The organism is Acinetobacter bereziniae (genome assembly GCF_016576965.1).
Lineage (GTDB): Bacteria > Pseudomonadota > Gammaproteobacteria > Pseudomonadales > Moraxellaceae > Acinetobacter > Acinetobacter bereziniae.
The window spans coordinates 3,171,932-3,287,274 of record NZ_CP066119.1; the positions used below are offsets into that span (position 1 = coordinate 3,171,932).

Consider the following 115,343-nt stretch of genomic DNA (forward strand, 5'->3'; position numbering starts at 1 on the left):
GACCTGAATGCCAGCCAAACGGCGCGTACTCATTAAAACCACGGGGCGATCATAATCATCACCAAATGGCGTTGAACCACCAGTCAATCCAGTATTGGCAGCTTGCATAATCACGATGCAATCGGCATTGACAGCAGCTTGTAACACTTGCCATTGTTCGAATAAAGTTCCTGGAACAACAACAGCAAGTACTTTGCCTGAACCGTATCGACGCCCTTGACGGTAGAGGCGTGTATCATGATCTTGGGTCAAAACATGCTGTTGACCAACAATTTGAATCAATTGCTGAATGGTTTGCTGTGAATCAAAATTCGATTGCATTTTCCCTATCCTATCTATGAATGCTGACTCAACAAATAAGTTCAGCATTCATTGCAGCGACATTATTTCAATGTAATTGCGACTATGGAAAGCTTTCGATTTAATGTATCTCAATTTAAAAAGATAGATCAAACCAAAGTCATCCGCAAAACTTGGTCAATATTTTTTAGTTTCATCTTTTAGAAATATCAACTGCTCAAAACGTTTGGCTTCAACGCTCACAGCTAATATTTAGGCAAGCAAATTCGATAGCTTGATGGATATTTGCTCAACCTCAAAAATATATTAATCAGTCAGTGCTTGATCTAGTTTGACTAAACAATCAGAAGTAATGTCAGCAATGGTTTTGGCACCCGTCAATGTCATCGCAACACGCATTTCTTTATCAATTAAATCAAGTAGGTTTGATACACCAGCACCACCTGCGGCACCTAAGGCATAGACAAATGCACGCCCTAACATACACGTATCAGCGCCAAGTGCGAGCATTCGCACAACATCTAAACCATTACGAATACCCGAATCTGCCAGAATCTTAATATCGCCTTTCACAGCATCCGCAATTGGAGGAAGTGCACGTGCTGATGACAACACACCATCGAGTTGACGACCACCATGATTAGAAACAACAATACCATCTGCACCGAAACGAACCGCATCTTTAGCGTCTTCAGGATCAAGGATGCCCTTAATCACCATCGGACCATCCCAAAACTCACGAATCCATTCTAAATCTTTCCACGAAATAGAGGGATCAAAGTTATTGCCCAGCCAACCGATGTAGTCTTCGAGTCCAGTCGGTTTGCCTAAATATTTGGAAATATTCCCCAAATCATGCGGACGACCCAGTAAGCCCACGTTCCAAGCCCAATGTGGATGGAAACAAGACTGCATATAACGACGCATTGCTGCATTCGGACCACTCATCCCTGAATGTGCATCGCGATAACGTGCACCCGGTACAGGCATATCTACAGTAAACACTAAAGTTGAGCAACCTGCTGCTTTAGCACGTTCCAAGGCATTTTTCATAAAGCCACGGTCACGCAAAACATACAGCTGAAACCACATCGGACGACCAATTGCTGGGGCAACTTCTTCAATTGGGCAGACTGAAACTGTAGATAAAGTAAATGGAATGCCTTTTTTATCTGCTGCAACTGCAGCCTGCACTTCACCACGGCGTGCATACATCCCCGTTAAGCCGACAGGAGATAATGCAACCGGCATTGATAAAGTTTCATCAAATAACTTTGTTTCTAGACTTAACTGAGACATATCATTTAAAACACGCTGTCTCAAAGCGATTTTTGATAAATCTTCTACATTGCGCTTCAGTGTATATTCAGCATATGCACCGCCATCAATGTAATGAAATAAAAATGGAGGTAAACGACGTCTCGCTGCTTCACGATAGTCATTTGCAGAAGAAATAATCATGTTCATATCCTGTTTAATCGGCTTGCACGTTGACGACGAGCTTCTTCTTCATCAATCATCCGTACTTGCTGCACTACAAATTCTATATGTCCACATACTGCATCTCTTGCAGCATCTGGATCATGACGTTCAATTGCATCCATCACTCTAAAATGCTGATCATGCAATTGATCAAATCGATGTGTTTCTGAGTAAACCTTACGTCTGCCCAGTAATACGTTAAATTGCAACAAATCGAACACGCCCCGCATCATCTGAATCAAGACTAAATTGTGCGATGCCTCAGCAATCGCCAAGTGAAATTTAGCGTCCGCCAGTGAAGCTTGTTCATCATCCCCTAATGACTGAAAGTATGAAATCTGATCATAATATTTACGGATCAAAGCCAGATCTTCTGTTGTTGCACGTTGTGCTGCATACCAAGCCGAGCCACCCTCAAGAATTGTTCGTGCTTCTTGCACATCAAAACGATAGGCAGGGTCTTGATCAATTAAATTACTTAACGGGCTAACAATCTGGTTTTGCGACCAGTTCACAGGGATTTGTTGCAAATACGTTCCCGCACCTACTTTACTGACCAGTATACCCATACTGGTCAATTGCGAAATCGCTTCTCTTAAAGAAGAACGGGATACACCGAGTTGTTCACACAACTTTCGTTCAGCAGGCAATCGTTCTCCGACTTGCATGTTTTTTTCTGCGATTAACATGCGTAGGCTGTGGACCACTTTGTCGGAGACTTTCATCTGCTTTCCTTAATATTGCATTGGTTCAGTGTCGCTGAGTATCATGGAATCATCCATGGGAACACATAAGCTTGTAGGGTAATAATAATACCGATCATTACTGTAAACGTTATACTGTGTTTCACGGTAAAACGGAACAGATCTGATTCTTTACCAACAAGCCCGACCGCTGCGCAGGCAATTGCAATCGATTGAGGAGAGATCATTTTTCCTGTCACACCACCACTGGTATTCGCTGCGACAAGCAATACTTCTGGCACTCCAATTTGTTGTGCCGTGGTTGCCTGTAATGCACCAAATAATGCGTTGGCTGAAGTATCCGAACCCGTCAGGAACACCCCTAACCAGCCTAAGAATGGCGAGAAGAAAGTAAATGCTTGCCCTGTATGTGCCAATGCCAAAGCCAGGGTTGCAGACATCCCTGAATAATTAGCGATAAAAGCAAAAGCCAATACCATACCAATCGAATAAATTGGAATTTTTAATTCATTAATTGTTTCGCCAAAAGTGACTACAGCTTCTTTAGGCTTCATTTTTAAGAAAATGATGGTGATGATTGCAGCAAAAATAATGGCTGTCCCTGTTGCTGAAAACCAATCAAACTTATAAATCGCATCATAATCTTTGATTTCTGATACCACTGGCGGCATCTTTTGCACCATTTGGTGCAAGAAAGGCACTTTGATTGAAATCACCAAATCATGCAATGCACCATCTTTGGTAAACAAGTCTTTGAATGGTTTTACACTCCAGATCGTCACCATGACTGTCAGAATGGCAAATGGCGACCAAGCTTTCGCAATTTGTGCAAGCGTATATTTTTGCTGTTTTTGCTCAGCCAGATTTTCATTCATGCTGGCATCTTCATTGGCAAAACGGAAGATATGTTTAGGCTGCCAATACTTCAATAAAATCGTAAGTGAAATCAAAGATGCAATAGATGCTGTAATATCTGGCAATTCAGGACCAACAAAGTTTGACGTTAAATACTGAGCGATCGCAAATGCACCACCACCAACAATCACCGCAGGCCAAGTTTCTTTAACACCACGCCATCCGTCCATGATCGCCATAATCCAGAACAGTACAATGGGCACCATAAATGGCAACTGGCGTCCGACCATCTGACTGATTTCATGTGTTTCAACACCTGAGACTTGACCAGCAACAATAATTGGAATTCCCATAGCACCAAATGCAACAGGCGCCGTGTTTACAATCAAACACAGACCAGCAGCATAAAGTGGTTTAAACCCAAGCCCGACCAACAATGCTGCGGTAATTGCCACAGGTGCACCAAAACCAGCCGCCCCTTCTAAGAAAGTACCAAAAGCAAAACCGACAAACAGCATTTGTAAACGCTGATCTTCTGTAATCGATAGAATCGAAGAACGGATAATATCGAACTGCCCTGTTTTAACCGAAATTTTGTACAGGAATACTGCACCAATAATGATCCATGCAATTGGCCACAAGCCATAGAAAAAGCCATAGACCATAGATGCCAATGCCATCATGGTAGGCATTTGATAAGCAAATAAAGAAACCAATAATGCCAATATGACTGTAATTGTCCCCGCAACACTTCCTTTCATGCGGAATACAGCTAGGGCCAAAAAGAAAAATATAATTGGAATGAGTGCAATGGCACTGGATACCCAGATATTACCCATTGGATCATAAATCTGTTGCCAATGTTGAAGCATTGTCATCTCCTTGAAATGCTTGCCAGAACTTCGAGTTTGATAAAATCACCCATTTATTTCTCAATAATTGGTATGACCAATATAAAGTTAAAAACAAAAAAATAACGCGTATTTTTACTTTATAGTAATTTTTGCTGATTTAAAGATCAATAGTTACCCAATTATTCATAAAATGGTATGACCAATTTCAAGAGTGTTTTTATTATTTTAATTGCATATTTTCTCATTTCTTAGACACATAGATTTTTAAAAGTTTTGTTTTTAAAGGTTTTTTTTAAAGGTTTATTATTTTTATACGACTTTAGTCTAAAATGATATTTAAAAAGCAAATTTTAACCAATATCAAAACATATTTTTATTACGATATTAATCACACACTTTCATTATTGGTCTGATCATTTTAAAAATTCAAAATTTTGATGCATGCTATAGATCATATAAAAAACAAAATCAGTAAAGTTTTACTGATTTTGTGGATTGATACGATACAGAAATTATTATGAATATAAATTCCTTTGCTCTACTTTAGCGATGCTCACAATTCATAGGTGTAACGACCTTCTTTTTCATTTGAATCTTTAAAGAACTCATCATGATACCTGTACAAATAAATGCCGCACCAATCAAGATATTCAAAGTAATCGGTTCATGCCAAAGCATATAGCCAAAAAATAAGCTTAAAATAGGAATACACATAATCGAAATTGATGCCACAAAAGTATCCACCTGACTCACAATCCAATTCCAGAGTGCAAAAGCAAACCCTGTTCCGACTACCGCAATGTAAAACAACATCGAGTCATTGAGCGGGTTTATCCATACATGCACATCAATAGGCTCAAAAGTAACAGCACCGATTAGAATTACAAAACCACCGATTAATAACTGCCAAATGGTCAGTTTCATTTTGTCATAAGTGGCAAAATTCTGTTTGATATAGACGGTTGTCAGTGCCCAGAAGAAGCCCGATAAAATCAAGAAAGCCTGTCCAATCAAAGATAGGTTGAAATGTAAATCATGCAATTGTGGCCAAAGAATTGCGACTAGCCCCAAAGTACCTAAAATTAGTCCAAGCATTTTCTGGGTATTTAAACGTTCTTTGAGTACATAGTGTGCCAGCACACCAATAAAAATTGGCATAGTAAACACCAAAACCGCAGATAAGCCTGAATCTACAAATTGCATGGCAAAAGTTTGAGTCGCATAAAAACCAATACAAATCATCACGCTTGAAATCATCAGTTTTTTCCATTCTCCTCTTTGTGGAAAAATAGATTTACGCAATAAACGTTGAACCAACATCAAAGTCAAGGCAGCTAAAATCAACCGTGTAGAAATAAATAAAAATGGAGGAAAAACCTGCAAACTGTGTTTGACCAGCCCCCATAATGATCCCCAAACGAGACACAACAAAACGATTGCACCCATTACTCTAAGATTCATTTGCTGTACTCATACAGATGGAAAGTAGACTTAGTTTAAAAAATAAATGACATCATGAATAATGCTATGTTTTAATACATCCATCATTTTTTTTAATACATTTAAAAATTTAACATTGTTATTAAAAGCGAATAAGTTTGAGGAATTGTCATGAATATCGACATCGGAGATATTAAGTCATTTGTAACGGTTGCCGAAATGAAGAGTATTTCTGCTGCTGCCCACAAACTTAACTATTTGCAGTCAAATATGACCGCAAAAATTAAAAAAATTGAAAACCACTACAAACGTCAGTTATTTATCCGTAAACCCAAAGGCGTTGAACTGACTGAGTCTGGTATGAATCTTTACCAACAATACAAAAAGATGATCTTTACTTGGGAAGAGACTGAAAATAAGATTTATCAGCAAGAAAAATACCTTCGTTTTGGTACCAATACCAGCTTAGGAGGCATGCGCTTCTACCCGTCTTTTAGCCAACTTTATGAAACCTATCCAGAGCTTTCAATCACAATGAAAACTGGTGCAACAGGCTACATCGAAGATGAAATTTTATCAGGCAATTTAGATATCGGTTATGTACTTGGGCATCCCAAACAGAAAAACATACAGTACATCCAAAAGGCAGAAGATCAACTGGTCATCATTGGTAAAAGTGTTATTAATCATGAGAATCTTGAGGATTGCCTCAATCACCAAAATATTCTGTTGGCTTCAGAAGAATGTTGTTATGCCACAACCTTAGATCATATTTATACGGACTACAACTTAACAAAAGGTGAGCTCACCCATATTTATGATCATGAAGCGCTAGTGAATTTCACTCAATTGGGTATGGGAATTTCAATGATCGCAAAATCACTGATCAAAAAATTTAATATTGAGTATTATCGTGAAACACCTGAACAATATCGAGATATAGGATTTTATTTAATTGCTCGAAGTGAGCATGTCTTTACCCCAATTGAAAAGCAATTTATCGGCTTGAATGATCAGCTTTAAACAGCATAAGTCAGACTTATTTTAGCGTCACGAACAGATTCTGACTTTTGTTAGATTAAAAAATAGATATATTCTGTTGATTTTATTAATTAATTAAAATTAATTTTACTGTATGAGTTTCCCCAAAAATCAACCATATAAGCCAAAGCAAACAGTACATGTAAAAATCCAGTTGATCTGAATTTTGAATTATCTCAACAATTTCAAAAGCGGCACGAACTGGAATTTAAGTAGATTACTTTAACTGCATAAATTGCTATTTTTTTCAATGATAACATTTAAATCCCATAAAACATTGACCGAAAAAGTGCTACAATACCGCGTTTATAAAATTCTCAATGGTCACCCGTGTATGTGGTGCCTCTTTCGAAATAGTTAGGACGAGCAATGACTGACAATGCAACGATCTTGCAGAATGTACCAGTAGGCAAAAAAGTGGGTATCGCTTTTTCTGGTGGTCTAGATACTTCAGCAGCTTTATTGTGGATGAAGCAAAAAGGCGCAGAACCTTATGCTTATACAGCAAACTTAGGGCAACCTGATGAAGATGACTACGATGCAATTCCGCGTAAAGCTGAAAACTACGGCGCTGTTAAAGCACGCTTAGTGGACTGCCGCTTACAACTTGCATTAGAAGGTATTGCTGCGATTCAGTGTGGCGCATTTCATATCAGTACTGGTGGTGTTCCTTACTTCAACACTACACCTTTAGGTCGTGCAGTAACAGGGACAATGCTTGTTACCGCAATGAAAGAAGATGACGTAAATATTTGGGGTGATGGCTCAACTTACAAAGGAAACGATATTGAACGTTTCTACCGTTATGGTTTGTTGACTAATCCTGCACTTAAAATCTATAAGCCGTGGTTAGACCAACAGTTTATTGATGAGTTGGGTGGTCGTGCTGAAATGTCACAATTCTTAATCGACAATGGTTTTGATTACAAAATGTCGAAAGAGAAAGCCTACTCAACAGATTCAAACATGTTGGGTGCGACACATGAAGCTAAAGATCTTGAATATCTCAATGCGGGTATCAAAATCGTTGATCCAATTATGGGCGTTGCGTTCTGGAAAGATGACGTAAAAGTTGAAGCTGAAGAAGTTTCTGTTACTTTCGAAGAAGGCTTCCCTGTTGCATTAAATGGCAAACGTATCGAAGATCCTGTTGAATTTATTCTTGAAGCAAACCGTATTGGTGGACGTCATGGTCTAGGTATGTCTGATCAGATTGAAAACCGTATCATTGAGGCAAAATCTCGTGGTATTTACGAAGCTCCGGGTATGGCTCTTCTTCATATTGCATATGAACGCCTTGTTACTGGTATTCACAATGAAGATACTATCGAACAATATCGTATTAACGGCTTACGTTTAGGGCGTTTATTATACCAAGGTCGTTGGTTTGATTCTCAAGCATTAATGCTTCGTGAAACAGCACAACGTTGGGTAGCAAAAGCCATAACAGGTACAGTAACTTTAGAGTTACGTCGTGGTAATGACTACACCATCTTGAACACTGAATCTGAAAACCTCACTTATGAAGCTGAGCGTTTGACGATGGAAAAAGGTGATTCAATGTTTAGCCCTGCCGATCGTATTGGTCAATTAACCATGCGTAATCTTGATATTACCGATACACGTGCAAAACTCAGCATCTATACAAATACAGGCTTATTGGCTGTAGGTACGGGTTCTGCAGTTCCTCAGTTAAAAGACAAAAACAAATAATTCAGTTTAAAAAATAAAAACCGCCAAATGGCGGTTTTTATTGGTCAAGACTTTTTGCTGTGATCTGATTAAGATACAGTGGTAGAATTCTGGATTGTTTGAGTGGTGTCTTGTTGCGATTTTTGCTGTTGTTTTTGTAATTCAATCCGTTCTGCATGTTCTTGACGAATTCGATCATACTCTCGCTGAGTTTCTGCATCACTTTTTGCAGCTAAAAATGCCATCCCCACTAAAAAAACTGGAAATAATAATCCCAATGCAGCGAGCAAATAAATTTTAGGAAACTTCTTCGAACTTGTCTGTGACATACATTTAAATCTTTCAATAAATTTAAGTAGGCGTAATAATATAACAGAACAAACTTATTCAATATATGAAAAATCGAAATTTAAAAAACCAACACTTCATCATGACGGCTTATTCAAGATACAAGTTTAGCTTTCTTTTTAAACATTACCTTAAAGATCAAATACTTATATAAAAAACATGAACCATAAATTCAAAGAAATCATCGATCTTTAGCAGACTGATAAGCAGCTTGCGCAATTGCTAAACTCTTCTTCTTTCCTTCAACTGTATCTGGGATTTCATTGCTCGTACCATTACTCGAATGACGCTGAAGATGCTGCTGTTGAGAATATTTGTGCATCTCAGGTTGAGACTTTACGTTTTGTTGGGAGTTTTGTGTAGCCGTTCGCTGCGTTAGCTTCTGTTGAAGCTGTTGTTGTGGATTTGGTACAGCCATTCCCGCACATGGTCGAGACTGATAAGTTACTGAGCCCTTCACCACACACTTATGTACTTCTTTAGCTAAAACGTGATGAGAAAACCCTATAGCTAAAACAACCAACACGACTTTTTTCACAACACACACTCCATTTAAGTTTTAACAAAGTATCAACATTTAAGCTAAATTGCTATTTACACAGGAGTTTTTTAATTATTGCTTTTCTTGTCACAATAAAGGGTGAAATATGACTTTTTTTGCCAAATCTTTACAGCATTTTGTCATGTTCACATTGTGGTAAATTTCATGCTATTTCAAATTTCTCAATAGGCGACGTACAATCACACCATGTACCATAGAAACGGGAAGCATATAAATTTTCCCAAAAAAATTATAAGTGACAACACTGGTAAAAATTCTAAGCAGATTTTTCTGCTCATCATAGTTTTCGATCTTTAATACCACCAATACAGTTAAATGCTTATCGCTTGATTGTAAAAAAAGTTCATGATCTGAAACTTGAATAACATCAAAAAAATCTGCTTTTCCACCCTGCTCAAGTGCCATAGATTGAGAGTTAAAACCTTGTATAGGCTGTACACCACCCAGATGCAGACTGAAAAAGTCTCGAATTTTAAAAGCTATCTTTAACCATTTTGGTGGTGTACTGGTCATTAGGTGATAAGCTTGTGATGCTGTGATATTTTTATCAATACATTGTTGGTCTTGATGAATAAAATTAAGTTGATGAACAGGTGCAACCAATACATACGGATCTATTTCTGTATTCATGGAACTAAACCTTTTTAAATATAATAATTTAACGTATGAATAGAATCTAAATTCAGTCTACAGCAATCCAAATGAAGTACAATCACAAGCCGCCTAAAGTTGAATAAAATCATGAATGATTGGGCAATTTTTTGAAATAAATAACTGTATTCTAAGATGAATATATATTATTTAATGATAGTGATATACATGGTATCTATAGCATGCGATTTGAAATAAATAGATATTGAAAAAAGTACAGCTTTTTAAAGAGATAGAAAGCGTACCTCCTGTTTGGAAATCTACCTCATTAAGCTATTGCTACTACCTAATATTTTGAAAAAATTTCGAATGATTCACACAGGCAATGTTCCTCTCAGACAATGCCAATATTTACATTGCAAACAAAGTCATGCTTTGATTTTGCTGTAGCTGGGCATCGTTAATAATGAACCATGATAAAAAAGGTCTGCACTTGGCAGACCTTAGATTAAGTTGTCTCTTGATTAATTATCCATATTTTCAATGATCGCTTGCCCGAACTCTGAACAACGAAGTAGAGTAGCTCCTGGCATTAAACGCTCAAAATCGTAAGTAACAGTTTTTGCAGAAATCGCGCCTGAAACGCCTTTGATAATTAAATCGGCAGCTTCAGTCCAACCCATATCTCGAAGCATCATCTCTGCTGAAAGAATAATAGACCCCGGATTTACCTTGTCTTGTCCTGCATATTTAGGTGCTGTTCCGTGTGTTGCCTCATATACAGAAATTGCGCCACCAATATTTGCACCCGGCGCAATACCAATACCACCTACTTCTGCTGCAAGTGCGTCAGAAATATAGTCACCGTTTAAATTTAAAGTAGCGATCACGGAATAGTCAGCAGGACGCATTAAGATTTGCTGTAAAAACGCATCGGCAATCACGTCTTTGATAACAATGTCTTTGCCTGTTCTTGGATTTTTAATTTTAACCCAAGGTCCACCATCAATCAGTTCACCACCAAAGCGATCTAATGCAAGTTCATACCCCCACTCTTTAAAAGCACCTTCAGTGTATTTCATGATATTGCCTTTATGCACTAAAGTTACACTCGGCTTATCATTATCAATCGCAAACTGAATCGCTTTGCGCACCAAGCGTTGGGTACCTTCTTTTGAAACAGGTTTAATCCCAATACCACAATTATCTTCAAAACGGATTTTAGTAACACCCATTTCTTCTTTAAGAAATTTAATCACTTTTTTTGCTTCTGGGGAGTCAGCTTTCCATTCAATACCTGCATAGATATCTTCTGAATTTTCTCGGAAAATTACCATATCTGTCTGTTCGGGATGTTGAACAGGTGATGGTACACCTTTAAACCAACGCACAGGTCGCACACAGACATATAGATCTAATTCTTGACGTAGAGCAACGTTAAGTGAGCGAATTCCACCGCCTACAGGCGTTGTGAGTGGACCTTTTATCGAAACTACAAATTCTCTGAGTGCTTCAAAAGTTTCTTCTGGCATATAAGTGCCATAAATTTTATTGGCTTTTTCACCACAGTAAACTTCCATCCATTCGATCGAACGTTTGCCACTATAAGCTTTTTGAATTGCGGCATCGACCACTGCCTTCATAGCAGGTGTAATATCCACACCAATACCATCTCCTTCAATAAAAGGAATAATCGGATGGTTTGGAACATTCAGTGACAAATCTGCATTTACAGTAATTTTGCTACCATCTGCAGGTACTACGATCTTCTGATAACCCATTGTTCAGGATCTCCATTTTCTTATAGTGAGTAAATCCAAAAAAATTGCGCTATGAGCAATATTTGCGACCACTTTTTTAGCAAGATCAGTGTAATCGAATTCGATCATTTTTTGAGATTTATACGAGGAATAACAACATTTCTCAACTTAATAAAACGCATTGTTTCATGATTTAATGCTTTTCTAGAATGTATTTTTTATAAAAATCATAGCTTTCTTTTATTTCTACAAAATCAATAAATTTTGATCCTTAAAATAAATCAATAAAGATCACAGAACGCTCCTCTCATTTGAATCTTAATGCATTAAAAAACCAATTAAATGACTGTAGACAGTATTTTTTAAGGAAAACCAGCGCCCCTGTAAATATTCAAAAATCTAAAATCAAAGTCAGGCGCTCTTTTACTCCTCCTGTTGAATGACAAATAAAGTTGAAGAATACAAAGCTGAATCTGTTATAGTAGTCCACAATCAACTGGGCTTTTTGCAACCTAAACCACCCCATTTTTATCAAAACGGGTATTCAATCGGGTAACAAATCAAACCCAAAAAATTTTATTTATATATATTAGTGGCTTAAAGTGAAAATTGTCATTCTGAACAAACCCTATGACGTCCTCTCCCAATTTCGTAAAGACGAAGCACATATGACCATATCTGACTTCGTTGACGATCCTAGCTTGCGTATATCTGGTCGTCTTGATATGGACTCTGAAGGTTTAGTTTTTTTAACTGATCATGGTGGTCTAAATCAGTATATTACCAATCCAACCAATAAAAAGTTTAAGACCTATTTGGTTCAAGTCGATAGTGATATTACTGAAGAGGCACTTGAGCAGTTACGCAAAGGTGTTGAGTTAAAAGACGGTATAACCTTACCCGCTCAAGCCGCTAAAGTGGAACAACCAGAATGGTTGTGGGACCGTGATCCACCCGTACGTTTCCGTGCCAATATCCCCACCTCATGGGTAGAAATTTCGATTTGTGAAGGGCGTAATCGTCAAGTGCGTCGTATGACCTCTGCTGTTGGTTTCCCAACTTTACGTTTGATTCGCACCAAAATCGGTGCAATTGATTTAGTTCAGATGGGTTTACAACCGGGCGAAACAAAAGAAATCGAACCATTGCTTTATCCTGATTTTCAAAATGTACCTGCGGAAGAACCATATCGTTCGCGTTCTTATGTCAAAAAACCAGGCGGTACTGGCGGAAAACCGATGGTACGTAAGAACAAAGACGGTTCTACTAAAAAATCTGGAACCAAACGTATTTGGCAGATGGATGACAGCGAAAAACCGCGTCGTAAAACCAATGGAACTACACGCCCAAATACCAAAGCTCCGCGTGGTCGTGGACGTAATGGTCGTTGAAATTTAATGATGCTTAAAGCTCACCTTGGTGGGCTTTTTTTATGATTGTATGGGGGCGGTATTTAATTGAACAACATTGAATTTAAATTAAATAAAGATAAGAAGAAACTCAAATGAAAAAATCGGTGCCTAAGCACCGATTTTTATCTATGAATTGATTGGTTTACTAGATTTTTTCTAGCACTGCATTCAGTGTAGCACTTGGGCGCATTACAGCTTCAACTTTGGCTGTGTCTACAGCATAGTAGCCACCAATATCTGCTGGTTTACCTTGAACTGCTGCAAGTTCAGCAATGATTTTTTCCTCATTGTCCGCTAACGCTTGTGCAAGAGGTGCAAATTTTGCTTTTAATTCTGCATCTTCTTCTTGTTCAGTCAAAGCTTCAGCCCAGAACTTCGCAAGATAGAAATGGCTACCACGGTTATCCAACTCACCTGTACGACGTGACGGTGATTTGTCATTGTCGAGCAACTTGCCAGTCGCTTGGTCTAAAGTCTTCGCAAGTAGTTTCGCACGTGCGTTGTCTTCTTTAATACCCATTTCTTCTAAAGAAACAGCCAATGCCAAGAACTCACCAAGAGAATCCCAACGTAAATGGTTTTCTTCTACAAGTTGTTGTACGTGTTTAGGCGCTGAACCACCCGCACCTGTTTCGTACATACCACCACCCGCCATTAACGGAACGATAGACAACATTTTCGCAGAAGTACCCAATTCCATAATTGGGAACAAGTCTGTGAGGTAATCACGCAAGATGTTACCAGTTACAGAAATCGTATCTAAACCACGCGCAACACGCTCAAGTGTATAACGCATCGCACGAACTTGAGACATGATTTGAATATCAAGACCCGTTGTATCATGCTCTTTCAAGTATTTTTGTACTTTCTTGATCAATTCATTTTCATGTGGACGGTATGGGTCAAGCCAGAAAATTGCAGGCATACCAGAGTTACGCGCACGAGTTACAGCAAGTTTTACCCAGTCACGAATTGGTGCATCTTTCACCTGACACATACGCCAGATATCGCCTTCCTCAACATTTTGTGACATCAAAACTTCACCAGTTTCTAGGTCAGTGATGTTTGCAACACCAGCAGCTGAAACTTCAAAAGTTTTGTCATGAGAACCGTATTCTTCAGCTTTTTGCGCCATCAAACCTACGTTTGGCACAGTACCCATCGTACGTGGGTCAAAATTACCATTCCATTTGCAGAAATTAATCATTTCTTGGTAAATACGGGCAAAAGTAGATTCAGGCATTACTGCTTTACAGTCATAAGGTTTGCCATCAGCACCCCACATTTTACCACCACCACGGATCATGGCAGGCATTGACGCATCAACAATGACATCATTTGGTGAATGGAAGTTTGTGATGCCCTTTGCAGAATCCACCATTGCCAATGCAGGACGGTGTTCTTGGCAAGCATGAAGATCTTCAATGATTTCTTCACGTAGAGATGTTGGTAAAGTCGCGATTTTTTCGTATAGACCCGCCATACCGTTATTCACGTTGATGCCGAGCTCATCAAACAATTTACCGTGTTTTTCAAAAGCATCTTTGTAATAAATTTTCACACAGTGACCGAATACGATCGGATGTGAAACTTTCATCATGGTTGCTTTTACGTGTAAAGAGAACAAAATCCCTGCTTCACGGCAATCTTCAAGTTCTTTTTCATAGAAATCACACAGTGCTTTCTTGCTCATGAACATTGAATCAATCACTTCACCATCTTGAAGTGCAACTTTTGGCTTAAGTACAATGGTTTCGCCTGTTGTTGTAATTAATTCCATTTTCACATTGCGCGCACGGTCAAGTGTCATTGACTTTTCACCGTGGTAGAAATCACCTTCATCCATGTGAGAAACATGAGTTTGCGACCACTGTTTCCACTCACCCATAGAGTGCGGGTGTTTTTTCGCATAGTTTTTAACAGCAGCAGGCGCACGGCGGTCAGAGTTACCTTCACGCAATACTGGGTTTACTGCTGAACCAAGACATTTGCTATAACGGGTCTTGATTGCTTTTTCTTCTTCAGTAGTCGGATTTTCAGGATAATCAGGGATTGCATAACCCTTAGACTGAAGTTCCTTAATGCAAGCTGTTAACTGAGCAACAGAAGCACTGATGTTCGGGAGTTTGATAATATTAGTGTCTGGATCTTGAGTAAGACGACCTAACTGTGCAAGGTTGTCAGATACCTTCTGTTCATCGCTTAAATAGTCCGCGAATTCAGCGAGGACACGTGCAGCTACAGAGATATCAGTTTTGACAATCTCTACGCCAGCTGGCTTAGTAAAGGTCTCAATGATCGGCAGTAGCGAATAAGTCGCCAATAGTGGCGCCTCGTCAGTCAGTGTGTAAATGATTGTTGACTTTCCACCAGCCATATATAGCCCCTTGCTGTTGATTGTGTTTTTGAGAACCGAGCTTGTGACCCGACTCCTACGAACCGATTTGCTTAAAATTAACCCTGAGAGTATCAGCCTTCATGCTATGAGAGTCAACGCAAGATCTGTGATAACGACATTTCGAAAAAAAATGGTACATCACAAATATTGCATCAAAGCGAATATTTGCACAAAAAATAAGCATTTTTAATAAAAATCATCAATATTCTGGAAATTAACACAAATTTATAACATCAGCAGATTCATTTTTTAAAATAAATATAGGATCCACGCTGGATTGCGCTCAATCAGTTCAAAACGGAGACTGCTAAAAAATTGAAAAGTATTCATAGAATAAATACCCAATAAACTCTGCTTATCACACTTATATGGACTTTGAGTAAGATCGTGACCAAGATTGATTAACTTATACTCACAAAACAACAATACTTTTACCTTAATGTTTAGATAAAAAATCGTTATTAATAAATAATATGTTTATTTTTTCACCTTATTTTTTAATGAAAGAATAAATCTAATGTCATCAGGTCTTCGTATTTCCCAAAACTAATATTAAAACTTTAGAGGTAATATGTTTATGCTGTTACTCATTGCGATACTTATTCAAATTATCACACTTTGGGCTATTTTCTTTTTCGCGCTGTCTCGAAACATAGGGGCTGTGATCATCATAGTGATTTCCATCTTAGCTGCATTGATCAGCCCATGGTCTCTGATCATTGGTCTTCCACTGATTTTAATCAGTCTGGTGTTAGTCATTGAACCGTTGCGAATGCAAGTATTGACCAAGCCTGCCTACAATACGCTTGCCAATGCGATGCCAAGTATGAGCACCACTGAACGTGAAGCGCTTGATGCAGGTACCAGTTGGTGGGAAAAAGAATTGTTTATGGGTGCACCCGATTGGGAAAAATTCAATGATTACCCTTATCCGACACTTTCAAAAGAAGAGCAATCATTTTTAGATAACGAAGTTGAACAACTGTGTCAATTATTGAATGAGTGGGAAATCCATCAAAATAAAGACTTAAATGAACAAACTTGGCAATTCATTAAAGAAAAAGGCTTTTTTGGACTGATCATCCCCAAAGAATATGGTGGACGTGAATTCACTTCATTTGCTCAAAGCCGAATTATGAGCAAGATTGCATCTCGCTCATTGACTGCGGCAGTGACATGTATGGTGCCAAATTCATTGGGTCCTGGTGAGTTATTGCTCAACTACGGAACTGACGAACAAAAAAATCGTTATCTTCCTGGCTTAGCCAAAGGTGAAGAAATTCCATGCTTTGGTTTGACCAGTCCAGAAGCTGGTTCTGATGCTGGGGCAATTCCAGATACAGGCGTTGTATGTTATGGCGATTTTGAAGGACAACAAACCCTCGGTTTAAAGATGAATTTCTCCAAACGCTGGATTACCTTAGCACCAGTCGCCACTGTAGTCGGTTTAGCCTTTAAACTTTATGATCCCGAAGGGCTATTGGGGGATAAAAGCAAAACTGAATATGGCATCACTTGTGCGCTTATTCCTGCATCTCATGAAGGCGTTGTTGTAGGACCTCGCCACCATCCGGGCGGTTCACCCTTTATGAATGGTACGGTTGAAGGACGAGACGTTTTTATTCCAATCGACTGGATCATTGGTGGTGCTGAAAACGCAGGTAAAGGTTGGCGAATGTTGATGGAATGTCTTGCCGTCGGACGAGGAATTTCACTGCCTGCCCTATCTACCGCAGCCAGTGAAATGACCTATTTATCTGTCGGTGCATTTGCAAAAATTCGTCAACAATTCAAGCTTTCGGTAGGTCAGTTTGAAGGGGTACAAGAAGTTAGCAGTGAAATCGTCAGTAGTACTTATAAACTTGAAGCTTTCCGTTATTTAGTCACCTGTGGGCTTAATCAAGGAGGTAAGCCTGCTGTGATGACAGCAATGGCAAAATACTATGCAACTGAGACCATGCGTAAACTGGTCAATCATGGTATGGACATTACAGGCGGTCGTGGTATTCAACAAGGTCCACGCAACTTCCTTGCCAATATGTACCAAGCTATTCCAATTTCGATTACGGTCGAGGGTGCAAATATTTTAAGTCGTTCCCTCATGATCTTTGGACAAGGTTCTATGCGCTGTCACCCCTATTTGTTTGAAGAGCTACAACTTTTACAAGCTGAGGATAAAAATGTGGCTCTCGAAACCTTTAATACCATGCTCTACCAGCATTTAGGTTATACCTTGAACCGAGCTGCCCGAGCATTTACATATGGTTGGTTTGGTTCAAGCCAGCATCGACCAGATTCCGCAGACAAGTTTACTCAACCTTATTACAAAATCATCAATCGCTTGAGTGCTGACTTTGCACTGACTGCGGATATGTGCTTAGGGCTTTTAGCTGGAGATATTAAACGTAAAGAAATGCTTTCAGGGCGATTAGCCGATATTCATTCACATATGTTCATTGCAACGGCGATTCTCAAATTTTATGAACATGGTCAAAGAAGTGAAGCCGAACAATTACATGCCCAACTTGCTTTAGATGAAACGCTTTATCTGGCACAAGAAGCATTTTTCGGCTTGTTTGATAATTTCCCGATTCCAATCGCCTCAGGTCTGGTGAAGTTTGTTTGCTTCCCATTCGGTAGACCACTCAAAAAACCAAGTGATCGTCAAAAGAGTGAAGCTGCTGAATTGATCATGCAGAACAATCCATTCCGTGATTATCTAAAAACTCAAGTCTATTATTCGGTTAATCCTCAGGATGCCTTTGGTCGAATGGAAGCAACCTTTAATCTACTGACAACAGTAGAAAATGAGTGGAATCACTTTAAAAAGGCGGAATCTAAAGGTGAATATCAAGGTCTTACATTTGAGGAACGTTTGGCTGATGCAGTCAGTCGTGGGGCAATTCAGCAAGATCTTGCAAATAAGTTGGCGGAATATAATGCGTTACGCTATGACAGTATGCTCACCGATATTTTTGACGAAAAACTGGAACGCGTATTGGAACTAGATAACCCCCATCTTCATCAAACATAGAAATATTTGGGAATACACTATTCTCAATGCTATAAACTTTTATCAAAAGCAGTGAATCACCTTCACTGCTTTTTCTTAGACCTATTGCCAATGGGGGCATTAAACTATTTCAGTATAGTGTCAAAAATACAACAGCACAGGAAAAACGATGATGTCTAAACAAGATTATGAAAATGGCTTAAAAGTCCGTACAGAAGTGATGGGTGAAAGTTTTGTCAAACGTGCCCAAGACAATACTGTGCCTTTTACACAACCACTGCAAGACTGGATAAATGAGCATGCATGGGGCTCGACTTGGCAACGTGAAGATGTATTGCCTCGTAAATATCGCTCATTGATTACCATCGCATTTCTGGTTGCACAAAAAAGTCCAACTGAACTTAAAGGTCATATTCGTGGTGCTTTAAACAATGGTGCAAGCGTAGAAGAAATACAGGAAGTTCTTTTACACAGCCTTCCTTACTGTGGCGCACCGACAACTCAAGAAGCTTTTCGAGCTGCACTTGAAGTCATCAACGAATACCAAAGCCAGCTGTCTTAGTTTTATAGAGCTTTGCTTTTGATCAATCGTCGATATTTACAAGATATATCTACGATTGAATCATTAGTTCCAAAACACATTGAACGTATAAAAAAACTCATCGACTTCAAAACGAATGTGATAACCCAATTGTGTCAACTCGGAAGATAGTGCTCGTATATCTTCTAAGGCTAAATGCTTGGGTAAAACTGTAAATACTGCGGTATTGCCCTGCTTTGCATTTTCTTCAATCATTTGAGCAAGGCGAATCTTATATAATTCGATATTGAGATTTGAGTTTGCTGCCAGCTGTTTTGCATCATCGGCATGAATAAACATTTTTATTTCCATATTTTTATTGCGGTCATTACAAGATATAAATAAAAGTAAAAATACGCTGTGTGGTTTGTGTTAGCTAAGATATCTTTAAAATTCAAATCAAAGCTAAGCTCGCTAGATCGATCAATTTACACATTTTTTTCAACAGGTCTGAGCGGTTTACATACGATCAATTCATAAAATTTAAAATAAATCCACTGCTTTATTTGAATGAAATTTAACTTTTATGTTTAAAAAGTAAATGATAATTGTTATTATTTACTTAATTTTTAACCTTTATTGATTTGATTGCCTATGAATAGCCAGACTGAACTCGATGCGCTGAATGCATCAGTTTCAACTCCGACTGTCTCTGCACGAGCTAAATCCACACCCTCCCTGTTAAAATACCGCTTCATGATTTTTTATCGATTTGCCTTAGCAATTTTAGGTGGCTATTTACTTGCCTCTTTGTCCGCTATGGTGATCGCAAAAACTTTTGCAGATTATCGAGCCTCAGCTGCGATGGCATCTACCCTACTTGCTTTCTGTATTCATTGCGCCGCTTTCATTTGGGTATTTATGGTCAACAAAACCTTTAAAGCCAGTTTAGGGATCGTTGTTCCATGCATCATTTTATTGATCATTTTAAAAATGATGGGGAACTAACATGCGTGTAGATGCAAAAGTTGAAGGTCCACGTCAATCCATGTCTTGGCTACATACATGGGCAAGTCTAATTTTGGGTTGGTTACTCTATGCGATTTTTTTAACCGGAACATTGAGCTTTTTTCAGTCAGAAATTTCTGTTTGGATGAAACCTGAAACTCACCAATCTGTTCCAAGCTCATCGCAATTACAACAAACTCAAGTTGCTTTAAATTATTTACAGAAGAATTATCCCGATGCAGGCAGTTGGACCATCCAATTACCAAATTCGAGACAAACCACCACTGAGTTAAACATCCGCAAACAAGGTGAAGATTTACAAGCCCGCCGTGGTGGTGAACGCATCACCATTGACAGTGCAACAGGTCAAGTTATCGAAGCACGAGACACTCGGGGTGGTGGTTTTCTTTATCGCTTTCACTTTGAACTCTATGGCGTAGATCGGATTTGGGCACGTTGGTTAGTCGGTCTAGCAACCATGTTAATGTTTGTTGCGATCATCAGTGGCATCATTACACATAAAAAAATCTTTAAAGATTTCTTTACTTTCCGTTCTGGGAAAGGACAACGCTCTTGGTTAGATGCACACAATGCTACAGCGGTTTTTGCACTTCCTTTTCATATCATGATCACATTTAGTGGTCTGTTATTGCTCATGTTTATGTTTATGCCTTGGGGGATCAACCAAGTTTATGAAGATCGACAAGAGTTTTTTCAGGAAATGCGTGGTGGTGTTCAACAGAATAATACACGTAATCGAACAACAGAAAATCGTAACGGAACTGCAAACACAGCTCAAGGGCAAAGTGGTCAAGCTCAACAAACTGCGGGCAATGAACAACGTTCACGTGGTGAAAGACGTGCTAAACATCAACAAGAAGCTGGACAGCCCGCAGCACTCACTGATTTAGCACCAATTATTGCAAATGCACAAACCCAGTGGAAAGATAATCCAATTGCGTCAATCCAGATCATTGCACCAAACACTACCAATGCAAGCATTGAACTTAGAGCACTTTATGCAAAAAGTGTAATACAACGTGGTGTATATCCTGTTTTAAAGTTTGATGGTGTTACGGGGAAAGACATCTCTGATGATCTACAAGCCAGAAATACTTCTGTTCCAATGGGTATCTACAACGTTGTGACTGTCTTACATGAAGCACGTGGACTAGATTTGACTTTCCGCTGGTTATTGTTCTTTTCTGGTGTTCTGGGCACTTTAATGGTGGCTACGGGCTTGATCTTGTGGTGTGTAAAAAGAGCGCCTCAACAGCAAAAACAAGGTTATAAATCTTTTGGCTATCGCTTTGTAGAGGTCATGAATATTGCTGCAGTGATTGGATTACCGATTGCTTGTGCAGCTTATTTCTATGCCAATCGTTTTATTCCTTTTGAAGTAGAAGCACGTCTAAACTGGGAAATTCGTGCCTTCTTTATCGCATGGCTTGCAAGTTTAATTTATGCGGCAATCCGACCACATCGTCAGGCTTGGTTAGAACTTTTAATGCTGGCAACCATTGCCTATGCCCTGTTACCACTCATTAATTTTATGACAGGCGGTCAAGCACTTTGGAACAGTATTGCCAATGGTCAATGGATGATTGCATCTTTTGATTTAATGACATGGGCAATCGCAATTTTGTTTTTCTTGTCATTTTATAAAGTCAAAAAACATAAAGGGCTTCCAGTCAAAAAAGCTAAAAATGTACCAGCAACCAAGGAGATCGCTGTATGATTTTCTTCTTATTGATTTGGTCTATATCCAGTTTAGCGATGATTGCACTTGCCAGCGTTATGTCAAAACATCAAAAACAAATTTATGGTCATGAATTAGCAAAAAAACCAACCCTATTTGCGACACTATCAGGTTGGGGCTTATTGTTCATCTCTTTAATCATCTGCTTAATGTCAGGAAAACCGAGTAGTATGCTGAGTCTATGGGTGGGCATACTCACTTTTTCAGCATTATTCGTAGGATCATTGTTGAGCTATTACAGTACTAAAATAAAAACTGTAGCAATCATCTGCCTCATTGTAAGTTGTATTACAGGCATCATCCTACTGGTCTAAATTGTTTGGTCAAAATCAGTTATACTCTTAAGCCAATCTTAGATTGGCTTTTTTGTTAAAACTCTTTTGTCTTTACATTGGTATTTTTATGTCTAAACCACTTTCAATCCCTTCAGAATTGTTAAATCGTGCTGCGATGGGAAATCCTGCTGCACAATTTGAACTTGCTGAAATTTACATGCAAAGTGAGGATGAAGATAACAACCAACTCGCCGAAGAATGGGCATTGAAAGCAGCACAATTAGGACATGTAGAAGCCATGTACTGGTTAGGTGAAGGCTATACTTATTATGCAAAAGAAATTTTGGAAGAAGACCCAGATGAATCCAAAACCTACTTCGAGCATGCATATCGCTGGTTAGAACAAGCCGCAAAACATCAACACCCTGCTGCATTATTAGAATTGTCTAATTTTTATCGTCGTGGTGATGTGGTTGAAAAAGATCTACTTAAATCTGTGGAATTGCTAGAACAATCCGCGAAATTAGGTGAAATTCAAGCCATGCGTGATTTGGTCTGTGTTTATGAGCATGGCTTAGGTGTTGATATTGATGATGAAAAAGCAGACTTCTGGGCAGATAAAGTCAAAACGATTGAAGATACTGAAAAATAAAGCAGTGCATCAAGTCTAATAATATGGGCTTGATGCTGAGTTTCTTTAATTAACTTCTTACTGATCCATAAATCTTCACTGTACACCGCAATATTCTTATTTTTAAGGTATTCAATTCCACCTGTCCTCACATAACCTGTTGAATCATTGGCAAATACGGCTATCATTGCAAAAATTGAACTCAGCATGATGATTTTAACCAATAGAAATACAAGCCTTGACTCATATTTCTATCATCCTGTCTTAGCACTAAAACGTTAAAAGGTTTAAATGCGGTCTAAAACTGGCTGTTGATAATTAAACTTAACCTGTTCTTCAATAGCTAAGGCGATATTAAATACCTTTGGTTCTTGGAAAGCAGGACCTATGATTTGCAATCCTACTGGTTGCCCATCAATCAAACCACATGGGATAGTTAATGCAGGTAAACCTGTTAAATTACTCGGACCCGTAAAACGAATAATATGATTTAATAGATCGACACGCTCACCATTAAGTTTTGCAACTGAACTGCCTATATCAGGTGGCAAAATAGGTAATGTTGGTGCAATCAAAACATCAATTTCTTCGAAGGCTTGGGCAAACTGTTGTTTTAGTTCCCTTCTTAATTGTTGAGCTTGTAAATATTCTACTGCCGTTGGCAACTCACCCAATTCAAATAATAGACGAATATCATCGCCAAAATCATTTGGACGCTGCTGTAAATCATCATGGTGAATCGTAGCGGCTTCTGACAGACTCGTCACTAATTCTACATATTCAGCATTTTTCAATGCTGGGATTGTGACCTTCTTAATGATAGCACCACGCTGCTCAAGCTGAGCAATTTGTTCACGAACTAATTTTTCAATCGGCGCATCGACTTGATGAAAGAAATAGTCTTCGTTAATACCAATGACTTTACCTTTGACATCACTATTGAGCAAGGCAATATAATCTGGAATTTCAACGTGTTTAGAGGTCGGATCTCGCTCATCAAATCCTGCTATTACTTTTAACATAGCAGCAGCATCTGCAACAGTTTTAGCCATTGGTCCAATATGATCTAAAGTCCATGCCAATGGAAAACAACCATACTTTGCAACTAAACCATGAGTTGGTTTTAACCCAACTAAACCACATGCTGAAGATGGGATACGAATTGAACCTGCTGTGTCAGTTCCTAATGTAATGGTCGACATTCCTGAAGCAACAGCTGCACCTGAACCACCGCTTGACCCTCCAGGAATCTTATCAAGATTCCATGGATTACGGCACGGACCGAAATGTGGACTGTTATTGGTAATGCCCCATGCATACTCATGCATATTTAACTTACCGATAATGATTGCGCCCGCAGCCTTGAGTTTGGAAATCACAGTTGCATCATCACTAGAAATGAAATTGGCATGAATCTTAGAAGCCATAGTGGTCACTTCACCACCAATATAAATATTGTCCTTAATCCCCATTGGAATACCGTGGAATATGCCCTTATAGTTTCCTTGCGCAATCTCTACATCTGCTTGAGCAGCCTCTGCTAAGGCTTTATCTGCGCGAAATGAAATATATGCATTGATTTCTGCATTGTAATCTTGAGCATGTTGCAATACGAGTTGAGTTAAATCTACTGAACTTACACTACGGTCTTGAATGCGTTTAGCCAACTCGACAACTGAAAGGTTTAAGAGGTCTTTATTTAACATGATCGCCTCCAGCTGTATTTGTGACACAAATATCATGGTCATTTTTAGTTTGAGTCTGAACCGTTTTTTTTAGCGCTTTTATTCCTTGCCATCTTTGTTCTAATTCTGCTTGAGTTTTCGGATTGACAGGTATATTCAGCTGTCCCAATATTTTTGTTGCACTAATATCCATTATTATCACCATCCTTTTGGAAAATTATATTTTCAGATTGACCATTCGATTCCCATAAATCTGGCGCCTCAATAAAATTATAATTATTGAATTTCACCTATAAAGATCATTTAATAGACAATCAGCTCCAATTTAATTGGATATAAAAAATATAATATTAGACCTAGGTTGTATTGACAAATAAAACCTCCAATATAATAAATCACTCAATATAGTTAAAATAAAAAAATTATTATAAATAAAACCACCCCACACTCAATAAAATAAATTTATACATTTATTACCAGCATATTTGTCATTAATTACAAAAACTTAAACATCAAAAGTTAAAAAATATATTCATAAAATAGGAGAAAATATATATAAATTTTAAACCCATATTTACATTAAAAATACTAATCTTTATTCATATCGATATTAGGTTTCTTGCATCAGGCATTTTAAAAATTATAATTCAACACAAAATCTTCCCCATCCTTGTTTTATCCCTTTGGGAGAACGAACTTTCAATATTAATATGATTCGTTCAACATGATCATTTTTTTATTTATGAAAAAAATGTATTTAGGATCGTTTATAAACAAATAATCTGCCCTATCTAAGCACTCAGTTCTACCCACTTTGACGAATAATTCTATTTCTGTTTATCACAATATTAAATTCCATCCAAATCAGGAAATTCAATATTTTGATAACGATGAGCGTAAATAGCGACATCAAAAGTAATGTGAGTCGAAATATCATTCATGATCTGTTCTTGAAAAAGGACTTCTTTTTCTAATATGGCATTCCAATACTCAGGTTGATCTGAAAAGTTTTGATAGTAGTCTAGTAGCTCGATGACCCCACTTAATAAAGCCACCAATGCTTGAGATTTATCTTGTTTTGATACCATCATTGCAAAAGCATCTAAACAAATCACTTCAATTTCATCCAGTTCCTCATAATCATCTGCATATTCATCAATTGCCGCATTAGAGCGCTGAATCTTTTGTTGATAGTGAATCAAAAGCTCATGATCAATATCATTAAATAGTTGGGATTTATTGATGGTAATTTGATAATTTTTTTCAATAAAAACATAAAAATGAGGTAATTTCTCATAAAAACTAAAAAGGGCTTTGACCAAACTTTTACGTTGTTCAATTGAGGCTTGTTCAATCGCTTGTTTGAGTGCAAAAGTATGTAAATCAATAATTTTAACGATATCTATCATTTTTTCAGCCCCAATACTGACTTTTTAAAACCATAAAACCAATCCAAAGAAAAAGTAACGTCATCACACTTACAATAAATATCACACTGATCAGCACATATCTCAACCAAGCGGGTTGACGATTCAGTGCTTGGCTAAAACCTGACAAATGCTTTCTTAATCGTCCCACTACATACATCGAACCGGCAATAGCCACGGCAAAAACCAAAAAATACTGGGCAATAAAAAAGATTTTAGCGAGCCACGACCCTCTTAAATCAAACCACCTCTGAGAATAAAATAAAAAAGCGTCTTGGGGTTGTGCTGGGTTAACCCAAACCTCAAATTCATGCTTGTTTATTGAATGTTCAAACTTTTGCTGTGAAGATTGCTTTAAAGTATCAGATTGATCTGTAACCCACAGATAATACTGCCGAGTAATATCAGGTTGTTCGACTGTATACATCTTTTGTTGATAACGATACTCATAGATCACATTCATATAAGCAAAACTGGTACTGCGCCCGATTCGATACTGTTCAGCAGAGTAATCAATGATACGAACGTGTTGTACTTTTTCCCAAGTCGGATGCCAGAGTTTAAATTCTTCAAATTGTATACGTGGTGAAGCGGTATAAACACACTGCAAAATAAAATAGCTACAGATCAACACCAAAGCATGCACATGGCTGTGCTTGGAAAGAGAAAATTTGCGCCCTAGAAATACAGAGAAAATGATATAGAACAAGAACACATAGAGAAAAATGTGAATATTTTCATCTGCAATAAAATAGAAAAATATGCCAAAAATCACAAATACAGCTACAAATATAACGCCTAAATATTGTTTGATTTGATATGAATGCATTATTTGCCTTTATTATGATGTTGATCGCTTTATTGATACTGAACTATTTTTCATACAGATTTTGCCCAAAAACTAATTCTATCTTTTAGTTGAATATTAACCAACTACATTTGAACTCTAATAAAATCTAGGTACAATAGTCGCCAGTCGAGGGATGCTGCGACTTTTTCACAGGCACATAAATGTGAAATCGCTAGGCTCGACGATTCGGTCAGACATTCGTGCTGGTCAACAACGGCATCCGCGAACTGAATGATCAATATTTGTTATTTATAAAGGAGATCGTGATGAACGCGGTTAATGCTTCATTTACAGATTATAAAGTTGCTGATATTTCCCTAGCCGATTACGGTCGTAAAGAAATCAAACTTGCTGAAGCAGAAATGCCAGCATTGATGGGTTTACGTAAGCGTTACTCAGCAGCAAAACCACTTGCTGGTGCAAAAATTCTTGGTTGTATCCATATGACCATTCAAACCGCTGTTTTGATTGAAACACTGGTTGAACTTGGTGCAGAAGTACGTTGGACTTCATGCAACATCTTCTCGACTCAAGACCATGCTGCTGCGGCTATTGCTGCTTCTGGTATTCCAGTATTTGCTTGGAAAGGTGAGACTGAAGAAGAATACATGTGGTGTCTTGAACAGCAAATCAATGTAAATGGCAAACCTTGGGATGCCAACATGATTTTAGATGATGGCGGTGATTTAACTGCTGTTGTTCATGAAAAATATCCTGAACTCATCGCTAAAATTCATGGTATCACTGAAGAAACAACTACAGGCGTACAACGTCTACATGAAATGTTCCGTGATGGAACATTGAAAGTTCCAGCAATCAATGTCAATGACTCGATTACCAAGTCTAAAAATGACAATAAATACGGTTGCCGCCATTCTCTGAATGATGCCATCAAACGTGGTACAGATATGCTTTTATCTGGACGTCGTGCACTCGTAATTGGTTATGGTGATGTGGGTAAAGGTTCTGCTCAATCACTTCGTCAAGAAGGCATGATTGTTCGCGTAACTGAAATTGACCCAATCTGTGCAATGCAAGCATGTATGGACGGTTATGAAGTCGTTTCTCCATACAAAAATGGTGTTCAAACAGGTAAGAAAGAAGATATTAACTTAGACCTTCTTCAAAATACTGACCTCATTGTGACCACAACAGGTAACTACCACGTGTGTGACTCAGCAATGTTGGATACGTTAAAAGCAGGATCAGTGGTGTGTAACATTGGTCACTTCGATACTGAAATTGATACCAACTATTTACGTGACTACAAATGGGTTGAAGTTAAACCACAAGTACACCAAGTTTATCGTACAGAAAATGAAAACGATTATTTGATCCTTTTATCTGAAGGTCGTTTGGTTAACTTAGGCAATGCAACAGGTCACCCTTCTCGTGTAATGGATGGTTCTTTTGCCAACCAAGTATTAGGTCAAATGCATCTATTTGCTGAAAAATTTGCAGATCTTCCAGAAGATCAAAAAGCAGCAAAAATCCGTGTTGAATTAATTCCTAAAAAACTGGATGAAGAAGTTGCTGCTGCAATGGTTGCTGGTTTTGGTGGTGTATTGACACAATTGACTCAAGAACAAGCAGACTACTTAGGTGTGCAAGTTGAGGGTCCGTTTAAATCTGAAGCTTATAAATACTAAGTTTTCATTCTATCTACCCTACACTTTCAAAGTTTATATATTGAAAGTGGATATCCTCTCTTTAGGGAGAGGATTGGGTAAAAGTGAAAGATATTAAAAAGCATTTATAAAAAAGGATTTAATCATGAGCAAACGTATTCCCATTTCGTTTGAGTTTTTCCCAACCAAAACCGATGCAGGTGCGGAAAAACTTAAAATCGTTCATCAAGAATTGCAACAATTCAATCCAGAGTTTTTTTCCATTACTTATGGTGCTGGTGGTTCTACCCGTGAACGTACTTTAGCCGCAATTAATGATTTTAATGGTAAAGGTACACCTGTTGCCCCACATCTTTCATGTATTGGAGATGATAAGGCACGCATTGCTGAATTATTAGATATTTATAAGGCACAGGGTATTGATCGTATCATTGCATTACGTGGTGATTTACCATCAGGTCAAGTTGGGCTAGGTGAACTCCCTTATGCGACCGATTTGGTTCGTTTTATTCGTGAACATACTGGTGACCACTTTAAAATTGAAGTCGCAGCATACCCAGAAATGCATCCTCAAGCGGAAAGCTATGATGCAGATATTCAACACTTTATTGAAAAAGTAAATGCTGGAGCAAATGCAGCCATTACTCAATTTTTCTTTAATCCAGATGCCTATTTCTATTTTGTAGATCGTATCCAAAAAGCAGGAATTGATATTCCTGTTGCACCAGGCATTATGCCAATTACCAATGCCAGTAATTTAATTCGCTTTGCTGATGGTACGGGTGCTGAAATTCCACGCTGGATCCGTAAGCAACTTGCCACTTATGGTGATGACTCTGCCAGTATTAAAGCCTTTGGTCATGAGGTGGTCGTTAAACTGTGTGAACGCCTTATCGAAGGTGGTGCGCCAAGTTTGCACTTTTATACGATGAACCATACTGAACCGAATCGTCAGCTTGTCCTTGATCTTGGCTTAGCTTAAATCAAAAAATTGAATTCCTTACTTGTGAGTTAAACTGAATGCCTCGCTTTTATATTGAAACGGATCTGGCTGTCGATACGACAGTTGAACTGACTGAAACCGTATTTCATCATTGGGTTAAGGTATTACGTGCACAAGTCGGTGAACAAGCCACTTTGTTCAATGGACAAGGTGGAGAATATGAAGTGCGCTTAACAGAGGTTGCTAAAAAGTCAGCTTCTGTTGCGGTGCAATCATTTCACCCCGATAATCGGACGCCTGCTTTCAATGCTTTGCTAGGACAAGTCATGAGTAAAGGTGATCGTATGGATTATGCCATACAGAAAGCGGTTGAACTTGGTGTATCCAAAATTCAATTACTGACTTCTGAACGTTGTGAAATGCGTTTAAAATATGACCGCGACCAAAAAAAGCTTGATCATTGGCAAGGTATTGCGATTGCTGCTTGTGAACAGTGTGGGATGAATATTGTGCCTGAAATTCTTGCTCCTTTGAGCTTACAAAGCTGGCTGGAAAATAAATTACCAGAGACTCGTTTTGTTCTTGCTCCTGAAAAAGAGCAAACCGATGTTCTAGCAAATGCATCCTCAAATCTTGCACTTTTGATTGGTCCAGAAGGTGGACTCAGTGAAGCAGAAATCTTGACAGCGAACCAATATGGCTTTAAAAATTGGTGTATTGGTCAACGTGTATTAAGAACCGAGACTGCACCTATCGTTGCCCTGTCTATTTTGAATTATTATTTCCCATTAAAGTGACTTCTATCACACAAAGCAATTGCAAATTTGGTGATTTCACAGTATTTTAGTAGCAAAGAGACTATTAATTAACAAATTTTCAATAGTTGCTCCCCTTAAACCTACGCATTCTAAAAATAGCAGAGGTGCAACAGCTAATGAATGATGTTCAGGAAGAGCTTCTTTCATATGATGTGAATTCATCGAACATCAGAAAGACTGTTAAAAATATCCGAATTTTTTTTATTTGGGTATTATTTACGTGCATTTGTGATGCCTTTATTTATCTTTATTTGTTTAAGACACATACCGATTTACTGACATCTTGGTTTGCTACCACTGTTTTATTTATCCTGTCGATCTGTATTTTTCTAACTTGTATGCTGTATCAAAAGAAAAAAAAATCTTTTAAGCATATGCATGTATTTTTTCAATTTTTTAGTCTAATTCTAGGCAGTCTCTTTGGTATTGGCATCTATATTATCAATTTAGAATTGACCAGATTACCCGATACACTTAACCCTTTTTATTCTTTTCTTTTATCCAGTTTTTTGTTGAGTTTTTCTTATGTCATGGCGATGAACTTTCTGAATCAACGATTCAGTTATTTCACCGCTTTGTTTGTCCCGTCTTCGATTCCTGTTTTCAGCATTCCATTACTATTTCCACAAAATACCAATGAAGTGTATAGCACAGTATTTATTGTTTGGTTCGCATTGTTATTTTTCAGTGCGTATATCTCACATAAAATTTACTTGAATTCGGAAATTTTAAATCTGAAAAATCGCGTATTGATTAGACAATCTCAGCAACAACTTGAACAATCAAAAGGTTTACAGCTTCAACTCAAAAATGAAATCTCCAAAACTGAAACCATGAAAAATGAGTTGCAACTGCATAATCATTTATTAGAACAAAAAGTTAAAGAACGAACATATGATTTTAAGCAAATGAATGATCGTCTTGAGAATCATCAAGCCAATCTTACCTTTGCACATGAAACCGCTGGAATCCATTCATGGGTCTGGAACATAGAGAAGCGTACCTTTGAAATAGCCGACTCAAAGAGTGATGCTGAATTTAGACAATTAAATCTTAAACAGAACAGTGTAGATGATTTCATTCATCCTGAAGATATTGAAAATTATAAAACTCTACTTAAACAACATCTCAAAGGCAAGACTGAACGTTTTGAAGCAATTTATCGTGTAAAGCGCGATGATCAATGGTGCTGGATTCAGGATATTGGTAAAGTAGTTTCAAAGAACTTTAATAATAAACCATTAAGAATGGTGGGTATTCAACGCAATATTCAAAAAGAAAAAACAGATCAAGAAAAATTAAAACTGGCTGCGAATGTTTTAGAACAAGTGGCTGAAGGTGTATTTATTTTAGACAATAATTTGTGTTATTTAGAAGTAAATCCCTATTTTGAACAACTTCTGGCATATACCGAAAATGATTTGATTGGTCGCCATCTCTTTGATATTACACTCAACAACAATGCACGTACGCAAAAGATGTATACGGTGATTACCCAAAGTTTAGTCCAACATGGTGAATTTGAATCAGAATTACAAATTGATTTCACATCAGGGAAAAAGTTGGTGCTTTGGGTACATATTAATGCGATTTATGATGAAAAAAATAAAATTTCAAACTATGTAGGCATTATTACGGACTTAACTGATCGCAAAAAGCAGGAACAACGACTCTCTTATTTAGAACACTACGATATCCTCACCGATCTGCCTAATCGCTTTTATTTCAAGCAACGACTTCATCATTATTTAACCCATTATTCGAGTACATTTAAAAACTTTGCGGTTTTACGCATTAACATTGATCGTTTTAAACTGTTTAATGAGTTCATGAGCCATAAAGAAGGTGATGAATTACTCAAACGAGTGGCACATCGCTTAAGATTATGTTGTAGCAATGCCTCGCTTATTGCCTATTTGAACAATGATGATTTTGCTGTGATATATAATTTAAACAGTAATATCAATATTCATCAGCATGCACAAAACATCTTAGATGCATTTAAACAGCCGTTTGAAATCAATGCACAAGAACAAACCATTACGCTTTCAATTGGGATTGCCCTGTACCCAGAGCATGGGCTGCAACTGGATAGTTTAAATGGTCACGCAGAATCTGCTTTGAGAGAAGCCAAACGCTTAGGTGGCAATACAGTTTATTTTTATTCTGATAAGAAAACACCTTTACTGAATCAAGGTATAAACTTAGAAAGCGAACTTCGAAAAGCGATTAAACATAAAGAGTTGACTGTCCACTATCAACCTAAAATCTGTGTTAAAACACAGCGTATTTATGGTTTTGAAGCTTTAGTGCGTTGGCATCATCCTACACTGGGCTATATTTTGCCTGATATTTTTATTCCACTCGCAGAAGAAACCAGTTTAATTTCTGATATTGGATTGATCGTATTGCATGAAACCTGTAAACAGATTCAGTATTGGCAATCTCTTGGCTTTGATCACTTTAGAGTATCCATCAATATTGTTGCCCAACAAATCTATCGTGGTCAGTTGATTGAAGATATTGATTATGCGCTTAAAAAATATAATATTTCTGGTGATATGCTTGAACTTGAATTAACCGAATCTTCTTTATTTGAAAAATCAGACCAAGTCAATTTACTTTTAAAACAACTGAAAGATCGTCATATTTCAATTTCTTTAGATGATTTCGGTACAGGTTATTCTTCCCTCGCCTATCTCACCAGTTATCCATTTGATATTTTAAAAATAGATAAAGCCTTTATTTCAAAAATTGGTCAAGAGAAAGACGAAGCGATTGTGAATGCAATTATTGCCATGGGAAATGCCATAGGGATTACGCTTGTTGCTGAAGGTGTAGAAACCAAAGAACAGGCATTATTTTTAGAAAAACATGGATGCTATATTTTACAAGGATTCTATTTTTCTAAAGCACTTTCTTCAGCAGACAGTACAAAATATTTAGAACAGCATAAGCTAATTACGATTTGCTAATTTTTTTAGACTTTAAATCTATAACTTTGTTGGAAATAACTGCTTTTTGACTGTCGGTATTGTTCAACAAATGTTATATTCGATCAAATTTAGTCAAACCACCAGCCTCGCTGGAACATGTAATAATCGAGATTCAGATGGATGATCAATCTTTAAAACAGCAAGCCCTTTACTATCACGAATTTCCAACACCAGGAAAAATCAGCGTCACACCAAGCAAGCAATTGGTCAATCAACATGATCTAGCACTTGCCTACTCTCCTGGCGTCGCAGCACCTTGTTTAGAAATTGAAAAAGACCCTTCTAAAGCTGCGCTTTATACTGCGCGTGGTAACTTGGTCGCAGTGGTCAGTAATGGTACAGCCGTTTTAGGACTGGGTAACATTGGTCCATTGGCATCTAAGCCAGTAATGGAAGGTAAAGGCGTATTATTTAAAAAATTCGCGGGTGTCGATGTTTTCGATATCGAAATTGCTGAAAATGATCCTGATAAAATTGTTGATATCGTAGCAGCATTAGAACCTACTTTTGGTGGAATCAACCTCGAAGACATTAAAGCACCAGAATGTTTCTATATTGAACAAAAACTTCGTGAACGCATGAAAATTCCTGTGTTCCATGATGATCAACACGGTACCTCTATCATTGTTGGTTCAGCACTTCTCAATGCCTTACAATTAAACGGCAAGAAAATTGATGAAATCAAAATTGTCGCTTCTGGCGCTGGTGCTGCGGCACTTTCATGTTTAGATTTACTTTGCGCGATTGGTGCGAAAAAAGAAAACATCATTGTGGCAGACTCACGTGGTCTATTAACCACAAAACGTGAAGGCTTAGATGAGTCGAAAAAGCGTTATGTACAAGATATTGAAGGCTCTCAAATCGCAGATGTGATTGCAGATGCTGATATGTTCTTAGGTCTTTCAGCAGCAGGTATCTTGACCAAAGAAATGGTTAAAGTGATGGCAGCAGATCCTATCATCTTTGCCTTAGCCAACCCAGATCCTGAAATTTTGCCTGAACATGCACATGAAGTACGTCCAGATGTGATTATGGCAACAGGTCGTTCAGACTATCCAAACCAAGTCAACAATGCGCTGTGCTTCCCTTATATCTTCCGTGGTGCGCTTGACGTGGGTGCAACAACAATTAATGAAGAGATGAAAATTGCTTGTGTGCATGCAATTGCACGTATGGCACATGTTGAAGCAGATGCTGCATCTTATGGTGAAAAATCTGCATCGTTTGGTCGTGATTATTTAATTCCGCGTCCACTTGATCAACGTTTGATTTTGGAAATTGCACCTGCTGTCGCTCAAGCTGCGATGGACTCAGGTGTAGCGAGTCGCCCAATTGCTGACTTCTCTGCTTATCGTCAACGTTTATCTGAGTTTGTCTATAACTCAGCATTGATGATGAAACCTATTTTTGCGCAAGCAAAAACTGCACCTAAACGTATTGCTTATGCTGAAGGTGAAGATCTTCGTGTATTACGTGCAGTACAAATTGCAGTGGATGAAGGTTTAGCACAACCTATTCTTGTGGGACGTACTTCTGTCATCGAAACCAACATTAAGAAATTGGGCTTACGTCTAGAACATGGTGTAAACATCACGATCGTTGATCAAGAGAAAAACCCTGATTACGATAAGTTTGCAGATGACTATTACAACTTGATGCAACGCAAAGGCGTAACGCCTGAGTATGCTCAACGTGAGTCACGTCGTCGTTCTACGCTGATCGCTGCAATGTTGGTTCGACATGGTTTAGCAGACGGTATGTTATGTGGTACTTATGCAAGTTATGACATTCATTTAGACTTTGTTAAAAATGTAATTGGTCTGAAAGAAGGTCGTAGCACATTCTTTACTCTAAACGCATTGATGCTTGAAGATCGCAATATTTTCATTGCCGATACTTATGTAAACACCAACCCAACGGCTGAACAGCTTGCTGAAATGACAATTTTAGCTGCTGAAGAAGTTCGTCGTTTCGGTATGACGCCACGTGTTGCTTTATTGTCGCATTCAAGCTTTGGTTCAGACCAAAACGATCCAAGCGCACAGAAAATGCGTAAAGTGTTTGAAATCTTGACTGAGATTGCACCAGAGTTGGAAGTGGAAGGCGAAATGCATGCAGATGCGGCATTAGACGAAAACATTCGTCATTTTGCATTCCCAAATTCTCGCTTCAAAGGTTCTGCAAACTTGTTGATCATGCCAAATCTTGATGCGGCAAACATTTCATTCAACTTGTTAAAATCTACATCAGGCAATAATGTAACGATTGGCCCTATTTTGCTTGGTGCTGCGAAGCCAGTTCATATCTTAACACCAACTGCAACAACACGTCGTTTGGTGAATATGACTGCTTTAACTGTTGCTGAAATTCAACAAGCTCAAGGCTAACCCAGCTTAGTTGTAAATACTGCAGAACTTTAGTCAAGCAACTCAAGTTCTGTACTTGAGAAAACCTCTATTCTGTTGCATGATGGCATCAAGAATAGAGGTTTTTTCATGCAAGTTTATTTAGTAGGCGGTGCCGTTAGAGATCATTTACTCGGTCATCCCTATCACGAAAAAGATTATGTTGTGGTTGGTGCTACACCAGAACAACTTCTTGCCCAAGGTTATCAACCTGTGGGAAAAGATTTCCCTGTGTTTTTACACCCAGAAACAAAAGAAGAATATGCGCTCGCACGTACTGAACGTAAGTCAGGACATGGGTATCATGGCTTTGAGTTTTTTACTGATCCAGATGTCACTTTAGAAGAAGATTTGATTCGTCGTGATCTCACCATCAATGCCATGGCAATGGACGATGCTGGTCAAGTTTATGACCCTTATCATGGGCAAGATGATCTTGAACATAAAGTTTTACGTCATGTTTCAGACGCTTTCGCAGAAGACCCTTTACGTGTGTTGCGTGTTGCACGTTTTGCTGCTCGATATGCTCAATATGGTTTCAGTATCGCTGACGAAACCATCAGCTTAATGCGCCTATTGGCTGAGTCTGGTGAGTTACAAGCTTTAACACCAGAACGAGTTTGGAAAGAAACTTCTCGTGCATTATTGGAAGATCATGCTGATGTTTATTTTGAAGTATTACGTGAATGTGGTGCTTTAAAAGTTTTATTCCCTGAAATTGATGCACTGTTTGGTGTACCACAACGACCTGAATATCATCCTGAAATTGACTGTGGTATTCATACCCTGATGTCTCTGCAACAAGCATGTAAAGCCAATTATGCTTTAGATGTGCGCTTTGCTGTACTGGTACATGATCTGGGTAAAGCGCTTACGCCAAAAGATGAGCTACCACGACATATCATGCATGAAGAACGTGGTATTCAACCTGTTACGGCGGTGTGTGATCGTTTGCGTGTACCAACTCAAACCAAACAACTGGCTCTTGCTGTATGTAAAGAGCATTTAAAATGCCACCAAGCCTTTACTTTAAAAGCAGGCACATTATGGCGCTTACTACAACGTTTAGACGTATTGCGCCGTCCAGAGCGTGTTGAAGCGTTTGTTCAAGCCTGTGAATGTGATGCAAAAGGTCGTTTAGGTTTAGAAGATCGTGAATACCCTCAAGCCCATTTCCTTTTAGAGGTGATGAAAACTGTACGTAGCATCAAAGCCTCAGACTTACCATCAGAAGTTCAAGGTGCAGATATTGGTGAGATGCTGATTCAAAAACGCATCGAGGCGATTGCGCACTTAAAAGATCAATTAGGTCATCATCATACGGTTTAAGCAAAAAAACCTCTCAGAAATTTGAGAGGTTTTTGTAAATTCAAAATGTTAGCTAAATGGGTTTGGTGTATTCCACGGCTCATTTCTATAAATAATTTTACCGTCCTCTACACAGAGTATCCATGTGTAAAAAAATTCTTCACCTAAACCTCGACTTTCAAAACTTGCTTGAGGTAATAATGGTACAATTTTCACCAATAATTCAAATAGATAAAGTGAATGAACTGCAAAATCTGCTTTCCCCTCGCTAAAAGCATTCAGTAAATCAAGATACACATCCTCATGAATAGCATCTTCTTTTAAAATTTCAAGAATTTTTTGCTTATGCTCAGAGATATCAATTTCTTCAAAGTTATTATTGGTTATATGTAATTCTGTATAAAAACTCATGACCGTCTCCTTTAATCATTTTACTAATATTTAAATAATCGTAAAATTCTCATTTATCCAAGCTTGTGCTAGTTCTTCTGATTCAAATTCTTTGATAGTAGCTTGATCAGAATCTATATAGATGATCTCAAAATACTTTAAAGTATTGTTTCCATAAATAGAGTTTATATGTGAAATTTTATCACTTTCCAATGCTGTATGTTTTTCTACATTGATTAGATCAGATATTTCAAAAGATTTTAAGTTTAAATTTTCACAACTATAACTATTCAATTCTTCTTCAAAATCAGGGAATATTTTATGAAAACTTTCCATCCAACTATGAACATTATACGTTTCAATATTTTTAAAACTTGGTAAATCAGGACTACTCGTTCTTACTTTTTTTACAGTCTCAAATGCAAATAATGAGCCTAAATTACAAAATCTAATAACTTGAATATTAAATATATAATCTGGATTTAAGTAATTTCCATCATCATCTTGTATAAAGTATGGTTTCATTTAGTCACTCTTTAATTATTTATTTTATTTAAAATAATATGATTGCATACCCAACTAAAAACTAACTAGGTATGCAAAATTAACTACGACACATCCGCAGGAAATGTAATCACCTTTTCCAGCTTCATTTGGTTCATGACCACCATCAATAGACGATCGATTCCTAAAGCGATCCCTGCACATTCTGACATATTCGGCAAAGCCGTCAATAAATACTCATCGATAGGCATGACATGTAAACCAAGTTTTTCACGCTCAGCATTATCCGCTTGAAAACGACTACGTAAAACTGCTGCATCTATCAATTCATCATAGGCATTGGCGAGCTCAAGTCCCTCGATATAAAGCTCAAAACGTGCAGCAACTAACTCACCATCTTCATCAATTTTAGTTTTCGCCAATGATGCCAATTCTGGTGGGAAATCAGTTAAAAATACAGGTGTATCAAAGCCTAAACTCGGTTCAACCATATGTGAAAATAACAAATCAATATATGCCAAACGGTCATCACCCAAATCCAGATTTAACCCGACTCGGTGGGCTGCATCTTTAAGTTCTGACAAGGTTGCCTTAAGCGGATTTAAATCTAAACGATCAATAAATGCGTGTTTATAACTCAAGACTGTCGGACGAACATCACCAAAACGTTCAGCCAAAACAACATTTAATAGATCTGTCACTTCAAACATCAAGTCTTTTAAACTAAAGTGCGGACGATACCATTCCAACATGGTAAATTCACTGTTGTGCTTGCGACCATGCTCATCATCACGAAACACTTTGCAAATTTGATAAATTGCCCCACTGCCACTTGCCAATAAACGCTTCATCGCAAATTCAGGAGAAGTCTGCAAATAATGCGTCAGCTTTTTACCTTGTAGATGTCGTTGAGCTTGTATAGAAGCCAAATGAACATCTGTGACACCTGCTTGCGACAAGATAGGTGTTTCAACTTCCAAAACATCCCGTTGCTCAAAAAACTGACGAATTTGCTGATACAATTTTGCACGTGCTTTCAGTGCCCGAAGATCACAAGTCGGTTTAAAGTTAGTCATCATGCTTTTGGACCTCCATGAGCAGACCATTCACGGCGTAAAGGATAGCTTTTACGGAGATAATCAAACGCTTTTTGATCTACCTTTCCATCTTTTAGACAATCGCGCAAATTATCATCATCACGCTGAATATTATAGATTTCAGTCAAATAGTTTTTCAGTGTCTGTTTAATACTATTGCCATAGAAATATTGTTCACAAGCAGGCAATTGTGATTCAAATTTCTTGTGTGTTGAGTAATCAAATCGTTTGCAAAATGCCTCGTAGATCATCTGTGTTCCTCTCGCCTTGCCCTCTAAACTATAGCCTGCGATATGGGGTGTTACGAGAGTAATTAAATCAAGTAAGCGTTGCGAAATTTCAGGCTCATGTTCAAATACATCGAGCACCACTTGACGTCGAGTTGTTAAAATATCTGCAATCAATGCCGCTTCTTCAATTACTGCACCACGTGCAGAATTAATGAGGATTGTTTCTGGATGAATCATCGCCAATGTTTCAGCGTTGATTAAATGATGTGTTGGATGTTGCCCAGTGTGTGTTAAAGGTACATGTAGGGTCACTGCGTTGGAATTTTTAAGTAATTCTTCAAGTTCAACTTGTCTAATGCTGCCATCTTGCACAAACGGATCATGACCGATCACATTCCAGCCCAATAATTGCGCCATGTAAGCTAAACGTGTTCCCACATTACCTAAACCTACAATGCCTAAAGTAAACTGTTTTCCTGCGTCCAAGAATTCTGGATGAAGATGTAATAAAGCGGTGATGACGTATTCTGCAACAGCTTGTGCATTACATCCTGCTGCATTCGACCATGTAATTTGATGATTTTCTAAAGCTTCAATATCTAAGTGATCTGTACCAATCGTCGCACTTCCTACAAATTTTAATGCAGTATTTGCGATTAACTGTTGATTAACCTTTGTGACCGATCGAATCAATAAAGCATCAGCATCTTTAACATTGTCGTGGCTAAGATTGCGCCCTGCTGCTTGATGAATTTCTCCGAATTCTGAAAAGAAATATTCAGTAAATGCTAGATTTTCATCTGCAACAATTTTCATAACACTATCCACACATTAAGCTGTCGCTATGATAAACCTTTGAACCTATTAAAACTATGTTGTTCATAGATCTAATTTCTAAAAAGTATGCCGCTTAAGTCAAACAGCCATATTCAATATCATTATTTAGACTTTTAAGTCTTGATAGAAACAAATATTATCTAAATAATTAAATCGAATTATTCTGACGACTCATAATTATTAAGAAGCTTATAAAATAAAAAAACTCAGCCAAGTCCTTTATTTACAAAGCATTGATTGTTAATTTTAAATTTATAATAAAAAATTCATCAAATAGGACTTGTTAATCCAAGCACTTGCACTATAATGCCGTTGAGTTTATTCAATGGAGATCCTAAATGGGAAGTTGTTCGAGGTTCGGGTTTAATTATCTTTTAAATCAAAGCGAATACTGAGCAATATAGCCTATTAGGTCGGCTATCTTGCAATGAGATAGCCTTGAAAAAATTATACTTTAATCCCCCCCTATAAAATTTTTACATATCAGCAAAAATTTAATGTGTTGACTACAACCCGTTTAGTTTCTCACCTAAAAATGGGGAGAAGCCGATGTTTTTACATGCTTCCATTCAATGGTATTGTGCAATCAGTGTATTTTTACTCTGTGGGATTATTGTGCTTGCTCAAAAGAGTAAAGCTGATCCTCTTTTAAATACTGACGATGCGTCCATTACTGCAGCACACCGCTGCCAATTAGAAAGTGCTTATTCACATAGTACATCAGATACATGGTCATACCAAGTCACTCCTGCATGTAACTTTTCTGAAAATTTAGAAATTTCAGTAGGATATCATGCATCGAAAGATGTTGATAATGTCCATGGTTTTTCAGCTCAAGTAAAAACTGTATTAAAACCTATGAATCAGTTCTGGGGAATTGCAAGTAGTCTGATGCTGTCACAAGACGAACAGTCTCAGCATTCTTCTGATCTCGATTGGTTTCTCAATCTACCGATGAGTTTTAATTTAGCTCCGCGTTTAGAACTTGACACCAACTTGGGTTATCAATATGCGCCTGATCATTCACGTTTAATTCGTTGGGGAGTTGCGACGCATTATTCGCTTAACGATCGTTGGGCGTTAAGTGCAGAAACCTATAATCAAGATCGTGATGCGCCCTTCTTTCAGACCGCTGTGCACTATCGCCTGATTCCAAATACCTTAACACTCGAAGCTACTTTCGGTGATCGTTTCAATGCTTTCCGACAGCGATGGTATGGAATCGGATTAAGTTACACACCTTAATTACAAGCTTAATTCACCACTTCTTTTTATAAATACTTTTTTAAAATCGGCTTTATTTTTGAAATAAGGTCAGAGACTTTGCACGCCTAAAAAAAGAGGACTTCGATATGAAACTCTGGCACAAGCTATTTACAACCTTTCTCAAAAGATTTCACCTCATGCGTTTCTTTGGGCGCAGTCAATCTTTTAAAGAATTGCATCAATCCAGTTATGCACAAGAAATCAGCAAAACATTATCCACCCGATTAGTGAAGGCTGCGAAACTTGACTCTGCGCAACTGCTCCACAAATTTAACAGTTCAGAAGCAGGCTTAACCGAACAACAAGCAAATGCCCAACAAAAGGTTATCGGCTTAAATGAAGTCTCCCATGAAAAGCCATTGATGTGGTGGCAACACCTTTGGTATTGCTATCGCAATCCTTTCAATATTTTATTAAGTCTTTTAGCGCTGGTGGCATTTCTCACCGATGATTTGACAGGCACATGTATTATCAGTGTCATGGTGATTCTTTCCACACTACTTCGCTACTGGCAGGAATCTAAATCCAACCAAGCCGCCGATGCCTTAAAAGCGATGGTGAGTAATACTGCAACAGTTTTAAGAGATCAGCTGAGTTATGATGATCTTGTCTTGATGCAACAACGCTATGGAATTGATGTTAAACATCAAAAAAATTCCCAATTTGAAATGCCAATTCAATATCTGGTTCCTGGTGATATTATTCTACTTTCCGCTGGAGACATGATTCCTGCTGATTGCCGCATTCTCTCTGCTAAAGATCTATTTGTCTCGCAGGCAGCTATGACAGGCGAATCGATGCCTGTAGAAAAATTCTCTGTGCAGTCAAATCTAGAGCAAAGCAATGCTTTGGAGCTAGAAAATATTGTATTTATGGGAACCAATGTGGTTTCAGGTTCAGCACATGCAATAGTGGTGAGCACAGGAATACAGACTTATTTTGGTGCTTTGGCTCATCGTGTAACGGCAACAGATCGTGGTACAACCTCTTTTCAAATGGGGGTCAACAAAGTCAGTTGGTTACTGATTCGCTTTATGCTAGTCATGGTACCTATTGTGCTATTTATCAATGGATTCACTAAAGGCGATTGGACAGAAGCTTTTTTATTCGCACTTTCAGTAGCAGTTGGCTTAACACCTGAAATGTTGCCGATGATTGTCACTTCAACTTTAGCAAAAGGTGCAGTATTTTTATCTAAGAAGAAAGTCATTGTTAAACGTCTGGACGCCATTCAGAACTTTGGCGCAATGGATGTGTTATGTACGGATAAGACAGGAACCTTAACTCAGGACAAAATCTTTCTATCACAACATGTCGATATACACGGTCAAACTTCACACTATGTTTTAATGCAGGCATTTTTAAACAGTTATTATCAAACTGGTTTGAAAAATCTACTTGATGTTGCTGTATTAGACGCCGTTGACCCAGAGATCAAAACACAAAAGTTACGTTATAAAAAAATAGATGAAGTACCTTTTGATTTTGATCGTCGACGCATGTCAGTGGTAGTCAAAACCCCTCAAGACAAAGTCCGCATGATCACCAAAGGCGCAGTTGAGGAAATGCTCAAAGTTTGCCGTTATGTTGAAATTGATGGCAAAGTAGAAGCCTTAACCGTACAAAAGCAAATGGCTATCGAAACACTGACTCAACGTTATAACCAAGATGGTTTACGTGTCGTAGCTGTGGCTTATCGTGAATTTTCAATTGACCAAGAAAATTTTTCTGTCGCCGATGAAAGTGATCTGATTTTAATTGGTTATGTTGCCTTTTTAGATCCGCCGAAAGAATCAGCCACGGCTGCTGTAAAAAGCCTGCATGCGCATGGCGTCACCGTCAAAGTATTGACTGGAGATAATGAATTTGTCACACAGAAAGTATGTCGTGAAATTGGTATTCAATGTGAACGCATCTTACTTGGTGGAATTATAGAAACGCTGTCAGATAAACAACTGAAAGAAGCTGTTGAGCACTATGATATCTTCGCAAAACTTAGTCCTGTTCATAAAGAACGTATTGTTGAACAACTCAAAGCCAATGGGCATGTGGTCGGCTTCTTGGGCGATGGAATCAACGATGCGGCAGCAATTCGCGCTGCAGATATTGGGATTTCGGTTGATACAGCCGTGGATATTGCCAAAGAATCCGCAGATTTAATTCTGCTCGAAAAAAGCTTGATGGTCTTGGAAAACGGCGTGATTGAAGGTCGTAGAACTTTTGCCAATATGCTGAAGTATATCAAAATGACCGCAAGCTCCAATTTTGGTAATGTATTTTCAGTATTGGTTGCCAGTGCCTTTATTCCTTTCTTACCAATGTTGCCCATTCACCTATTGATTCAAAATCTACTTTACGATATTTCTCAGATCGCTATTCCATTTGACCATGTGGATGAAGAATTAATTGCTCAACCACAACGTTGGCAGCCGGGTGAAGTTGGTCGTTTTATGATTGTGTTTGGACCAATCAGCTCAATTTTTGATATTTTAACCTTTGCCTTAATGTGGTTTGTTTTTTCAGCAAATACGCCAGCACAACAAACCTTATTCCAATCAGGCTGGTTCGTGGTGGGACTACTCACTCAAACACTGATCGTACATATGATTCGCACAGCCAAAGTACCATTCTTTCAAAGCCGTGCCGCAACGCCTTTATTGGTCATGACCGCAATCATTATGTGTATTGGTATATTCTTACCTATGGGACCATTGGCGAGTTATTTAAAACTGGAAGCATTACCGCTGAGTTATTTCCTCTACTTACCATTTATTTTAATTGCCTATATGTGTCTGACACAGTGGGTTAAAACAATGTACATCCGCCGTTATGGTTGGCAATAAAAACCAGCGTCATTGAAACTAACAAGCCTTTCCCTTATTCAAGAGAAAGGCTTTCGTTTTTATTCGATGATCGTGCTAGTACTTACTTACATGAACCGCTTTGACTAAAATAATCGGTTCATACCATTCAAGGTCGCAACACGATAAGCTTCCGCCATGGTCGGATAGTTGAAGGTGGTTTCAACAAAATACTTAATGGTGTTGTTACCGCTTTGCATCACAGCTTGCCCAATATGAATAATTTCAGCAGCATTGTTACCGAAACAATGGACACCTAACAATTCCAAGGTATCACGATGGAATAAAATTTTAAGTTCACCCACTGTGTCACCCGTAATTTGCGCACGAGCCAAATGACGGAAAGATGCTTGACCCACTTCATATGGAATTTTTTCCTCAGTTAACTGACTTTCAGTTTTACCAAAGAAAGAAATTTCTGGAATCGTGTAAATACCTGTTGGGATATCTTTTACAGGCTTGACATCTTTTTCACCAGCCATGTTCGATCCTGCGCAACGACCTTGGTCATATGCAGCTGAAGCAAGTGATGGCCAACCTACCACATCACCCGCAGCATACACATTTTCAACTTCTGTTTGATATTGATCGTTGACTGCAAGTTGACCGCGACTGTTTGGTGTAAGACCGACATTTTCAAGTCCCATGCCATCCGTATTTCCTGAACGACCATTACACCAAAGAATGGCATCTGCTTTAATCTTCTTACCACTTTGTAAATAAAGTACAACATGATCATCAAAAGTCTCTAAATGATCAATTTGTTCATTATGGCGAATCAACACCCCTTGTTCACGCAAGTGATATGACAATGCATCTGCAATTTCGTCATCTAAATAGCTTAAGAGTTGATGTTGAGTATTAATCAAATCAACTTTATGGTCCAAGCCAATGAAAATAGATGCATATTCACAGCCGATAACACCTGCACCATAGATAATAATCTTATGAATAGTGAAATCGAGATCTAAAATTTTATCCGAATCAAATACACGTGGGTGATTAAAGTCTAAACCTTGTGGATGATACGGTCGACTACCAGTCGCAACAACGAGTTGCTTGAAGCCCAAAGTTTCTTTTATACCATCTTCACTAAAAATAATGACGGTATTTTTATCTTGGATATATGCACGACCATGAAAAACATCAATATTATTACGGTCATAAAAACGTGAATGTGTATCAACTTGCTGTTGAATCACTTTATGTGCATTACGCAATACTTGTTTCATGGTGAATTGTTTCCAATCCCCCACTTTTTTAAACATTGGATCACGTTGGTAACGGATAATACTTGAAACTGTTTGACGCAAAGCTTTACTTGGAATAGTGCCGACATGCGTACAGTTACCACCCAATTGCTCACGAATATCTACAATTGCAACACGCTTACCCGATTTAGCAAGCTTCATTGCCGCGCCTTCACCAGCAGGACCAGAGCCAAGTACGACTGCATCGTATTTCACAAAATTCCCACTAACGACTTCTTTCTTACGTGGCATTCAAAGCTCCTTATAGTAAATTCAGTCTATATCTTTTCTCATGCGATATTATGAACTAAACCGAAACAATTTTCTGTATTTCACATGCATATATTCTGTGATAACGACATTTAGTATATGAATAGTGTTTTTGCCCTATCGTTTTGCATTTCCGCTATAATGGTTTATCTCCCCCGTAGAAAACAGTGGAAAAGTTGAATATGTCAGAGAACCGTAAACCAGAACAGGGTGTCAAATTACGTGGCGCGGAAAAAGTTGCTCGTATACCTGTAAAAGTTATTCCCACGGTTGAAGCACCACGAAAGCCGGATTGGATTCGTGTGAAAATGGCTGCACCTGATGAAGTTCAACGTATCAAAACCACATTACGTGCGCAAAAATTACATACGGTCTGTGAAGAAGCTGCTTGTCCAAACCTTCCTGAGTGTTTTGGTGGTGGTACTGCAACCTTTATGATTATGGGTGATATCTGTACCCGTCGTTGCCCTTTCTGTGATGTTGCACATGGTCGACCAAATGCGCTTGACCCAGATGAACCACGTCACATGGCTGAAACGATTGCAAACTTAGGTTTGAAATATGCGGTGATCACTTCAGTAGACCGTGATGATCTATTGGATGGTGGAGCTCAGCATTTTGTAGACTGTATTAAAGAAGCTCGTGCGCTTAGTCCAAAGACTTTACTGGAAATTTTAGTGCCTGACTTCCGTGGTCGTATGGACATTGCATTGCGTATCATGACTGAATGTCCGCCTGACGTGTTTAACCACAACATTGAAACAGTACCTCGTTTATATAAGGCGATGCGTCCAGGTTCAGATTATCAGCACTCTTTAAATCTATTGAAAATGTTTAAAGAATACTGTCCTGATGTCCCTACCAAATGTGGTCTAATGGTTGGTATTGGTGAAACTGAAGACGAAGTGATTGCATTGTTAGATGACTTGCATGCTCATGGTGTTGACTATGTCACTATTGGACAATATTTACAGCCATCAAAAGAACATGCCCCTATTGATCGTTTTGTAACGCCAGAAGAGTTTGAACGTTATACTGCGCATGGGCAAAAACTAGGTTTTAGAAATATTTGGGCAGCACCGATGGTTCGTTCAAGTTATTTTGCTGATCGTCAATATTATGGAGAGCCTGTTCCACAAGTTCGTCGTAAAGTAGATCCTGCTAAGAAAATTGCAGTCCAAGCGATCGAAGCTTAAAACTGATTCAAGCATATACTAAAAAAGCACGCTATAAAGCGTGCTTTTTTAGTATCAGCAGTTGTTAACGGCATTTTCCAATTGTTTTACCTTCGATACTGCTCATATTGCTTTGTAATTTTGTTAATGTTGAACAATGTAAATTTCCCGAAACCATCGACTTATTTAAGCTCAATGTCGTTGAAACTTGAGATGCAGCCACATCCCCCTCTACTGAAGAGTTGACTAACTTCAACACTTTGGCTGAATTGGCTTGGACACTACCACTCACCGAAGAATTGTTGAGAATCAAACTGGCTCCATTTTGTACATTAACATTACCATCGACAGAACTACTATTTAAGATACAAGTTGCACCTGCGGGTACTGTTAAATTCGACACCGCATTATTGTTGATTGCACCTGTGCAATTTGCTGCAAATCCAAGTTGCGCAGCCGTTAAACCACATGAAATGATGATGGTATTTAGGAAAAGTTTTTTCATTGATACAACCCTTTGAATTATTCATTTTAAATTTAAAAAATTAAATTTATTATTTATCGATCTTAAAATATGTCGTTTAGGGGTTGAATGACAAATATGTTGTCATTTATTAATCATAAGTAAGCAAAAATACTTATTTGTTTTTATTTGAATTGTGCTTACATGTTTATGAATAAGACTGAATTGCCACCAAGACAAAATCAGTTAAAATTTGAAATCAATAAAATAACTTATTCCACTTCCTGTTTAAGTTGATCCAAATTTTGCTTAAGCTCTTTTACGTAGTCTGCATAATCCAGCATTAAACCTTTACCTCTTAAGTCATCAGGTAATCCTTGAGTACAGTACCAATTGTCTTTCCATGTATGATTCTGAGGAAAATGCAAACTTCCTAGCTCTTTTTGAACTTCTACTTTGAGATAAGTCACCAACTCCTGTGCTTTCTCCGTTCCCATCTGCTGACTGAGAAATTTAAATAAAAGTTGTTGTAACTCATTTTGATAGCGCCCATGTTTTTGATTCCATTCATCATACATATTCTGCAACTCTTTTCTGGTCGAGGGATCGAATTGCTCGCAAGACTTGAGCACATTTGAAATGAGTGCTGGTACATCCAAATATGCTGTATATAAAAACTGTAGTTTTCCGGTATTATCTGCTCGTGTAACTGATACCGTGAATAAAAGGCTGCAACACAGCACGATACGTAAAATATACATCTGAAATTGTCCCATTTTGTATTTCCTTGTTTTCTGATTTAATCAAATATTGCAAACAACTTTTTATTTTTCCAACTCGTTGTCACAATATAAATTTGATAATTCACTGTAAAATTTAATTAATATATTATTTCTATAAAACTAAACAATAAAATTTGAATATATCATCGAAAATTCAAAAAAGCGAATTGCTCATTCTTTTTACTATACAAAATCAAATCTAAATGATGCCAAGTAATGATTAGACACAGGAGAAAATTTGCTTTGTATTGAGAAAATATCGTACTTTGCCTTGAATCAGCAGATCAAATGAATAAAAGAACAGTTTTAAATAAATGAACAAACTTCAACTAAATCATTGTTTAATAAATGATATAAAAGAAAGTAAGCAAAATAAATTTGAACAGTTAATATAATCTTACATTTTTTTAGCGGCACAATTGTACATTGACTTTAACATAGAGATTTTAATCTAAGCTAAACATGATGATGAAAAAACTAACCTTATCAATGTTCGCCACTTTTTTTTCTGGGCTTTGTTTTGCTCAAAATCCATTGAGTGTGCATGTTCTAAATCTTGAAAGTGGTCTACCATCAAGCAATGTTAAAGTCATTCTTGAAGCTCAGCAAAAAGATAAATGGATAAAAATTAATGAAGGCACTACTGACAGCAATGGAAGAATTTTAGCCTTATACCCTGAAAATAAAGTGCTCGACAAAGGTGTCTATAAAGTTACTTTTGAAACAGGTGAATGGTTTAAACAAAAGAACCAACGAAGCTTTTTTCCTGAAGTCCCTGTGGTTTTTGTAATTGATGGTACGCTTGAGCATTATCATATTCCGTTACTCATCAGCCCATATGGTTATTCGACTTATCGTGGTAATTAAACTTAAATAATCAACCCTAGTTTAAATTCCGCCCTAAAAAACCGATGTATCAAACATCGGTTTTCAGTTCAAGCCAATTTAAACGTTGAGCCATTTTTCTGCTTTGTCTTGATCTAAAACAGTCAATTCAACTGTAGTTAAATCAATTTCCCCACCTTGAAGCTCGAACTGCATAAATTCATCTCGGCGGAAGGCATACACGGTAAATCTATCTTGTTGTTTGGAATATTGGGATAAAAGTTTTTCTGAGGCTTTTAACCCATCAATCGCAACTATCACATCATTGGCTGAAAGTCCTGCAATCGCACCGGTACCTTCACGTCTCGCCTGTTGAATAAGCACCCCTTCAGGTTTATCCACCAATTTCAGTCCAAATGGCAATGCCTTTTCATTTTTTAAACGATAACTCAAACCAAATTCAGGGAACAATTGATCCAGTGGCAATTCATCAGTGGTATTGATCAAATGATTAATTTGTTCAATCCAATTGCTGCCTGTCAATTCATTACATAATTCAACAATTGTGCGCTCATTGACTTGAATACCTTTTTGAGTATTTTCATACAAACGGCGCATCAAAGCATCTAGACTAGAGCCACGTAAACGTAATCCCAAATCCAAACTTAGTGCTACTAAACAGCCTTTGTTATAGTAACTGGTTCCAGCATTGTTTGAGTTTTCATCTTGACGATAAAATTTAATCCAAGCATCAAAACTTGATTCAGAAACAGACTGAATAAAACGTCCCGGATTTTGCAAATAACGATCAATTTGTCCTTTCAGCAAACTCAAATATGACGCTTGAGAAATCACGCCGCTGCGGTACAAAATCAAATCATCATAATATGAAGTGAAACCTTCGAAAATCCACAATAAAGAGGTGTAACCTTCCTGATCTAAATCATAATTGGCAAAGTTTTCTGGTCGAATAAATTTAACCAACCATGAGTGAAAATACTCATGACTGCAAAGCCCCAAGAATCGTTGATAATCTGCCGATGGTTCCTCAGGCTCGTTCAACTTTGGCAAGTCACTACGTGGAGTAATCAGACTCGTGCTATTTGGGTGTTCTAACCCGCCATAGCTATTGCCCGTTGCCATTGTCATGAACGTATAGTCTTCGAAAGGTGCTGAACCAAACATGCTAATTTCTGTACTACAGATTTTTTCAAGATCTTGCTTCATACGCTCAGCATTCATTGCATGTTGACCAGAAACCACAAACTCATGTGGAATTCCATTCGCCTCGAAGCTAAATCTTGTTTGTTCTGCCAACTCAAATGGTGCATCGATCAGTTGGGCATAATGATCGGCTTTTAAGGTAAAACGACCTTTCACCAAACTCTTCGATACTAAACCCGTTGCAAGTTGAAAATGCTTTAACTCCTCGGGTAAAAACACTTCAACTTCAATCGCAGAATCTTGTTGATCTTGAAGCCCTAAACATACACAAGCTGGATTCACATACAAACGGCTTTGATCAACATATGCACCTCGCACTGAAAGATCATAGGCATAAACATCGTACTCAACCGTAATCAGTTCATGATCTGTGTTATATAAACGCCATTTATTTTTTTCAAATTTATTTATTTTAAGTTGACGACCAGCTTCATCATAAGCTTTAACCGATTCGATATGCTTTGAAAATTCGCGAATTAAATAACTTCCTGGAATCCATGTCGGCAGTGACAACACTTGAGTTGGATTCGCAAGAAAGCGCAATGTGACATGGATGAGGTGTTGACGATAATCGTCAAATTCAATCTGATAATGCAACATAAATATATATTCGAAAATAGACAGTGAGAAATTACCAATTAGATTAGCATTTTTTTACAAAGTCGGGCGATTTTAGTCGAAATTGTCTGCAATTCTTACTAGCGTAGAATGCAAAAAAGGCATAGCATTCGCACAGTTTGTCTACTCTTGCCATTGGATTGGCTTAAAGGTAAATCTGTTGAAAATTCTTGCTTCTTTTATTGCAATAACGGGCTTGGTTTGTTCCACGTTTGTTAATGCCGCACTCTTAAATATTAACCCGCAATCTGTTGAAGCTGAAGCTTGGACAATATTAGATACGCAATCAGGTCAAACCATTGCGGAATATAATAGTCATGTTCAGCGTGCACCTGCATCCATGACCAAGATGATGGTGGCATATATTGCCTTAAAAGAAATAAAAGCAGGTCATCTTAAAAAAGAAGAGATTATTACCGCGACACCTGTGGTTCAAGTCGTACAGTGGGATGAATCTCAGATGTACCTGAAACAAGGTGAGCAGATCTCGATTGATCAACTTCTTGCTGGATTGATTGTCATGTCTGCCAATGATGCAGCAGTGACTCTGGCAGAGCGCATCTCTGGTAGCGTACCCGCATTTGTTGCGCGTATGAACCAAGAAGCACAAGCTTTGGGAATGAAAGATACTCATTTTGCCAATCCACCAGGGATCACCATGCCAGATCATTTTTCTTCTGCGCATGACATGGCGATCTTGGGTCAAGCTGTAACCTCACAAACCCCTGAATATATGCATTATTCAGTCATGCCAAGTTTCAGTTATAACCAACATTTTCATCACGCAACCAATCTTGTTTTAAAAACAGACCCAAGTGTTGATGGTTTAAAAACAGGTTTTACCAAAGCTGCTGGTTATAATTTAGCTTTAACAGCACACCGCCCTTCTGCCATTGCTGAGTCTCCTGACCGTCGTTTAATTGTTGTGGTCATGGGTGCTAAAAGTGCCGTTAAACGTGCTGAAATTGCCCATAAGCTGTTAAATTTGGGCTATGCCTATACACGAGACGAAGTAGCAATCAAAGACAAACAATTAATTGCTGAACTCCCTGTCGTCAAATCCACATTAAAAATGTTTAAAGTTGAGGCAAGAAAGCCTCAGTTGGTTACCACCTCACTTTATAACGATGTAAATCCAATTGATCTAAACACCTTTGATGTAGTCAATAGCCGTGTCATGAAAACTGATAGCAATGGATTATTAACAGCTGTAGAACCTTTGACAACAACACAAACGCGTTTAAATGTTCAACTCAATGAAACATCATTGACCGCACCTTTAGAAAAAATCATGCATTTGGCTAAAGTGAATGTTTATCAAGACAATCAACTTATCCAAAGCTTCGACATTGAAGATGAGGTTCATATTGAACAAGCCTCTTGGTTCGAACGTTTATTGGAATGGATCAAGTCAATTTTTGGGATTTAATAAAACCAACCAATTTACTTAGATTTATTGTAATTATGTAACCTGTAATACAAAAAAAACCTAAATAATTAAATAGGATGGCATATTTAAGCCATCCTTTTTTATAACAACTATTTAGGTTTTTTATGTCTAATCTACATCATATTGTGGTTGTTGGTGGTGGTGCTGGTGGTTTAGAGTTGGTGACACAACTGGGTGATACGCTTGGTAAAAGTAAGAAAGCCAAAATCACCCTTGTTGACCAAAAACTCACCCATATTTGGAAGCCGCTACTCCATGAAATCGCTGCAGGAACCATGAACCCAAGCGATGAAGAAACCAACTACTATGCACATGCCGCTAAACATCATTATGAGTTTGTTTTAGGGCGGTTTGAACAGCTCGATCGTGAGCATAAAACCATTGAGCTAAGTAAAACGCAAATCAGCAAGTATGAATCCAACCAAGAAAAAATAGTGCTCAGTTATGACACTTTGATTCTTGCTGTTGGTTCTGTTTCCAATGATTTTAATACACCGGGCGTTAAAGAATTTTGTCACTATTTGGATAGCCGACAACAAGCGGAAATTTTCCAACAAGACTTGCTCCACTTGTACTTAGACGCACAAAATAAAAATATTGATCGTGAACTGCATATTGCTGTCATTGGTGCGGGTGCAACAGGTGTTGAACTTTCCGCAGAGCTGGTTCAAGCCAAACAAAACTTTTATAAATACGGCTTGAATAAAATCAATCCTAACAATGTCAAAATCACCTTGGTTGAAGGTGCTGACCGTATCTTGCCTGCACTGTCTGAAAAAATAGCTGAACATGCAACTCAGCAATTAAAACGCATGAAAATTGATGTCTTAACTGGAAAGCGTGTTGAAAAAGTCGATGCTGAAACGGTTTATTTCAATGATGGTACATCTGTAGAAGCACAATTAAAAGTCTGGGCGGCGGGTATCAAAACACCTAAAGTAATTGCAAACCTAGAAGGTTTTGAAAAAGACCGCATGGGTCGTTTGAAAGTATATGCAACCTTACAAACCCAAGCAGATCCAAATATATTTGCTTTTGGAGATTGCGCACACTGTATCTTAGATGCACGTGAAGCCCCGCTTGGTCCACGTGCACAAGTAGCAAGTCAACAAGCCGCTTTTCTGGTAGATGCCATGCATGCACGTATCAAAGGACGCCAACAGCCGATGTTCCAATTTGCAGACAAAGGTTCACTGGTCTCTCTAAGTGAAAATAAAGCTGTGGGTGAATTGTTGGGTCAAGTCAATGTGCAAGGTTTTGTTGCAAAATCAATGTATGTCTCTTTATACCGTATCCATCAAGCCACAATTTATGGTTATGCACATGCAGGTCTATTAACAGCCAAAGATTTTGTTACACGAAAAATTGCACCTAAAATTAAATTGCATTGAAATCTAATTTTTAGTCCCAATCTATGAAAAAATGGTCAAAATACAGCTGAAAATGCAATTTTTTATTAAATTTAGTCTACAAAAATTGCTTTTCACTTTATGATGTAGCCTTAAAATTATCGATTACCGAATGGATCAATAACATGACTGCTATTGCAAATAACAACGTGGTTTCTTTCCACTATACGTTAACTAACGCTGAGGGTGAAACTCTTGATAAATCTCAAGGTGAACCACTTGCATATTTACATGGCGCAGGTAACATCATTCCTGGTTTAGAAAAAGCTTTAGAAGGTAAAACTGTAGGTGACAAATTTACAGTGACTATCCCTGCTGCTGAAGGTTATGGTGAATACAATCCTGACCTCGTTCAAGAAGTTCCTGCTCAAATGTTCCAAGGCGTTGAAAACATTGAAGCGGGTATGCAGTTCCAAGCTCAAACTGATGATGGCGTTCAAATCGTTACAGTTAAAGCAGTTGAAGGCGAAAACGTAATCGTTGATGCTAACTTCCCATTGGCTGGTCAAGATCTTACTTTTGAAGTAGAAATCGTAGAAGTACGTGACGCTTCTCCAGAAGAATTAGAACACGGTCATGTACATGGCGCAGGTGGTCATCACCACTAAGATCTGTTTCATCTGATCTGAAAAGGCAAAGTTTTTACTTTGCCTTTTTTATATGTATCGCGTTAAAGTGATTTGCATCATGTATCAATAAAACGATTTGTGAAAATTTTATGCAAAAACAACTCATTTGGTTTAGACAAGATTTACGTATCCATGACCACGCCGCCCTTTGGCATGCTCGCCAGTCAGGCATGGTGATCGCACTGGTTGTACTTTCACCTCAACAATGGCAAAAACATGATGATGCACCGATTAAAATCGACTTCTATCTACGTCAAATCGAGGTGCTGCAACACGCCCTAACGAAGCTAAATATTCCGCTGATCATTCAAACCATTCCATTGTGGGAAAATATAGCAACAGAAGTCACTCAACTCTGTCAAAAATTAAATATTGAAAATATTCATGCCAATATTGAGTGTGGCGTCAATGAGTTAAATAGAGACTTTGACGTTCAAAAGCGTTTGAATAAAAATGGACATGATCTAATTTTATATCATGATCGTACATTGTTTCCTGTAGGCTCGATCCGTAATAAATCAAATCAACCCTATCAAGTCTTTGGTGCATTTAAAAAATATTGTTATGAACAACTGAGTATTTCAGTACCTCAGTGTTATCCTGCCCCTGAAATTCAATCTTTGGATATGAGTATTTACAAAGATGATTTAAATCCGCTTCCAACAATAAAAACTCTCGGATTTGAATGTGTAGAGAAAAATGCCAAAACGCAATGGCAAGTAGGCGAAGCACATGCATGGCATCTTTTAGATGAATTTTTAGACAATCATATTGAAAATTATCAAGTACATCGAGATTTTCCAAATCTTGAAGCCACCAGTCAACTCTCCGCATATTTAAATATTGGCATCATTTCGATTCGACAGTGTTTAAATGCTTTATTTAGATCGCAACACGGTCAATTTACGATTGAAAATATAGGTCAACAAACATGGATGGACGAGTTGCTTTGGCGAGAGTTTTATCAACATATACTGTTTGATTTTCCTCGTGTATCAAAGCACTTACCATTTAAACAAACAACACAAAAATTAGCATGGCGTGATGCGCCTGAGGATCTAATCGCTTGGCAAATGGGGCAGACAGGCATCCCGATTGTTGATGCTGGGATGCGCCAATTACTACAGACAGGTTGGATGCATAACCGTGTACGAATGATTGTTGCCATGTTTCTGAGCAAAAATCTTTTGATTGATTGGCGATTAGGGGAACAATGGTTTATGCAACATTTAATTGATGGCGACTTGGCCGCAAATAATGGTGGTTGGCAATGGTGCGCTTCAACAGGCACAGATTCAGTTCCCTATTTCCGTATTTTCAATCCAGTCAGTCAATCACAAAAGTTTGATGCTGAAGGTGAATATATCCGAAAATGGGTACCCGAACTTGCTGATTTGGATGCAAAAACCATTCATGAACCTTATGCCAAAAATTCAGAAATACAACTGAATTATCCTCAACCTATAGTTGATTTAAAACAAAGTCGCATCCGCGCAATTGAAGCTTTTAAGCAGATTTAAAATACTCAACTTAAAAGCTTCTCAAATTGTGGATTAGATGGCTTGACCAAAAGTTTTAAATTGATGGTTTTGGTAATTTTTTGGACGTTCAATCGATTCAAAATAGCAGTAATATTTAAAAATACTGTTTAAAGAGACATACAGTACTTTCTGTTCAGAAACAGACCAGACTTGTGCATGGTTTGAACCTGATAAAGTACTGCCACTTAATTGAAATAAATATAAATCCTGTGTTCTTTGGATCTGTTTTTGAGTGGGTTGAGCAGTTAAATCAGATGAATCTAATGTCGATGAATTCAGTAATAATCTGCATGTTGAATTAATCAGCCACTTTTCACTAAACCACAGTTGTAACAAATCGCCCAAGTACAGTTTTTTCTCAGAAAAAGGCCAAACATCTAAATATGCTTGCTCAACTTCAATATGATATTGTTCAGGATTTTGCAGGATAGAAAGGTACTTTTCTTGATAAAAACAAAATTTTTCAAAAATTTGAGAAATATTTAGCGTCGTCATTGCGCTGTCTCCTATTTAGCCATTTTAGTGCTGGCAAGTTGGTTAAATCCACACGGTTTAAGTCAAACTTAAACACTCTTTATGTTTTTAATCTAACAAGTCAGCTCTCGCTTTGCAACCACTCAAATTCATTTTTTTAATTTTGATCTTTTTTGTTTAAATAAAAAGCATACAAGTCAAAAATGAAGAAAAGATGACATCAAAGGCTTGACCACTCGTGATATATCCTTATAATCGCATGCAGATTCTCCAATAGCTCAGTCGGTAGAGCGACGGACTGTTAATCCGCAGGTCCCTGGTTCGAGCCCAGGTTGGAGAGCCAAATTCTAAAAGCCCACTTCATTCAAGTGGGCTTTTTTTATTGCTATAAAATAAACAATTTATACAACTATAAATTTTTAAAATCATAAGAGAGGTTTAACAATTTTTCTAGGCTACCTATGCGGTAGTGGACTGTTGGACTGTAACCCTCTTTAACATCAATGATTTCTAAGCTACCTATGCGGTAGTGAACCCAGTGAAGTTGCGAATGCACTAGCTTTGAAATTTCTAAGCTACCTATGCGGTAGTGAACAGTGTGCTGGTATTGGGAATGCTTCCTCAAACTTTCTAAGCTACCTATGCGGTAGTGAACCACCCATTGCATCGAATGCCTGCTTTGCTTCATTTCTAAGCTACCTATGCGGTAGTGAACTATAATTTTAGATCAAAAAATAAAGTGATAACAGTAAGTTAAACCTAAAAATCATCAAATGACCCAAGTTTTTACTTACCAATATAACTTATTGATTTTATTCAGTTGTTAAAGAGTAAAAAAATATTGGGTTAAAATATTTGAACAATCGTAATTCTATTAAAAGCATATTTCCCTAAATTGTTCACTTTTGCCTCATCAGCAACAAGTTATAGCAGTATATAATACAAACTCTAATAGATTCACTCCTCAGAATCATACGACATACCTCATATAAAATAATTTATTTATCAATTAAATATTTAAAATTTAATTTATCTTGCAAACGATAATACATACTTCCTTTGCAGCTCAATAAACTGCTAAAAAAGATCATTTTTATATGATGTTAAAGTTCAATAAAAACTAGTGCTATAACGTAAATTTCATCAAAAATAGTGCTTATTGTTTTTATAAGAATAAAATTTTGAATTATGTATGATTCCAAGTCTGTTTCTGGAAAAAAATATCTAACTCTTCAATGATAACTTTGACTCTTGCAGGCATGACTTTTTGAGCATGCCAAACAGCATAGACATCTCTGATTGGCAATTGCCATTCAGATAAAACCTGCTTGAGTCTTCCAGCCTTCAAAGCATCTTCACATTGGGTAAATGGAACATAGCATAAGCCCAAGCCACGTTCTGCAAGACTGACACATAGACTGATTTCATTCACTTTTAAACGACTAGTTTGAATTTTAAATTGATAATTTTGTTGTTGGTATCGTAGTTCAATTTGTTCTAAAGGATAAGCCAATAACCAATCTTGTTGCGCTAAATCTTCTGGCGTCTGAATATCATGCTGATTTAAATAGTCTTGAGAAGCCACGATACAGGTTTTGATACTGGCTAATCGTTTTTGAATATATACACTATTGGGCATTTTACCGACACGCAAAGCTAAATCTGCACCTTGAGTCATTAAATCATCAAGTTGATTGTCTAACTGCAATTCAAGTTCAATCTCTGGATAGCGTTTTAGAAAAGTATTCCAAAATTCTTGCAAAGGAAAAATCGCAAGATTCATCGGAGCCAAAATTTTAATACGACCTTTAGCTTTGGTTGTTTCTTCTTTTATTTCATACGTATTTTGCAATAACGCGCTCAGTAAAGGCTGACAACGTTCATAATAACGCTGCCCTTCCTGAGTTAGCTGTATTCCTCGGCTGTTTCGATGTAATAACTTACAGCCCAAGCTTTCTTCTAATTTTTTTAAACGACGGGTCAATGTAGCAGCAGGAATATTTTGTTGTTCCGATGTCATATTCAAGCTTCCAGCTCTGACTATCGATATAAATAAACTCAAATCATCTAACATTTCATTTTTGGAATTTATAACCATTAATAATAACCATTCTATAAAAAATGAAATCGAAGCACAATCAAATGAGCTTTCTAAATAGGTTCTCCAATATGCGTTACTGCTTCTTTGCTTTTCCATTTTTCTTCGTTTTGCTCTTTATCAGCAATTTAAGCTACGCACACAATAACAATTCACATGAGGTCGATATGTATCAACAAACAACACCATCAACCAATCCAATCCTCTATGCAATCAATCCGATCCATTTGAATATTCCTAATGTTTCACAAGCAATCGTCGTGCAACAAGGACAACTCATGTACTTGTCAGGGCATGTGCCAATAACAGAACAAGGAGAAATTTTACTGGCTGATCTGGAGAAACAACTTCATTTAGCCTTTCAAAATATTGAAAAAACACTACATCAGGCAGGTATCGGCACTCAACACTTAGTAAAAGTGACTATTTATATCCGTGATCTAAAGCCTGATCAGTTGCTCATGATTCGTAAAGTTAGAGACAAATTTATTGATCCGCAATTGCCACCTGCAAGTAGTCTGATCGGAGTTGCACAATTATTTCACCCTGATGTTTTAGTTGAAGTAGAAGCTATTGCTGTTATTCCCGCAAATCTTAACTTAACAATTTAGGAGTCACCCTATGAAATACGCCTTAATTTTTGGCAGTGCTTTATTTACTGCTTCATGCTCTGCAAATGTTACAGCACCGATAAATACCCCCAGTCAGGAAAGTAAAGTATCTCAATTTTTGGCTGAATTTATGCCCACACATTATCAAAAAGTACATGAGCAACCTGTCCCGACTGATGCTCAACAAGTGCAATGGATACGCTTTCAAAAATCACCATCATTTAGATTAGGTGAAGAAAACTTTAGCTATTTATCAGACGCTGCACATAATTTGAAAGGATTTTCTTATTTAGATGCAAGTCTGGTTCATGGAAATTTACCCAGCAAAGTACAGGCACAAAAAATTGCTGATGATTTTTTACAACGTTATGCACCTGATTTACTGCAACATAGAAAAATTCAATGGGTTGATCAGCATGATGAAACTATACAGCTCAATGGAAATAATCAAAAAATTTCAGGCATGAAAGTCAAAATGCGCAATTTAAATGATGGTCGTTGGTTTTGGGTCATAGTTGGAAAAAATCAACATCCAATTATTTTTGAAAGAGATATTGTTTGGATTAACTTTCCTGGACATCGTAAAACAGAAAAATGGCTACACGACTCATGGTTGAAAGATGAACCCTCTTATATAGGTCAAGCAAAATGAAGAATTTAAATCAGACATCACTTGAAATTTCAGCAATGGGCTTAGGATGTATGGGAATGAGTGAATTTTATGGTCAAACAGATGATCAAAATTCACTTAGAATTTTAGAGGAAGCATTTGATTCTGGGATTAATTTTTTTGATACCGCAGATACTTACGGACATGGACACAACGAAAAATTATTAGCACAGTTTATCGCACATTATCGAAATCAACGAGATGCGATAGTGATTGCAACTAAATTTGGAATTGTACGTGATCAAAATCACTATGAACGACGTATCGACAACACGCCAAACTATATTCGCCAAGCTTGTGAAGCATCTTTAACACGTTTAGGCATTGAGCAGATTGATCTATATTATTGTCATCGTCGACAAACTGAAGTCCCGATTGAGGATGTAACAGGGACACTATCAGACTTAATTCGACAAGGCAAAATCAAAAGTTTTGGTTTTTCCGAAATTTCTGCTCAATCGCTCAAAAGAGCAAATGCGGTTGCACCTGTTACGGCAGTACAAAGTGAGTATTCACTTTGGTCAAGAGAGCCAGAGCAAGAGTTACTCCAGACCTGCTCAGAACTCAATGTTGAGTTTGTTGCCTATAGTCCATTAGGACGTGCATTTTTAACGGCTGATTTAAATCCAGCAACAATGGATGCACAAGATTTCAGAAAACACCTCCCTCGATTACAAGGGGATTCATTCCAGAAAAATCAGCTTTTGCTAGAAAAGTTTAGTCAAATATGTGCTTCATGGAAACATAGCAATGCCCAAGTCGCTTTAGCATGGTTAATGGGTAAATTTACTCATGTCACGCCTATTTTTGGAACCCGACAATCACGTTATTTACAAGATAACTTAAAAGCTAATCAGGTCATGCTGAGTGATATACAGATTCAGCAACTAGATCAACTCTTTAGCCCTGAGCACATACAAGGAGATCGCTATCCTCAAGCGGGTTGGGCTGGAATAGAAAAATTTTAAATCAGTGTTTTTATCGTTTTTTTGATTATAAAATCGAAAAGACCAAAATAGTACTTTGGTCTTTTCTACAGATCTCGACTTAAGCACGTCCCTTGAGGGGTACTCCACTATGGAAGCGGAAAGTTTTGTCTGGAGTTAAAATCAACTCTTTTTCCACTTCACGAATCAATTCAATACGTTGTTGAATATCTTCTTCAGGATCTTTTAATTTTGCAGTTTGAGCAACATCTAAAGCCAATGCCAAATAGTCTTCATAGTGGCGTGACTCTGATTTTAGCAAATAACGGTAATAACGCCCAAGCTCATCATCCACCAACGGTGCCAATGCGTAAAAACGCTCACACGACCGAGCTTCAACAAAAGCACCGATGACTAAAATATCAATTAAAGCTTCAGGCTCGTAAGTTCGGATTTCCTTACGTAAACCACCTGCATAACGCCCGGCACTTAATCCCTGCCACGCTTGACCACGTTTTTGCATAAATTCTAAGACTTGCTCATAATGCAACATTTCTTCACGAACAAGCTGTGCCAGTTTCACTTGTAAATCGGTAAAAAAACTGTAGCGAAACATCAAGTTCATTGCTGTTCCTGCTGCTTTCTTTTCACAATTCGCATGATCTTGCATCAGCAATGGGAGATTGTTTAATGCTTCATCCAACCAAGCTTTTGGCGTTTCACAGCCCAAAAAAGCAATCACAGGTTGCATGAGTTCATCATAATTCATATTCGACATGATCAAAATTCAATAAGGTAAATCAAAAGGTAACTTAAGCTGCAGCTTGAATAGCGGCTTTCATGTCTTTTACAGCTTGCGCCAAACCGACAAATACACTTTCGGCAATAATAGAATGCCCAATATTCAATTCATGAATCTGTGGAATAGCAGCAATTGCAGCAACATTGTCCAAATTCAAACCATGACCCGCATTCACCACCAAACCTTGAGCTGCTGCGTATTCCGCACCTTTCACAATACGCTCAAGCTCCGCTTGTTGTTCTGCACCAGATTCAGCATCTGCATATGCACCTGTGTGCAACTCAATCGTAGGCGCACCACAGGCAATGGCTGCATCAATTTGCGCAAAGTCAGGATCAATAAATAATGAAACATCACAGCCAATTGCGGTGAGTGTTTGAGTTGCCGCTTTTACATCTGCAAAATGCCCAACAACATCCAAACCACCTTCAGTGGTCACTTCTTGGCGCTTTTCAGGCACAAAACAAACATGATGCGGTTTGATCTCTGTTGCAAATGCAACCATTTCATCAGTTACAGCAATCTCTAAATTCATTCTGGTTTTCAATACTGGTCGCATACGGCGTACATCATCATCTTGAATATGACGACGATCTTCACGCAAGTGTAAAGTAATGCCTTCCGCCCCTGCTTGTTCACAGATCAATGCTGCTTTCACAGGATCAGGATAAGTTGTTCCACGTGCTTGTCTTAGTGTTGCAACATGATCAATGTTTACACCTAGCAATGCAGCCATAACATTTTCCTAATTAACCAATAAAGTGAAATTAACGGCTCAAAGATTTAGATTGAGCGTTTTGAACCCAAAGCTGACGACTTTTTAATGGTCGATCACCCAAAAGCGATGTAATCATTTGTCGGTAGAGCTTGGACAATAATTGTAACTGTTCTGGACTAAAATCCCTACCTTTTTCATAGCTTGCCATACTCAAAATTTGTTGTCCGAGCAAAGTGGCTGAAGAAGTATGTGATACAGGAGTAAAGCCTTCTGATAATTGGAACTGATAACGTTGTGCGGGAATAATCATCTGTTGATTTGAATCATGTTCATAATCCAATGGAAAGCCTAACTCTTCCAGAAGCGCATGTTCAAACAGACGTAAAATTTGTCGAAGAAATAAATCTGCTTGTGTATGTTCAGCTAATTTCTGCAAATGTTGCAATGTCATATGATATTGCTGAAAAGTTTCAGGCATCATTTCTTCAAGTGGACAAAGCCTAAGAATGATCTCATTGAGGTAGAAACCTGAAAAAAAGGCATCTCCATAAAAGAAAATCGGCTGATTTAAAATTTCCAATTTAGAAAAGTTTTTAAGCTCAGATTTTCCTGAAGCTTGCAAGGTAATCGGTTGATATTGAGGAGGTGGAGTTTGTCGAAGAATACCATCGACACGACCATGCTCTTGCGTAAACAAGTGCACAATATGACTACGTTCGCGGTATTTTCGATGATGGATTAAATAACCATGCAAGATTTCATTGCGCATCTTGCTTTATCTTAATCATCCTTTTCTTTTTTCTTGTCTTCATCGTCATCTCCATCAGGAATAACAGCTCCCACAACAGCCGCAGTCCCTTTGACTACGCCTTTTGTGGTTTTATAAGCAACTTTGACTGGAACCGTCACAATTTTAGTAATACAGCCTTGTAGGATTATGACGCATGCAAGAATGGAAATAACTCGGATCATGACAGTTCCCAACAAAATGACTTAAATATCGCTATAGCCTAGACTTTTTAAAGCACGTTCGTCATCAGACCAACCACCTTTAACTTTGACCCAAAGCGTTAACATGATTTTTTGCTCAAACATTTTTTCCATGTCGATACGAGCATCCATACCAATTTTTTTCAGCTTAGCACCTTTTTCACCAATCACGATGGCTTTCTGACCAGGGCGATCAACAAAAATTGTAGCATCAATGTATGTACATGCAGCTTTAGGACGACCAGTCTTTTCATTGATCGTTGCTTCTTCTGTTTTAAAGGATTCAATTTGAACTGTTAAATCATAAGGAAGTTCTTCACCTAACTGACGCATAATTTTCTCACGAATAATTTCACTCGCAAGAAAGCGTTCAGAGCGGTCAGTCAACTGATCCAATGAGTACAATGGCGGTTGGAAAGGTAGATATTTTTCAATCGCATCACGCAAATGATCCAAGTTTGCACCGCGCAATGCAGACACTGGAACAATTTCAGCAAAATTCATTAACTTTGCACGTTCTTGAATCAACGGCAACACCATACGCTTATTTTCTAAGGTATCAATCTTGTTAATGATGAGAACCACTGGCATTTCTGCGTTTTTAAGTTTCTCTAAAACCAACTCATCGTTTTGGGTCCATTTTTGGGCATCAAGCACAAATAAAACCAGATTGACATCACGTAAAGCAGAGTGTGCAGCTTTGTTCATCATTTTATTGATGGCACGCACTTCTTTTTTATGCATACCCGGAGTATCCACAAAAACTGCCTGCGACTTTTCACGGCTATCAATACCAATGATTTTATGGCGAGTGGTTTGCGGTTTACGTGAAGTAATCGATAACTTTTGACCCAATAAATGATTCATCAAAGTGGATTTACCCACATTTGGACGTCCCACGATTGCGACAAAACCACTGCGATAATCCGAAGGAATTTCAGTGCCTTGTGAACTAAAAAATTGATTAATTAAATCATTGCCGTTTTCAGACGACTCGTGATCAGCATCATTGTGATCGGAATGTGTATTCATGCAGTTTACTGCTCCAATAGCTTTAAAAAATCCGCCGCGACTGCCTGTTCTGCAAAACGGCGACTCGATCCCTCACCCATCATTTTAGGTAAGCCATCTATAGTACATTCTACTTTAAAATGTTGATTGGGTGCATCACCTTGAATATCCACCACCTCATAAACAGGGAGATGTTTTTTACGGGCTTGTAGATACTCTTGTAAGCGTGACTTCGGGTCTTTTAACTGATCTGTAGGTTCGATATGATCCAAATAAGGTTCATACCATTTGAGAACAATGGATTCCAACAAAGGTAAATCTTGACTTTCTGTAAAAATCGCCCCAATGATCGCTTCAACAGTATCTGCCAATATTGACTCACGATGATGACCGCCAGATTTCAATTCACCTGTACTTAAAATTAAACTTTGACTTAATTTTAAGTCATTGGCAATTTTACCCAACGCTTCTTGACGCACTAAAGTTGCACGCATACGGGTTAAACGCCCTTCATTTTCATGCGGATAGGCATTATATAAGTAATTTGCGATGATCATCCCCAACAATGAGTCACCCAGAAACTCTAGACGCTCATAGTTGTGTTTGTGACTCACCGAACGATGAGTCAGCGCGAGTTGTAATAACTCGGGTTGTTTAAACTGGTAACCGATTCTACTTTGTAAGCGAAGATCACTTACTTTCAACTGACCTTTGATCAAAACTCTTCTCGAAAGTGAGGACTAAATCAATATTCAGCATGAAATTTTTCCGTACTTCATATTTTTTAGTCACTTGTAAACCATCTTTAGTTGAAACAGTCGCAATATCTTCGAATTTAGTGTCTCGGATATTGTTCATTTCTAACCTTTTGTCAACTTCTGTTGCAAATTTCAATGGTGTGATTTCAGCAGAGCTATTTTTGATTTGCTCTACAATTTGACCGTTAATCACACGATCATCCCAGTATAATGGCCATACAGCTACTATGATTTTCAACATAAAAGCTAAAGCAATTATCCCCAATAAAATTCCAATATATGAAGCGCCTTGTTGATTTTTACGCATTTTTTTATCCAACAGGTAAGAATAAATAATCCCTAATGACAATTAAAAAATCAGCAAACGCCAAGATCAAACCATTTGATTTAGGCAGATTCATCATTTTCAATTGGCTATAAACTTCTTATACACTGGAAAACAATACTGTGATAAAAAATTTATCGCCACTATTATCCTTTAAACGACGTCAAGTTGCTAGTTCAAATCATTTGTTCTGTTTTATTTTTCTTATAAATCAATATAACTTCATAGTTTTAACAGATAAAAAAGAAAGGTCAATAAACATTGACCTTTCTTTATTTCTAACACTTGCTGCAACTCGGTTTTATTGAATTGCTCCATTACGGCTAAATGATGGAATTTTTAGACCTGGCTCTTTATGCATCCAAACATAAATTGCATGTCCTGTTAAATTCTCTTCAGGTACAAATCCCCAAAAACGACTGTCGGCACTTTGGTCACGGTTATCACCCATCGCAAAATATTGACCTTTAGGCACAGTCACTTCCCAACTTTGACCATTTGACTTCACAAAGCGATCATTTGCAGTCGCTACATAAGGTAAGTCTTGTTTGTTCTGTGCATAATTGAATGCAGCAACAAGCGGGTTTTGACCTTCCAATAAACGAACTAAATGCTTATGGTTACCCATTGTTTCATAGTAGTAAATCGATTTTGGTGTATCTAAAATATCTTTTTCACGACTAAATTCAGCTGGAACTTGCTCTACATTTTTGCCATTAATAGTCAACTGACCTTGATTAAATTCAATATGGTCACCCGGTAATCCAATAATACGCTTGATATAGCTAATTTTTGGATTTTCTGGATAACGGAATACAGCAACATCACCACGTTGTGGTTCACCAATATCCAGAATCTTGGTATTGGTAATTGGTAAACGTACGCCATACTGAAACTTATTGACCAAAATATAATCTCCTGTCTCTAGGGTCGGAACCATAGAGTCAGAAGGAATATTGAATGGCTCAAAGAAGAAAGAGCGTAAAACAAGAACAACCGCTAGAACAGGCCAGAAATCATATGCCCATGAAATAACGACATTTTCATTCCCCTTTCCTTTTGTTGCACGTTGTTTCAGTACAAACTTATCAAGTAACCACAGCGCAAAAAATACCAGCGTTACAGGAACGAGAATTAAATTAAAATCAAAATCCATGACCAATCAGACCTCTAGTTTTTATCTTTCTACTTTTAACACAGCAAGGAACGCTTCTTGTGGGATTTCAACACTACCCACCTGCTTCATACGTTTCTTACCTTCTTTTTGTTTAGATAACAATTTCTTCTTACGAGAAACGTCACCACCATAACATTTAGCCAATACGTTTTTACGCATCGCTTTTACCGTTGAACGCGCAATGATTTGCGCACCAATTGCGGCTTGAATCGCAACATCAAACATTTGACGTGGAATCAAATCCTTCATTTTTTCAACTAAAGCAATACCGCGGTGACGTGCATCATTACGATGACAAATCATTGCTAAAGCATCAACCTTATCACCATTAATTAATACATCAACCTTAACCAGAGATGAACTTTCAAAACGGACAAAGTTATAATCTAAAGAGGCAAAACCACGTGAGCATGACTTCAATTTATCAAAGAAATCCATGACCACTTCAGCCATCGGAATTTCAAAGCTAATCGACACTTGATTACCCAAGAACTTCATATCTTTTTGTACACCACGACGCTCAATACACAGCGTCATCACATTGCCCAAATATTCTTGAGGAACAAGGATATGACATTCTGCAATGGGTTCACGTAAATCTTCTACAGTTGAACCGTCTGGCATTTTAGATGGACTGTCGATATAAATCGTTTGACCATTTTTCATCAATGCTTCATAGATCACTGTTGGTGCAGAACTGATCAGATCTAAATCATACTCGCGTTCTAAACGTTCCTGTACGATTTCCATGTGCAACATGCCTAAGAAGCCACAGCGGAAACCAAAACCAAGCGCATCTGAACTTTCAGGTTCAAAGAATAATGCAGAGTCATTGATTTGCAGTTTGTGTAAGGCTTCACGGAATGGTTCAAAATCGCTGGCATCAATTGGGAACAAGCCCGCATAGACTTGTGGTTTGACCTTTTTAAAGCCCGGTAAAGTTTCAACTTCTGGTGTTGTTGCAAGTGTAATCGTATCACCCACTGGCGCACCAAAAATATCTTTGATCCCCGCAATCACAAAACCAACTTCACCAGCCTCTAAAATGCCTGTTTCTGTATGTTTTGGATTGAAAATACCCACTGAGGTAATGATATGAGACTGGCCTGTTGATTTCATCAACATCTTATCGCCTTTACGCACACGACCTTGTTTGATCCGAACCAAAGAAACCACGCCCAAATAGTTATCAAACCATGAGTCAATAATCAGTGCTTGGAGCGGTGCATCACGATCACCTTGAGGTGCAGGAATAATATCAACCAAAGTTTCTAAAACTGACTCAACACCTAAACCTGTTTTTGCTGAACAAGTCGGTGCATGTGTTGCTTCAATTCCAATAATTTCTTCAATTTCATGGATTACACGTTCAGGTTCAGCTTGAGGCAAGTCAATTTTATTCAAAATTGGCAGTACTTCTAAACCTTGTTCAATGGCGGTATAACAGTTGGCAACTGATTGTGCTTCTACACCTTGTGCAGCATCGACCACCAATAAAGCACCCTCACAGGCAGCCAATGAGCGAGAAACTTCATAAGAGAAGTCAACGTGTCCCGGAGTATCAATAAAGTTTAACTGGTATTCTTGACCATTTGGGTGTGTGTAATACAATGTTACCGAAGCCGCTTTAATGGTAATTCCACGCTCACGCTCAAGCTCCATAGAGTCTAAAACCTGAGCCTGCATTTCACGATCTTGTAATCCACCACACATTTGGATAAATCGGTCAGCAAGAGTCGACTTTCCGTGGTCGATGTGAGCGATAATAGAAAAATTGCGTATGTTATTGATATTAACAGACTTCTTAGCTACTGCCATAAACTACTCTAAAAATATGTCCACCATCATGTACTCAATATCAAAAGTACTTATGGCGTGCAAAAAATGAAATTTCCCAATTGCTGCACAGTATAAGCAGATCAATGTTAAAAATATAGTAAGGCTTTGAGAAAAACTATCTCTCCGATAGGGTGTATGTAAGTTTCCCTTTCAATCTATTTCATCTTTTTCCTGCTTTTTATTTGCCTTAGTTTTAGTTGGAAACTGAACATGAGCAGGGTGTATGTAAGTTTCCCTTTCAATCTATTTCATCTTTTTCCTGCTTTTTATTTGCCTTAGTTTTAGTTGGAAACTGAACATGAGCAGGGATAAATAACGCGATTAAACCGCCGAATAGTGTGCTGATGAGTATCAGCAAATGCAATTGTACAGCGGCAAATAATAATGCTTTAGCTTCTGAGAGATTAAACAGTTTTCCAGTTGCCAAAATTGCGGCTTCATAGGTCCCAAGTCCTGCTGGGGCATGAATAGGTAACACAGAACTCAACTCGCCTCCAATATTCACACCCACTGCTTCCCACCATTGCAATGGAATGAACCAGCCTAAAACAGCTGCAAAAACCATAATCTTGCTTCCCCAGCAGATGAGCGTGAATAACCAACTCCGCAGTAAACTGTTCAAATGCAATGGCATTGCCAATAAAACTTGTTCAAGTAAATTTTTCAATCGCCCCTGAGTATTGAGCTTTTCTGAATAACGTTTTAGCCACGGCGTAAAAAGTAATATTATTAATGGTGACGTGAACCATAAAACCATCCCCCCCCACAACCATACATTATTAGAGTGTTTTAACAATAAAAGGGCGAAAAAACCCAATCCAAGCAGCACTTGTAAATCAAGTATTCTAAGCAGTAATAATCCCGCAGTCGCATAGCTAAGGCTTACAGTAAAATAACGTCGCATCAGTATAGGAAAACTGATTTCTCCAGAACGAAAAGGCAATAAGTTATTGAGTAGATTATGAATCAGCATGATTCGGCAACATGTCATCCCCTGCCCACGGGTGATGGGTAAAAAGAAATCATAAATTCGCCAACCTCGTATCAGATAAGTCATCTGCAGCAGGATCAAAGCCATAATCAAATATTGGATAGGCACATGTGCCCAAGCCTCAAAAACTTGTAACCAACCAAACCACCATTCAATCACCGTACCATACAAAACGATGGCAATCATCAGTAACAGTTGTGGCAAATATTTGGGTCGCCTGCCAACTTGATTATTTATATTTGGATCTCTCTGTTCAAACACAGGCGCTACCTTTTGTTATTGTCATTAAAAAATCATGGAATCGTAATCTTTCAGTTAAATTTAACAATATATAATTCAAACACGAATCAATAACAATTACATCAGCTATGCATAACGCATTTTTATTACAACCTGAGGAAGAGCTATATCTACTTAAGCCCTCTTACTCATCTATTTTTTTCTCACTGATAATTCCTCTTTACAATGAAGAGGAAACCGTTGTCGCTTTAATCGACACCATACAACAGGCTTTAGGCACTCAACAGCGACCTTGGGAATTAATCGTGGTTGATGATGGTAGTTGTGATGCTACCGTATACACTATTCAGCAAAAATTACTTCAAAGCCCTTTGAATGCACGACTGATTCAATTAAGCCGCAACTATGGGCAAACAGCAGCCATGCAGGCTGGAATTGACGAGTCTCAAGGGCAGTACATTGTGACGATGGATGGTGACTTACAGAACGATCCACATGATATTCCAGCCATGTTGCAACAACTGATCGATCAGGATCTTGATCTATTGGTGGGGTGGCGTAAAAACCGACAAGACGCCTTATTGTTAAGAAAAATTCCTTCCTTACTCGCCAATCGATTGATTGGTCGAATATCAGGTCTACGCTTACATGATTATGGATGCAGCCTAAAAATATACCGTGCCGAAATTATCAAACAAATCCGTTTAGTCGGCGAAATGCATCGTTTTATTCCTTTGTGGGTTGCCAGTGTCGTTCCCGTTTCACGTATTGGAGAGGTACCAGTACGTCACCATGCCAGACAATTCGGGCAATCCAAATATGGTATTTCTCGAACGATTCGCGTGATATTAGATTTAATGTCAGTGATGTTCTTTCAACGTTATCTTATGCGTCCCGGTCATTTATTTGGTTCAATCGGACTGCTCTTGGGCTGTATCGGTAGTGTGATGCTGACCTATCTGGCAATTGATAAATATATTCTGGGTCACTCCATCGGTACACGTCCCATGCTGCTCATTGGCGTGATGTGCGTGTTGATGTCACTACAATTTTTGATGACTGGTATTATCGCTGAACTGATTACTCGAACTTATCTAGACAGTAAAAATCATAAAAGTTATCTCATTCGCCGTGTTTATCAGCATCGGAGGGGGCAATGACAGGTCAGACATCAATATTAATCTCCCCGCTTTTTCAATCAACCCAAAAACTTTTTCAATCGCGTTGGTTAATTTTATTGCTCGCTTTGAATTTTTTAATAGGTTTGGGAAGCTCACCATTATTTGATCTTGATGAAGGTGCTTTTAGTTCTGCGACCATGGAAATGTTAATTCGAGGCGATTATATCACCACCTATATGGGCGGTGAATTGCGCTTTGATAAGCCAATTTTGATCTACTGGCTGCAAGCCATTTCTGTCTTTCTATTTGGATTAAATGAATTCTCATTACGCCTTCCATCTGCATTATGTGCCACACTGTGGTGTTGGGCAATTTATGAGTTTTGTCGGCAGCTTTTAGATACCTCAAAAGCAGCAACAGCCTGTATCCTGCTTGCGAGTTCACTGATTATCTCAATTATCGCACGCGCAGCCACAGCTGATGCTTTGCTTAATTTATGGATCTGTCTTGCTTTATTTGATGCTTATCGTCATTTCAACCAACAGCATACACACTCTCAGGCTTCATCCAAATATGCCTTACGCGCTTATTTATGGGTCGGTTTAGGTGTACTGACCAAAGGTCCGATTGCTATTTTAATCCCCATTGCCAGCATCACAATTTACGCCTTATTAAGTAAAAAATTTAAAGCTTGGCAAGGTTTGCTGATCAATCCACTTGGATGGTTAATCTGCCTTACAGTTTTCTTACCTTGGTACATTGCTGAATATCTCGCACAAGGGCAAGCATTTATTGACGGCTTTTTCTTAAAGCACAATCTTTCTCGATTTTCCAATACGATGGAAAATCATGGTGGGAATTTACTTTACTACCTGCCTGTAAGTTTATTGGTTTTTATGCCTGTCACAGGTTTCTTTCTTCAGTTATTAAGTCATCTGCGGCTGTTTTTTTCTTCTTCTGCTTTAAAGCGTCTTGATTCACTCGATATTTTTTGCTGGAGCTGGTTTTTATTTGTGCTGATATTCTTCAGCTTTTCTAAAACCCAGCTTCCACATTATCTTTTATATGGTGTAACACCAATTTTTATCCTGATGGCAAAATATCGCGATCAACTGCGATCACGCTACTTAGTCGCATTACCCATCGTTTTATTGATGCTGCTGCTGATTTTTCTTCCAGAAATTGGACAGTACATTATTGCGCATGAAAAGAAAATTGAAGTGGTGGCAATGGTCCGGGATGGATTACCATTTTTGGATTTGCAATATCGGCTTTCTATTTTTTTCGCGCTCCTCCTCATACTCATCATTTTATTCCGTAGTCAATACGTGCTTTGGCTACGTCAGGTTTTAGCCAGCATCATTTTCAGTTTAACCATCATTCATGTAGTGATACCTGCCTATGGATCTATTCAGCAGCAACCTGTCAAACAAGCTGGAATATTTGCGCAGAAGATTACGCAACCCATTGTGATGTGGCGTCATGACATGCCCAGTTTCAGTATCTACTTACAAAAAGTTGTTCCTATACGAGAACCTAGACCTGGCGAGGTGGTTTTTACAGGTTTAGAAAATCTTCAAGCCTTTCCTAATGCAGAAGTTCTATTCAACAAAGGAGGTGTTGTTTTAGTCAAACTTCCGAAAATGAAAGGAAGTTCATGATGATTCTATTCTTTATTGTTCCAATATTTTGCGTTTTAGCTTGGGAACTTATTCATCACTATTATGCAATCAATACGCCGCTTTTCTTAATGATCAATGGAATGCCACCACACTCAGATTGGTTTTGGCAAAATATAACCTTTATGGGAGATGGTTTAACGGCTTATGTCCTGTTGATATTTTTCTGTCGTCACAACGCTCATCTACTTTGGTTAGGTCTTCTTGCAGTACTCATTACTGGCTTAGGTGTACATGTCGTTAAACAATTCCTTGAAATTGTTCGTCCGATTACTTATCTAGGCATAGACAATGTTGAGATCATCGGAAAGACACTAAAATATCATAGCTTCCCTTCCGGTCATGCCGCAACAGCATTTGTACTGGCGGGTGTATTGAGTAAATATATTAAGCTCAATAGTTTTAGATATCACAGAGCATTTACTTTCTGTGTAATTTCATTGGCAACGTTGATCGCATTAAGCCGTGTGGTGGTTGGTGTTCACTGGCCATTAGATATTGTGATTGGTGCGCTGTGGGGATGGTATAGCGCAACAATCATCCTAAAACTGTCCTCAAAAACCAAACAAATTGGTCGAACTCGTTTTAGTGCCAATATTTTATATGCTTTAGCCGCAATCAGTGCAGGTTTTCTGTGGAGTTTTGATGGTGGTTATCCACTTGCTTTAGGTTTGGCAAAATTATTATCTGTCTGTGCTTTGACCTACATTACCCTTATTCTAATCGAGCTAAATTTTCGGGTTAAATTGGTCTTTGATCACAGCTACCGCCCACGATTACGTTCAACGTCAATTCAACTACAGACTGTTGCTTTTGAGAAAAATAAATCTTAAATTTAAAGTTTTCACTCGCACTTGAATTTTACCTTTTTCTTTAACTTATAAAGCAATATTCAATCTGTAATATTTTATTGGATGAATTAATCCAAACTATTTTAATGATCAAACTCAAAACAAATCATGAGTCTTGATTCAAACTGTTACGATTGAGTTTAAATCATAAGGATCTATGTCTGTATTTATAGGTTGATAAGCCTGTATAAAGGTTGGTGACATGCGCTTTGGACGACCTGTGGCAATTTCAATGCACGCCCATTTGGTATTGCCTGTAAATAGTAAAGTCTGATCTTTGGCATTAAAAAACGCATACTGACGGAAAGAATACAAGGCGTTAATATCATAGAGCCATGTCCGTAAAATGATCTTATCATCTAACATCGCTGCTTTGCGGTACTGCACATGATGTTCTACTGCCACCATAGCATGCTTCATTTCCAAATATTGATCTAAGCCTACACCTAAAGTTTCAATATGTGCTGAAGCCACATCCTGCATCCATTGCACATAGACAACATTATTCACATGACCTAAAACATCGATATGTTCTGGTTTAACTTGAAGAACCAAATCAAATACTGAGCTCATGTAAACGTTCCTTCTCTCTTGATCACTATTTAAAAAATCTTCTGCATTTTGACATAAAAAAGCCACTCTTAGAGTGGCTGATTCACATCAATTCGATTTATTGAATACGTAATCCAATCATCGCATGTTGCCCTTCACGCACAATTGCCACACGTGCAACGGTATTTTTCTGCAACTCTGCTACAGCATCCACGAAATCATTCGGTGTGTTGATTTTCTTATTATTCACTTGCGTAATCACATCACCTGGCAAGATTCGAGATTGAGCAGCCAAACCGCCTCGTGTTACATCTTGAATTAACACACCACCTTTCACATTTAAACGATTCTTTTCTTGCTCAGTCAAAGCACGAATCGCAACACCAATCACAGGACCTTTGTGAGGCTTAGCTGACGTTGTCGTATTATCAACTTTTGCTGGAGTATCATCAGGAGCAACTGTTAATGTTGCTGTAATCACTCTCGGCTTATCATCACGCAATACTTCAAGTTTCACGGATTGATTTGGTTGAGTACGATTCAAATAATTCAATAATTCTGAAGTACGTGAAATTGGTGAACCATTATATTTTAGGATCACATCGCCTGATTTAAAGCCCGCTTTTTCCGCTGGAGAATTTGGTGCCACTTGAGTAATCAATGAACCTTCGGGTTTATCCAACTTATACGCTTCTGCAAGATTTCGATCGATATCTTGTAACATTACACCAAGATATGAGCGTGTCACCTTACCATTCTTCTTCAGTTGGTCCACGACATCCATCGCGACATCGATTGGAATAGAGAATGACAAGCCCATATATCCACCCGTACCACTAAAGATACGTGAATTTACTCCAACCACTTGACCTTGTTGGTTAAACAATGGACCACCTGAGTTACCAGGGTTTAAGGCAACATCAGTTTGAATAAATGGAACAGAAGTTTCGCCCATCATATTTCGCGATTTCGCACTGACAATACCTGCTGATGCAGAATAGTCAAAACCAAATGGTGAACCAATCGCAAGTACAGGCTGCCCCACTTTAAGTTGATCGACATTGCCTACCGACAATGATGGGAAATTATTTCCTTCAACTTTAAGCAAAGCCACATCTGTACGTTCATCACTCCCCACCACTTTAGCATCAATTTCGCGACGGTCATTGAGCATGATGGTCACTTTAGAAGCATCTTCAACCACGTGATGGTTGGTGAGTAGATAACCATCTTTACTGATAAAGAATGCACTGCCATAAGCTGTTTTTTCTTGTGGCGCTCGCTGTTGCGGAATAATGATCTGATTACCAAAGAAACGTTTCAGAATTTCAGGCACTTGCTGCTGTAGCAATTCTTCCTGAGACAGTTTTTTCACAACGTTTACACTAACAACTGCCGGACTCACCTGTTCAACCAAATTAGAGAAATCGACAGGTGTTGAAGCTTGTACTTGTGATGTAGCCGCAGCGACAGTGAATACTGCTGCATACATTCCTTTTTGCATTAGACCATTACTCATTTATCACGAACCTACATCTGATGATTGTGCTTAAAAAATATTTGTAACATATTATTTGATGTCTTTGCGTAATAATATGTTTACATTTTTTTATAAAACAATACTTTACTTAAAATCATATTAAGAGACTGAGAATAGCCTATTTATACTAAAATCTGACGCATCTAACTATTGTAATTTGTTAAAAAAAAGAGTGTTATTAGCAAACATTTTTCAAATTAGCTGATGGACATGCCTAATTTAAACACAACTCATCAATTCGATGTGATTATTGTGGGTAGTGGCGGTGCAGGCTTAAGTTTAGCCTTATCCTTACCTGAACATTTCAATATTGCTGTTTTAGCAAAATCTACATTGACAGATGCAAGCACTTATTATGCTCAAGGTGGTGTTGCTGCTGTGCTTGATGAAACTGATTCCATTCAACAGCATATTGATGACACTATGATTGCAGGCGCGCATTTATGTGAGCTTGATGCAGTGAAGCATACTGTTGAAGGTGGACGACCTTCAGTCGATTTCCTGTTAAACCACGGTGTTCAGTTTACCTTAGATGAAGATGAGCAACTACACTTGACCCGTGAAGGTGGACATTCTCAAAGGCGTATCATCCATTCAGCTGATGCCACTGGGAAAGCGATTTCAACCACCTTAGTTGAAAGAGCCCGTGAAAAGAAAAATATCGAAATTTTTGAAAACTACATTGCGATTGATTTAATCACTACACATAAGCTGGGGCACAAACAACAACAGAACCGAGCAGTGGGTCTTTATGCCTTAGATGAAAGCAACGAAAAAGTACATACGTTTTTAGCCCCATTTACCGCACTTGCTTGTGGGGGCGCCATGAAAGCTTATTTGTACACCTCGAACCCTGATATTGCGACTGGTGATGGAATTGCCATGGCATATCGAGCAGGTTGTCGTGTTGCAAATATGGAGTTTAATCAATTTCATCCAACCTGTTTATATCACCCTCAAGCACGCTCTTTCTTAATCACTGAAGCGATGCGAGGCGAAGGTGCGTATTTACGTCTCCCTGATGGCGAACGTTTCATGTTACGCTTTGACGAACGTGCTGAACTTGCTCCACGAGATATTGTCGCCCGTGCAATTGACTATGAAATCAAACGTCTAGGTATTCGGCATGTCTGGTTGGACATTAGTCATAAACCTAAAGAATTTGTCAAAGAGCACTTCCCTACCCTGTATGCTCGTCTCTTGGAGTTGGGAATTGATATTACTCAGGATATGATTCCAGTCGTACCAGCTGCACACTATACCTGTGGTGGTGTCGTTGTGGATGAAAACAGCCAAACAGACATTGCAGGTTTATATGCGATTGGCGAGACATCCTATACAGGTTTACATGGTGCAAACCGTATGGCAAGTAATTCTCTGCTGGAGTGTTTCGTATATGGCATGAGTGCGGCAAAAGATATTGAAGCCAAATTTGACCACCAATTTGAAAGCCCGAATGTTCCTGAATGGGATGCATCACAATCGACAAATCCAGATGAGGATGTGGTCATCTTACAAAACTGGGATGAGCTACGCCAAACCATGTGGAACTATGTTGGTATTGTTCGTACCACGAAACGTTTGCAACGTGCCTTACACCGTATTGAAATGCTTAAAAAAGAGATTACTGAGTATTATCAAGACTACCATGTCAGTAAGAACTTGATTGAATTACGTAATCTGGTCATGGTTTCAGAAATGATCGTGCGCTGTGCGATGCAACGTAAAGAGTCACGGGGTCTACATTACACACTGGACTATCCCGAGCTTTCTAACGAGTTAAGAAAAACCGTTTTGACCCCTCCTAACTTTACGGTCGAAACCCCTTTAGTGAATGCTGAAGTTTAAAGAGGACAGTTAAATAGCCAGATGATTCTGGCTATTATTCATTTTTTGCATAATAACGCACTTGGGTTTTATTGATTATTTCTCATGATTGTCGCATATAGCTTTTTGGCGATAGATGCATAATTTTCTTAAACATGACGATAAAAGAACTATCACTATCATAGCCCAATTTCATTGCAACTTGATGGACTGAATCCCCATCAGTCAACCATTGCAGTGCCAAGACCACATGTAATTTTCGTCGCCATTGATTAATACTCATTCCAGTATTGTGATGAAAAATCCGTGTCAAACTGCGTTCGCTCATACAGCAACGACTCGCCCATTCAGCCAAATTTAGATTTTGATCTGGTTGTTTTAATAAATCATGCGCGATCTGTAACATACGCGAATCTTTTGGCATCGGTAAATAAAATATTGGGTGAGCAGTAGACTGTATTTCATCTAGCAAACAGTCCATTAAACGTCGATTGTTTTCTACAAATGATGTTTCAGAAAATGTTTCAACCCGTTCTAACATTGCATTCATTAAATGGGTCATTTGTAACATGGTACATGTGTGTGCTGAAAAATGCTGCAACACAGTATTAACAAATGCTACATAACCTGTTGAAATACCGTAACTACTGACTTTATGTAAGGTATTTGATGGAATCCATAAGGCATGCTGCGCTGGAACTACCCAAATTCCTGATGGTGTTTCAACCGTAATCAATCCGCTTGTAGTTGCCAATAACTGACTTTGCTCATGTTGGTGAGAAGCAAGTTCCCAGTCTGGAACTTGCCGATCGATTTTTAATACAAATAAAGGCAAATTATGCTGATCCAATCGTGAATGGAAGGTTTCATTTTGCATCATTATTCGCCCATTTTTCTCCTGAGCACAGCATCAATTATTTTATTCGCTTGTTGATGATTATCAACAATAAACATCGGATAACCTGAGAACTTAATAAAATTATTGGCAAACTTTTGAGTTTCCAAGCGAATATCTGCATCTGGCTCAATATGGATAAATGCTTTAACGTATTGTGCCAAAATCTCACGTTTTGACTTTACCCAAGCAGCAACCTGTTTACGTGCCTCGTGATCCGCCTTTTGTGCAGGAAATGCGCCTTCACTGAGAAAGACAAATGTTTCTTTTCGGCTAAGTAATGATTCATATATGGCAATGGTTTCACTGACTGAAACGGCATCATCGGGTCGGAAGCTCACAGGGATGATTGGAAAATTTTCTAAATTTTGGATAAACATGGCATGGCTCCTCAAATAAGAATAATTATCATTTTATTGTGCTCACATGAATACACATTACCCAATTGAGCCAAAAAATAGGGTAATCCAGCCAAATTTTTATGAATTTTATCTTTATGGTTTTTTATAATAAATCTGATGTGCTGTATGAAAAGTTTGAGCATGTAAATTGACCAAATCCTCAAGCTTCTGATATCCACCTGCTAGCACAAACATCAGTGGAATTCCTTCCCGCTTCGCAAGATTAAATACCATTTCATCGCGTTTTTGAATTAACTCTGTACTCAACCACGCTGAACCGTAAGGATCTGCTTGATGGCAATCCATGCCTGCTTGGTAAATAATTATATCAGCCTTCCACTCATTGGCTCGTTGAAAAGCCTCATATATCGCCATGGTATACTGCGCAAAACTCCCATGCTTCGTATGTACATGGCGACTTTCGGCACGTTCATACGTTGGATAGCCAAATGCCAAACCATAAATGCTAAAATTATATAAATTCTCTAATCTTCGGGTAAATTCAGCAGTTCCATCGCCACCATGCTGATCACAATCCAAAATAAAGATTCGTTTATTCGCAAAATGCTGCGCAATCAGTGCCAAGCCATTGAAGGTACAATATGAACCGCCATAGTCATAATTGGCGTGATGAAAACCTTGTGCAATATTGGCTGCAATACCATGTTGAAAAGCCAGCTCCGTCGCCAGTATTTGCCCACCATTGATGGACAAAACTGCATCTCGTAATTGTTCATTCCATGGTTTAAAACCAGCAAAAGTTGCAAGTTTAGTCGGTTGTCCTGTTAAAAATGCCTCAACATATCTTGGGGAATGCAAGGCTTTTAAAATTTCTGGATCTATAGGTTGGGGTTCGTGAAATTTAAAATGATTGAATTGTTGTAATTGCTCAGCAACTGCAACAAGTTTTTCCATGCTATTGGTATGTGTTTGAGCAAAATAGCGCGATGAAAAACAAACATTTAACATAAAGTTATCCGAGACTAGCGACTCTCAATTGTGACAATGCAACGTCATTCAGCTGTTTAATTAAGGTTGTATCAGGACTAAATAACCCATTATTCACTTGTTGTTCAAAATGGGTGGTGAATGCTCTTTTCCGATTCTCAGGTGAGATCGCTAAAGTAGTCAATCGTAAAAACCAAAAACCCTGAATTTCTTTATATGGAATGATATAACCTTTGAATTCTTGATTAGGCACTTTATTGTCAATTTGTTCAATATCATATTCTACCGAAAATAAAGAACCAACTGGAATGCGAATACCATTCATGATTAAAGGTTGTAAGTTGATACAGGAATGATCATCCCCCATATTCATTTTTTCAATCAATAATGGGCGGTTTTGTTCATCGATAAAAATATTGATTGAACCTTGTCTCAGCATTGAACGGTGCGCGATTTTCAGGAAAAAATTTTCAGCCATTGGACAAGAACCTACTTTAGGTTTTCCCGCTAATGTTTGGATTTCAACATAACCTGTTTTCTCGGCTGTTTTCGGTAAAATCACATCTTCCAGCATACAACAAATGATTTGGCTTTCTTCAAGTTCAGCCTGCTGAGATAATTTTCTTAAACTTGCTTGGGTTGTAACCTCTTGCTCAACAAGGACTCTAAAATCATCATTTTTTTGTTGCTGCGGGTCAGCGAGAAAGTTTTCAATTGAGCGGTTTTGATCTAGATTATGCCAATCCTCAATATCAAAACCATAGATATTTTTTTGATCAATAATTTTCTTTAATCTTTTAAAGTCATAGTCTTGAAATATTTTTAAATCTGTCGCTTCAACGTTGTCACGAGGAAAATTAATATACTCAGCCAAGACTCGTGTTGCTTGTGTGTATCCACAACCTCGGCGTTCCGTCTGATGCGAATAGTGTTCATTTAACATCTCTGTCAATTTATTTGATAAGGGAAAAACATGTTCCTTAAACAAACGAACGACTTCATGATCTGATGACATATTCTCTATTCCGTTTTATAAAATGATTTAATTTTTAAAAATAAACTATTTATTATGAATAAATTAGCATTATCCCCGAGATAACTCAATATAGCATCTCAAAGCCAATTCCAGCTAGATTAAATGATATATTTCACCTAATAAGTGAAGTATTTGTGCTTTTTATACACGTTGCTTATTTTTGTGGAGGAATTGAATATGTTCCAGTGACATGAGCAACAGGATCATCTGAATCTAAAGAGTAAATCCATACCTCACCGACGACTAGAGCTTTACCGACCTTCATTAATTTACAAACACCACGAATATCCACACCGCCAGTAGGCTTACGTAGGAAATTGATATTCATATTGGTCGTTACAGCCAAGCCAATTAATCCGATTTCTCCTAAAATCGCCACATATAAGGCAAAATCAGCCAATGCCATCATGGTTGGACCTGATACTGTTCCACCTGGGCGAATGTCTTGATCACTGACATGCCAAACCAAAGAAGCACCTTTTTCAGTCACTTCTTCGATTTCACAACGCGCTAAGCTTGGTGAAAAAAATTGCTGTAAAAATTCAACGATTTCAGTTTTTGTACTTTTCATCATTCACGTCTTTATATCCTTGACCTAAAACAATATAAAGACTTTTAAGATTGAAAACATCAGAATAAATGAATCAATTACAGTTATTTTAGGTAGTGTAAAGCTTCTGCAAAGACTTGCTCTGGTGTTTGAGTAGCATCTAAACGTTTCATTCTTTGCGCATCACGTAAATGAATTTCAGAAAAGCCACTACGTACAGACTCAAAGAACACCACTTTTTCTTGTTCAAAACGATCTAAAGCGCCACGGGCTCGTGCACGATTCATCCCAAGTTCAATCGGTGCATCTAACCAAAAAGTAATATCTGGCATTTTAGAAACAAAATTTTGATTTAACAGTTGTAACTTTTCCCGACTTAAACCACGACCAGCGCATTGATAGGCAAAACTTGAATCGACAAAACGGTCGCATAATACAATTTTGCCTTGTGCCAATGCAGGTAATATCACAGCTGCCAAATGTTGCGCACGTGCTGCATACATCAACAATAACTCAGTATCATGGCTCATTTGCTCTTCATGATTTACAGACAGCAACAATGAACGGATTTGCTCAGCTAAAGGTGTGCCACCAGGTTCACGCGTTAAAACAACTTGTTTACCTTGCTGTTGAAAATGTTCATACAATTTTTGGATGAGTGTGGTTTTTCCTACCCCTTCAGTTCCTTCAAAACTTATAAACATACTCATTCCTTAACTTTAGATCGCATAACTTCAATATATTGTTGTACCGCACGATTATGGTCATTTAAATTTGAGCTAAATTTATGCCCACCATTTCCTGTTGCAACAAAATAAATATTTTCAGAATCATCTGGATGCATTGTCGCTTCAATCGCTTTTTTACTTGGTAGCGCAATCGGCGTAGGCGGTAAACCATTTATCGTGTAGGTATTATAGGCGGTTGGCGTTCGCAAATCTTGTTTTGAAATCTTACCTGTATATTTATCCCCCATACCATAAATTACGGTTGGATCCGTTTGTAAACGCATTCCCAATTTCAAACGGCGACAAAATACACCAGAAACTTGCCTAAGCTCACTGTCAACACTGGTTTCTTTCTCTATGATCGACGCCATAATCAAGGCTTCATATTTTGTTTTATAAGGTAAGTTTGGTGCGCGTTTTTCCCAAGCATCATCTAAGATTTTCATTTGACGCTGATACAAATCTGTCAAAATCTGCTTATCGGTAGCCCCTTTATCAAAAAAATAGGTGTCTGGTGCAAACAATCCTTCTGGATGCTGATAAGGAATACCCAATACTTTTAGCATCTCGGCACGAGGAAGCTGAATGACTGATTTTTCAATCAATGGATCTTTATTTAAAGATTGAATCAGTTGCTTTACCGTTGTGCCTTCAATGACCAAAAGTCGACTCATTTGAGCATTTTCAATATTTGACACCATTTCTAAAACTTGGCGTACACTCATGCCTTTGCTGACTTCATAGACTCCAGCTTTCATGGTATCGTGAATGAAAATCTTACGATACAACTTTAAAATAATTGGAAAATTGACTTTATCTTCTTTGGCTAAATCATCAATAAAACCTGTATAGGTTTCTCCATTTGTAATGGAAAGCTTTTGTTTCGCTCCAGAAACTGGGTAGCTTTTAAAAAGACTCATTTTTAAAATAATGCCAATGATGACTAAAAAAACCACCACAAAAATTGCAATGCCTTTATAGATGTTAGTGCCTGCTTTGGCTTGAGTATTCTTTTTAGATTTGGGCTTAGATTTCGCTTTAGGCATGAGAATTAAACTGACTTAAATTTAAAGTGTTAAATAACTCAACACAAGGTTGAGTGTCTAAATTCAGATGATTCAATGTTGTCACCGCTTTCATTGGACTTAATGCATTACAGAAAAATAAACTCTGAATATACTTAATTTCATCCATATCAATAAAACGTTGTTCACAGGAAACACCATCATGTTGCATTCGTGACAATATTTCAGCACGCATCACCCCATGCACACCATTATAGCGAAGTTCAGGGGTAATCCATGTATTGTTTATTTGAAAAAAGCAATTACTGCTGATCCCTTCGACAATTGAACCTTGTACATCGGTCACCAGTGCTTCTATCCAACCATTTTGTTGTGCTTCTTTTTTTAGCATGACCTGTTCTAAACGATTCAATGTTTTCAAACCCACTAAATTGGGCATTAATAAACCAATCGCCTGATTTAAAACACCACTTTGAATAAATTCAGGTTGAAAATGACTGGTCGCTTTTGGGTAAAACATCAAATAAAAATCAGCATCATGATCAGGCATCGCATAACCACGATCCCCCTCACCTCGACTCAAAACAAGTTTGAGCGTCCCGTTTAAAATACTAAATTGTTGCTTGAGTAACGCCAAGCTTTGATCCAAAAGCTCAAAATCAAATTTTAAGTAAAGCCGTTCAGCCGCCAATTTTATTCGTGCACGATGCAAAGACTCCAGTTCAAAATTTCCTTGATGAAATCTGGCTGTGGTAAAGCAACCATCACCATAATGAAATGCTCGATCCAAAAGTGGAATAGAATCAATTTGTTGAGCATTTTTAAAGCAGATCATTAAACAATTTCCTGTGGCATTACCCAATTACATTTTGAAACATACACAACATCTATTTCTCTTTTATTCATATAAAATTCGTTTTTTATTATTTTTTATGAATAAAGACTCGCATTATGCTTACACCATCTTACCGAACTTCAGAAATAAATGGGGCAAAAAATGCAGTTCTCTAAACTTAAATTTGCTGTAGCAGCAGCACTGATTTCAACCACATCTTTCAGCGTGGCAGCAAAAGATTTTTTAAACGTATCTTATGATCCAACACGAGAATTGTACGATAACTTTAACAAACAATTCGCGACATTCTGGAAGTCTAAAACAGGGCAAGACATTCAGTTTAAACAATCTCATGGTGGTTCAGGCAAACAAGCACGATCAGTGATTGATGGTTTACAGGCTGATGTGGTTACCCTTGCTTTAGCAGCAGATATTGATGCGATTGCACAAAGTACCAATTTATTGCCAAAAGACTGGCAAAAGAAATTTCCTCAGAACTCAACACCATATACATCTACCATTGTATTCTTGGTTCGTAAAGGCAATCCAAAAGGAATCAAAGACTGGGGTGATTTGGTTAAGCCGGGCGTAGAAATCGTTACGCCAAACCCGAAAACATCGGGTGGTGCACGTTGGAACTATTTAGCAGCGTGGGCTTGGGCAAAGCATAAATATGGTTCAGATGCAAAAGCGCAAGATTTTGTTCGTCAAATTTATAAACAAACCAAAGTGCTTGACTCAGGTGCTCGTGGTGCAACAACCACATTTGCCGAACGAGGCATCGGTGATGTGTTATTGGCTTGGGAAAACGAAGCTTATCTGTCTACCCGTGAGCAACCAGGTAAGTTTGAGATCATTACTCCATCATTATCGATCTTGGCAGAACCACCAGTGGCGATCGTAGAAAAGAATGCTGAAAAAGACGGTAATTTAAATCTAGCGAAAGCTTATTTGAACTACTTGTATTCACCAGCTGGTCAGGAAATTGCAGCTAAAAACTTCTATCGTCCTCGTAATGCTGCGACATTGCAAAAATATGCAACCACATTCAAGCCATTGAAATTGGTGACAATTGATAAAGAGTTTGGCGGTTGGACAAAAGTTCAAAAACAACACTTTGACAACAATGGTGTATTTGATCAAATTGTTAAAGCCAATGCGAGCAGTAAATAACTGATCTCAATCAACTTAAACTAAAAAACAGGAGCACCGACATGATTCATACCATTATTGTTCCGGGCGTTGGTGGAAGCGATTACGATCACTGGCAGTCTAAATTACAACGTGAACTCATGTCATGCTCTCGTGTAAAGCAACAGGATTGGAACTTACCTATATTAAAAGACTGGGTTGCTGAATTTGTCAGAACTGTATTGAATGCACCTCAGCCTGTTCAAATTGTTGCACATAGTTTTGGTTGCTTGACGACTGTTGCAGCTTTGGCACAACATCCTGAAATTACCACTAAAGTGAGAAAAGTTATTTTAGTTGCACCAGCTAATCCTGCACGTTTTGGTGAAGCTGGTTTTGCTCGAAACAGTATTGGCAATTATGAAAATTATTTTCAAACCTTAAATATTGCTGTTCCAGCTGAAATGATTATTTCTGAAAATGACCCTTGGTTAGACTTTGAAGATGCACAAAAATTGGCGCGTGCTTGGAAAATCAAGCCAAGAAATTTAGGTCAAGTCGGTCATATCAATGTTGCTTCAGGTTTTGGACATTTTCCAGAAATTTATGATCACTTAATCATAGAGCAACAAAAAATCTTTATGAGTAATACTGATGATACCAAGTTGTTTTTTAAATTTGCAATTTAACCATTGCCTTTTAAGCTTGCAAAAATCGTTTTAAATTTGCTTATTGATTTCAATAAGCTTTCTCTCTTTTGAGGAGTCATCATGTCGCAGCGATCCCGAGTGCTGCCAGGTTTTGGTCTTTCACTAGGCTTCACCCTAGCGTATCTATCTTTAATCGTACTGATACCACTTTCTGCCGTATTCATAAAATCATTAGGCGTAGGTTGGGATGGTTTATGGGAAATCTTGAGCTCTGAACGTATTTTAAAATCATTACAGCTCAGTTTTACCACCGCTCTCATTGCAGCCTTGATCAATGTGATTTTTGGTTTTTTATTGGCGTGGTGCTTAGTCCGTTATTCATTTCCAGGCAAACGTATAGTCGATGCTCTGGTCGACTTACCTTTTGCTTTACCTACCGCTGTTGCAGGTATTGCTCTGACCTCTTTATATGCCTCAACCGGCTGGATTGGACAATTGCTTGAACCATTAGGGATTAAAATCGCCTACACATCTCTGGGTATTACCTTAGCCCTGATTTTTATCGGCATCCCTTTCGTTGTACGCACAGTGCAACCTATATTGAGCGACCTTGAAACAGAACTGGAAGAAGCCGCTTCTGCACTCGGTGCTAATCGTTTTCAAATCGTAACTAAAATCATTTTACCTATTCTCTTCCCAGCATTGTTAACCGGTTTTGCCTTAGCATTTGCACGGGGCGTGGGTGAATATGGTTCAGTTATTTTTATTGCAGGAAACATTCCTTACGAAACTGAAATTGCACCGTTAATGATTATTACTCGTTTAGAAGAATATGACTATGCTGGAGCAACCACCATTGCAGTTGTAATGCTCATTATTTCTTTCTTTATCTTATTCCTGATTAACTTGGTTCAGGCATGGGCAAGTCGCCGCACAGGGAGAACTGCAAGATGAGCTTAAATACCAACAGCAATGCTTTGGCTGAAAAACTACAGTCCCGTGATGCAACCCGTGAACCAATATGGGTACGTTATACCTTACTCATCATCGGGTTACTCTTCTTTTTGGGCTGTTTAGTGCTCCCATTGGTGCTGATTTTTGTTGAGGCATTTAAGCAAGGGATTCAGGTTTATTTCGCATCATTGATCGATCCATACACCTTGTCAGCCGTAAAACTCACCTTACTCACAGCAGCAATTGCAGTTCCACTTAATGTCATTTTTGGTGTTACTGCCGCATGGTGTGTCGCTAAATTTAATTTCCGTGGCAAGTCTATCCTCACCACGATCATTGATACACCGTTTTCTGTATCACCAGTGATTGCAGGTTTGATGCTGGTTCTGATCTTTGGTTCGCAAGGTTGGATTGGGTCATGGTTAATTGAACATGACATTAAAATTCTATATGCCACACCTGCAATCATCATTGCCACCGTATTTATTACCGTTCCATTTGTTGCCCGTGAATTAATTCCACTCATGGAAGCTCAAGGTACAGAGGAAGAAGAAGCAGCTATTGTACTCGGCGCATCAGGTTGGCAAACCTTTTGGAAAATCACCATTCCCAACATTAAATGGGGTCTGATCTACGGCGTAATTTTGTGTAATGCGCGTGCAATGGGTGAGTTTGGTGCAGTGTCGGTCGTATCTGGGCATATCCGTGGTGAAACCAATACTTTACCCTTACATATTGAAATTTTATATAACGAACCAAATTCGATTAGTGCTGCTTTTGCGGTTTCGACCTTGTTAGCATTTTTGGCAATTATTACCCTTATTTTAAAAACATGGGTTGAATATCGCCAAGAAAAACAAGACCGTGAAAGTAAAGAATCTACTGTTTCTTAAGGAATTGCACATGAGTATTCAAGTTAAAAATATTGAAAAAAACTTTGGTGCATTCCATGCACTTAAAAACATCTCTCTGGATTTTCCAGAAGGTCAACTGGTTGCCTTACTTGGACCTTCAGGTTGTGGTAAAACCACACTACTTCGTATTATCGCCGGTCTAGAATCAGCAGATCGAGGTCAAGTGATTCTTGAGGGTACAGACGCAACCAATATTCACGTACGTGAACGTCAAGTAGGCTTTGTATTTCAGCACTATGCTTTATTTCGCCATATGACCGTATATGACAATATCGCATTTGGTTTACGTGTTCGTCCTAAATCTACGCGTCCAAATGAAACTGAAATAAAAAAACGTGTCACACGTTTGCTGGATCTAGTTCAGTTGGGTTTCTTGGCAGATCGCTATCCTGCGCAACTGTCTGGTGGTCAACGTCAACGTATTGCTTTGGCACGCGCTTTAGCCGTTGAACCTCGTGTGTTGTTACTGGATGAACCATTTGGTGCACTAGATGCCAAGGTCCGTAAAGAATTGCGTCGTTGGCTCAGAACCCTGCATGATGAATTGCATATCACCTCTATTTTTGTTACCCATGACCAAGAAGAAGCATTGGAAGTCGCTGATCAAATCGTGGTGATGAATAAAGGTGATATCGAACAGATTGGCTCGCCACGAGAAGTTTATGAGAAACCGGCAACACCATTTGTCTTTGACTTTTTAGGTCAAGCGAATCGATTTGAAGGTGAGAACCATCAAGGTATTATTCAAATTGGTGATGATCGAATCCAACTGCCTTCAACACAAAATACAGCTGATGGTAAAGTGATTGCTTTTGCTCGACCAAATGAATTGAAAATTCACGCACAACCGACTGAAAATGCAATTCAAGCAACCTTTTTACGTGAATTATGGATTGCCGGTAAAGTCATGGCGGAGTTACAAGATCGCCAAGGACAACTGATTGAAATTGCTTTAAATCCAGAAGAAGCAAAATTACATCAATACAGACCAAATCAAACAGTTTGGGTAAGTGCATCTACACTTCACCTATTTGAAAATCAAGTCGCGTAATCGTCGACAGGATGAGTACTCCCCACCTACTCATCCACATTTGAGGTATGGAACATCATGAACTTTCAACAATTACGAATTATCCGAGAAACGGTTCGTCAAAACTACAATTTAACTGAAGCTTCAGCTGCACTTTACACATCTCAATCAGGTGTCAGTAAACACATCAAAGATTTAGAAGATGAATTAGGTGTGCAACTGTTTGTTCGTAAAGGCAAACGCCTATTAGGCTTAACAGAACCAGGACAAGCCTTGCTCAGTATTGTTGAACGTATGTTGATTGATGCTGACAACATTAAACGTCTTGCAGATGACTTTAATAAAGTCGATGAAGGGACATTGACGATTGCAACAACACATACCCAAGCACGTTATGTGTTACCCCCAATCGTGAATTTATTTAAAAAAGCATTTCCGAAAGTGCATTTGATTTTACAACAAGCCAGTCCTGTTGAAATTTCAGAAATGTTACTTTTAGGTTTGGCAGATATTGGTATTGCGACTGAATCACTGACAACCGAAGAAAACTTGGGAAGCGTGTCATTCTATAATTGGAAACACAGCATTATTACCCCTCAAGACCATCCACTGACCAAACTTAATCCCAAAGACATTACTTTAGAAAAATTGGCTGAATATCCAATTATTACTTATCACGGTGGTTTCACAGGTCGTTCAAAAATTGATAAAGCCTTTGAAGATGCCAATCTTGATGTTGATATCGTGATGTCTGCACTGGATGCCGATGTAATAAAAACCTATGTTGAGCTTGGCATGGGTGTTGGTATTGTCAATGATGTGGCTTACGATACAGAACGTGATCATCGTTTAAAACAAATTGATACTGATATTTTTGGTTTAAATACCACTTGGATTGCAGTGCGTAAAGGTCATTTACTGCGTGGTTATGGTTATGAGTTTATTTCACTCTGCTCACCAGAGGCTGATATTAAAGCCTTAAAGAAAATCGCCTACCCTGAAGATTAAGTTTATACATGAAACTTAATCAGCCAAGCAGATAAGAGAGAGCGCAAAAATGCGCTCTCTCTTCATTAAAATAGAATATCCAAAAGCACAACACATATTCTTAAGAAAAACTAAAACTATTGATTTTATTTATTATTTATCAAAAGAGAATCTTTTTAGTATAAAATTTAGCCTAAATCATATTTTAATATTGTCATTTGGGGGACAAGGATGAATTATCAGATCTGGGGTTTAGCCATCGTGGGCGTTATTCCTCTATTTAGTCATGCCGCAGGTATGGAAAAATCTGATCAATCCATCCGCACTTTTCTTGAACCGAATCATTACCTAGAACTATCTTATGCTGAGCTTTATGCCAATGTATCTGGGCAATTACCTCAACACGAACAATTAAAACAACAAGGTATTGATGATTTTTCTACAGGCAACTTGGTCAATACTTATCATTTCGTCAATGCAGCAGCAAAATTACAAATCGCACCACAGTGGTCATTTGGTTTAATCTACGACCAACCTTATGGTGTTGACATTGCTTATCAATACCGCCCTCAGACTAATCATGGAAAACAACTTTTAGAGTCTGGTCAATTTAATTTTGATAGTCAAAATCTCACCATGTTGGTGGGTTATCAACCTACTACTCGCTGGAATATCTATACTGGAGCGGTTTATCAACAATTTGAAGGTGAATTAAATATTTTTGGTGCAAACTATTCAGCAATGAGTGGTTATCAGGCAAAATTTAAGCAAAGTGCGAGTCATGGATGGTTAGCGGGTTTAAGTTATCAAATTCCAGAATATGCCTTAAAAAGCTCACTGACTTATCGATCTAAAATCAATCATCAATCAGCAGTGACAGAGTATATTTCTGGGCAAAATTTAACAGTAATTCCGTTTGAAAAAACGCGAATTTCTACACCACAATCTGTCAATTTAGAAATTCAGTCTGGTTTAACAGCAAACAATATTGTTTATAGTCAGCTTCGTTGGGTCAATTGGAAAGACTTTGAAATTCAGCCTAGACAATTTGGTGCTGTGGTTGATTATGCTGCCCAACAATATCCTGAATTAATCAAACCATTCAATCTGATTGACTATAAAAACAATCAATGGTCTGCAAAATTCGGTATTGCCCATATGCTTTCAGATCAATGGCTTACCACAGCTGATATATCATGGGATTCGGGCAATGATAATCCTGCTGGAACGCTCAATCCTTCTGACGGCTTTTATGCATTAGGCTTAGGCAGCTTATATAACATCAATAAAAACAGTTTTATTTCCTATGGCATCAAATATTTTCGATTTAATAAAGCAAAAGTTATAGATTTGGACGCGAATAACCCGATCACTCAAAATTCAACTTTATCCAAAGTAGGTCGAAATACTGCATTTGCACATGGAATTCGTGTGGGATATCGTTTTTAGCTTAGTTTGATCATTTATTCTATACATAAAAAAACGAGCCGAAGCTCGTTTTTTCTATACAAATCCCGAATGAATTACCAGTGGTAGCTTACACCTACTTTACCTACTGGAAGCCATTGATATTTGTCATCGTTACGGATTTTATTTTCTAAACGATCAGCTGCTTCAACACCAGAAAGCGGATCATTACTACCCACCTCTTGTAAACCAACAGCTTTTAAGTTAGCTGAAGGGTTACCTGTATAATAAGCACCTACTTCACCAAATACGCCTATATTTTTAGTGATTTTTGGAGCCCAACCAAAGCCGATATATGGTGCAATTTGGTTATCATAGTCCACTTTACCACTGATACTACCGTTACCATTAGGCGCGTTATAGTTTTTACCATCAATTTTCAAAGTATCATTTGAGTTATGTAATGATTTCTTCAAATCATATTTACTGTCAACATAGCCCACACCAGCTGCTACATAAAGACCTTGAGCCAAAGTATTTTCACTTGCACCCCAAGGACGAATTTCAGCATTTAAGTAAGTCAGGTTGTTGTCTAAATCCATGTCATATTTAGTGCCATCAATAGACAAATCATTTGACCAAGAAATATCACCACCATTATAACCCAATGCTAAACCAACATATGGGTTAGCAGTCCAAAGTAAAGCACCGCCGTAACCAGTTGTACCTACTTCAAGACGAGCACCTGTCGGGATTAATTGATTAGCTTCAAAAGCATAACCTTGATCAACAACAGACCCATCAGCCATTGCTAGACCAGAAGCAGATAATGCAGCTGTTACCGCTAATAGTTTTAACACTTTCATTTATGTCTCCTCAAAAAATAGAGTTTGTTCTTTAATCATTAATGTGTTTGGTTCGAAATGATAATATGTGATTCGATCTACACAATTAATAGAGAAATTGATTACTTTTTGTTATTTTTTGATACAATTAGATATTAATTGTTGTTTTTAAAAGAAATAAATTAAATTAAAACTTAATAATTCACTTATTTGATTGTTTTATTTTAAATTATGGGATGAGTTTTTTCGATTGAAACTAGATTTTATCTCTAATTTGAGTCCAATTTGGTGTAGAATCTTTAAAATTTTTTTGGGAAGGATGATTATGTCTCAGCTTTCAACGATCATTGAACAAGCGTTTGAAAACCGTGCCAACTTTACAGCAGTAGATTGCCCTGCTGAAGTACGTCAAGCTGTTGAAGAAGCTATTGCTGGTTTAGATAACGGCACACTTCGCGTAGCTGAAAAAATTGACGGTGAATGGGTGGTTCACCAATGGTTGAAAAAAGCTGTTTTATTATCTTTTAAATTAAATGATAACAAACCAATCGAATCTTGTGACCTTCGTTTCTATGACAAAGTAGATACTAAGTTTAAAGGTTGGACAGAAGAGCAATTTAAAGCTTCTGGTGTACGTGTTGTACCTCCTGCTGTAGCGCGTAAAGGTTCATTCCAAGCTAAAAATGTTGTATTGATGCCATCATATGTCAACATTGGTGCTTATGTAGATGAAGGTACGATGGTTGACACTTGGGCGACTGTAGGTTCATGTGCTCAAATTGGTAAAAATGTTCACCTTTCAGGTGGTGTAGGTATTGGTGGTGTACTTGAGCCACTTCAAGCGAACCCAACAATCATTGAAGACAATTGCTTTATCGGTGCACGTTCTGAAATCGTTGAAGGTGTGATTGTTGAAGAAGGTTCTGTGATTTCAATGGGCGTTTTCATCGGTCAATCAACCAAGATTTATGATCGTGAAACTGGTGAAATCCATTATGGACGTGTACCAGCAGGTTCTGTTGTTGTTTCAGGCAGCTTACCATCTAAATGTGGTACATATAGCTTATATGCAGCAATTATTGTCAAGAAAGTAGATGCGAAAACTCGTGCAAAAACTAGCTTGAACGAATTACTTCGCGAAGACTAAGCTTTTTTTATTCTTGGTTGCATTTTAGATTTATTATCGATCTAAAGCACCAAACGGAGTCATTAATACTCCCATCTCTACGGTCAACAATGATCGTAGAGATTTTTCATTTTGTAATCTGTGGTAAATCTCATGAGTTCTCTTCGTTCTTCAACTATTCCTGTTTCTGATCCATCTGCGGGGTTGCGTATCACGGAGATTTTCTATTCATTACAAGGTGAAGCCAATACTTTAGGTTTACCTACTGTTTTTATTCGATTAACAGGTTGCCCACTACGTTGCACCTATTGTGATACCACTTATTCTTTTGAAGGTGGCGAACGTCAATCACTTGATCAAATTATTCAAACTGCTTTAGATTATAAAACTCCCTATATTTGTGTTACAGGTGGAGAGCCACTTGCTCAACCTAATGCACTGCCATTAATGCAACGTCTTGCTGATTTGGGCTGTGAGGTTTCTTTAGAAACTAGTGGTGCACTGGATGTTTCCAAAGTTGACTCTCGTGTTTCCAAAGTTTTAGATTTAAAAACACCTACTTCAGGTGAAGTAACTCGAAATTTAATCACTAACTTTGAACATTTGACTCCACACGACCAAATCAAATTTGTGATTTGTAATCGTGAAGACTATGAATGGTCAAAACAGCAAGTAGAACTCTATGCTTTAAATCAAAAAGTCAGCACTGTATGGTTCTCACCTGCTTTTGCTGTTGAAAAAGGTGCAACACGTTTACCACAACTGGCACGTGATTTAGCCCAATGGATTTTAGAAGACCATCTCCCTGTTCGTTTCCAATTGCAGTTACATAAATTGCTTTGGAATGATGAAACTGGTCGTTAATCTACCGTTATTTATTAATATTTGGAGAATTGGATATGCGCCCTCGTGCCATAGTTTTGCTATCTGGTGGCTTAGACTCAACAACTTGCTTAGCATGGGCTCAAGCCAATTATGACTGTATCGCATTAAGTTTTATGTATGGTCAACGCTCAACCACGGAACTTGATGCGGCGCGTGCTTTAACCAAAAATGCTGGTGTAGAACATCGTGTCATCAATATTGACTTGGGTAATTTAGGTGGTTCTGCACTTACAGACCATAACATTGATGTGCCTGATCATGAAACTGATGGTATTCCTGTAACTTATGTTCCAGCACGTAACACTATTTTCTTGTCTTATGCACTCGCAGCAGCGGAAGTTTTTGATGCCCAAGCCATTGTTATCGGCATCAATGCTGTTGATTATTCAGGATATCCTGACTGTCGTCCTGAATTTATCGAAGCTTTCGCCAATATGGCTCGACTTGCCACTAAAGTTGGAGTAGAAGGAAAACCTCTTAAATTTGAAACACCTCTGTTACATTTATCCAAAGCGAATATAATACGCTTAGGGATCGAACATGGCGTAGACTATAGTCAAACGGTTTCATGCTACCAAGCAGATGACCAAGGACGTGCTTGTGGCAAATGTGATAGCTGCCGACTTCGTAAAGAAGGCTTTAAAGATGCAGGTATTGCAGACCCAACACGTTATATACCGCAATAACAAGGTACTGTTTATGAAAAATTTAAAATCAAGTCTTATTCTTTCTGCTTTATTTTCAGCTTCGGCTTTAATGGGATCTACGGCTTTCGCTGCTGAGTCAAATGCAATTCAACAAGCCTATAAAAGTGCCAATGTTAAATCTGCACTGATTGGTGTTTGTAAAACAGAAACTGCGAAAGGTGGAAAACTCACTGCCGCTGAAGTTAGCAAATACTGTACATGTGCTGTTGAATCTGACGGTAAATTGACCAATGATCAAAAATGGCAAATTCAAAGTGCCATTAACCAAAAGAAAAGCCCAGCAACTTTAGCTTTCGTTCAAAAAAATAACCAAGACCTTCAAACTTGTTTTGGTCCTCAGTTAACAGGTAAATTAAAAACCTTAACTGAAGAAGCAATGAAAGCTGCACAAGCGAAGAAATAATTCTTGTTGTGTTCAAGAGCCTGCCTATGCAGGCTCTTTTTATATGTAAATGGTATAAATACGATGCATACTTCATGGAACAGAACTGTAATACAACAGCAAAAGTTTGTTGCATCCTATAGTGGTGGTAAAGATAGTAGTCTCGCCTTATATCACGCATTGCAAACGGGAGAAGCTATTGTTCTGATTGTCATGCTTGAAGAACAAGGACTTAAATCTCGTTCTCACGCAATGCCACTTGATATTATAGATGCACAGGCTGAGTTGATTGGTTTACCGATATTAAAAGCATCAGCAACTTGGAATGACTACGAACAACAGTTTTTAAGCCTGCTAAAGCAAGCCAAACGATTAGGTGCTGAAACGCTTGTAACTGGAGATATTGATCTGATTCAACATGCACAATGGAATCAATCCATGTGTGATCAAAGCCAATTAAATTTGGTCATGCCTTTATGGCAGAAACCGCGGCTTGACATTGTTAGCGAATTTATTGAATTAGGTTTTGTCAGCATAATTGTCACGATCAACTTAAATCTAGGTATGCGAGTTGAAGATCTTGGTAAAACACTAACCGTTGAGTTTGTAAAAGAATTGATTGAGCGTGGAATTGATCCTTGTGGTGAGGCGGGTGAATTTCATACGACCCTTATTGATGGTCCTATTTTTAAAGCACCACTTTTGCTTGATAAAGGTGATATTCTCTATCATGAAAATTATGCCTTTTTAACACTACAACTTAAACAAAATCATCTTGAAGGATAACCTATGACTGAACAAATCAAACTTCCAAATCAAAAGTTTCCAACAACAACTGGTGAAATTAACCTTTCTGAACTCAGTACAGATTGGTTGGTTCTATATTTTTATCCGAAGGACTCTACACCGGGTTGTACAACTCAAGCGGTTGGTTTTTCATGCATCAAAGATCAATTTGACGCATTGAACACAACGATTATTGGTGTTTCTCGTGATTCAGTCAAAGCACATCAGAACTTCACTGAAAAGCAATCATTGACCATTAATCTCATCAGTGACAAAGATGAAACGTTATGTAAACACTTTGACGTGATCAAAGAAAAAAATATGTATGGTAAAATAGTGATGGGAATAGAACGCTCAACATTTATTTATCATCAAGGCAAGTTGGTCAAGGAATATCGCAAAGTAAAAGCTGCGGGACACGCTGAACAAGTTTTAGAAGATTTAAAAACCTTGCAAAAAGCTTAATGATGGTTATCCCCCTACTCGCGCTAAAGTTGAAATATTTTTAGGCTTGCAGGGGGATTTAAAATATTCTCAAACATGGATATTTAAAATCCCTAGAATCATAACGATTTTCAATCCAAATTCATTCTTAATCTGTTAGCGCATATGGATCAAAGTACCAAAGATAAAGCAATTGCCCACATCACTAACCCAATAATGAAATCTAAAATTTGCCATGATCGTTGATTTTGAAAAATTGGCAATAAAAAACGTGCGCCAAAACCCAAGCTAAAAAAGAATAACCATGACGCAGTGACCGCACCCATTGCAAAATACACAGCAGTTGATTCAAACTTGGTCGATATAGAGCCAATCAATACAACAGTATCCAGATATACATGTGGATTTAGCCAAGTTAACGCAAGACAAATCATGATCATTTTAAAAAGCTGAGACTCATTGTTTTCACTTGGAGCCAGACCGCTGGACGCTCTAAAAGCTTGAATAAAATGTTGTGCCCCATAGACCAATAAAAAAATCGCACCAAAATATTTTGCCCAATCGACAAATTCAGGATGAGTTTGGATAATTTTTGCAAAGCCTAACACGCCCAATAAAATCAAAACCGAATCTGATGCAGCGCAAACCACGCAAATCCAAAATACATTTTGTTTTTTTAAACCTTGTTTAAGTACAAATGCATTTTGTGCGCCAATTGCAATAATCAAACTAAATCCAACTGCCAAACCCTGCATATAGCTTTGCAACATCTCGAACTACACTTTTAACATATTAATGAATGGTGCTATTATCCAAATTTAGTTGATAAAATGAGTATTTCTAAATAAATTTCAACTTAACTAAATTTTTCTTATTTTATGTTTATCGTTATAATTGAACGACGATATAACACAGCAAAATAACAGCTACGAATTAATAGGATAATAATGCTACAAAGCAAACACAGTGAAGCTTTTCTGGCTGTTGCGGAGACTGGAAGTTTTGAACAAGCTGCAATACGACTAAATATCACCGCTTCAGCAGTCACACTTCGTGTACAAACTTTAGAGAAGCAACTTGGACAAGTGCTGATTATTCGAGAAAGACCTTGCAAAGTTACACAAGCAGGACAAGACGTTTTACTTTTTCTACAGCATCATCGCTTAATGGAGCAAAATTTAATTCAGAGTCTACAAGGACAATCTGCACAATCCCAATTTTTTAAATTAAATATTGCCTCAAATGCCGACTCACTTACCACTTGGCTGCTTCCCCTTTTTCAACAAACCTTAATCAAAGAAAAAATTGTGATTGATTTTAAGATTGATGATCAAACCCAAACCCATCATTTGCTTGAGGCGGGACTGGTCAATGCCTGTATCTCTACCGAAGCGCAAGCGATGAAAGGTTGTGAAGCCATTCATTTAGGCAAAATGAATTATCAAATGGTGGCAACCCCATCATTTGTGCAAAAGTATTTAGACCAAGGTCTACATCGGGAAGTGCTTAGACATACGCCAGCTGTGATTTTTAATGATAAAGATCATGTTCATGGCGAGGTTTTACAACAGCTTTTTGGCTTAATGCCAAACAGTTATCCTTGCCACTTTATTCCCTCCACCAATTCATTTGTCGATGCTATTTTACTTGATCTCGGCTATGGCATGGTGCCTGAAATGCAAATTCAGAAAGAATTATCTACAGGGCAATTGGTAGAAATTTTACCTAAAGCTAGAACAGATTTACATCTCTATTGGCATCATTGGAAACAGCAGTCTAAGCAATTGGATCAGTTAACTTCCACATTGATCTCACATACGCAAGCGATTTTAATTTAGTATCAAAAGTCAAAAATCAGTTAAACTAATCAATATCATTATTGCGAACTTATATCGTATAGATAAGGCATTTTCACAACCTCATATCTTGAGAAAAGTTCTGAATAATTTGCTTTGGCGAAGCTTTACTTTTCAAAGATGAAAGTGACAAGTCATTAAAAAGCCCAGATACTATGTATTGGGCTTTTCATAGAACAATAAGGCTATGATTTATGTCAGATAGAAAATTATTTCAAATAAGGTGTACTATGTTAATTTTAAGAAAAACTTACATAACATCAGGCTATATCTATTTCTAAAATCAGCTATTTTCTTTTATTGTTGCTGCACCAGATACACCACCTGTTGCAACAATGGCATTTACTACTGCCTGTCCTGCAGCCATTCCACCACCACCAGCAGCTATTGACCCGCCACCAAGCGTGGCTAATCCACTAGTTGTTGCTGCTGCTCCAGCAGTACCTGAAGCAGCGCCAATAGCAATTGCTGCATCGGCTACTCCGCCACCAGCTACAACACCGATACCAACAGCTCCTACGACTGTTCCTACTTTTTTTGCCAGTATTACATTTTCTTCAGATGCTCCCATTAACTTTGCAGCACTACCACTTGCATAGCCTATTCCAACACTAACCTTCTGGACTCCATAATCGATCCCTTGACCAGCTACAGCAGTACCTTTTGTAATACCAGAATCAAGTGTTTTTCCTATATTTGAGCAAGTATCTTTTATATTCTTTTTAGTTTTTGGGTCATCTGTACATAAACTAGCCACCACTCCTACACTTTGTGCAGTAATATTCGTCACAGTACCAAGTCCATTACCAGCATGACGTACAAGACCACCGAGGCTTAGATTTTTTCCAATCCATTCCATTGCCTTTGACATATTCTCCCCCTAAGATACTAATTTTTTAAATTATATGATTAAAACTCTATTTGGAAAATTGATATTTATAACTAAAAATAAATTAATTTTTGATTACATAGATTTCCCTATTTAACATAATCACTGTTACCCAAAATAATATTTTAGAAGCCTTTTTTAAGTCAATGTTTTAAGATCTTACCGCTACCTTAAAAATACCCAAAAGCCGATTTAGAAACAAGTCGGCTTTTTTTATGAGCAGATATGATCGTTCTTGCTAAGTAAAGTATCGCCTAAGCAAATCTATTGCAACTTTAGAATTAAAGCATGGCATTGAAAGCTTTATGATTTACACAATTTCTATAGCTATACAAATCATTAAAAGTATAGCTTTTGAAGATTATTGGAGTTAAATGATTCCTTCATCCTTCATTGCTTTTTGTACCGAGGGATGTTGTTGCATACGATGCATAAATCCTTGTAATGCCTTGAGATGACTAAGATCCAAATTAATAAACGATGCCCAACGAGTGACCACAAATAGATAAATATCTGCAATTGTAAAACCCTGCCCCAATACATTTTCTGAATCAGCAAATTGCTGATCTACCCATGCATATTGCTTTAATAATTTTTCTCTGAAAATATCTTTACTCGCCTCATCAAAACCTTTTTGGAAAAAAGGTGCATAGGATTTATGCAATTCTGAACTTATATAATTCATCCATTCTAATACCTTATAGCGCTTCAAATCGCCAAATGCTGGTAATAAATGAGTATTTTGCATTATTTCAGCCAAATACTGACTGATAATTGCCCCCTCACTGAGATGCAATCCCTCATCTGTAATCAGAAATGGGACCTGTCCTTTCGGATTGATTTTCAAAAAATCTTGTCCATCTTCCGTTTGGTGGTTTTTAAATGAAACATTGACTAACTTAAAATCATGTCCAATTTCTTGTAGCACAATATGCGGAGCCAGTGAACATGCACCTGCGGTATAAAAAAGTCTCATCGATTAATTCCCTGAATTGATTTAAGCTCATGCTATCCTTAACATCATGAACAATAAATACGCATAATATCAATTCACTTATTACATGGTGTATATAATGGATACAGCATTAAATCGAACAATGTTCAGCAATATTGAGATATTCTGTTTAGTTGCTGAACAACAAAGTTTTTCTAATGCTGCTCATCAAGCAGGTTTGACACCGGCAGCTGTGAGTAGATCCATTGCTCGGCTGGAACAACGGCTAGGTCTGCAACTATTTAGCAGAACCACTCGTAAAGTACGCTTAACTCAGGCAGGTGAAGAATATTTTTTTGAATGTAAACAAGTACTGAAACAGATTATTGCAGTCGAACAGCGATTAAAGAATGATTCAGCACAACTATCAGGAATGATTCGGATAAGTTTACCTACACCGTTTGGGCATTTTAGAGTACTTCCACTTTTACCTAAATTCCAAAGGCTTTATCCTGAAATTAAATTTGAAATACAACTCACCAATAAAAATGTTGACTTTATTACAGAAGGATTTGATCTTGCCATTCGCGGTCGAAATATTCCTGACTCAAATCTCATTGCTCGTCGTTTAGAAAATGCTGATCTACTTATAGTCGCATCACCAGAATACTTAAAGAAAAATGGCATTCCCTCGAATATTACTGACTTACAGCATCATCAATGTATTCAATACTTATTACCGAGTACGGGAAAAGCACTGCCTTGGTCTATTTTACTCAATCAAGAAATCATGGATATTCAAACACAAGGATATTTAAGTTGTAATGAGGATATTTTAGCGACCATTACGCTTGCTCGCTATGGGGCTGGTCTATTGCAAACATGTCGATTTGCGATTGAAGATGATTTAAAGCAGGGACGGCTGATTGAAGTCCTACAACAATATGCTGGGGCGCAACGACCTTTTTCGCTGTTATATCCTAAAATTAAATATGAACAACGACATATCCGTTTGTTCATTGATTTTCTAATCGAGCATTTAAGCACTTTAATTTAGATTAAATCGAATACGGATAGCCAATTACTTTAGTACCCAACTTGGTATTTTTATTTTGCTTTCCATTGTCCAGAAACCTGAATATTGACTTTCTCCCCGACGCCACCTATTGCCTTTTTCATGCCAAAATCACTACGTTTAATGGTTGTTGACGAGGTAAAATCCAATAATTTTGGATCATTGGAATGAGGTTTAATCGTCGCCTTAAATGTTACCGGTTTAACTACATTTCGTAACGTTAACTGACCTAAAATTAAATATTGATGATTGGCTAATGGTTTAAAAGAAGTGCTTTTAAAACTTGCAGTTGGATATTTTTCTGCATAGAACAAATCTTGCCCCATAATCATATTTTTTAATGATGATTTACTGATACTTAGGCTATTTACATCCATCACAAATTGAGTCGATGCAGATTGAGGAGTATTTATATCAAAATCTAGTTGCGACTGAACCTTTTGAAACTGCCCTTTAACAATATTGACTCCCAATGAGTCAATGTGAAAACCTACCTGGCTATTTGCTGTCAAAGACCAAGTTGCTGCATAAGCGGAAAGTGCGAAAATCGAACAACTACATAGAGCAATACTCTTTGTTGCAACTGATTTAAAATTCATAGACCGCTCCAAATCTTGTTTTGCTATTTTTTGTCCTGCTCTACAGTGTATTGCATCAGCATCAAAATAGATTAAAGATTTGATTTGTCTTCGGTTTGGTATTTGTATTTTAATTGTTGATAAATTTCAGTTTTTTGAAATTCCGCTAAAAACTCTGCTGTGCCTAGTGGAAATTCAGCTTGATAAATTTCACCACGATAATACGCCTCACGTAGCGGCGTAGCAGAAATAGAACCTACCAAGCTGTCCAGCTCAACCATTTCCCATTCTGGAAAAAGCTTTAAATAATAAGAAGAATCATCTTTAAAATGTCCAATTAAACCCATTTTATCATGGTCTAATACAACTCCTTTGACCAATGATTTAACCAATTCAACCCATTTGGCATCATTATAAACATCAATCACATGAACAAATTTAATTCGCTTTTGATCTGCTGCTGAGAAATTTGATAAAATCATCTGTTCCCTTTCTGAAGCCAGAAAAGGATTTTTGGTATTCCGCTCATTCTGTGCCGACCCTAACGCCAAAATCACGAAGTGACTCTGTTGTAATGCAATTTTGATGGTTTGCATGTGCGCTAAATGAAAAGGCTGGAAACGTCCAATATAAACCAGATAATCAAATTTATAAGTCATAAAGCAAATTTTTTATGAACTCATCAGTTGCAACATAAATTCAAATATGCGACATAATGAGGGCATAAAATCCAATTAAATTTTAAAGCAAGGATAGTACGATGACACTCAGTTGTATTCAACAACCTCATCAACATTTAAACGCAAATTTAGAAAATGGTGTACTGACTTTAGCAATTAATCGACCAGAAGCTAAAAATGCACTGTACGGAGAACTCTATCTTTGGATTGCAAAAGCGTTAGACGAAGCGGATCAAGACAATGATGTACGTGTGGTCATTTTACGTGGTGCCGAAGCTGATTTTAGTGCGGGAAATGATATGAAAGACTTTATGGCTTTCATTCAACAACCGCTTGAAGGCAAGGAAGGAGACGGTCCTCCTTTTGTCTTACTCAAAGCTGCTGCACGTTTATCTAAACCTTTAATATGCGCAGTACGTGGCGTTGCAATCGGGATCGGTGTAACGATTCTTTTACATGCGGATTTGGTTTATGCAGACAATACTGCACTGTTCCAGATTCCATTTGTAAGCTTAGGATTATCACCTGAAGGCGCTTCAAGCAAACTTTTAATTCAACAGGCAGGCTATCACAAAGCAGCTGAACTGTTGTTAACAGCACAAAAATTTAACAGTGAAAAAGCTTTAAATGCGGGGCTAATCAATAGTATTGAAGACGATGTTTATGGTCATGCACTTCATCAAGCTCAAACGCTTGCCGCGCTTCCATTGGCATCAATCAAACAAACCAAAGCATTAATGAAGCACAATCTCGAAGAAATTATTCAATGTGTAGATGATGAAGCAGTCATCTTTATGCAACGAGTAAAATCACCAGAAATGGCAGAAGCCGTCGCCGCATTTATGCAAAAGCGCAAGCCAAACTTTTCACAGTTTAATTAATTCATTTCATCCGAAAAACCACTGTATTACAAATATTCAGTGGTTTTTTTTATTTCTGATTCTCTAAAATTGAACGATTCAACATTCAGTACAAATATTATGTCTCAAGATTCATCAAGCACTAAAAAACGTTATTACGAACCGGCTCCGCAAGATATCGATATTGAAAATTTTCGAAAAGTCATTGAAAGCCGTCGTTCGGTTCGTAAATTCACTGAAAAACAAATTCCTGCGGAAGTGTTAGATGCATGTTTAGATTTGGCATTGCTTGCGCCTAACTCATCTAATTTACAACCGTGGACGTTCTATGTGGTTCAATCTGAATCTAAAAAGAAACAACTGATTAAAGCGTGTCTCAGTCAATTATCAGCCAAAACTGCGGCAGAATTAATCGTCTGTGTAGCTCGAATAGACCGTATTGATGAAATGGCAAAAATGAATCTAAGTGATTTTCCATTTCCAGAAGCACCAAGAGCGGTCAAGCAATATTATAAGTTTATCGCCTATAACTATAAAACAGGTTATCTCAATGCTCTCGGTAACTTTAAAAAAGTGGCTTTTAAAGTTGCACGAACTTTAGATAAACAGCTTCCTGTTACTGCATTTAATCCTGCGGATGCTCAACTTTGGGCAAGTAAAACCACAGCTTTGGCTTGTGAAAATCTGGTCCTTGCTTTACGTGCTTATGGTTTTGATAGTTGTATGATGGAAGGTTTTGATGAGCCTTTAGTCCGTAAAATCCTCAACTTAGGTCCTAAAGAATTTCCAATCATGGTCATCAGTGCTGGTGAGCGTGCTGAGGATGGTGTGTTTTTCCCACAATATCGCTTTGATCGTAAATTATTCATTCAAAAAGTTTAATTTTAAAGCACAAGCTAACCCGCTCTCTAAAGGGCGGGTATATTTTAGCTAGATGTTGATATCAATCATTTGAATAAATTCAAAAGCTGGTTCTGCATAAGGATGACTCGTTTTCAAAGCTTTTGCCACAGACCTTGCTTTTGGCTCTGGAACAATGGTTTCTACACGCCATTCAGGCAGTTGTTCTAAATGACCTAACTCCCCAATAAAAGGCTTAGCTCCCTTTATCGGTTTAAATTGTCCCATACCTAAAACTTGCCATGCACAATGCTCATAATCTCCAATTCCTCCAGCACCCGCATCAAAAATGGCTTGCTTGGTGATTTCCAAATGGGATTCAGGAACATAATAAATAAGTTTAAGCATAGACACACTCCAGATCAAAACCAATTCGCTTATCTTTAAACGACCATGAGACTACGGTTTAAGTTTAAGGTCATATCCAGTTCTACTCTTGGTTTCAAATGCCTCATCTCGATCAATCTTATATAAAATTAAGTCTGATAAATAAATACTTCTTGGAAGTTTGATCAGTGCTGTGATCTGATTATAAATATAAAACCCCATTTTAGCTTCAGTATCAAATTTGCGTTTATAAAAAACTAAAGCCACTTGATACAAGATCACCATTAACATGATTGCAAAATATAGATAGGTAAAAAATACAAAGTCAGCAACCAAAGCAAAAAACAACCAAATAAAAAATAAGATTGCAGCCATCACAATGATCATGATTATACATTCAGCCCATCCATGATGTTGACTCAGGGTGGTAGGTTGATCTTCATCTAAGTATAAATACCGCTCTCGGTCGTATAAATACCAAATATAGTAGCCCTTCTCATCTGGAAATTCTGTTAAAACAACATCAACATTTTGTCCATTCTTGACATAAAACTCATCAAAATAACCATAAATCGGTAAGCCATTTAATGTTGCTGTAACCTCAAAAAATGGGTCCGTATCTTTTGCTGACAAGGGAATCTTTTGCGATCGAATATTATTAATTTCGCCTTTTTGTGCTTGCAGCTTAAATTTAAGCTCTTGAAACTCAGTTAAATTTTCTCTGTTCCGCTGATTGCACATTCTTTCAACCAATGCTTGGGATTGAATCAAATTATGCTTTTTAGAAATATTCAGTACATGCTCCATAAAATAAAGATCTGGAATGACTTCAAAATACGAGTTTGTCATCCTGAAATATTGGAGTTTCTGTTGTTCTAAACTAGGTAGTTGCAGTAATTTAAATACTTGATCTGCATATTGATATTGAGGATTGATCAGACGATGAACTAAAAAAAAGCAAGTCAACAGTACAGATAAACATAAAATACCGAAAACGTATTGGATAATATCAAAATAATAAACCGTGCTGTCCATGACCAATTGATAAATCACCAATTCTAAAACTAAAATTAAAATGATCCAAAATGTAGAAAACCATGTTTTATATAATTGATTAGATAGTTTTTTAGCGTTCACCTGATAGATTGCATCATTCAAATATAGCAATCCATCATCTAGTTTAAACACCGCGTCTATTTCATCATGTTTTCCATGGAAAATTATTTTGACGCGATCACCCACCTTAAAATAGAAATCACTTTTTAATGGGAATGTATAATTAATTTGATCAATCACTAAGCGAAATTGTTCAATATTTTTATCATATGACGTTGTTACTATCGTACCTTCGACACATCGCATCGTTAAGTTTTCCAAACGTGTTACCTTTATTGTTAAATTTCTAGAAGTTTGATAGAAAAATATAATTAAAAATAGTCAGTTGAATTTCATTTGCGATGAGTAAAAAGTCCTATGTATATTGATACCTGCAATATTTTTTTGAGTCTGATCTGCTCGAAACGTAACCGTATAGCGATTTTGTGATTTACCATAATCATAAAGATAAGTGGCTATAACAAAATGCCCTTCTCCGACATAATACTGATTGCCAAATGAAATTCTCTCTTTTTTCAATAAAGGATCATAGTAAGGAATATAACTGGATAACTCTAAAAGCGCTGTTTCATCATCCTGCATCTCTTGATAAGCTTTAGGTTCGAGTAATTTTTCTATGGTTGCAACATCTTTGTCTCGAATCGCAATATAGAGTGCCTCTGCATTTTGCTCCTCTTGCTCGGTCAATTCTCGCATTTTTTCATTCATTTTCTGCTCAAGCTTTGCGACGAGTTCTTGCTTTTTTTGATCACTAAAATTTTTCACTTGATCACAAGCACCCAATATAAAAGCACTACTTATCAAAGAAAGTTTATATAATTTTTTCATTGTTTAATTGACTCAACGATCTTTTTTATTGATTTTTAAATGATAAAAAGGACGCCTAAGCGTCCTTCTATGCCGTATAGAATTATTCTTCTGAGGCACCTTCATCAGACTCAGTTTCACCCTCGTCCATGATAGTTTCCTCATCTACTAATTTTTCAGCATCAATCAACTGCTCTGAACTATCAGCATGATCTTCATCAACAAGTGCAGCTAATTCTTCTTCAACTGCTTCAACCGCAACCACACCGACCAAGACTTCTTCATTACCTAAGCGGATCAAACGAACACCTTGAGCATTACGACCCGTTCTTGCAACTTCCGAAGCTCGGGTACGAACTAAAGTACCACCGTCAGAAATCAGCATTAACTCTTTGGACGCATCAATTGCAACCGCACCGACCAATTCACCATTACGTTCAGATGTTTTGATTGCAATCACACCCTTACCGCCACGTTTCTTGGTTGGGAAATCATCTACAGGTGTACGTTTACCATAACCATTTGCAGATGCACAAAGCACCTCTCCAGTTTCAGGCACAACAACCAATGAGACAATACGACTCACGATATTCAAATCTGAAGAATCTTCATCATCTGAATCTACATCGGTTTCTGACTCTTCTTCAGCTTGAGCAGCAGCCAAGCTAACACGCATACCACGAACACCTTTCGCTGTACGCCCCATCACACGCGCGTCAGTTTCAGAGAAGCGAATTGCCTTACCTTCATTTGAGAACAACATGATTTGCTGTTCACCATCGGTAATTGCCACACCAATCAGCGTATCTTCTTCTTTTAACTCAATCGCACGTAAACCATTTGAACGTACATTACTGAATTGTTCTAATTCAACACGTTTAACGGTACCTGATGCTGTTGCCATAAATACATAGAAGTTTTTGCGAACACTTTCTACACGTTCTGCAAATTCTGCAATCAATTCATCATCAAGATCTGAAGCAGATAATTCCAATCCAATTTCTTTCAACTGCTTACGTAAAGCATCTGATAAATCATCTGGGTTTTCGCCTAATTCAGCAAATGCAGCTTTTAATGCTTCATAGTGCGAATCGATAATTGCATTTTCACGAAGTTTTGCGACATTTGTACGCACAAAACTTCTAAACTCAGTTAAACGTTCTGTAAATTTCTTCGGTGCATCAATCACAGGAAGAATCGCTGTAATTGTTTCATCCGCATCTAATGGCAATAAGTTCACCATTGGGCGTCCTTTTGCACCACGAGATGCTTGTGGTACTTCAAATACTTTTAAGCGATATACTTTACCCACATTGGTAAAGCACAACACTGTTGCATGGTTTGAAGTCACAATTAAGTGCTGAATATAATCGTCTTCTTTCATCGACGTAGCCGACTTACCACGTCCACCACGGCGTTGAGCAGCGTAGTCTGACAATGGCTGAGTTTTGGCATAACCCGACTTAGAAACGGTCAATACCACTTGCTCTTCAGGGATTAAATCTTCACGTGAGAAGTCAATACGAGACTCAACAATCTCGGTACGACGACCATCACCATATTGCTGAAGAATCAACGCTAACTCTTCTTTGATCACGCCCATCAATAAATTAAAGTCATTTAAAATTGCAGTGAGTTCAGCAATTTGAGCCAAAATTTCAGAATATTCTGCTTGTAACTTGTCTTGTTCAAGACCTGTTAAACGATGCAAACGTAATTCTAAAATTGCGCCGACTTGCGCTGGAGACAAACGGTAAACCAAACCATCTAAACCAAATGGACGATTTGGATCTTCACCTTCGATCTCATCTGGGCGAACTGAAATTGCACCTGCTTTTTCGAGCAATGCAACAACATTGCCACCTGCCCATTCACCCGCAAGTAGACGTTCACGCGCTTCTGTTGGATTTGCAGAGGTTTTGATGGTCTCAATAATTTCATCAATATTGGCTAAAGCAACAGTCAAACCTTCCAAGATATGTCCACGTTCACGCGCTTTACGTAATTCGAACATGGTGCGGCGAGTCACAACTTCTTGACGATGACGAATAAATGCCGCAACAATATCTTTTAAATTCATTAATTTAGGCTGACCATTGTCAAGACAGACCATATTAATGCTGAAAGAGTTTTCTAATTGGGTATTGAGGAATAAATTATTGACGATAACTTCAGCATTTTCTCCACGCTTTAAGTCAATCGCTATGCGCATCCCATCTTTATCAGATTCATCACGTAGCTCTGAAATACCTTCAAGTTTCTTTTCTTTAACCAATTCAGCAATTCGCTCAATGGTTTTTGCTTTATTGACTTGATATGGAATTTCTGTAAATACGATTGTCGTGCGACCTGTTTTCTGGTCTTCTTCAAAATGATATTTACCACGAATGTGCAAACGACCTTTACCTGTACGGTAAGCATCTACAATTCCTGATTTACCATAAATAATACCACCTGTAGGGAAGTCTGGACCAGTCACATGTTCCATCAATCCTTCAACAGAGATATTCGGATTATTTGCATACGCTAAACAAGCATTGATCACTTCTGTCAGGTTATGCGGCGCCATATTGGTCGCCATACCCACAGCAATACCCGTTACACCATTGATCAATAAGTTGGGAATACGTGTTGGCATAACTTGAGGGATACGCTCAGATCCATCATAGTTATCTTCCCATTCGACTGTATCTTTCTCTAGGTCAGCCAGTATTTCGTGGGTCAATTTGCGCATACGAACTTCGGTATAACGCATCGCTGCGGCACTGTCACCATCGACAGAACCAAAGTTTCCCTGACCATCAACCAATTGATAACGTAAGCTAAAGTCTTGTGCCATACGAACAATGGTTTCATAAACAGCTAAGTCACCATGTGGGTGATATTTACCGATTACGTCACCAACAACACGTGCCGATTTTTTATAAGCTTTGTTATAATCATTGCCTAACTCGTGCATAGCGAATAGCACACGACGATGAACGGGCTTTAAGCCATCTCTCACGTCTGGTAATGCACGAGATACAATAACACTCATGGCATAATCGAGATATGAGCTTTTTAGTTCATCCTCAATGGCAATCGGTCTAGTTTCCGATACGCTCATGCATACTCCTTATTACAAACAGCACTCATTGCGGCTGTTCATTTATATCATCTAGCTAGTCAAAATTTAGCTCAAAAAAAGTTGAGCCAAAATGTAAAATTCAGTCATACAGTATAGCATAAATTCTATTGCTTTTGTGCCAATCCATCCCCACTATAATCATGATTTTTTGTAGTATTTTTAAGCAACTTTAAGATTTTTTTGAGATTAAAAATGCCTGTAAAATTAGCAGTAGAACAACAAAACTCAAACTGATCAACACGTCGATATTTAAATCACTTATCCAACTTAGATTTGCTGTATTAAGATCAAATCAATAACAGCGAAAATCACAGAGTATGCATGTCTATTTCAAAGCATTTTCAAATAAATTGAGGTAAAATTTGACCTGATTTATAACATTTTTTTGTTAATCTGTAGTTCTAAATAATTTATAAAATACAAAAACAAAATGTGTAATGACCAATAAACTCATAAAAAATACAAAATGAAAAATCACATGATGTAAATAAGTCGGCTCATTTAAAACATATTGATCCATCCACATTTGCACATCAGCATCATCGGCACGATAAATAAATGCTAAATGATAGAGAACAAATCCAATTAAGATCAACAGAAACCCATATGCCAGTAAACCTTGCATCCACATCGAATGTTGCATCTTAAAAAATAGCGGCAGACCGATTACTAAAGCAAAAAGGCAGACGATGAAAATGTAAATTCTACCAAACATTGGATGTTCAGTATTTTTGATTGAACTCATATTAAACGATTACTAAAAAGGATCATGGTCTAAGTATTGGCAGTCTTTGAGCAAATCATCATCTATACCAATACTATAACACGTCCAGCCTACAATTTTTTTATGTCGAATTTCAGGTACAGCATAGATCTTTTTTTCTGGTTCCAGTCGAAATAACCCAACGATCGAGCCATTTTGACCCACCGCAAAATTTCGATAAGTATAATCACTAAAACCAGTTTCAGTATAGGGTTCTAATTGCTTCAACTGCGTAGGAAGTTTCCCTGTTTTCTGATAATACTTTTCGATATCTTTCTGAAATTCTTCTACTGCGCTATAGCGAGAAAATAACTGATTTTTAATACTATCTATTTCATCATCCGCATTTATATCTTCAGCGGCGGCTGTTGCAACATCTGTCGCCTCAGCATCTTCATCTGTAGCAGAATGATCGACATTTGTAATACCAATCACTGACATTACAGCTGGAATCACGACACTCGCAACGATGCCCAACACGGCTGGACCAAACATAAAAACCGCTAAAAGTATCCATACAATTTTTAAATTTTTCTTTTTCTTCGGATTTTGTATATCTCCCCAAGTGTCTTTGGCTTTATCCTGCCAAGAATCTAAAAAAATCCGTGCTTTATCCTCAATAGAAACATTTTTATCCATTAAGCTTTCTGTTAATGATTTTGACTCTGGTGGAGTACCCTGTTTTGGTGGTGTTGGTGCTTTTTTATTTTCTCGGCGTACGGACGATTCAACATTGCTGCTCCCTGTAAATATATTATTCTGTTTAATATGTTTTAGGCGAGCACCACAAATGCCGCATTTGACAGCTTCATTAATATTTTCAGCATTACATTTAGGACACTTCATATTTTTTCTATTTTAAAGTTAAATTATTGAGTCTGCGGTAAAGTTTTCTGTGCAGGTTGAGATTCAGATTTTTTTCGTTGTTCCGCGGTCTGATGAATACCTTCACGAATCACAGATACTGTTAAAATTTGAAAAGGTAAAGTCACTACATCCAACGCACCTGCCAATACCATATTAAAAGTATTGTCTAGCGCTTGTACAGCATCAAATGATTTCTTTTGCTTAAAGAAGCTAATTTGTACAGGAATTTTCTGTAATGTCCCAGTATAAGGCTGAAAATTTAACTGTGTTTGCGCTCCAATTTTATAAAATTTAAAATCAGATTTGAAAGTTTTACTCCAATTAGGCTGTATTGTGGTTTTGCTAAAACCGTTCTGCTGTAGCGTTTGGCGTTCTTTTTCAGATAACGTCTGATCAGCTTTTTCATAACGTAATATAATATTTAACCCTTGCTGTTGTTGAGTTGCAATATTCACGTTCACTTGCAAAGGCTGATTTTCATTAATGATCATTTTTTGTATGTTTAAACCAGATTGTAAGCTCTCAAGATTCAATTGTTTCTTAGGTATTTCAAGAATATAGTGCTGTCCAATAAAATAGTATTGCTGTTGTCGCTGTGCCAAACCAACCAATACATCATCCGACTGAGAAACAACAATATTCTCAGTATTTACAGCAGATTTTTTTAACATTTGGTGTGTGATTGAAAAGCAACCTGTGAGCATCATAGGCAAGATCAATACTATGACTTTTTGTGTCGTGATTTTTTGTGTAATGTTTTTTTGATTAGAGATTTTCAAAGTATTTCCTATTCAATTTATAATATGTTGACTCCACCTTTAGAATTTTATTTTTAAAATTAAGTTTAATTAATTTTAAATGTTAATAAAATCACAAAAGCGAACATTAAATCTAATAATATCACAATATTTTATTTATTTTTATCGATTTATAAAGTAAAACTAAACAAATGACGTACTTGTTTTAAATTAAAAAAACGATAAACCAGTTAAGGTTTGAGTTTACTTGTTTAAACGTATTCTTACGCTGCAAACAAAGCTGTGCCTTGTTTTTTTATCATATCAGCCCACATTCTATGGCAACTTCTATGTCACATCACGATCCATAGACGATTTATAATTTAAAAATGCAAAGCAAATTAAATCATCCAAAGCTTCTAAAAATTCGTATAAAAGATCTACAGTTCATTTGAAGTAAATAATTAATATCAAATCACTTATATGAATAATAAGACGGTTTAAGCATAGCAATTGAGAATGCTTTTTTGCGCACAGTTCACTAAGGCAATGATCTATTGATCTTAAATTATAGTTCTTTAAAATATGAATAAATAACGCTATTGAAGCCTAAAATTCAAAATAAACGTTCAATACAAACGCTTAAAATACCCATGTTAATGATCTGATTTATATTGTGTTAACTTCAATCATTCAAAAACTAAAAAAGCGCTCAGGTAATCCTAAGCGCTTTTTTGACACTGAATTCTAGAATTAAAGTTTAGAAACTAACTCTGGAACGACAGTATTCAAATCACCCACTAACCAGTAATCAGCTACTGCATTGATTGGTGCTTCTTCATCTTTGTTGATCGCTACGATCACTTTAGAATCTTTCATACCTGCCAAGTGCTGAATCGCACCTGAAATACCAACAGCAACATAAAGGTCTGGTGCAACAATCTTACCTGTTTGACCAACTTGCATGTCGTTTGGAACGAAACCAGCATCAACGGCAGCACGTGAAGCACCTTGAGCAGCACCAAGCTTATCAGCAAGTGGATCAAGTACTTTATGGTAGTTCTCACCAGAACCAACACCACGACCACCAGAAACAACAATACGAGCTGCTGTTAATTCTGGACGCTCTGATTTCACGATTTCTTCAGAAATAAACTTAGAAATACCAGCATCACCTGTAGAAGTAACTGATTCAACCGCAGCAGAACCGCCTTCAGCAGCAACTGGGTCAAATGCAGTACCACGTACAGTTGCAACAACAATTGCTTCATCAGATTGAACTGTTGCAATCGCATTACCTGCATAGATTGGGCGTTTGAAAGTTTTTGGACCTTCAACAGCAATGATATCAGTAATCATGCTGACGTCTAAAAGTGCAGCAGCACGTGGAAGAATGTTTTTACCAGTCGTTGTAGAAGCAGCAAGGATATGGGTATAGCCTTTACCTAATTCAGCAACAAGTTTCGCAACATTCTCAGCCAACTGATTTGCATAAGCAGCATCATCAGCAAGTAAAACTTTGCTTACGCCAGCAACTTTTGCAGCAGCATCTGCAACTGCTTGAGCACCAGAACCTGCAACCAATACAGTGACATCACCACCGATTTTTTGAGCTGCAGCAACAACGTTTAAAGTTGCACCGTTAAGTGTCTTATTGTCGTGCTCAGCGATAACTAAAATACTCATGATTTTATCCTTCTGTATTAGATCACTTTCGCTTCATTTTTAAGTTTTTCAACAAGCTCGTCTACAGACTTCACTTGCACACCAGCTTTACGCTCTGCAGGCGGTTCAACTTTAACTGTTTTAAGTTTAGAAGCTGCTGTAACGCCATAATCTGCAGGAGATTTCGTATCAAGCGGTTTTTTACGTGCTTTCATGATGTTTGGAAGTGCCGCATAACGTGGCTCGTTCAAACGTAAGTCAGTGGTAATGATCGCAGGCGTGTTAAGCTCTACAGTTTGTAAACCACCGTCTACTTCACGAGTAACTTGAACTTTGTCGCCATTTACAGTTACAACAGAAGCAAATGTACCTTGACCTGCATTTAATAATGCACCAAGCATTTGACCTACTTGATTCGAGTCATCATCAATCGCTTGTTTACCTAAAAGGATCAGTTGTGGTTGTTCTTGTTCAACTACACCTTTAAGAATTTTAGCAACTTCTAAAGCACCAATTTCATCTGTAGTTTCAACCAAGATACCGCGGTCTGCACCCAAAGCCATTGCAGAACGAATTTGTTCTTGCGCTTCTTTAGGACCAACAGAAACAACAACGATTTCTGAAACTGTTCCTTTTTCTTTTAAGCGAACCGCTTCTTCCACTGCGATTTCACAAAATGGGTTAATTGACATTTTAACGTTAGTAAGGTCTACCCCACTATTGTCCGGTTTAACGCGAACTTTAACGTTGGCATCAACCACACGTTTTACAGCAACAAGAGCCTTCATGTAATCCTCGGCTGTTTTAGCAAAAGTAAATGTTAAGAAGAGTTATAATAACGCTTCATTTAAAATTATTTAGGTGTCCTATCTTGCAATGTGATTGGCATTTCGGTCAAGTCACAATTCACAAAACAGCGCTAAAAAGTCTTAAAAAAGCCTGAACGTACAGTTCACATTTTTTCTAAAAGGTTTAACTAAGACGTATAAGAATACTATTTCGACAATATTTATATATTGATAAATAACATTATTTGTATAAATTCTGTATAAATAATCAAAATGATTAAGATAAATTATCAATCAATCAACGGGATGCCAACATAAAAAAATTTACAAATGTAGGCTTTGTCATTTCAGACAGATTCAGCAATTTTTCTCACTATGTTTATTCATTAAATTTGTGATTATTTAGGCATTAAACTTGTAACAAAATACAAAAAAAGATAAAACGGGCATGATTTTGAATCCCGTCTTATCTTTATGGTTTTATGAATTTACGATTAGCCAAGCTGCCGCAAGGGTCAATAATGTTCCAGAACCCCCATCAATCCATTTTTGATTACGCTCATTGATCTGTTGTTTTTGCGTCACTTTGGCAACAACCAAACTCAAACTGCAATACACCACAAAGATCAAAGCAATAAAAATAAAGGACAATGCAAAACCTTGGGTAACAGTATTTCCTGACTTATCAATAAACTGCGGCAAAATTGCAAAATATATCAGCATTCCTTTAGGGTTCAATAACGCTGTAAAAAAACCTTTATGAATAGGATTCGATACCGCTTTTTGCTCAATCTGTATTTGTTTAGTGTTAAATACAGACTTAATTAGATGAAAAGCTAGATATAACAAGTAAGCAATTCCCAAATAGCGAATGGTTTCGAACAAAACTGGAAATGACACAATGATTGCCGCAATACCGAGCGCAACCAATATCGAGTGAACCAAATACCCCGAACAAACCCCAAGGGTCGCCATCATGCCTGATTTCGCATCTTTACCTATCACTTGTGACAGGATAAATAACATATCAGGTCCTGGTGTGAAAATTAACGGCAGTACCGTTAAGGCAAAAAGCACAAATACAGACATCTCAATTTTCCTTTCTGTCTGAATGAGAGAAGAAAATAGTATCTGTGAAAATGCTTAAAATAGGATTTCAAATATTCTATAATTCTAATTATTTTTCGAATTAAATTCTATTTTATGAAAATTTCATCTAAGACTATTCTAATAAAGTTAGATCGTATTGATAAAAATATCATTCGAACCTTACAAGCCAATGGTCGAATCCAGAATAACGATTTAGCCCGTGAAATTGGCTTATCACCTTCCTCTTGTCTTAGACGCGTTCGTCTCTTGGAAGATGCTAAAGTCATTCAGAATTACACTACTGTGGTAGATCCACAAAAAATTGGGTTTCAATTGATTTTATTTTCACGAATTTGGCTGTTGGGACAAGATGCTGAAACCATTGATACATTCATTGAAGCCATGAAAGAGCTTCCTCAAGTCATGGAGTGCTATATCATTTTGGGAGAGTGTGATGCGATGTTAAAAGTAGTCGTTCCCGATCTGGAAAGTTACCGTAAATTTCAATCGACCCATTTAACCAAGAAAAATGGTATCACCAGTGTCAAAACGGATGTACCCAGTCAGATCATCAAACAAAGTTTTCAGCTTCCCTTAGAAGACCTGTAATCAGTAAAGTTGGTATGAATGATCTAAGCACCGATTAGGCAATTATAATCATTGAAGGCAATACAATGAAAAAATTTAGTTCTCCGATACAGTTAGAAACACCGAGATTAATTTTAAGACAATGGCAAGCGAGCGATTTAGATGCTTTTGCACATTTAAATGCAGATCCAGAAGTGATGTTGTATTTTCCATCTACACTTAGTAAACAACAAAGCGATCTTTTAGCAGAAAAATTTCAACATCTTATCGCAAGTTATGGCTGGGGTATGTGGGCTGTCGAGTTA

The 115,343-nt window shown here is 37.8% G+C and carries 110 protein-coding genes, 1 tRNA gene, 1 pseudogene and 1 CRISPR repeat array (2 of these 113 running past the window's edge); of the genes and pseudogenes, 50 read left to right on the forward strand and 62 right to left on the reverse strand.

Annotated features, from left to right (window positions below; translation table 11 throughout):
- The 5 genes from dld to I9192_RS14875 form a co-directional block, all read right to left on the reverse strand.
- A protein-coding gene (gene dld, locus I9192_RS14855; protein WP_005032692.1) for a D-lactate dehydrogenase crosses the window boundary here: on the reverse strand, positions 1 to 321 show its start. It extends 1,377 nt beyond the left edge of the window; the window shows 321 of its 1,698 coding nt (coding positions 1-321); it begins with the start codon at positions 319 to 321; its stop codon lies beyond the left edge, outside the window.
- A gap of 285 nt (positions 322 to 606) precedes the next feature.
- Positions 607 to 1,761, reverse strand: coding sequence for an FMN-dependent L-lactate dehydrogenase LldD (lldD, locus tag I9192_RS14860; protein WP_004829155.1), 1,155 nt, complete (start codon positions 1,759 to 1,761; stop codon positions 607 to 609).
- A 2-nt stretch (positions 1,762 to 1,763) separates the two neighbouring features.
- A complete protein-coding gene (lldR, locus tag I9192_RS14865; RefSeq protein WP_005032694.1) occupies positions 1,764 to 2,507 on the reverse strand; it encodes a transcriptional regulator LldR in 744 nt (247 codons plus the stop codon).
- Positions 2,508 to 2,548: 41 nt separating this feature from the next.
- Positions 2,549 to 4,219, reverse strand: a complete 1,671-nt coding sequence (gene lldP, locus I9192_RS14870) for an L-lactate permease (protein WP_171064853.1) — start codon at positions 4,217 to 4,219, stop codon at positions 2,549 to 2,551.
- Between the two features lie 519 nt (positions 4,220 to 4,738).
- The gene (locus tag I9192_RS14875; RefSeq protein WP_005032698.1) at positions 4,739 to 5,656 is read right to left on the reverse strand and encodes a DMT family transporter; all 918 of its coding nucleotides are present in this window, start codon (positions 5,654 to 5,656) and stop codon (positions 4,739 to 4,741) included.
- 150 nt (positions 5,657 to 5,806) lie between these two features.
- Between I9192_RS14875 and I9192_RS14880 the strand changes: the two genes are divergently transcribed.
- Together I9192_RS14880 and argG are read left to right on the forward strand one after the other, a co-directional pair.
- A complete protein-coding gene (locus I9192_RS14880; RefSeq protein ID WP_004829163.1) occupies positions 5,807 to 6,658 on the forward strand; it encodes a LysR family transcriptional regulator in 852 nt (283 codons plus the stop codon).
- A gap of 387 nt (positions 6,659 to 7,045) precedes the next feature.
- A complete protein-coding gene (argG, locus tag I9192_RS14885; RefSeq protein WP_005032700.1) occupies positions 7,046 to 8,389 on the forward strand; it encodes an argininosuccinate synthase in 1,344 nt (447 codons plus the stop codon).
- Between the two features lie 68 nt (positions 8,390 to 8,457).
- On the opposite strand, the gene I9192_RS14890 is transcribed toward argG, so the two are convergent.
- The 4 genes from I9192_RS14890 to icd form a co-directional block, all read right to left on the reverse strand.
- Positions 8,458 to 8,697, reverse strand: coding sequence for a hypothetical protein (locus I9192_RS14890; protein ID WP_005032702.1), 240 nt, complete (start codon positions 8,695 to 8,697; stop codon positions 8,458 to 8,460).
- Between the two features lie 200 nt (positions 8,698 to 8,897).
- Positions 8,898 to 9,254, reverse strand: coding sequence for a hypothetical protein (locus I9192_RS14895; protein WP_005032704.1), 357 nt, complete (start codon positions 9,252 to 9,254; stop codon positions 8,898 to 8,900).
- A 171-nt stretch (positions 9,255 to 9,425) separates the two neighbouring features.
- Positions 9,426 to 9,908, reverse strand: coding sequence for a DUF2867 domain-containing protein (locus tag I9192_RS14900; protein ID WP_005032707.1), 483 nt, complete (start codon positions 9,906 to 9,908; stop codon positions 9,426 to 9,428).
- Positions 9,909 to 10,393: 485 nt separating this feature from the next.
- Positions 10,394 to 11,650 carry an NADP-dependent isocitrate dehydrogenase gene (icd, locus tag I9192_RS14905; protein ID WP_005032709.1) on the reverse strand — a complete coding sequence of 419 codons (1,257 nt, stop codon included), beginning with the start codon at positions 11,648 to 11,650 and terminating at the stop codon, positions 10,394 to 10,396.
- Between the two features lie 581 nt (positions 11,651 to 12,231).
- Here icd and I9192_RS14910 point away from each other — a divergent pair.
- Positions 12,232 to 13,020, forward strand: coding sequence for a pseudouridine synthase (locus I9192_RS14910; RefSeq protein WP_200149878.1), 789 nt, complete (start codon positions 12,232 to 12,234; stop codon positions 13,018 to 13,020).
- A gap of 166 nt (positions 13,021 to 13,186) precedes the next feature.
- Here the strand turns inward: I9192_RS14910 and I9192_RS14915 are convergent, their stop codons facing one another.
- Positions 13,187 to 15,418: an NADP-dependent isocitrate dehydrogenase gene (locus I9192_RS14915; RefSeq protein ID WP_004829177.1), complete on the reverse strand. Its 2,232-nt coding sequence runs from the start codon at positions 15,416 to 15,418 to the stop codon at positions 13,187 to 13,189.
- A gap of 598 nt (positions 15,419 to 16,016) precedes the next feature.
- On the opposite strand from I9192_RS14915, the gene I9192_RS14920 reads away from it, so the two are divergent.
- Together I9192_RS14920 and I9192_RS14925 are read left to right on the forward strand one after the other, a co-directional pair.
- On the forward strand, positions 16,017 to 18,473 hold the full coding sequence (locus tag I9192_RS14920; RefSeq protein ID WP_005032712.1) for an acyl-CoA dehydrogenase: 2,457 nt from the start codon (positions 16,017 to 16,019) through the stop codon (positions 18,471 to 18,473).
- A 151-nt stretch (positions 18,474 to 18,624) separates the two neighbouring features.
- Entirely contained in the window at positions 18,625 to 19,014 is a 390-nt protein-coding gene (locus I9192_RS14925; RefSeq protein WP_010591089.1) for a carboxymuconolactone decarboxylase family protein, read from the forward strand.
- Between the two features lie 63 nt (positions 19,015 to 19,077).
- Here the strand turns inward: I9192_RS14925 and I9192_RS14930 are convergent, their stop codons facing one another.
- Positions 19,078 to 19,332 (reverse strand): hypothetical protein, encoded by a 255-nt coding sequence (locus I9192_RS14930; protein WP_004829182.1) that lies wholly within the window; start codon positions 19,330 to 19,332, stop codon positions 19,078 to 19,080.
- 294 nt (positions 19,333 to 19,626) lie between these two features.
- On the opposite strand from I9192_RS14930, the gene I9192_RS14935 reads away from it, so the two are divergent.
- The 4 genes from I9192_RS14935 to I9192_RS14950 all read left to right on the forward strand — a co-directional run bounded on the left by I9192_RS14935 (position 19,627) and on the right by I9192_RS14950 (position 22,666).
- The gene (locus I9192_RS14935) at positions 19,627 to 19,980 is read left to right on the forward strand and encodes a hypothetical protein (protein ID WP_004829183.1); all 354 of its coding nucleotides are present in this window, start codon (positions 19,627 to 19,629) and stop codon (positions 19,978 to 19,980) included.
- 1 nt (position 19,981) lies between these two features.
- A complete protein-coding gene (locus tag I9192_RS14940) occupies positions 19,982 to 21,718 on the forward strand; it encodes a PepSY-associated TM helix domain-containing protein (protein ID WP_005032715.1) in 1,737 nt (578 codons plus the stop codon).
- Positions 21,715 to 22,053: a DUF3325 domain-containing protein gene (locus I9192_RS14945; protein ID WP_005032717.1), complete on the forward strand. Its 339-nt coding sequence runs from the start codon at positions 21,715 to 21,717 to the stop codon at positions 22,051 to 22,053. The genes I9192_RS14940 and I9192_RS14945 overlap by 4 nt, the downstream gene beginning before the upstream one ends.
- Positions 22,054 to 22,141: 88 nt before the next feature.
- Positions 22,142 to 22,666 (forward strand): tetratricopeptide repeat protein, encoded by a 525-nt coding sequence (locus I9192_RS14950; protein ID WP_151801116.1) that lies wholly within the window; start codon positions 22,142 to 22,144, stop codon positions 22,664 to 22,666.
- A 44-nt stretch (positions 22,667 to 22,710) separates the two neighbouring features.
- Here the strand turns inward: I9192_RS14950 and I9192_RS22380 are convergent.
- The 5 genes and pseudogenes from I9192_RS22380 to I9192_RS14970 form a co-directional block, all read right to left on the reverse strand.
- A pseudogene (locus tag I9192_RS22380) lies at positions 22,711 to 22,854 on the reverse strand (DUF4424 family protein); the annotation flags it as partial.
- A gap of 78 nt (positions 22,855 to 22,932) precedes the next feature.
- Positions 22,933 to 24,351: an amidase gene (locus I9192_RS14955; RefSeq protein WP_005032726.1), complete on the reverse strand. Its 1,419-nt coding sequence runs from the start codon at positions 24,349 to 24,351 to the stop codon at positions 22,933 to 22,935.
- Positions 24,341 to 24,523 carry a hypothetical protein gene (locus I9192_RS14960; protein ID WP_005032729.1) on the reverse strand — a complete coding sequence of 61 codons (183 nt, stop codon included), beginning with the start codon at positions 24,521 to 24,523 and terminating at the stop codon, positions 24,341 to 24,343. The genes I9192_RS14955 and I9192_RS14960 overlap by 11 nt, the downstream gene beginning before the upstream one ends.
- A 655-nt stretch (positions 24,524 to 25,178) precedes the next feature.
- Positions 25,179 to 25,739 (reverse strand): hypothetical protein, encoded by a 561-nt coding sequence (locus tag I9192_RS14965; protein WP_005032731.1) that lies wholly within the window; start codon positions 25,737 to 25,739, stop codon positions 25,179 to 25,181.
- A 4-nt stretch (positions 25,740 to 25,743) separates the two neighbouring features.
- Positions 25,744 to 26,586 carry a hypothetical protein gene (locus I9192_RS14970; RefSeq protein ID WP_004829203.1) on the reverse strand — a complete coding sequence of 281 codons (843 nt, stop codon included), beginning with the start codon at positions 26,584 to 26,586 and terminating at the stop codon, positions 25,744 to 25,746.
- A 287-nt stretch (positions 26,587 to 26,873) separates the two neighbouring features.
- Between I9192_RS14970 and ahcY the strand changes: the two genes are divergently transcribed.
- The 6 genes from ahcY to I9192_RS15000 all read left to right on the forward strand — a co-directional run bounded on the left by ahcY (position 26,874) and on the right by I9192_RS15000 (position 36,726).
- Positions 26,874 to 28,256, forward strand: coding sequence for an adenosylhomocysteinase (gene ahcY / locus I9192_RS14975; protein ID WP_005032733.1), 1,383 nt, complete (start codon positions 26,874 to 26,876; stop codon positions 28,254 to 28,256).
- Between the two features lie 124 nt (positions 28,257 to 28,380).
- Positions 28,381 to 29,217, forward strand: a complete 837-nt coding sequence (metF, locus tag I9192_RS14980; protein WP_200149879.1) for a methylenetetrahydrofolate reductase [NAD(P)H] — start codon at positions 28,381 to 28,383, stop codon at positions 29,215 to 29,217.
- 38 nt (positions 29,218 to 29,255) lie between these two features.
- On the forward strand, positions 29,256 to 29,975 hold the full coding sequence (locus tag I9192_RS14985) for a 16S rRNA (uracil(1498)-N(3))-methyltransferase (RefSeq protein WP_005032738.1): 720 nt from the start codon (positions 29,256 to 29,258) through the stop codon (positions 29,973 to 29,975).
- 557 nt (positions 29,976 to 30,532) lie between these two features.
- A complete protein-coding gene (locus I9192_RS14990; RefSeq protein WP_227563965.1) occupies positions 30,533 to 32,971 on the forward strand; it encodes a sensor domain-containing protein in 2,439 nt (812 codons plus the stop codon).
- Positions 32,972 to 33,108: 137 nt separating this feature from the next.
- A complete protein-coding gene (locus I9192_RS14995; RefSeq protein ID WP_042087645.1) occupies positions 33,109 to 35,379 on the forward strand; it encodes an NADP-dependent malic enzyme in 2,271 nt (756 codons plus the stop codon).
- Positions 35,380 to 35,487: 108 nt separating this feature from the next.
- Positions 35,488 to 36,726: a multifunctional CCA addition/repair protein gene (locus I9192_RS15000; protein WP_200149880.1), complete on the forward strand. Its 1,239-nt coding sequence runs from the start codon at positions 35,488 to 35,490 to the stop codon at positions 36,724 to 36,726.
- Between the two features lie 48 nt (positions 36,727 to 36,774).
- On the opposite strand, the gene I9192_RS15005 is transcribed toward I9192_RS15000, so the two are convergent.
- The 4 genes from I9192_RS15005 to I9192_RS15020 form a co-directional block, all read right to left on the reverse strand.
- Positions 36,775 to 37,116 carry a hypothetical protein gene (locus I9192_RS15005; protein ID WP_005032744.1) on the reverse strand — a complete coding sequence of 114 codons (342 nt, stop codon included), beginning with the start codon at positions 37,114 to 37,116 and terminating at the stop codon, positions 36,775 to 36,777.
- 30 nt (positions 37,117 to 37,146) lie between these two features.
- Positions 37,147 to 37,620, reverse strand: coding sequence for a hypothetical protein (locus I9192_RS15010; RefSeq protein WP_200149881.1), 474 nt, complete (start codon positions 37,618 to 37,620; stop codon positions 37,147 to 37,149).
- 83 nt (positions 37,621 to 37,703) lie between these two features.
- Entirely contained in the window at positions 37,704 to 38,678 is a 975-nt protein-coding gene (gene epmA / locus I9192_RS15015) for an EF-P lysine aminoacylase EpmA (protein ID WP_200149882.1), read from the reverse strand.
- Complete coding sequence (locus I9192_RS15020; protein WP_200149883.1) at positions 38,675 to 39,742, reverse strand: 4-phosphoerythronate dehydrogenase; 1,068 nt, start codon at positions 39,740 to 39,742, stop codon at positions 38,675 to 38,677. The genes epmA and I9192_RS15020 overlap by 4 nt, the downstream gene beginning before the upstream one ends.
- 570 nt (positions 39,743 to 40,312) lie before the next feature.
- Here I9192_RS15020 and I9192_RS15025 point away from each other — a divergent pair.
- Both I9192_RS15025 and mgtA read left to right on the forward strand, forming a co-directional pair.
- On the forward strand, positions 40,313 to 41,008 hold the full coding sequence (locus I9192_RS15025; RefSeq protein WP_200149884.1) for a hypothetical protein: 696 nt from the start codon (positions 40,313 to 40,315) through the stop codon (positions 41,006 to 41,008).
- Positions 41,009 to 41,115: 107 nt separating this feature from the next.
- Positions 41,116 to 43,872 carry a magnesium-translocating P-type ATPase gene (mgtA, locus tag I9192_RS15030; RefSeq protein WP_200149885.1) on the forward strand — a complete coding sequence of 919 codons (2,757 nt, stop codon included), beginning with the start codon at positions 41,116 to 41,118 and terminating at the stop codon, positions 43,870 to 43,872.
- 104 nt (positions 43,873 to 43,976) lie between these two features.
- On the opposite strand, the gene sthA is transcribed toward mgtA, so the two are convergent.
- Positions 43,977 to 45,392, reverse strand: coding sequence for a Si-specific NAD(P)(+) transhydrogenase (gene sthA, locus I9192_RS15035; protein WP_004829228.1), 1,416 nt, complete (start codon positions 45,390 to 45,392; stop codon positions 43,977 to 43,979).
- 200 nt (positions 45,393 to 45,592) lie between these two features.
- Here sthA and lipA point away from each other — a divergent pair, with 200 nt between their 5' ends.
- Entirely contained in the window at positions 45,593 to 46,606 is a 1,014-nt protein-coding gene (lipA, locus tag I9192_RS15040; protein WP_004829230.1) for a lipoyl synthase, read from the forward strand.
- Positions 46,607 to 46,670: 64 nt separating this feature from the next.
- Here lipA and I9192_RS15045 read toward each other — a convergent pair whose 3' ends face one another.
- Both I9192_RS15045 and I9192_RS15050 read right to left on the reverse strand, forming a co-directional pair.
- Complete coding sequence (locus I9192_RS15045; protein WP_005032759.1) at positions 46,671 to 47,090, reverse strand: hypothetical protein; 420 nt, start codon at positions 47,088 to 47,090, stop codon at positions 46,671 to 46,673.
- A gap of 230 nt (positions 47,091 to 47,320) precedes the next feature.
- The gene (locus I9192_RS15050; protein WP_004829234.1) at positions 47,321 to 47,824 is read right to left on the reverse strand and encodes a hypothetical protein; all 504 of its coding nucleotides are present in this window, start codon (positions 47,822 to 47,824) and stop codon (positions 47,321 to 47,323) included.
- 471 nt (positions 47,825 to 48,295) lie between these two features.
- On the opposite strand from I9192_RS15050, the gene uraH reads away from it, so the two are divergent.
- The gene (gene uraH / locus I9192_RS15055) at positions 48,296 to 48,697 is read left to right on the forward strand and encodes a hydroxyisourate hydrolase (RefSeq protein ID WP_100885649.1); all 402 of its coding nucleotides are present in this window, start codon (positions 48,296 to 48,298) and stop codon (positions 48,695 to 48,697) included.
- Between the two features lie 78 nt (positions 48,698 to 48,775).
- Here the strand turns inward: uraH and I9192_RS15060 are convergent, their stop codons facing one another.
- Positions 48,776 to 50,479, reverse strand: a complete 1,704-nt coding sequence (locus tag I9192_RS15060) for a M61 family metallopeptidase (protein ID WP_004829239.1) — start codon at positions 50,477 to 50,479, stop codon at positions 48,776 to 48,778.
- A 178-nt stretch (positions 50,480 to 50,657) separates the two neighbouring features.
- Between I9192_RS15060 and I9192_RS15065 the strand changes: the two genes are divergently transcribed.
- The 4 genes from I9192_RS15065 to I9192_RS15080 all read left to right on the forward strand — a co-directional run bounded on the left by I9192_RS15065 (position 50,658) and on the right by I9192_RS15080 (position 55,505).
- Complete coding sequence (locus I9192_RS15065; protein ID WP_005032762.1) at positions 50,658 to 51,926, forward strand: D-alanyl-D-alanine carboxypeptidase PBP6B; 1,269 nt, start codon at positions 50,658 to 50,660, stop codon at positions 51,924 to 51,926.
- A 125-nt stretch (positions 51,927 to 52,051) separates the two neighbouring features.
- Complete coding sequence (locus I9192_RS15070; RefSeq protein WP_005032765.1) at positions 52,052 to 53,338, forward strand: NAD(P)/FAD-dependent oxidoreductase; 1,287 nt, start codon at positions 52,052 to 52,054, stop codon at positions 53,336 to 53,338.
- 143 nt (positions 53,339 to 53,481) lie between these two features.
- Positions 53,482 to 53,964 (forward strand): FKBP-type peptidyl-prolyl cis-trans isomerase, encoded by a 483-nt coding sequence (locus I9192_RS15075; protein ID WP_004829245.1) that lies wholly within the window; start codon positions 53,482 to 53,484, stop codon positions 53,962 to 53,964.
- A gap of 110 nt (positions 53,965 to 54,074) precedes the next feature.
- Positions 54,075 to 55,505 (forward strand): cryptochrome/photolyase family protein, encoded by a 1,431-nt coding sequence (locus I9192_RS15080; RefSeq protein WP_005032768.1) that lies wholly within the window; start codon positions 54,075 to 54,077, stop codon positions 55,503 to 55,505.
- A gap of 33 nt (positions 55,506 to 55,538) precedes the next feature.
- Here I9192_RS15080 and I9192_RS15085 read toward each other — a convergent pair whose 3' ends face one another.
- The gene (locus I9192_RS15085) at positions 55,539 to 56,021 is read right to left on the reverse strand and encodes a hypothetical protein (protein WP_005032770.1); all 483 of its coding nucleotides are present in this window, start codon (positions 56,019 to 56,021) and stop codon (positions 55,539 to 55,541) included.
- A gap of 246 nt (positions 56,022 to 56,267) precedes the next feature.
- Here I9192_RS15085 and I9192_RS15090 point away from each other — a divergent pair.
- Positions 56,268 to 56,343 (forward strand) — tRNA-Asn (locus tag I9192_RS15090).
- Between the two features lie 104 nt (positions 56,344 to 56,447).
- A CRISPR array of direct repeats spans positions 56,448 to 56,715; the repeat unit is 28 nt; unit sequence TTTCTAAGCTACCTATGCGGTAGTGAAC.
- 471 nt (positions 56,716 to 57,186) lie between these two features.
- On the opposite strand, the gene I9192_RS15095 is transcribed toward I9192_RS15090, so the two are convergent.
- On the reverse strand, positions 57,187 to 58,074 hold the full coding sequence (locus I9192_RS15095) for a LysR family transcriptional regulator (protein ID WP_200150427.1): 888 nt from the start codon (positions 58,072 to 58,074) through the stop codon (positions 57,187 to 57,189).
- A gap of 191 nt (positions 58,075 to 58,265) precedes the next feature.
- Here I9192_RS15095 and I9192_RS15100 point away from each other — a divergent pair, with 191 nt between their 5' ends.
- Genes I9192_RS15100 through I9192_RS15110 form a run of 3 tightly spaced genes read left to right on the forward strand, consistent with a single transcriptional unit; the run spans position 58,266 to position 60,347 of the window.
- On the forward strand, positions 58,266 to 58,709 hold the full coding sequence (locus I9192_RS15100; protein WP_200149886.1) for a RidA family protein: 444 nt from the start codon (positions 58,266 to 58,268) through the stop codon (positions 58,707 to 58,709).
- Positions 58,710 to 58,719: 10 nt separating this feature from the next.
- Entirely contained in the window at positions 58,720 to 59,361 is a 642-nt protein-coding gene (locus I9192_RS15105; RefSeq protein ID WP_046761560.1) for a hypothetical protein, read from the forward strand.
- Positions 59,358 to 60,347: an aldo/keto reductase gene (locus I9192_RS15110; protein WP_004829258.1), complete on the forward strand. Its 990-nt coding sequence runs from the start codon at positions 59,358 to 59,360 to the stop codon at positions 60,345 to 60,347. Before I9192_RS15105 ends, I9192_RS15110 begins: the two co-directional genes overlap by 4 nt.
- Positions 60,348 to 60,426: 79 nt before the next feature.
- Here I9192_RS15110 and miaE read toward each other — a convergent pair whose 3' ends face one another.
- From miaE to I9192_RS15160, 10 genes are all read right to left on the reverse strand, one after another.
- On the reverse strand, positions 60,427 to 61,083 hold the full coding sequence (miaE, locus tag I9192_RS15115; RefSeq protein ID WP_009584207.1) for a tRNA-(ms[2]io[6]A)-hydroxylase: 657 nt from the start codon (positions 61,081 to 61,083) through the stop codon (positions 60,427 to 60,429).
- Positions 61,084 to 61,117: 34 nt separating this feature from the next.
- Entirely contained in the window at positions 61,118 to 61,843 is a 726-nt protein-coding gene (pdxJ, locus tag I9192_RS15120; RefSeq protein WP_042087669.1) for a pyridoxine 5'-phosphate synthase, read from the reverse strand.
- A gap of 31 nt (positions 61,844 to 61,874) precedes the next feature.
- Complete coding sequence (gene recO / locus I9192_RS15125; protein WP_004829264.1) at positions 61,875 to 62,594, reverse strand: DNA repair protein RecO; 720 nt, start codon at positions 62,592 to 62,594, stop codon at positions 61,875 to 61,877.
- Between the two features lie 11 nt (positions 62,595 to 62,605).
- Entirely contained in the window at positions 62,606 to 62,797 is a 192-nt protein-coding gene (locus tag I9192_RS15130) for an NF038104 family lipoprotein (protein WP_035300043.1), read from the reverse strand.
- A gap of 21 nt (positions 62,798 to 62,818) precedes the next feature.
- Positions 62,819 to 63,847 carry a GTPase Era gene (gene era, locus I9192_RS15135; RefSeq protein WP_004829267.1) on the reverse strand — a complete coding sequence of 343 codons (1,029 nt, stop codon included), beginning with the start codon at positions 63,845 to 63,847 and terminating at the stop codon, positions 62,819 to 62,821.
- Between the two features lie 5 nt (positions 63,848 to 63,852).
- Positions 63,853 to 64,545, reverse strand: coding sequence for a ribonuclease III (gene rnc / locus I9192_RS15140; protein WP_200149887.1), 693 nt, complete (start codon positions 64,543 to 64,545; stop codon positions 63,853 to 63,855).
- Positions 64,517 to 64,891 (reverse strand): DUF4845 domain-containing protein, encoded by a 375-nt coding sequence (locus I9192_RS15145; RefSeq protein WP_004829270.1) that lies wholly within the window; start codon positions 64,889 to 64,891, stop codon positions 64,517 to 64,519. Before I9192_RS15145 ends, rnc begins: the two co-directional genes overlap by 29 nt.
- A gap of 319 nt (positions 64,892 to 65,210) precedes the next feature.
- Positions 65,211 to 66,065 (reverse strand): signal peptidase I, encoded by an 855-nt coding sequence (lepB, locus tag I9192_RS15150; RefSeq protein WP_004829273.1) that lies wholly within the window; start codon positions 66,063 to 66,065, stop codon positions 65,211 to 65,213.
- A gap of 21 nt (positions 66,066 to 66,086) precedes the next feature.
- Positions 66,087 to 67,904, reverse strand: a complete 1,818-nt coding sequence (gene lepA, locus I9192_RS15155) for a translation elongation factor 4 (RefSeq protein WP_004829275.1) — start codon at positions 67,902 to 67,904, stop codon at positions 66,087 to 66,089.
- Between the two features lie 259 nt (positions 67,905 to 68,163).
- Positions 68,164 to 69,177 carry a lysylphosphatidylglycerol synthase domain-containing protein gene (locus tag I9192_RS15160; protein ID WP_228289326.1) on the reverse strand — a complete coding sequence of 338 codons (1,014 nt, stop codon included), beginning with the start codon at positions 69,175 to 69,177 and terminating at the stop codon, positions 68,164 to 68,166.
- 107 nt (positions 69,178 to 69,284) lie between these two features.
- Here I9192_RS15160 and I9192_RS15165 point away from each other — a divergent pair, with 107 nt between their 5' ends.
- From I9192_RS15165 to I9192_RS15175, 3 genes are read left to right on the forward strand one after another with little or no spacing between them, the layout of a single operon-like run.
- On the forward strand, positions 69,285 to 70,316 hold the full coding sequence (locus I9192_RS15165) for a glycosyltransferase family 2 protein (protein ID WP_042087674.1): 1,032 nt from the start codon (positions 69,285 to 69,287) through the stop codon (positions 70,314 to 70,316).
- Positions 70,313 to 71,938: an ArnT family glycosyltransferase gene (locus I9192_RS15170; protein WP_200149888.1), complete on the forward strand. Its 1,626-nt coding sequence runs from the start codon at positions 70,313 to 70,315 to the stop codon at positions 71,936 to 71,938. Before I9192_RS15165 ends, I9192_RS15170 begins: the two co-directional genes overlap by 4 nt.
- On the forward strand, positions 71,935 to 72,789 hold the full coding sequence (locus I9192_RS15175; protein WP_171494674.1) for a phosphatase PAP2 family protein: 855 nt from the start codon (positions 71,935 to 71,937) through the stop codon (positions 72,787 to 72,789). Before I9192_RS15170 ends, I9192_RS15175 begins: the two co-directional genes overlap by 4 nt.
- 138 nt (positions 72,790 to 72,927) lie before the next feature.
- Here the strand turns inward: I9192_RS15175 and I9192_RS15180 are convergent, their stop codons facing one another.
- Positions 72,928 to 73,380: an acyl-CoA thioesterase gene (locus tag I9192_RS15180; RefSeq protein ID WP_004829286.1), complete on the reverse strand. Its 453-nt coding sequence runs from the start codon at positions 73,378 to 73,380 to the stop codon at positions 72,928 to 72,930.
- Positions 73,381 to 73,477: 97 nt separating this feature from the next.
- Entirely contained in the window at positions 73,478 to 74,878 is a 1,401-nt protein-coding gene (locus I9192_RS15185) for a Do family serine endopeptidase (protein ID WP_004829291.1), read from the reverse strand.
- A gap of 225 nt (positions 74,879 to 75,103) precedes the next feature.
- On the opposite strand from I9192_RS15185, the gene nadB reads away from it, so the two are divergent.
- Entirely contained in the window at positions 75,104 to 76,747 is a 1,644-nt protein-coding gene (nadB, locus tag I9192_RS15190) for an L-aspartate oxidase (RefSeq protein WP_009584216.1), read from the forward strand.
- An 82-nt stretch (positions 76,748 to 76,829) separates the two neighbouring features.
- On the opposite strand, the gene I9192_RS15195 is transcribed toward nadB, so the two are convergent.
- The 8 genes from I9192_RS15195 to pabC form a co-directional block, all read right to left on the reverse strand.
- Positions 76,830 to 77,606 carry a helix-turn-helix domain-containing protein gene (locus tag I9192_RS15195; RefSeq protein ID WP_151714272.1) on the reverse strand — a complete coding sequence of 259 codons (777 nt, stop codon included), beginning with the start codon at positions 77,604 to 77,606 and terminating at the stop codon, positions 76,830 to 76,832.
- On the reverse strand, positions 77,606 to 78,001 hold the full coding sequence (locus I9192_RS15200; RefSeq protein ID WP_009584173.1) for a hypothetical protein: 396 nt from the start codon (positions 77,999 to 78,001) through the stop codon (positions 77,606 to 77,608). Before I9192_RS15200 ends, I9192_RS15195 begins: the two co-directional genes overlap by 1 nt.
- A 114-nt stretch (positions 78,002 to 78,115) precedes the next feature.
- Positions 78,116 to 78,991: an arginase family protein gene (locus I9192_RS15205; RefSeq protein WP_200149889.1), complete on the reverse strand. Its 876-nt coding sequence runs from the start codon at positions 78,989 to 78,991 to the stop codon at positions 78,116 to 78,118.
- Between the two features lie 4 nt (positions 78,992 to 78,995).
- Complete coding sequence (locus I9192_RS15210; protein WP_005032807.1) at positions 78,996 to 79,985, reverse strand: hypothetical protein; 990 nt, start codon at positions 79,983 to 79,985, stop codon at positions 78,996 to 78,998.
- 175 nt (positions 79,986 to 80,160) lie between these two features.
- Positions 80,161 to 80,577, reverse strand: coding sequence for a PaaI family thioesterase (locus I9192_RS15215; RefSeq protein WP_010591279.1), 417 nt, complete (start codon positions 80,575 to 80,577; stop codon positions 80,161 to 80,163).
- A gap of 83 nt (positions 80,578 to 80,660) precedes the next feature.
- Complete coding sequence (gene tmk, locus I9192_RS15220; RefSeq protein ID WP_151750909.1) at positions 80,661 to 81,260, reverse strand: dTMP kinase; 600 nt, start codon at positions 81,258 to 81,260, stop codon at positions 80,661 to 80,663.
- Between the two features lie 2 nt (positions 81,261 to 81,262).
- Complete coding sequence (gene mltG / locus I9192_RS15225; protein WP_005032809.1) at positions 81,263 to 82,330, reverse strand: endolytic transglycosylase MltG; 1,068 nt, start codon at positions 82,328 to 82,330, stop codon at positions 81,263 to 81,265.
- Entirely contained in the window at positions 82,323 to 83,144 is an 822-nt protein-coding gene (gene pabC, locus I9192_RS15230) for an aminodeoxychorismate lyase (RefSeq protein ID WP_005032810.1), read from the reverse strand. The genes mltG and pabC overlap by 8 nt, the downstream gene beginning before the upstream one ends.
- Before the next feature lie 162 nt (positions 83,145 to 83,306).
- Here pabC and I9192_RS15235 point away from each other — a divergent pair, with 162 nt between their 5' ends.
- The 7 genes from I9192_RS15235 to I9192_RS15265 all read left to right on the forward strand — a co-directional run bounded on the left by I9192_RS15235 (position 83,307) and on the right by I9192_RS15265 (position 90,259).
- Positions 83,307 to 84,317, forward strand: a complete 1,011-nt coding sequence (locus tag I9192_RS15235; RefSeq protein ID WP_151806950.1) for a sulfate ABC transporter substrate-binding protein — start codon at positions 83,307 to 83,309, stop codon at positions 84,315 to 84,317.
- 41 nt (positions 84,318 to 84,358) lie between these two features.
- On the forward strand, positions 84,359 to 84,964 hold the full coding sequence (locus I9192_RS15240; protein ID WP_005032813.1) for an RBBP9/YdeN family alpha/beta hydrolase: 606 nt from the start codon (positions 84,359 to 84,361) through the stop codon (positions 84,962 to 84,964).
- A gap of 81 nt (positions 84,965 to 85,045) precedes the next feature.
- A complete protein-coding gene (cysT, locus tag I9192_RS15245; protein ID WP_200149890.1) occupies positions 85,046 to 85,879 on the forward strand; it encodes a sulfate ABC transporter permease subunit CysT in 834 nt (277 codons plus the stop codon).
- Positions 85,876 to 86,772 carry a sulfate ABC transporter permease subunit CysW gene (cysW, locus tag I9192_RS15250; protein WP_151750913.1) on the forward strand — a complete coding sequence of 299 codons (897 nt, stop codon included), beginning with the start codon at positions 85,876 to 85,878 and terminating at the stop codon, positions 86,770 to 86,772. The genes cysT and cysW overlap by 4 nt, the downstream gene beginning before the upstream one ends.
- Positions 86,773 to 86,782: 10 nt before the next feature.
- Positions 86,783 to 87,844: a sulfate/molybdate ABC transporter ATP-binding protein gene (locus I9192_RS15255; RefSeq protein ID WP_151806948.1), complete on the forward strand. Its 1,062-nt coding sequence runs from the start codon at positions 86,783 to 86,785 to the stop codon at positions 87,842 to 87,844.
- Between the two features lie 57 nt (positions 87,845 to 87,901).
- Positions 87,902 to 88,831 carry a CysB family HTH-type transcriptional regulator gene (locus I9192_RS15260; RefSeq protein ID WP_004829323.1) on the forward strand — a complete coding sequence of 310 codons (930 nt, stop codon included), beginning with the start codon at positions 87,902 to 87,904 and terminating at the stop codon, positions 88,829 to 88,831.
- A gap of 210 nt (positions 88,832 to 89,041) precedes the next feature.
- Positions 89,042 to 90,259 (forward strand): transport of long-chain fatty acid, encoded by a 1,218-nt coding sequence (locus tag I9192_RS15265; protein WP_200149891.1) that lies wholly within the window; start codon positions 89,042 to 89,044, stop codon positions 90,257 to 90,259.
- Between the two features lie 74 nt (positions 90,260 to 90,333).
- Here the strand turns inward: I9192_RS15265 and carO are convergent, their stop codons facing one another.
- The gene (gene carO / locus I9192_RS15270; RefSeq protein WP_200149892.1) at positions 90,334 to 91,083 is read right to left on the reverse strand and encodes an ornithine uptake porin CarO; all 750 of its coding nucleotides are present in this window, start codon (positions 91,081 to 91,083) and stop codon (positions 90,334 to 90,336) included.
- Positions 91,084 to 91,387: 304 nt separating this feature from the next.
- Between carO and dapD the strand changes: the two genes are divergently transcribed.
- The 6 genes from dapD (at position 91,388) to I9192_RS15300 (ending at position 95,413) form a co-directional block, all read left to right on the forward strand.
- Positions 91,388 to 92,209, forward strand: coding sequence for a 2,3,4,5-tetrahydropyridine-2,6-dicarboxylate N-succinyltransferase (dapD, locus tag I9192_RS15275; RefSeq protein ID WP_004829328.1), 822 nt, complete (start codon positions 91,388 to 91,390; stop codon positions 92,207 to 92,209).
- Between the two features lie 132 nt (positions 92,210 to 92,341).
- Positions 92,342 to 93,052 carry a 7-carboxy-7-deazaguanine synthase QueE gene (gene queE, locus I9192_RS15280; RefSeq protein ID WP_005032818.1) on the forward strand — a complete coding sequence of 237 codons (711 nt, stop codon included), beginning with the start codon at positions 92,342 to 92,344 and terminating at the stop codon, positions 93,050 to 93,052.
- A 35-nt stretch (positions 93,053 to 93,087) separates the two neighbouring features.
- Entirely contained in the window at positions 93,088 to 93,759 is a 672-nt protein-coding gene (gene queC / locus I9192_RS15285; protein ID WP_005032820.1) for a 7-cyano-7-deazaguanine synthase QueC, read from the forward strand.
- A 13-nt stretch (positions 93,760 to 93,772) separates the two neighbouring features.
- Complete coding sequence (locus I9192_RS15290) at positions 93,773 to 94,183, forward strand: hypothetical protein (RefSeq protein WP_004829333.1); 411 nt, start codon at positions 93,773 to 93,775, stop codon at positions 94,181 to 94,183.
- A 63-nt stretch (positions 94,184 to 94,246) separates the two neighbouring features.
- Complete coding sequence (locus I9192_RS15295; protein ID WP_005032822.1) at positions 94,247 to 94,948, forward strand: Dph6-related ATP pyrophosphatase; 702 nt, start codon at positions 94,247 to 94,249, stop codon at positions 94,946 to 94,948.
- Between the two features lie 3 nt (positions 94,949 to 94,951).
- Entirely contained in the window at positions 94,952 to 95,413 is a 462-nt protein-coding gene (locus I9192_RS15300) for a peroxiredoxin (RefSeq protein WP_005032824.1), read from the forward strand.
- A gap of 149 nt (positions 95,414 to 95,562) precedes the next feature.
- Here I9192_RS15300 and I9192_RS15305 read toward each other — a convergent pair whose 3' ends face one another.
- Positions 95,563 to 96,162, reverse strand: a complete 600-nt coding sequence (locus I9192_RS15305; RefSeq protein ID WP_005032825.1) for a LysE/ArgO family amino acid transporter — start codon at positions 96,160 to 96,162, stop codon at positions 95,563 to 95,565.
- A 177-nt stretch (positions 96,163 to 96,339) separates the two neighbouring features.
- Here I9192_RS15305 and I9192_RS15310 point away from each other — a divergent pair, with 177 nt between their 5' ends.
- Positions 96,340 to 97,230: a LysR family transcriptional regulator ArgP gene (locus I9192_RS15310; RefSeq protein ID WP_005032828.1), complete on the forward strand. Its 891-nt coding sequence runs from the start codon at positions 96,340 to 96,342 to the stop codon at positions 97,228 to 97,230.
- Positions 97,231 to 97,531: 301 nt separating this feature from the next.
- On the opposite strand, the gene I9192_RS15315 is transcribed toward I9192_RS15310, so the two are convergent.
- Together I9192_RS15315 and gstA are read right to left on the reverse strand one after the other, a co-directional pair.
- Positions 97,532 to 98,119: a hypothetical protein gene (locus I9192_RS15315; protein WP_005032830.1), complete on the reverse strand. Its 588-nt coding sequence runs from the start codon at positions 98,117 to 98,119 to the stop codon at positions 97,532 to 97,534.
- Positions 98,120 to 98,507: 388 nt separating this feature from the next.
- Positions 98,508 to 99,113 (reverse strand): glutathione transferase GstA, encoded by a 606-nt coding sequence (gstA, locus tag I9192_RS15320; RefSeq protein WP_005032833.1) that lies wholly within the window; start codon positions 99,111 to 99,113, stop codon positions 98,508 to 98,510.
- Positions 99,114 to 99,210: 97 nt separating this feature from the next.
- On the opposite strand from gstA, the gene I9192_RS15325 reads away from it, so the two are divergent.
- Positions 99,211 to 100,128, forward strand: coding sequence for a LysR family transcriptional regulator (locus I9192_RS15325; RefSeq protein WP_005032835.1), 918 nt, complete (start codon positions 99,211 to 99,213; stop codon positions 100,126 to 100,128).
- 50 nt (positions 100,129 to 100,178) lie between these two features.
- On the opposite strand, the gene I9192_RS15330 is transcribed toward I9192_RS15325, so the two are convergent.
- A complete protein-coding gene (locus I9192_RS15330) occupies positions 100,179 to 100,745 on the reverse strand; it encodes a YceI family protein (RefSeq protein WP_005032837.1) in 567 nt (188 codons plus the stop codon).
- Positions 100,746 to 100,816: 71 nt separating this feature from the next.
- The gene (locus I9192_RS15335) at positions 100,817 to 101,383 is read right to left on the reverse strand and encodes a nicotinate-nicotinamide nucleotide adenylyltransferase (RefSeq protein ID WP_005032839.1); all 567 of its coding nucleotides are present in this window, start codon (positions 101,381 to 101,383) and stop codon (positions 100,817 to 100,819) included.
- 101 nt (positions 101,384 to 101,484) lie between these two features.
- Between I9192_RS15335 and I9192_RS15340 the strand changes: the two genes are divergently transcribed.
- Both I9192_RS15340 and I9192_RS15345 read left to right on the forward strand, forming a co-directional pair.
- A complete protein-coding gene (locus tag I9192_RS15340) occupies positions 101,485 to 102,285 on the forward strand; it encodes an enoyl-CoA hydratase (RefSeq protein ID WP_004829355.1) in 801 nt (266 codons plus the stop codon).
- A 99-nt stretch (positions 102,286 to 102,384) separates the two neighbouring features.
- Positions 102,385 to 103,146 (forward strand): nitroreductase family protein, encoded by a 762-nt coding sequence (locus I9192_RS15345; RefSeq protein ID WP_151800952.1) that lies wholly within the window; start codon positions 102,385 to 102,387, stop codon positions 103,144 to 103,146.
- Between the two features lie 48 nt (positions 103,147 to 103,194).
- Here the strand turns inward: I9192_RS15345 and I9192_RS15350 are convergent, their stop codons facing one another.
- From I9192_RS15350 to I9192_RS15395, 10 genes are all read right to left on the reverse strand, one after another.
- Entirely contained in the window at positions 103,195 to 103,512 is a 318-nt protein-coding gene (locus I9192_RS15350; RefSeq protein ID WP_200149893.1) for an NGG1p interacting factor NIF3, read from the reverse strand.
- A gap of 51 nt (positions 103,513 to 103,563) precedes the next feature.
- Positions 103,564 to 104,868: a hypothetical protein gene (locus I9192_RS15355; protein ID WP_227567122.1), complete on the reverse strand. Its 1,305-nt coding sequence runs from the start codon at positions 104,866 to 104,868 to the stop codon at positions 103,564 to 103,566.
- A 60-nt stretch (positions 104,869 to 104,928) separates the two neighbouring features.
- On the reverse strand, positions 104,929 to 105,435 hold the full coding sequence (locus tag I9192_RS15360; protein WP_046761582.1) for a hypothetical protein: 507 nt from the start codon (positions 105,433 to 105,435) through the stop codon (positions 104,929 to 104,931).
- An 82-nt stretch (positions 105,436 to 105,517) separates the two neighbouring features.
- Entirely contained in the window at positions 105,518 to 108,520 is a 3,003-nt protein-coding gene (gyrA, locus tag I9192_RS15365) for a DNA gyrase subunit A (protein ID WP_200149894.1), read from the reverse strand.
- Between the two features lie 409 nt (positions 108,521 to 108,929).
- On the reverse strand, positions 108,930 to 109,286 hold the full coding sequence (locus I9192_RS15370) for a hypothetical protein (RefSeq protein ID WP_004829372.1): 357 nt from the start codon (positions 109,284 to 109,286) through the stop codon (positions 108,930 to 108,932).
- Positions 109,287 to 109,298: 12 nt separating this feature from the next.
- On the reverse strand, positions 109,299 to 110,150 hold the full coding sequence (locus I9192_RS15375) for a zinc ribbon domain-containing protein (protein ID WP_200149895.1): 852 nt from the start codon (positions 110,148 to 110,150) through the stop codon (positions 109,299 to 109,301).
- Between the two features lie 23 nt (positions 110,151 to 110,173).
- Entirely contained in the window at positions 110,174 to 110,842 is a 669-nt protein-coding gene (locus I9192_RS15380; RefSeq protein WP_227549120.1) for a hypothetical protein, read from the reverse strand.
- An 819-nt stretch (positions 110,843 to 111,661) separates the two neighbouring features.
- A complete protein-coding gene (locus I9192_RS15385; protein WP_151811850.1) occupies positions 111,662 to 112,594 on the reverse strand; it encodes an FAD-binding protein in 933 nt (310 codons plus the stop codon).
- Between the two features lie 17 nt (positions 112,595 to 112,611).
- On the reverse strand, positions 112,612 to 113,361 hold the full coding sequence (locus tag I9192_RS15390) for an electron transfer flavoprotein subunit beta/FixA family protein (protein WP_004829381.1): 750 nt from the start codon (positions 113,359 to 113,361) through the stop codon (positions 112,612 to 112,614).
- A 480-nt stretch (positions 113,362 to 113,841) separates the two neighbouring features.
- The gene (locus I9192_RS15395) at positions 113,842 to 114,450 is read right to left on the reverse strand and encodes a LysE family translocator (protein ID WP_009584221.1); all 609 of its coding nucleotides are present in this window, start codon (positions 114,448 to 114,450) and stop codon (positions 113,842 to 113,844) included.
- A 114-nt stretch (positions 114,451 to 114,564) separates the two neighbouring features.
- On the opposite strand from I9192_RS15395, the gene I9192_RS15400 reads away from it, so the two are divergent.
- Together I9192_RS15400 and I9192_RS15405 are read left to right on the forward strand one after the other, a co-directional pair.
- Positions 114,565 to 115,059, forward strand: coding sequence for an Lrp/AsnC family transcriptional regulator (locus I9192_RS15400; RefSeq protein WP_004829384.1), 495 nt, complete (start codon positions 114,565 to 114,567; stop codon positions 115,057 to 115,059).
- Between the two features lie 65 nt (positions 115,060 to 115,124).
- Positions 115,125 to 115,343, forward strand: partial view of a GNAT family N-acetyltransferase gene (locus tag I9192_RS15405; protein ID WP_151811852.1) — the beginning only. It continues 336 nt past the right edge of the window; the window shows 219 of its 555 coding nt (coding positions 1-219); the start codon lies at positions 115,125 to 115,127; its stop codon lies beyond the right edge, outside the window.

Excerpts from the sequence above, each read along its gene's own strand:
- lldD (WP_004829155.1), bottom strand. The coding sequence starts at position 1,761 with ATGATTATTTCTTCTGCAAATGACTATCGTGAAGCAGCGAGACGTCGT.
- lldR (WP_005032694.1), bottom strand. The coding sequence starts at position 2,507 with ATGAAAGTCTCCGACAAAGTGGTCCACAGCCTACGCATGTTAATCGCA.
- lldP (WP_171064853.1), bottom strand. The coding sequence starts at position 4,219 with ATGACAATGCTTCAACATTGGCAACAGATTTATGATCCAATGGGTAAT.
- I9192_RS14875 (WP_005032698.1), bottom strand. The coding sequence starts at position 5,656 with ATGAATCTTAGAGTAATGGGTGCAATCGTTTTGTTGTGTCTCGTTTGG.
- I9192_RS14880 (WP_004829163.1), top strand. The coding sequence starts at position 5,807 with ATGAATATCGACATCGGAGATATTAAGTCATTTGTAACGGTTGCCGAA.
- argG (WP_005032700.1), top strand. The coding sequence starts at position 7,046 with ATGACTGACAATGCAACGATCTTGCAGAATGTACCAGTAGGCAAAAAA.
- I9192_RS14890 (WP_005032702.1), bottom strand. The coding sequence starts at position 8,697 with ATGTCACAGACAAGTTCGAAGAAGTTTCCTAAAATTTATTTGCTCGCT.
- I9192_RS14900 (WP_005032707.1), bottom strand. The coding sequence starts at position 9,908 with ATGAATACAGAAATAGATCCGTATGTATTGGTTGCACCTGTTCATCAA.
- icd (WP_005032709.1), bottom strand. The coding sequence starts at position 11,650 with ATGGGTTATCAGAAGATCGTAGTACCTGCAGATGGTAGCAAAATTACT.
- I9192_RS14915 (WP_004829177.1), bottom strand. The coding sequence starts at position 15,418 with ATGGCTGGTGGAAAGTCAACAATCATTTACACACTGACTGACGAGGCG.
- I9192_RS14920 (WP_005032712.1), top strand. The coding sequence starts at position 16,017 with ATGCTGTTACTCATTGCGATACTTATTCAAATTATCACACTTTGGGCT.
- I9192_RS14925 (WP_010591089.1), top strand. The coding sequence starts at position 18,625 with ATGTCTAAACAAGATTATGAAAATGGCTTAAAAGTCCGTACAGAAGTG.
- I9192_RS14930 (WP_004829182.1), bottom strand. The coding sequence starts at position 19,332 with ATGTTTATTCATGCCGATGATGCAAAACAGCTGGCAGCAAACTCAAAT.
- I9192_RS14935 (WP_004829183.1), top strand. The coding sequence starts at position 19,627 with ATGAATAGCCAGACTGAACTCGATGCGCTGAATGCATCAGTTTCAACT.
- I9192_RS14940 (WP_005032715.1), top strand. The coding sequence starts at position 19,982 with ATGCGTGTAGATGCAAAAGTTGAAGGTCCACGTCAATCCATGTCTTGG.
- I9192_RS14945 (WP_005032717.1), top strand. The coding sequence starts at position 21,715 with ATGATTTTCTTCTTATTGATTTGGTCTATATCCAGTTTAGCGATGATT.
- I9192_RS14950 (WP_151801116.1), top strand. The coding sequence starts at position 22,142 with ATGTCTAAACCACTTTCAATCCCTTCAGAATTGTTAAATCGTGCTGCG.
- I9192_RS14955 (WP_005032726.1), bottom strand. The coding sequence starts at position 24,351 with ATGTTAAATAAAGACCTCTTAAACCTTTCAGTTGTCGAGTTGGCTAAA.
- I9192_RS14960 (WP_005032729.1), bottom strand. The coding sequence starts at position 24,523 with ATGGATATTAGTGCAACAAAAATATTGGGACAGCTGAATATACCTGTC.
- I9192_RS14965 (WP_005032731.1), bottom strand. The coding sequence starts at position 25,739 with ATGATAGATATCGTTAAAATTATTGATTTACATACTTTTGCACTCAAA.
- I9192_RS14970 (WP_004829203.1), bottom strand. The coding sequence starts at position 26,586 with ATGCATTCATATCAAATCAAACAATATTTAGGCGTTATATTTGTAGCT.
- ahcY (WP_005032733.1), top strand. The coding sequence starts at position 26,874 with ATGAACGCGGTTAATGCTTCATTTACAGATTATAAAGTTGCTGATATT.
- metF (WP_200149879.1), top strand. The coding sequence starts at position 28,381 with ATGAGCAAACGTATTCCCATTTCGTTTGAGTTTTTCCCAACCAAAACC.
- I9192_RS14985 (WP_005032738.1), top strand. The coding sequence starts at position 29,256 with ATGCCTCGCTTTTATATTGAAACGGATCTGGCTGTCGATACGACAGTT.
- I9192_RS14990 (WP_227563965.1), top strand. The coding sequence starts at position 30,533 with ATGAACTTTCTGAATCAACGATTCAGTTATTTCACCGCTTTGTTTGTC.
- I9192_RS14995 (WP_042087645.1), top strand. The coding sequence starts at position 33,109 with ATGGATGATCAATCTTTAAAACAGCAAGCCCTTTACTATCACGAATTT.
- I9192_RS15000 (WP_200149880.1), top strand. The coding sequence starts at position 35,488 with ATGCAAGTTTATTTAGTAGGCGGTGCCGTTAGAGATCATTTACTCGGT.
- I9192_RS15005 (WP_005032744.1), bottom strand. The coding sequence starts at position 37,116 with ATGAGTTTTTATACAGAATTACATATAACCAATAATAACTTTGAAGAA.
- I9192_RS15010 (WP_200149881.1), bottom strand. The coding sequence starts at position 37,620 with ATGAAACCATACTTTATACAAGATGATGATGGAAATTACTTAAATCCA.
- epmA (WP_200149882.1), bottom strand. The coding sequence starts at position 38,678 with ATGATGACTAACTTTAAACCGACTTGTGATCTTCGGGCACTGAAAGCA.
- I9192_RS15020 (WP_200149883.1), bottom strand. The coding sequence starts at position 39,742 with ATGAAAATTGTTGCAGATGAAAATCTAGCATTTACTGAATATTTCTTT.
- I9192_RS15025 (WP_200149884.1), top strand. The coding sequence starts at position 40,313 with ATGTTTTTACATGCTTCCATTCAATGGTATTGTGCAATCAGTGTATTT.
- mgtA (WP_200149885.1), top strand. The coding sequence starts at position 41,116 with ATGAAACTCTGGCACAAGCTATTTACAACCTTTCTCAAAAGATTTCAC.
- sthA (WP_004829228.1), bottom strand. The coding sequence starts at position 45,392 with ATGCCACGTAAGAAAGAAGTCGTTAGTGGGAATTTTGTGAAATACGAT.
- lipA (WP_004829230.1), top strand. The coding sequence starts at position 45,593 with ATGTCAGAGAACCGTAAACCAGAACAGGGTGTCAAATTACGTGGCGCG.
- I9192_RS15045 (WP_005032759.1), bottom strand. The coding sequence starts at position 47,090 with ATGAAAAAACTTTTCCTAAATACCATCATCATTTCATGTGGTTTAACG.
- I9192_RS15050 (WP_004829234.1), bottom strand. The coding sequence starts at position 47,824 with ATGGGACAATTTCAGATGTATATTTTACGTATCGTGCTGTGTTGCAGC.
- uraH (WP_100885649.1), top strand. The coding sequence starts at position 48,296 with ATGATGAAAAAACTAACCTTATCAATGTTCGCCACTTTTTTTTCTGGG.
- I9192_RS15060 (WP_004829239.1), bottom strand. The coding sequence starts at position 50,479 with ATGTTGCATTATCAGATTGAATTTGACGATTATCGTCAACACCTCATC.
- I9192_RS15070 (WP_005032765.1), top strand. The coding sequence starts at position 52,052 with ATGTCTAATCTACATCATATTGTGGTTGTTGGTGGTGGTGCTGGTGGT.
- I9192_RS15075 (WP_004829245.1), top strand. The coding sequence starts at position 53,482 with ATGACTGCTATTGCAAATAACAACGTGGTTTCTTTCCACTATACGTTA.
- I9192_RS15080 (WP_005032768.1), top strand. The coding sequence starts at position 54,075 with ATGCAAAAACAACTCATTTGGTTTAGACAAGATTTACGTATCCATGAC.
- I9192_RS15085 (WP_005032770.1), bottom strand. The coding sequence starts at position 56,021 with ATGACGACGCTAAATATTTCTCAAATTTTTGAAAAATTTTGTTTTTAT.
- I9192_RS15095 (WP_200150427.1), bottom strand. The coding sequence starts at position 58,074 with ATGTTAGATGATTTGAGTTTATTTATATCGATAGTCAGAGCTGGAAGC.
- I9192_RS15100 (WP_200149886.1), top strand. The coding sequence starts at position 58,266 with ATGTATCAACAAACAACACCATCAACCAATCCAATCCTCTATGCAATC.
- I9192_RS15105 (WP_046761560.1), top strand. The coding sequence starts at position 58,720 with ATGAAATACGCCTTAATTTTTGGCAGTGCTTTATTTACTGCTTCATGC.
- I9192_RS15110 (WP_004829258.1), top strand. The coding sequence starts at position 59,358 with ATGAAGAATTTAAATCAGACATCACTTGAAATTTCAGCAATGGGCTTA.
- miaE (WP_009584207.1), bottom strand. The coding sequence starts at position 61,083 with ATGTCGAATATGAATTATGATGAACTCATGCAACCTGTGATTGCTTTT.
- pdxJ (WP_042087669.1), bottom strand. The coding sequence starts at position 61,843 with ATGGCTGCATTGCTAGGTGTAAACATTGATCATGTTGCAACACTAAGA.
- recO (WP_004829264.1), bottom strand. The coding sequence starts at position 62,594 with ATGCGCAATGAAATCTTGCATGGTTATTTAATCCATCATCGAAAATAC.
- I9192_RS15130 (WP_035300043.1), bottom strand. The coding sequence starts at position 62,797 with ATGATCCGAGTTATTTCCATTCTTGCATGCGTCATAATCCTACAAGGC.
- era (WP_004829267.1), bottom strand. The coding sequence starts at position 63,847 with ATGAATACACATTCCGATCACAATGATGCTGATCACGAGTCGTCTGAA.
- I9192_RS15145 (WP_004829270.1), bottom strand. The coding sequence starts at position 64,891 with ATGCGTAAAAATCAACAAGGCGCTTCATATATTGGAATTTTATTGGGG.
- lepB (WP_004829273.1), bottom strand. The coding sequence starts at position 66,065 with ATGGATTTTGATTTTAATTTAATTCTCGTTCCTGTAACGCTGGTATTT.
- lepA (WP_004829275.1), bottom strand. The coding sequence starts at position 67,904 with ATGGCAGTAGCTAAGAAGTCTGTTAATATCAATAACATACGCAATTTT.
- I9192_RS15165 (WP_042087674.1), top strand. The coding sequence starts at position 69,285 with ATGCATAACGCATTTTTATTACAACCTGAGGAAGAGCTATATCTACTT.
- I9192_RS15170 (WP_200149888.1), top strand. The coding sequence starts at position 70,313 with ATGACAGGTCAGACATCAATATTAATCTCCCCGCTTTTTCAATCAACC.
- I9192_RS15175 (WP_171494674.1), top strand. The coding sequence starts at position 71,935 with ATGATGATTCTATTCTTTATTGTTCCAATATTTTGCGTTTTAGCTTGG.
- I9192_RS15180 (WP_004829286.1), bottom strand. The coding sequence starts at position 73,380 with ATGAGCTCAGTATTTGATTTGGTTCTTCAAGTTAAACCAGAACATATC.
- I9192_RS15185 (WP_004829291.1), bottom strand. The coding sequence starts at position 74,878 with ATGAGTAATGGTCTAATGCAAAAAGGAATGTATGCAGCAGTATTCACT.
- nadB (WP_009584216.1), top strand. The coding sequence starts at position 75,104 with ATGGACATGCCTAATTTAAACACAACTCATCAATTCGATGTGATTATT.
- I9192_RS15195 (WP_151714272.1), bottom strand. The coding sequence starts at position 77,606 with ATGATGCAAAATGAAACCTTCCATTCACGATTGGATCAGCATAATTTG.
- I9192_RS15200 (WP_009584173.1), bottom strand. The coding sequence starts at position 78,001 with ATGTTTATCCAAAATTTAGAAAATTTTCCAATCATCCCTGTGAGCTTC.
- I9192_RS15205 (WP_200149889.1), bottom strand. The coding sequence starts at position 78,991 with ATGTTAAATGTTTGTTTTTCATCGCGCTATTTTGCTCAAACACATACC.
- I9192_RS15210 (WP_005032807.1), bottom strand. The coding sequence starts at position 79,985 with ATGTCATCAGATCATGAAGTCGTTCGTTTGTTTAAGGAACATGTTTTT.
- I9192_RS15215 (WP_010591279.1), bottom strand. The coding sequence starts at position 80,577 with ATGAAAAGTACAAAAACTGAAATCGTTGAATTTTTACAGCAATTTTTT.
- tmk (WP_151750909.1), bottom strand. The coding sequence starts at position 81,260 with ATGTTTATAAGTTTTGAAGGAACTGAAGGGGTAGGAAAAACCACACTC.
- mltG (WP_005032809.1), bottom strand. The coding sequence starts at position 82,330 with ATGCCTAAAGCGAAATCTAAGCCCAAATCTAAAAAGAATACTCAAGCC.
- pabC (WP_005032810.1), bottom strand. The coding sequence starts at position 83,144 with ATGATCTGCTTTAAAAATGCTCAACAAATTGATTCTATTCCACTTTTG.
- I9192_RS15235 (WP_151806950.1), top strand. The coding sequence starts at position 83,307 with ATGCAGTTCTCTAAACTTAAATTTGCTGTAGCAGCAGCACTGATTTCA.
- I9192_RS15240 (WP_005032813.1), top strand. The coding sequence starts at position 84,359 with ATGATTCATACCATTATTGTTCCGGGCGTTGGTGGAAGCGATTACGAT.
- cysT (WP_200149890.1), top strand. The coding sequence starts at position 85,046 with ATGTCGCAGCGATCCCGAGTGCTGCCAGGTTTTGGTCTTTCACTAGGC.
- cysW (WP_151750913.1), top strand. The coding sequence starts at position 85,876 with ATGAGCTTAAATACCAACAGCAATGCTTTGGCTGAAAAACTACAGTCC.
- I9192_RS15255 (WP_151806948.1), top strand. The coding sequence starts at position 86,783 with ATGAGTATTCAAGTTAAAAATATTGAAAAAAACTTTGGTGCATTCCAT.
- I9192_RS15260 (WP_004829323.1), top strand. The coding sequence starts at position 87,902 with ATGAACTTTCAACAATTACGAATTATCCGAGAAACGGTTCGTCAAAAC.
- I9192_RS15265 (WP_200149891.1), top strand. The coding sequence starts at position 89,042 with ATGAATTATCAGATCTGGGGTTTAGCCATCGTGGGCGTTATTCCTCTA.
- carO (WP_200149892.1), bottom strand. The coding sequence starts at position 91,083 with ATGAAAGTGTTAAAACTATTAGCGGTAACAGCTGCATTATCTGCTTCT.
- dapD (WP_004829328.1), top strand. The coding sequence starts at position 91,388 with ATGTCTCAGCTTTCAACGATCATTGAACAAGCGTTTGAAAACCGTGCC.
- queE (WP_005032818.1), top strand. The coding sequence starts at position 92,342 with ATGAGTTCTCTTCGTTCTTCAACTATTCCTGTTTCTGATCCATCTGCG.
- queC (WP_005032820.1), top strand. The coding sequence starts at position 93,088 with ATGCGCCCTCGTGCCATAGTTTTGCTATCTGGTGGCTTAGACTCAACA.
- I9192_RS15290 (WP_004829333.1), top strand. The coding sequence starts at position 93,773 with ATGAAAAATTTAAAATCAAGTCTTATTCTTTCTGCTTTATTTTCAGCT.
- I9192_RS15295 (WP_005032822.1), top strand. The coding sequence starts at position 94,247 with ATGCATACTTCATGGAACAGAACTGTAATACAACAGCAAAAGTTTGTT.
- I9192_RS15300 (WP_005032824.1), top strand. The coding sequence starts at position 94,952 with ATGACTGAACAAATCAAACTTCCAAATCAAAAGTTTCCAACAACAACT.
- I9192_RS15305 (WP_005032825.1), bottom strand. The coding sequence starts at position 96,162 with ATGTTGCAAAGCTATATGCAGGGTTTGGCAGTTGGATTTAGTTTGATT.
- I9192_RS15310 (WP_005032828.1), top strand. The coding sequence starts at position 96,340 with ATGCTACAAAGCAAACACAGTGAAGCTTTTCTGGCTGTTGCGGAGACT.
- I9192_RS15315 (WP_005032830.1), bottom strand. The coding sequence starts at position 98,119 with ATGTCAAAGGCAATGGAATGGATTGGAAAAAATCTAAGCCTCGGTGGT.
- gstA (WP_005032833.1), bottom strand. The coding sequence starts at position 99,113 with ATGAGACTTTTTTATACCGCAGGTGCATGTTCACTGGCTCCGCATATT.
- I9192_RS15325 (WP_005032835.1), top strand. The coding sequence starts at position 99,211 with ATGGATACAGCATTAAATCGAACAATGTTCAGCAATATTGAGATATTC.
- I9192_RS15330 (WP_005032837.1), bottom strand. The coding sequence starts at position 100,745 with ATGAATTTTAAATCAGTTGCAACAAAGAGTATTGCTCTATGTAGTTGT.
- I9192_RS15335 (WP_005032839.1), bottom strand. The coding sequence starts at position 101,383 with ATGACTTATAAATTTGATTATCTGGTTTATATTGGACGTTTCCAGCCT.
- I9192_RS15340 (WP_004829355.1), top strand. The coding sequence starts at position 101,485 with ATGACACTCAGTTGTATTCAACAACCTCATCAACATTTAAACGCAAAT.
- I9192_RS15345 (WP_151800952.1), top strand. The coding sequence starts at position 102,385 with ATGTCTCAAGATTCATCAAGCACTAAAAAACGTTATTACGAACCGGCT.
- I9192_RS15350 (WP_200149893.1), bottom strand. The coding sequence starts at position 103,512 with ATGCTTAAACTTATTTATTATGTTCCTGAATCCCATTTGGAAATCACC.
- I9192_RS15360 (WP_046761582.1), bottom strand. The coding sequence starts at position 105,435 with ATGAAAAAATTATATAAACTTTCTTTGATAAGTAGTGCTTTTATATTG.
- gyrA (WP_200149894.1), bottom strand. The coding sequence starts at position 108,520 with ATGAGCGTATCGGAAACTAGACCGATTGCCATTGAGGATGAACTAAAA.
- I9192_RS15370 (WP_004829372.1), bottom strand. The coding sequence starts at position 109,286 with ATGAGTTCAATCAAAAATACTGAACATCCAATGTTTGGTAGAATTTAC.
- I9192_RS15375 (WP_200149895.1), bottom strand. The coding sequence starts at position 110,150 with ATGAAGTGTCCTAAATGTAATGCTGAAAATATTAATGAAGCTGTCAAA.
- I9192_RS15380 (WP_227549120.1), bottom strand. The coding sequence starts at position 110,842 with ATGTTAAAAAAATCTGCTGTAAATACTGAGAATATTGTTGTTTCTCAG.
- I9192_RS15385 (WP_151811850.1), bottom strand. The coding sequence starts at position 112,594 with ATGAGTATTTTAGTTATCGCTGAGCACGACAATAAGACACTTAACGGT.
- I9192_RS15390 (WP_004829381.1), bottom strand. The coding sequence starts at position 113,361 with ATGAAGGCTCTTGTTGCTGTAAAACGTGTGGTTGATGCCAACGTTAAA.
- I9192_RS15395 (WP_009584221.1), bottom strand. The coding sequence starts at position 114,450 with ATGTCTGTATTTGTGCTTTTTGCCTTAACGGTACTGCCGTTAATTTTC.
- I9192_RS15400 (WP_004829384.1), top strand. The coding sequence starts at position 114,565 with ATGAAAATTTCATCTAAGACTATTCTAATAAAGTTAGATCGTATTGAT.